Source organism: Canibacter zhoujuaniae, assembly GCF_011752005.1.
Lineage (GTDB): Bacteria > Actinomycetota > Actinomycetes > Actinomycetales > Microbacteriaceae > Canibacter > Canibacter zhoujuaniae.
Genome location: NZ_JAAIJZ010000001.1, coordinates 690,493 through 805,835 on the forward strand (window position 1 = coordinate 690,493; position 115,343 = coordinate 805,835).

Consider the following 115,343-nt stretch of genomic DNA (forward strand, 5'->3'; position numbering starts at 1 on the left):
CAAGAACCCAACGCGAAAAAGTCCACGCAAACATCGGATCTTTTCGGTTCTGAGCTGCACCGTTACAGCATCTATCACGGTTTGCGTGATGGAGCAGTGTTGCGTTTCGACTATCAGCAGGTAGATATCTACCCCTACGACGAGATGCGCAAGAAGGTGGCGCTGGCGAAAGCTGGAGCCAAGACAGTCGCAGAGGTATACCAGGATGAGAAGAAGCTCGCGATTTTTAACCACTACAGCGAGCCGGACAAAATTCCGTGGGTGAGTTACCGTGACGATAAAGGGCGCTTTATCACCGGGATTGACGATCTAGCAAAGACAGCCACCTGGGAGACCCCTGAATACCAACAGGCGGTCGTCAATGAGATCCTCAAGAACTGGCTGCGCCGCTCCCAAGGCGGACAACTCCATGCGATGTTTGCAACCAGCAGCATTGAGGACGCCATCAAATACTATCGCCTGTTCCAAGACCACAACGAACAAGTATGGAAAGCCGCAGCAGACCCTACCGCCGCACCTCCTGTACTGAACCAAGAACTCAAAGTGACCGCGGTGTTTTCTGATGCAGACGAAAACGTCGGAAACCAGCAGCTGAGAACCGAAGGTATTTTCGATATCCTCGACGATTACGAAGCAATGTTCGGTGTGAGTTTTGATCGGGCAGAAATCACTGACTTCAAGTCCGACGTTGCTGACAGGCTTGCCCACAAGGACAGCCACAAACACATCAGCCAAGATAAGATGCTTGATCTTGTCATCGTAGTAGACCAGTTGCTTACCGGATACGACTCCAAATATGTCGGCACGCTCTACATGGACAAAGTCCTCGAATACGCTGACCTCGTCCAGGCAGCTTCTCGCACCAACCGTATTTACAACAAGCTCATCAAGCCTCAAGGCACCATTGTCTACTACCGCAAGCCCAAAACGATGACCCATAATTTCGAGGTCGCCTTTGACCTCTACGCTGGTGGGAACGCCCGAGGCGTGTTCATTGACCCTCTACCGGCCAACCTGCAAGCACTCAATGGCGAATATGAAGTCATCAAAGCTATCTTCACTAAGGCTAGAATTGCTGACTATTCCCATCTGCCTGACGCCCTAGAGGATCGTAAGAAGTTCGCAGTCTCTTTCTCCTATTTGGCAAGCCTGGTCGAAACAGTCAGAATCCAAGGTTTTACGTGGGATCAGCGAGTCTATCCCGGAGTAGCTCCAGGAGATCCCGACATTGAAGTATTGCTGACAAAGGAGATCTACGAGACGTGGCTCGCCCGTTACAGCGAGCTAAGTTCAGGCGGTAACCGTGAACCCGCCGAACAGGTTCCCCTCGACTTGACCTGTCTAACCTATGCGCATGATGCACAGCGCATAGACATGGAGGCTCTTGACGCAAAGTTCGACAAGTGGCGCGCAGCCGTCGCAAGCCAACAAGCCAGCCAAGCTCAGATAGATGACCTCCTTGTCGAAGTTCAGCAATATTACGTGGCTTTGACCCAAGAAGAACAGCAAGCAGCACGACGAGTTATCGCTATGATCCAGTCCGACCGCTTAGCACCAGACGATACTAAGTCTTTTCGCGATTACATCAACGAAGAGCTTTCTGCTGTGCAAGACAGCCAAATTGCTAATCTTGTCACAGCTACCGGTGTCGATGCGTTGCTGGTGAAAAATATGCTGAAAGCCTACGGCGGGCAGGGCATCACAGATGCAGATCTGCACCGATTCGGTCACTTCGACAAAATCCGTGAAACCGTCGATAGCGAAACCTTCGCCACATGGCTGAAATCAAAGAAAAACCTTGACCTGCTACCCATCGATCGTAACTGGGCAGCACAAACGCTCCTCATGGAGTTCTTCAAACGGGGTGGCATGGATATCAGTGAATGGGACGCATCCGAGTTTGAATAACTGACCCGAGTACCACAAATTACCTACCCCAGCAGCTCCGGATACTCCGTGTTCACACCCTTCACATGTCGATCCACAAACGCGAACACAGTGGCATACCAGGTCACCGAGTTATTCGGCGTTAGGATCCAGTGATTTTCATTCGGGAAGTATAGGAACCGGTGCGGGTTCTCTTCAGGAGACTTATCCCCCGCGCTCAGCAGCTCAAACCACAGCCGCAGCCCCTCACCGATTGGCACACGGTAATCTTTGTCACCGTGGATAACCAGCATCGGCGCTACAATCTCCTGCACCGCAGCTGCCGGGTTGTATTCAGCCACGTGGGAATCATCCAGGTGGGCACCCCAGAGAGACGCTGTGTCTGTAGTGTGTCGAAACTGATCCAGATTCCACAGCGAGGCGTGCGTCACAATACAGTCGAAGAAATCCCCTGTCTGGCCGGCGATCCAGTTGGCCATATAACCGCCGTATGAGCCGCCGAGCGCCGCCTTTCGATCCGCATCAATCTCAGGGCGCGCCAGAGCATCGTGCGTGCAGCGCATAATGTCATCAAACGGGCTGCCGCCAAACTCGCTCCAGCCGCGATCGAGCATCTCCTGCCCGTACCCGGTAGAGATAGCCGGATCCGGCAGCAGCACCGCGTAGCCGCGCGCCACGGCCGTCCACGGATTCCACCGCCAGGTCCATGAATTCCAGGATCCGAACGGGCCGCCGTGAATCCACAACAGCAGCGGCACCTGGTTGTCAGCGTTTGCATCTGTGGGCAGGCAGAGCCAGGAGCGGATCATAGTGCCGTCCGCAGCCTCGGTGGTGAACTCCGTGAGGGTGCCCGGAATATCGGGGGCAGCAATACCGCCCTCTATCGCTGCGAGCTGCTTGGTCTCAGGGTCGAGTCTAACCGGCAGCGGCGGCTGATCAATCGCATCCTGCAGTGCGACAACAGAGCCGTTTTGTTCATTCAGACAAAGCGCTGCATAGTGGAACTTCCCCGCTGTTAGATTAGTGACCGTTCCCGTCGCAATATCTAGGTGGAAGATGCCGCCGCGTCCTTTATGATCCGCGGTAAAGTAGGCCTCCCTCCCATCAGGGGATATCTTAAAGTCGTTCGGCCAGTCAGTGTAGCCATTAAAGGTCTTTGTTTCCGCACCCGATGCAAGATCGAGAATGAAGTGTGAGAGCTGAATCGAGACTTTGCGCGACACCTTCGGCGCACGCGTGATAACAAGAAACTTCCCGGTGGGGCTGACACCCAACAGGCTGGTGTCGTGCTCATCGTGTGCGGCAACGGTTGTAACAGTGCCGTTTGCCACGTCGATCGCCACAACCTCACTGCGCGACACGGTGCCCCGAATGCCTCGCTGCAGTGTCGCAAACACAGTGGCACCGTCGGTGCTAATAACCGCATCCAGCAACCGCTCATACGGTTTGAAGTTAGTAATCTTGCGCAACTCTAGCTGCGCCTCACTATCTGCAGGATCAAGCGGATCTGCCACAAAAACCTGGTTTACAGTTGGGCCGAGATCATGATCCCAGGCGCGCACTGGATACCCGGTGTGGAGGATGCCGGTTACCGCCTCTTCGCCACGTCTTTTTGCGATGCTGGCGTCATCGTCATCATCCTTTGCGTTAGGGTGCACACCGCTCACAAAGGCGATGCGACCGCTCTCACGCGCAACAGTAAACCCTGTAAAACCTGCATGGCGGCGCGCCACAACGCGTGCCTCACCGCCCTGCCGGGGCAGCAGAAACAGTCTTTGCTCGGTGTCTTCCTCCCCGGCATCGCGCTTCGCCGTAAACAGCACATCGCCGCCCTGGGTGAAACCCAGCAACGACTCGCCTTCTACTCCGCGGGTGAGACGACGCGGGCTCTCGCCCTCGCCACTCGGCAGCTCCCACAGCGCCGTCACGTATCCGTTTTTCTTTTTGTTGAGCTCGGTGCGGGCCGCAATCAAACGCTCACCATCGGGCGAAAGAAAAAGCCCCGTAAAACGGGGCTCGGCAACGAAAGACTTAAGATCATGAAAAATTGATTTGTTGTCGCTCATAGTCACGATCCTATCTCTAAGTTGCCGTAGGGCTTTACAGCCGACAGGCGCTTTACGCTGCTAGCTGCGAGGCTTTTTCTTGCTTTCCTTTCTCGCAGCAGCACCGCTTATCCGCATCATCGTCTGCACCGGGCGCGGGATAGTGCGCAGATTCTCACTAAGACTCTGCACATGCTGTGAGAGATCCGCTATCTGCTGGGACAGCTCCGATATCGTGTCACGATACTCGTTAACCTTGCTGATTTCTTCAGCCAGCGACTGGGTTTGCTGCTTAAGATCGGCTATTTCTCTTTCCTGCTGATCGAGCTTAACCGAGAGGCGTTCATGTAAACCGCTCAGGTGCAGCACCAGGCCCAAACCGTGCTCGTCAATATACTCACGCAGATGCGTGTCGCGTATCTGCGCATCGAGTTCTTTATGCAGCTGCGCTAGAGAGGTGATTGAATTGCCCGTGTCGGCGCTTAAATCATTGGGGCGCTGATGCCAGAAAGCAAGCGGCTTCCCGTCGATGAAGCCAAACGGACCCTGCAGCGCAAGATTGAGGTTTAACAACCAATCTTCAACTACAGGAAACTCTCCTTCCGGCATCGCTGCACGGGCGGCAGCTGTGCGATAGAGGGTTGCAATTGGAACTGTTTTATTGGATCGCAAGAAATTGCCGAGCGACAGGGAACTGTCATGCGGCTGGTAGATCCACCGAAATAATTCGGTGAAATCGTCGCCGTGCTGCTCTTCAGCAATCACTTCAAGCCGCACAGCAACAGCATTATGGTTAGGGTGCGTGTGCAGGAATGCTACGGTTTGCTGCAGGAAGTCAGGATCCCACGTGTCATCGTCATCGTGGATAGCGCAAAAAGTGCCGGCAGCCTCGTTAACACCCTGCCGCCACGCGCCATCTCGGCCGAGGGATTCGGGGTTTGTTATGAGACGAGTTTTTTCAGCGAGGGCACTCTTTTCTGCCAAGAGTTTCGCTATCGGCTCTTCTTCGCCGCCGTCATTAATGATGAGCAATTCGTAGTCGGTGAATACTTGGGAATCGATTGATGCAAGTGCTCGCCGTAAAAATAGGTTGCGGTTTTTGGTGCGAAGAATTATTGATACTTGCGGAAAACTCATAGTTTCCTCTCGCTTGGCACGGCCTTAGTCGAGCTCTAATTGTAATGACTCAAAGACTGTTAAAGCTGTGTTGCAACCGACAATAGGTGAATTTTATCCGCGAACATAAGCATGGCAACCGTCTCAGGTGGAAGTATTTAGATAGTATAAACTCGCCACATTTTCATAGCTCGACGAATGAAATGAAGGTTGAGGATAGGCATTGAAGGAATTACAGGTTGCAGCCGTAGTAGTAACCTACAACCGCTCTGAACTCTTACAAAAAACTCTAGCGGCGCTTGAAGCGCAAACCTCTGCGCCAGCAGCAATCATTGTGGTCGATAACGCCTCAACCGATGACACCCCACAGATGCTGGCTGCCCGCGATAACTCACCAAGTCTGCAGGTGCATCGCTTACCGGAAAACACCGGTGGCGCTGGCGGCTTTAATGCCGGCATGAAAATCGCTTACGAACAGGGTTATGACGCTTTCTGGGTGATGGACGACGACACAGTGCCGCGCCCCGAAGCGCTTGAAAAACTGGTTACCACTCTGCAGGACGCCGCTGAATTTCGAGGCGGCGCGATGCCCTCATACGCGGCCTCAATGGTGCTGTGGACAGATGGCTCTGCATGTGAAATGAATATCCCAACTCCAACGTGGGATTGGGTTAGACCTGTGCCGTACCAGAAAAACTGGATTGACCTTGACTGTTCCTCGTTTGTTTCCTGCCTGGTGACCCGTGAAGCGGTTGCGCAGTGCGGTTTCCCCTACAAGGAATACTTCATCTGGTTCGACGATGCTGAATACACCTACCGCCTATCAAAGTGGCGCCCGGGCATTCTAGTTACTGACTCCTATGTCGATCACCTCACCCCAGAAAATAAAGGCGTCTTTTGGTCAGAGGTCACCGAAGCAAACTTTTGGAAGTATTCACGCGGGGCGCGCAACCAGGTCTCAGCCGGAATGTCTCTACGCAAGCCGCGGATCCTGGTCGATCTTTTTGCCGGCCTGTATCGGCAACTGCGCGGTGCACCCGTCAGCCGCAAGCTAAAACTGAAACTGACAAAAGCCGCTTTTGAGGGCTTCTTCCAACGCCCTCGCATTGAATACCCTGCTCAAAAGTAGCGGCGGCCTGCGCGCACCGCGCAAGTGCCGGGGCGTATTACTTCCTGTGCCGCAGGAAGTTGCGCACCCGGTTCTTTGCCCATGAAAAGAAGGTTTCACGGCGGTTTGCAAAGTGGTGAAACATTGCTGCCTGCCACAGCAGTGCGCCCGGGCCGTGCCTCTCCACAAACTCGCGCAGGTACTCGTCGCGGACCTTCAGATCAAAGTAGGCATGTTTGTCAGCGCCTGCGAAAATTGAGTTGCCGAGTGCGCCTTTTTGGGCGCGACGCTGATGCCAGTATGCAAGCGGCTCACCCTCAATAAATTCGACGTGATACTTTGCTGCTAGACGGATATGGAATTCCCAGTCGCCGACAACCGGCAGGTCATCGCGGAAACCACCAAGGTCGTCAATAACTGCGCGTGGATACATACAAGAAATAGGAACAGCAATATTAGATTCCATCAGTCTTGATAGAGAGAACTGGGTAATCCACGGCCACGCAATTTCTCTGCTGAGTTCAAACACGCGGTTGCCGTCGATTTTTTCATAAATGATCTGTGTGCGCACCGCAACGCCACCTGCGGTTGGATTTTCCTCTAAATAGTTCACACATGTTTCGAGGAAGGACGGATGCCACGTATCATCATCGTCGTGAATACAAATGTATTTGCCGTTAGATTGGGAAATCGCAAGGTTTGAGGCGGCTTCCATGCCTAAAGATTGCGGGTTGTGGAAGACGCGCGCACGCCCTTTAAGAGCCGCTGCGTGTTTTTCGAGCAGTGCGTCGACGGGCTCCGGTGCGCCGCCATCATTGACAATAATTAATTCAAAATTTTCGTATCGCTGTTTTGCACAGTCAGCGATTGCTCTGGTTAGCAGTACGGCACGATCCTTTGTGCGCATTACGATACTGACAAGAGGGCGGCTCATAATTATTCTCCAAATTACTGAAGTTTTACGACTAGCTAAATTAGCATCTCATGAATTTACACGGATGCTAAGCAGCAACAACGCTGCACGCTGATATCAATATATGCTGCGCTGCTCCGTTTTATGGATAGAAACGTGGAGATATAAAAAAGCTCTCACCTATAAAGATGAGAGCTTTTGTGACCCCAGCGGGATTCGAACCCGCGTTACCGCCGTGAGAGGGCGGCGTACTAGGCCGCTATACGATGGGGCCGCTGTGTTGCGAACACAACTAGATAATTATTACACGCTAAACCCGAGCGCGCAACTTCGGCGTGTTTCGCATCACCGCCGATCCGCAAGCAGTGAAGTTAAGCCCTAACACACTGGCAGCGCGCCGCATCCGGCACTCCGGCAAGCGCCTCTTCGATATGCAGGCCGCAACCCTCCCAGGTAGTTTTATGACACTGCGCACACTCAACAGCCACACACATACTTACCTCCCACAAATAAAACTATTTTCTAGGCAAGTCTATTCTGCCGCACATTAAGCTGCGCTCAGCCGCTTTTACCCGTTAAATAGCGGTAGCAGTGGCAAGAAACAAGGCAATAATTGCTTCTGGCGCGCTAGAGCGAATTAATCTGGCTGGGATACCTGGACTCGAACCAAGAACAACTGAACCAGAATCAGCCGTGTTGCCAATTACACCATATCCCAATAGTTTGCAGCTACTGCTGCGCATCACCCAAGCGGGCAACGAATAATAACCTTAGCGCAGATGTGTGAATTTTTCAAATTATCCGCTGTCTTGCGTTTCGGCTAAGACTGGTCATCAAGCGTCAGCGGGTCTGCTCCCCTGCCGTCGAGTTGATCGATATAGCGCAGCACGATCCCCTCACGCAGCGCCCACGGCGACACTGTTAGTGATTGCACACCAAAAACTTTCATCGCTGTGCGCAGCAGCACTGTGCCTGCCATTAGCTGATATCCACGCTCTGGGGTTACTCCCGGCAGATACTCGCGCACATTTGACGGCATCTCCCGCAGAAACGGCTCCCACTCTTTCAAATCTTGATAGTTAATCGGGGCTTTTTCACCGGTAATAGGGTTGTCGGTGCCACCAACAAGACGACCGAGAGAGCGAATAGTTTTCGAGGTGCCAACCACGCGCTGCGGTGTCGGCCGATCTGCGAAAAGTTCATCACGCACGCGGGTAAACTCGCTTCGCGCGTGTTTGCGCAGCGCTGATACCGCAGGGTGCCCCGGCGGATCGTCCGGAATAAACTGCACGGTCGCGCGCCCCGCCCCCAGCGGCAGCGAAACCTGCACATCAGGATACTCATCAGAGCCCTGCGCTATCTCGAACGAGCCGCCACCAATATCGAACAGCAGAATTTCACCCGCCGACCAACCAAACCAGCGGCGCACTGCAAGCATCGTGATCCGCGCCTCATCTTCGCCCGACAGCACCTGCGGGTTAACACCTGTTTGCGCATGCACCATAGCGAGCACCTCAGCGCCGTTAGTCGCTTCACGAATCGCGCTCGTGGCTGTCACAATCAGGTCATCAACGCCGATCTCATGCGCTTTTTTCACCGCGTCCCCAATAGCGGTCACAATTTTCGTCACGCCCTCAGCGGTGATTGCCCCGCTGCTGTCAATGTAGCGCATTAAGCGCAGCAGCGAACGCTCTGATTCATAGGGCACCGGGCTCGCACCCGGGTGCGCATCAACAACCAATAGGTGCACAGTGTTCGACCCGACGTCGATAACTCCTAAACGCATAACCAAAAATTTTACCGGGTGGCAAACGAAAGCACGGTGAGAGCCGGCTCTCCAATTTCGTCCGTCTGCTTTAGGTCGAGCTCTGCAGTTATCACCCAGTCGTAATTGCCTGCGGGGTCAGCGATCACCTGCTCAACACGCCAAGTCTCTTTTTGCTTCTGCACATTAAAGAAGCGACTGGCGCGAGCTGCGGCGTCGATCGGAATCTCATCATGCTCGTCAAAATAGGCGTCCAACGCAGCATCCCAGTCGTGTTTTGTCATGCCGCGACGGCAGCCTAAAGCAACACCGCTGCCGCTGCTACCCATATCTGGTGGTGTGCTGGCCGCAACCAGCGCCGCAACGTCGTCAAACTCTGCCCACATCACCAGGCGGAACATATAGTTGCGCACCATTATCGTAAGCGCTTTCTCGTTGGCGCTAAGTTTGTCGCTGCGCGGCGGCGCTTCCAACTCTCCCGCCTCTCCAGCTGCATCGCCCACCGCTGCCAGAGTTGGGTTCCAGTCGCCACTGTCAGTAGCAGCGGCAATTTCTGCAAGCTGCTGCCACTCTTCCAAAAGACTTGAATCCGTCTGCCTAACAAGCTCACCCAACCAGGTGATGATGTCATCTAGATACGGTGTGCGTTTTTCTTCCGGCACCCCAGCTCGCAGCATCCGATACGCATCACTCAAATAACGTAACAGCACGCCCTCGCTGCGTTTCAAACCGTAGTGCGCAACAAACTCCTTAAAGCCAAACGCATTCTCGACCATGTCGCGCACAATGCTTTTGGGTGTTGGCTGCTGCCCGTGGGCGCTTGGCGTTTTAGCCCGATACTCGGCAAAAGCCGCCTCGATCAACTCTCTTAACGGCTGCGGGTGAGTCACCTCTGCAAGGATCGCCATGCGCTCCTCATACTCGATCCCATCAGCCTTTAATTCTGCAACAACACGACTTTTTTCTTTTTTCTCTTGTGCGATAAGGATCTGCCGCGGTGGTTCAAGCACCGCTTCAAAGAGCGAGAGCAGGTCGAGCGTGTAGCCGGAGGATTCAGCGTCTAGGAGTTCTGTTGCAGCGATTGCAAACAGTGCCAGCGGCTGATTGAATGCGCGCGCACCCTCACCGCTCACCGTGAGGCTGAGCATCCGCTCACCAGTGTCAGATTCGGTGACCCGCACAACCCCAGCGTTTTTGAGCGCCCGATACAGTTTCAAAGCCTGCAGGGTGAGCTTACGTTTAGACTCTGCGGTTTCGTGTGAATCCTGTATCAGCTCGCGCACCACCGCAAAAAGCTCACCCTCACGCTTCTCACCACGGCTCAGGATCGCAACCAGCATCGCACCTGTGATCTGCATGCGGCTAACAAGCGGCTCTGGTTCTGCGGCGACCAGCTTCTCGAAGGTCGCTTCACTCCAGGTCACACCCGCCTTAGCAGCCACCTTTTTGCCGGGTTTCGCCTTCTTTCCAGCATTTTTAGCGGCCGCGGCTTTCGCCTCTATTGCGGCGTTGAGGATCGCGTGTTCCGGCGCAAGCACAACAACGTCGCCCGCCCGGTCAAACCCCGCACGGCCTGCACGACCGGCAATTTGATGAAACTCACGCGCGCTCAAACGGCGCTCTTTAACACCGTCAAATTTCACGAGCGAGGTGAGCAGCACCGTGCGAATAGGCACGTTAATGCCGACCCCGAGAGTGTCTGTGCCGCAGATCACCTTTAAAAGCCCTGCCTGCGCCAGCTGCTCTACCAGGCGCCGGTATTTCGGCAGCAGCCCCGCATGGTGCACAGCAATTCCGGCGCGCAACAGTTTGTTAAGCGTTTGGCCGTAGCCGGCTGAAAATCTAAAGTCTGTAAGGTGCTGTGCAATAGCCGTCTTCTCATCTTTTGTTAACAGGCTGACGCTGGTGAGTGCCTGCGCCTGCTCTGTTGCTGCAGCCTGCGAAAAATGCACCACATAAACCGGGGCAAGCCCACCCGATACTAGCTCGCTAATTTCTTCGTGCACCGGTTTGAGACTGTAGCGATAGCTCAAAGGCACAGGACGCTCAACTCCCGTAATCACCTCTGTTGTGCGGCCGGTGTTTTCGTCAAGAGTTTTTACAACCTCTGACACATCACCGAGTGTGGCGCTCATCAAAATAAACTGCACACCGTTTGCTAGCAGCAGCGGCACCTGCCAGGCCCAGCCGCGCTCACGATCTGCGTAATAGTGAAACTCATCCATGACGACCTGTGTGATGCCGCGACAGTCAGGGTCGCTCAAGGCATACTGCGCGACAATCTCGGCGGTTGCACACAAGATAGGGGCATCAGCATTGATGCTGAAGTCGCCGGTCACCAAACCCACATTCTCAGCACCGAAAACACGCACAAGCTCAAAAAATTTTTCACTCACCAAGGCTTTTATCGGGGCTGTATAGGCCGTGCGCTTCCCCTGTGTGAATGCAATGAAGTGCGCCCCGAGCGCAACGGTTGATTTGCCGGTGCCGGTGGGGGTTGCTAAAACTACGTTTGAGCCCATAGCAACCGCGGTGATCGCATCACTCTGCGCAGGGTAAAGCTCAAAACCTTTATCGTGAAACACCCAATCAACAAAGGTGTCAAACACCACGAACGGGTCTGCTGAGTGCCCCAAAGCCGCCGCATGCTCCGCAAGCGTTACGTTCATTATTAAGCCCTCCCCGTTTTGCAATACCACTGACAAGTATCGCAAGGGTCTGTGACTTTCTGCTGCGCTAAACCACCTCAGCGCCCATTGCGCGCAGTTCGTCCAAGGCTTTAGCGCTCGTTTCAGCGGCCACTCCGGCAACAAAATCTTTCAGAACACGCACCCTAAACCCCGCCCAATAGGCGTCTTCAGACGACTGTAGAACACAGTAATCGGTTGCGATCCCAACGACATCAAGGTGTTTCACACCCGCTTCTTTGAGGATCTCCTCAAGCTTCAGGCCGTCAGCAGAGCTGCCTTCAAATGCTGAATAAGCCGGCTCCCCCTGCCCTTTAAATATTTCAACATCAAACTCTGCGTCTTGCAGCGCACTGTGATATTCAGCACCAAAGCTGCCCGCAACGCAGTGCACCGGCCAGGTGTTGACAAAATCTGGCTCCGCATCAAGCGCGAAGTGCCCACCATTATCACCGCTCGCATTGTGCCAGTCACGCGAGGCGACAACCATGTCATAGCCGTGCTCGCCCTGCAGCAGCTCTGAAACCCGCGTTGCAACCGCGGTGCCGCCTGTCACACCGAGCGCGCCACCCTCAACAAAGTCATTTTGAATATCCACTACGAGCAGCGCCCGTTTAGCACTATGTCTGTCACTCATTCTGATGCTCCTTTGAATACAGCAGCCACAGGGTTTGTGTGGTGGCTAAAAACAATGCTAGTTCGTGTTGAGTCAACAGCGGAATGGGTGCTCAAGTTTTCAAGCACAAATTCACGCACATGCTCACTGTCCCGCGCGAGCATATGAATAATAAAGTCTTCTACCCCGCCGAGAAAAAACAGTTGGGTTACCTCTGGAGCAGCACGCAGCGTGTCTGCAAGCTCCGCGATCCGCTCTCTGGCCCCGGAACGAACGGTAACACTGATTAGCACCTGGAGCGTCAGGTCGAAAGCTTTTGGATCAACCTGCGTCGTAAATTCGGTAATGACACCGCGCGACACAAGCGCACGCACCCTGCTGACACAGGTTGAAGCAGCGATCCCGGCACGATCGGCAAGCTCAGCGTTCGTGATGCGGCTATTACGCTGCAGCTCTTTAATGATTTTGAGGTCTACCGCATCTAACTGCATAACCCTCGCATAATATTCGAAGCCGCCATAAAAACCTCACTGTTAGCGAATTAAACTAGCCTCAAGCCCAGTATATAGCGAATTTTCTGCGGATATTTGTCTAATTACACGAAGATAATGCAAAATTAAACTATGTTGGATTCGCTCCAACTGCTATCGGATCTCTCTCCCGGTGATCCGCAAAATTCACTGACTAAAAATTGGAGCATGAAAATGCGCGTTGGTATTCCAACCGAGATTAAGAACAACGAGAACCGCGTCGCCATCACCGAGGCTGGGGTCATGGAGCTCAAGCGTCACGGCCACGAGGTGCTGATTCAGGCTGGTGCCGGTGAGGGCTCGTTCATTAGCGACGAAGCATTCAAGGCTGCTGGCGCAACCATTATCGACACTGCCGATGAGGTCTGGGAACAGGCTGACATGGTGCTCAAGGTGAAGGAACCAATCGAGTCTGAATACAGCAAAATGCGCAAGGGTCAGGTGCTCTTCACCTACCTGCACCTCGCAGCTTCTGAGGCTTGCACCAAAGCCGTAGTTGACAGCGGCACCACCGCGATCGCATACGAGACCGTGCAGCTCGACAACCGCTCACTGCCACTGCTCGCACCAATGTCTGAAGTTGCTGGCCGTCTGTCAGCGCAGATTGGCGCTTTCTTCCTGATGAAGGCAGAGGGTGGCCGCGGCGTGCTGCTCGGTGGTGTAACCGCTACCCGTAAAGCAAAGACTGTTGTTATCGGCGGTGGCGCAGCTGGTGAGCAGGCAGCACGCGTTGCTTACGGCATGGGCTCAGACGTCACCATGATCGACATCAACATTCCACGTTTGAAGCAGCTCGAAGACATCTACAACGGTGGCATCCAGACCCGCGTATCAAACCGCTTCAACATCACCGAGGCGCTCAAGGATGCGGATCTGGTTATCGGTTCTGTGCTGATCCCGGGTGAGAAGGCTCCAAAGCTTGTCACCGACGATATGGTTGCGCAGATGAAGCCTGGTTCAGTGCTGGTTGATATCGCAATCGACCAGGGTGGCTGCTTTGAAAACTCACGCCCAACCACACACGACGACCCAACCTTCAAGGTTCACAACTCGCTCTACTACTGCGTAGCAAACATGCCGGGTGCTGTGCCAGAGACGTCAACCAACGCTCTAACCAACGCAACCCTGCCATATGTTGTTGCTCTCGCTAATAAGGGCTGGAAGCAGGCGCTGCGCGACGATGCAGCGCTCGCTAAGGGTCTGAACGCACACGAGGGTGTAATCACCAACCACGGTGTTGCAGAGGCTTTCCCAGAGCTTAAGAGCAGCACTGTAGAAGAGGTCTTGGCAGCATAAGCTTATAGTCCAAGAGTTTGAAGCGCCGTTTCCCCTTTCGGAGGCGGCGCTTCTGTTATTATGCTAGTGCTGTTATGGATTTGAAATTCACTTTCACCCAAAAACCCGGCACAGCAGATCAGGGGTTGAAAAAGACCGCGGGTCACACCGCAAACACTCGACTCGGATTACCCGGCTCTGAAAGACAGCTCCCCTTCAACGTTAACGCTGGCGGGGCGAGCAGTGAGCTTATTGTGCGCATCACTCGCAATGAGAGTGCGATGTTGGGTGTCGCAGTGTCTGGTGACGGTGTTGAATACGCGCGGCAGAGCGTCGACCTGCGTGATGCGCATTACCAGCACGGCGCTCTGGTTGATCCAAAACCAATTCGTTCTGCTCTGTCACGCGTAGTGGCAGAGTTGGGCGATAAACTGCTCACCGCCGTGCAGCTTGTTGAAGTGCCTGCGGAGGCCAGCCCCTCCCTGCTTGAAGCTGAACTAGTAACCTCAGACAGCACCATCAGCGCCACCGGCCAGCTGCGCACTGGGCTGCCCGAGGGCACACCGGTGAAGTTAATTTAATTAACCTGGCTCGAGCTCAGCTAACCCGGCTGGCGCGGCTGAGCAACCGCTGGTATGAGGCTTGCAGCATTAGCTGCTCGGCATCTGTCGGCACTGCGTATTCCAGCTGTGGGGAAGCAACTATGTGCGCAGACCACTTTGCGCGACTGATCGCCACGTTTAGGCGATTCTTTGACAGTAGGAACTCGATCCCCCGATCAACATCCTTGGGGGAAGATGCAGCCAGGCTGACAATAGCCATTAGCGCTTCCTGACCTTGAAACTTATCGACTGTGCCAACGGCCACGCCGTTAAACCCTGCACGCTGTAAAGCACCGGAGATAAGCGCCACTTGCCGATTGTAGGGGGCGACAACAATGATATCTTCCTGCGTTAGGGGCTCGGCGGTTGCAGTGTTTGCAGCAGAGGCAGCAGCACGCACCACTTTTGCCCGTAACATTTCACGCACAAGCCCCACCACCCGTTCTGCTTCATGCGGGTTGTGTGTTGTGCAAAGCTGTGACTCAACAGGATGAAAATATAGACCCTGCGCAAAGCTGCCAACAACCCCAGGGCGTTTCGCACCCGGTGCTGACTGCAGTTTGCCGCCGTAGTAAAGATCTGAGACGATACTGCACAGAGCCGGGTTCATGCGCCAGGAGTGCTCTAACAGGTATCCGCGCGACTGCGAGATCACAGGTGCGTCACCGACCAACCAGCCCAGCACGGAAGCATCGACCGGCGCTGGATGCACACCGCCACTAACCTGCGGCAGCTGTTGGGGGTCACCAACCGCAAGCAAGTTTTTGGCCGCGTACAAAGACGCTAGCGTGTCTACGATACTGAACTGCCCAGCCTCATCAACAACCAACAGGTCAAAGCTCTTCTTTTCTAAAACGCTGGAGCCCATATTCCAACTTGTGCCACCAAAAACAAACCCACCTTCTCGCGGCGCATAAAGAAGGAAATCAGCCATGCGGTTTAACCCGGTAAACAGGCGCTGCTCTTCCGACAGACTCTTTTCGCTGCTGAGAGGTTTAAGCACGCGTGCGGTCGGAACACCGGAATCGACAATTTTGTTGAGCAGTGATTCGATAACGCGGTGCGACTGTGCGGTCACAGCAATTTTGAAGCCGTGCTCATTAACCAGGCGCGCTATGACAGCCGCGGTAACGGTCGATTTTCCTGTGCCCGGCGGCCCCTGCACAGCCAAAACTGAGCTATCGAGCTGCGCCACGGATCGCACCAGCGGCTCGATGTAAGGGTTTTCTGCGCTATCCGGATTGCGCTTGATTTCAGGCAGTTGAAAGCCCGGCTCTTTAAAGCGCGGCAGTGCACGACTAACCAAAGCGTAACCCGCATCATCGGGCACAGCACCCGCCGCGATCTGCTCACCGTGCGCATTCCACCAGTCTTCTATCGCTTCACGGTGAGATTTACGCGAGAAGCTCGTAGTGGTATCAATAGCCACCGGCCAGCAGTGTGAGAGCGCAGCGAGTTGCTCTGAGTTTGCACGCTCATTCACACGCACCCAACAGCTGCCGTCTGACTCAATGGTCACAGTAGCTGCGCGCTGTTCCGCGCCAAAACTACCGAACCGTTTTCCAACGCCACTGCCCGCGGGAAAAACAGCCCTGACTCTCGCATTCAACAGCTCACCGGCTGTCCATGTTTGATCCGTCCGCATCGGATACAAAACCTGCGCCCAGCCGCTTCTCCCCGGCTCGCAAACTAAATCTGCATCCGTGCGCGATACCAGCGGAATAAACGCGCCACTCCAGTCAGCGGTGGTTGAGTTATAGAGCTGCAGGTTTTCTATAGACCTAGCTGCGTCTTCACGATCATAAAAATCGTAGCTGTTTCCGATCATCGTAAGGGTCGTGCCAATCTCGGGATCTAGCCCCTCAACTGCTGCCGCCTCTAGCAGCTGCCCACGCAGTAAATTCCGTTTTTCTCGGCGCGCGAGTTTTGCTTCATCAAGTTCAGGAACTTCGCTCTCTGTTTGCATGAAAACAGTGAGTGCTGCGGCATCAAAACCCGCGCCCGGCTGCGTTTGCGGGGTGTTTAATGTTTGATTATCGGTCGCGGCACTACCTAGAGAGTGCTGCAACCCGCCAGCAGCTGCCAAAGTATGCCGCACAAGTGTGGTCTGCAACCGCAGCCCCCGCCGCACGTGTTCGCGCACATTAGTAACCGCCAACCCGGTCTTTGCCGCCCAAGCTGCGCGCATAATAGGCAATGACTCGAGCTGCTGCACTGTGCTTGCGTTAGTCTCAGCATCAAGAGCCTCTAGAACACGGAAGGCACGCGCGTATTCCAGCAGGGTAAACTCCCTAACCGGTGCGATAACTGCGTGCTGCAACAGGGTTGTTGCAGCAATAATTTTGCCCTGCTCCAGCAGCCACAAAAGGCCCCGCTCCTGACTTGAATGGCGCGCAGCAAGCCGCACTAGCGTGTCTATTACCGCTTGCGATTCGACAAGCAAAATCTGGCGGCCTTCAGTTGCGCGCTGTATCGCTGAATAGAGTTGCGACCACAAAACTCGCTCACTTTTGCGGGTGCTTGCAAAGAACTCCTGCTCACCGGCTTCTGTTGCAAGCAGCGCCCAGCCGATAAATTCTGTTGTTGCAGTGTAGAGTTCCTTCGGATCGTCAAAATAGAAGCTATCTGCAGCAAGGGTAAGCACAGGGCTTGCAGCACCAATGCGACCAAGACGCGTCTGCAAGAGGGGATTTTGCACCTCATTCTGCCCGGTAACTGCCGCTACCGCATACCGCTGAATCACTTGCAGCTGCTTCGGCCCTTTCAAAACAAATAGCTCTTGCCAGGCTTTATCTGCTGCAGGGCGGCGAGAGCTAAAATCTGCCGCCGCGAGCTCAGCAATACTGTGAATACCGACTGCTGCCAGGCGTTCACGAAGCTTCACAGACACCGGCGCGAGCAGACCAACATCATTGCATTGCTGCAGTTCGTGCAGGCAGTATTCACAGGTCAGACAGTAGGAGATATCGGAGCTGTTGTCGGCGAACTCAAGCGGTGGCGCAGAATGTAAGTCGCTGTCTCCTCCGCCTGCAAAGTAACGCTGGGCTAACAAATCATGAAAACGTGACACTGTTGCGCCGTAGGTTAAAGCTAAATCTTCCCTAAGATAAACAGACTCGTCTCGATTGCCGTGCATGATGCGCACTGTCGGTGCCGTTGCAACACCGCTCTTTTCGAGCTGCTCAGCATATGCGAGCATCTGAAAGACAGCCGCAACCTTCGATTTTGTCGTGAGTTTGGTATCTTGCACTTCCCACCCTGCTGGGGTTTTGATCAGGAAGTCTGCAAGACCGCGAAAAACAAACTGCAGACCGTCTGCACGCGGTGGCTCTGCGGCATAAAACACAGCCTGATAAACAACTTGAGCGTCGCCCGCAAGCACCTGCCGCGTTTGTGCTACTGCGCCCTCCCAATCTGCCTCACCTGCGTTTGCGCCGTCTATGCTCGCGCGCATATCAACCACAGCGTCACCGTAGTGCGCTTGATAATTCTTTAAGACCGCCTCTTCATGCTTCTCACCCAGCTTGGCAGCAAGCTGGGCAATCGGGTTAGCGGCAGCTGCAGGCGCCGTTAGTCTGCCGAGCAGGGCGTCAAACCGTCTGAGCGTCGCAAATTCACAACTGAGAAATTGAGACAGGTCAGACGGGGTGATAACAATCTGGGTGCCGTTAATCTGCATAGCCTCAGAATAGAATACGGGTCTATCGTTTTATAACTGCGCTAACCACCTAAGCACCGGTAAACTGGACTTATTCCAGTTACCTGCTCTGATTTTTCATGGCGCTTAAAAGGAGACTCAATGTCAATTAAAACCTCTGTTAAAACCGCTGTTACCGCCATTTTCACGGCAGTTATATCGTTCTTTATCGCTGTTCCCGCACACGCGTCTGGGGGCGGCGACCTTGACACTTTGGCACCGTTTAACCGCGCAGGTGAGGGTCACAACTATGTCGCGATAATCATTGTTGCGGTTGTGCTGCTGGCAATTGTGTTGGGTCTTTCAACCGCTGTCAGCAACCTCTTTAAAAAGAGCAACTAACTGTTTCTAAGGGGCGCTGCGCATCTGCCGCGGCGCCCCTTGTCATGTCTACAGTCAGTTGCAAGGGGCGCGCAGCTACTAGGGTAGGAATAAAACATAATTTGAGCGCGAAGGAGCGGCAGTGTCGGCAGCAGATTTTTTAAAGAATGCAAAATTTGAAACCCTAAAAACGGCAGTAGATGAGTTGGGGATCGCAACCATCGAAATAAACCGCCCGCAGGCTCTCAATGCACTGTCTGCGCTGGTGGTGAGTGATCTGCATGAGTTGCTCACTGAGCTTTCATCTCGAGCGGGTCTAAACGGCGAACAAGACTGGTCGGTGCGCGGCCTGATCCTCGCGGGCGCGGGAGATAAGTCTTTTATCGCCGGCGCAGACATTGCAGAGATGCGCGATATGAACGAAATGCAGGCTCTCGCATACGCCGGCAAAGCCCAGGAAGTTACGAAACTGTTTGGTGCTTTACCGTTCCCCACGGTGGCAGCTGTTGACGGTTGGGCTCTCGGCGGTGGCTGTGAGATCGCGATGTGCTGCGATTTTATCTATGCAACCGAAAGCGCGGTATTCGGCCAGCCGGAGGTCGGGCTTGGGCTTATTCCAGGGTTTGGTGGCACTGTGCGCTTGCACCGCTTTGTTGGATCCGCAAAAGCGCGCGAGATGATCTTCACCGGAATGCGGATCACCGCCGCAGAAGCGCAAGAAGCGGGGCTTGTAACCAAGCTGTTTGCAGATCGTGACGCCCTCTTTAACGGTGTGCACGAAACTCTAAAACTCGCCACAAAGCAGTCACCTACGGCCATCGCCCGGGCAAAAGCAACTATGGCCGCAACAGAATCACAGTCGATAAGTGAGGGTCTAACGACTGAGTTGAGCAACTTTGCTGCGTGTTTTGGCACACCCGATATGGTCGAAGGCACCAGCGCGTTTGTTGCGAAGCGCAAGCCACAATACCCTGCTTAGAAAATTGCGGGCACAAGACTGCAGCAGCAGTAAAGTAACGCTGCGAACCGTCTAACACTAAACCGATTTGGAAAAACAAAGGGGGCTGCGGAATTCACACAGCCCCCTTAAATTGTCGTTGATCCTAAGCAGAAGACGCAAAGTCCCCAACAACGCCTTCACGGCTTCAACGACTCCCAGGGCGCTCCCCCAAGCAGCCCAAGGTCTTTATTCGGTTGCTTAACGTTTCACCACCCGATACTTAGAAACCACACTGTCGTGCGCGCCTCGTACGTAACCGGTTGGTGACGTTGCAACCGCTGATAGAAATTCTACTAGGTCTTTGCTAATAATTTCGCCAGGCAACACGTTAGGAATTCCTGGCGGGTATGCAGCTAGCGAGTCAGCAGAGATTCGCCCCACCGCTTCAGCGGCAGAAACAAGCTCAATTTCAGCAAAATAGGCATCGCGTGGCAGCATAACTAGCTCACTTGGCGCCGGTAGTTCAGGGAACTGTTCGCTGATGTGCGCACCGTCTCGCAAGCCGGCCGCGTGCACCACATCATCTAGCGCAGCCATAATGCGCTCCACTGACGGGCGTGCTCCCGCACCGATAACAGCGACTATCACGGTTGAGGTAGACATTTCAAAGAAAATATTGTGCTCTGTCTGCAGATAGCCGCGCACCCAGTGCCCGTCGTGTGCCAGAGCAGACACATCAATTGCGACACGCAGCGGATCGGTTGCGACAATGTCGTCAAACTCTTTGAATGTGTCATCCAAAACAGCTAGATGCGGGTGCAAGCGAATGCGGTCACGCAAATCGTTTGCAATTTCAATGCTTTTACCAATATTGGCGCGCCCATTGACCAGGGTGTGTCGTGCTATATCGAGCGACACAGAAAGAATCGCGCTCTGTGAGGTTGACGAGGTCATCGAGAAGGCGCGCTCCATGTACGGCAGTAAACGCTCTGTAAACTCGCTCTTGCCAAGGTGCAGCATCGCGCTCTGGGTGAGCGACCCGGCCAGCTTGTGGGTGCTCGAAATAACAATGTCAGCGCCCAGACGCACAGGAGACTCTGGCAGCTTCTCATGGAATCCGAAGTGCGGCCCCCAGGCCCCATCAACGATCAGCGCAGCACCGTATCGGTGTGCAACCTCAGCAATACCTGCAACATCGGCCGTTGCCCCAAAATAGCTAGGTGATACAACATAAACCGCAGCAACGGGTTCATCAGCTGCAGCGAGCTGCTCTTCAAGCGCCTGCGGGGTAACGCCGTGCGAGGCACCGTTCTTGTAGTCAACACTTGGCGAAATGAAACTCGGCTTCAATCCAGCAGCAAGCACTCCGTCAATAAAGCTAGAGTGGCTTGAACGCTGCATAATAACGTTCTTTCCAAGCCCGGCTACTGCGATAGCAGCCGTGCGGTTTGCCTGTGAAGCACCGTTGCTCAAGAACCAGGTTTTATGCGCTCCCCAAGCCGCAGCAGCAAGCCTGCGTGCCTGCATCATCGGAGATTCTGAGCCGAGATCGATGCCCTCAATCATCAACGGAATATCAAGCGCCGCAATGCGGTCGCCGAAATAGTCGGCGATAGCGTGCGCACCAGCCTCGTTGCTGCCGGAGTGCCCGGGCACCATGAGGTTGATTTTATTCTGCTCTGCGTGCTTTTTTACGGCGTCGGCATAAGGCATTTCGTCTTGCCCGGTTAGGTCAAACAACGGTGTTGGACTTGACCAGACTGCGTTCTCATTTTTAGTCATGCTCCAAGTAAAACACGCAAAAAAATCAAAACTTCACTACACTAGCTAATATTCTCTAAGATGTTCTATACACAGTATTGAACACACTATTTGAGGATCGGCGTGCAACACTCTTCTTCCTTCTCATCTCCGCCAGACCTCCGCCAGTTTGCCGCACTGGTTGCGGTCGCTGAGCAAGGCTCAATCTCTGCGGCAAGCTCCCACCTCGGCTGGAGCGACGCAACCGTCAACTACCATCTGCGCAATCTAGAATCCACCCTCGGGGCAACGCTGCTGAATCGCAGTAAGCGCGGAACCACCCCCACCCCCATCGCCAAACAGTTAATTCCGCAGGCAAAAGCGGCGCTCAACACCGCCTCTCAGGCGCTGGAAACCGTCTTAAACTCCGCAGCCGGCCGCCTACCCGAGCTGCGCTTAGGGCTGTTTCCCACCGCGGCCTCGCACCTACTGCCGCGCATTACCCGCCGCCTGCGGGGTGCCGATTTTAGCGTGCAGGCGATCCTCGCCGAAGTTTCAACCCTGGAGCACCGGTTTCGGGCCCGCGAACTGGACGCCGCGCTTATTTTTTCCACCCCCGGCAAAAATAACTGGCGCGCAGACGGTGTGACCCAAAAACTGGTTATCGCTGAGGATGTGCTGCTTGCGGTTCCCACGATCCACCGTTTTGCACGTAGATCACAAATCTCCACCGCTGAGCTGCTCGAAACAGCCGAAGACGCCTGGATTTTAGGATCCTCCGCGCCCGACCCCTTGGACGAAATGCTGCTGCAGATTTTTGCGGGCCAGCAAGCCGCGCTAAATGTGCGCATCCGCACCGACGACTACAGCGTGGCGCTCGGAATGGTGGCTGCCGGGCTCGCTGTTACAACAGTGCCCCGGCTAGCCTGCCGCAATGTGCCCAACGGCGTGCACCTTGTAGGGTTGGCAGACGCGCGCTTTAAACGCGAAATAAGCCTCCTGCTGCCGACCGAACGCACCGCGCTAAACAGTGAGCAGTTAGAGACACTGTCGCGCGCGGTATCTGCGGCCGCTAACGAACTCACAGAGCCGGTTTAGTGCGGCATCTGCGCGGTGCTGTCTCCGCTACTTTTACCGGGGATAAGGGCAACGATCGGCGCTGCCGCCGTAATCAAAATCGCTGCAACCAAATATGCCTGGTGCACACCTGCGGTATAGGCTGTGATTTCTGCGGAGCCGCTGGCAGCCAAAGCGGCTGAGGTAGCAGAAAAAATCATCACGAAAATTGCTGTGCCCGCTGCACCAGCAACCTGCTGCAGCGTTGAGACAACCGCGCTGCCGTGAGCGGTCAGGTGCGGCGGCAAAGAACCCATCAGCGTCGAGAACAGCGGCGTGAAAGTAAACGCCAAACCGAGGCTTAGAGTAACCTGCGCGAGCAAAACAAACCATGTCTGTGTCGACTCATTAAAGAGGGTGGCAAGCCACAGCGCAACAGAGTTTAAAACAACACCCGGAATCATCACCAACCGCGCCCCAAAAAGGTCTACGAGACGCCCCACCGGCTGGCCGAGCCCCGCCATTAGCAGGCTGCCCGGCAAAAGCACGAGACCAACGTGCAGGGTGTCCCAATCTAACACGTTTGCGGCATAGAGGGGCAACAGCATAAAGGTGCCAAACATAGCGGCCATCGACAGCGCCATCAGAATTGAACCAATCCAGAACGGCCGAAATTTAAACACACGCAGATCGAGCAGGGCGCGGTTGCTCTCCGCGAGTGTGCTCTGCCGCCACACAAACAGCGCAAGGCACACAAGGCCGACTGCAATAATCACAAACGCCTGGGTGTTCAGCCCACCACCGTGCGCTGCCCCCTCACCAATGGTGCTGAGCCCGTAAACCGTTAGGCCGAATCCGGGAACAGTGAGAAGCACCGACAAAAGATCTATCTTTCGATACATCTTGTATCCAACGTTGCGCAGCTTCAGATGTGCGAATATGCCCGCGCCGATCACGATCGGCAGCACCATAATAAACAGCACCCGCCAGTTAAAGAACTGGATAACCAACCCTGAAATTGTGGGGCCTAACGCTGGCGCAAGCGAAATAACCATCGAAATGCGGCCCATCACCTTGCCGCGCATATCCGTTGGCACCAGGGTCATAACTGTCGTCATCATAAGCGGCATAATGATGGCGGTGCCCACCGCCTGAATCACGCGGCCAGCAAGGAGCACTGCAAAACCCGGAGCGATCGCAGCTAACAGGGTGCCTAACGTAAAGAAACCCACCGCTGTGAAATAGAGTGTGCGGGTTTGCATGCGCTGAATTAGCGTGCCCGTGATAGGAATCACAACGCTCATCGTCAAAAGGAAACCAGCGGTCAACCACTGCCCAGTCGACGCCTCAACGTGCATCTCCGCCATCAAAACAGGCAGCGCAACATTCATCAGGGTTTCGTTGAGGATCAGCACAAAGCCGGTGACAATCAACACCCAAATAGCAAAATTGTCATCGCGCCCAAGTGTTGTTGGGCTCTGCCACTCTGCTTGCGGCTGGGCAGACTCCTGCTGCTCGTTTTCTCGACGCACTAGATCCTCCTGGTTGTAATCAACCGAACTAGTTTACGCCTAAACAGAAAACGGATCACGCAGTCGTGAGAGAAATTCCTTAGTTTCAGGCTGTTTTGGGTTGTCGAAGATTTGTTCCGGGGTGCCCGACTCGATAATGCGGCCGTCTTTCAGATAAACAACCCTATCTGCCACCTGCCGCGCAAAACTCATCTCATGTGTGGCCATCAGGATCGTTGCACCGTTCGCCTTCAGATCACGCACAAGATCAAGCACCTCACCAACAAGCTGCGGATCGAGTGCGCTGGTGATCTCGTCAAGCAGCAAAAGCTCCGGTTTGGTTGCGATTGCCCGCACAATTGCAACACGCTGCTGCTGCCCACCTGAGAGCCGATCAGGGTATGCGCTCGCCTTATCGCCAAGACCAATGCGTTCGAGCAGCTCGAGCCCACGTTTTTCAGCCTCCGCCTTCGGCACATTAAAAACATGCCGGGAGGCTAGTGTCACATTATCGAGCACGGTCATATGGGGGAAGAGGTTGTAGTGCTGAAACACCACCCCGATCCGCCCCCGGATCTCATCCTGATCAACACGCGGATCGGTAATATCTGTCTCACCCAAAAAAATCTGACCGTCATCAACCTGCTCCAACAGATTAACCGTCTTTAACAGTGTGGATTTGCCGGAGCCGGAAGCGCCGATCAGCACAACCACCTCGTGTTCATGCACACTCAGGTCGAGCCGGTCGAGCACCGTGTTCTCGCCGAAGCGTTTAGTAACCTGCTGCGCTTTGAGCACCACCGTCTGCGCGCTCATACAACACCGCCAATCTGCTCACGCTGTTGGGCTTTCTTATTTAGATGCTCAGTAATGTAAAGAAACGGGAGCGCTAGCACAACAAAACACAGCCCCGCCACAACATAAGGGGTGAAGTTGTAGACCTGCGCAACATCAATCTGCGCCATCCGCACGGCATCAACGGCGCCCAACACCGAAATTAGGCCCACGTCTTTCTGCATCGACACAAAATCGTTCATCAGCGCCGGAGTCACCTTGCGCACCGCCTGCGGCATCACAACCAGTCGCAGAGTTTTTCCGTGACTGAGGCCGAGTGATCTGGCGGCGATGCGCTGTGAGGGGTGCACGGCTTCAATGCCGGAGCGCAGCACCTCGGCAACATAAGCGGTGTAGCACACAATTATCGCGATGGTGCCCCACACCGCAGCCGGCAGGCGCGGCACAATGCCAAGCCCGGGAATACCGTAACCGATCAGATACAGCAGCACCAAGACCGGCACACCGCGGATCAGATCTACATACCCTCGCGCGAAAAGACGCAACGGGGTAAACACCGGGTTGCGAAGGGTGCGAATATAGGCCAACAGTGAGGCGAAAATTGCCACCCCGATAACCGCAAAGAAAAGCACCCGCAGGTTGAGCCACAGACCCTCTAAGACGTGCGGCAGGCTGGTGCGCGCAACCTCTAAATTCAAGAAACTCTGGCGCACAACCTCCCAACCCGGGCTGTTCAGCAACACCACCACGACCGCAGCCAGAAGCACCAGGGTGCTGGTGATCGAGATGAGCACAGATTTACGCTGCGCCCCGGCACGATAGCGACGCCGCTCTAACTCGATCTCGCTCGGTTGCATATCTCTGCCTGCGGTCGTGGTGTTTACCATCTAGGTATTGCCTCAGTTACTTCAAAATTGGTGCGTCAAGGTTTGCGAGCCACTTCGCAGCAAGCTCATCAAGTGTGCCTTCGTTGCGCAGATTTTCAAGCGCTTTATTTACGTCAGCAAGAATCTTAGAACCCTTTGGGAGCACGAACGCGAAATCGTCACCGCTCACACCCTCACCGACAAGCTGACCGACAATCACGCCCTCACCCTCGAGCTGCACATCACGCACGTAGTATGCGCTCGGCAGATCAACAACGAGTGCATCAATTTGACCAACCTGCAGCGCAGCGACAGCGTCCTCATTGCTGTTAAACACCTGCACATCAGTGTTCGGCGCAATCTGAGATTCAACCGCAGCTAGTGATGTGGTGCCAGACTGCACACCGATAACAGCGTCCTTCAAATCAGCGATGCTGCTTGCCTTGGCGGCAGAAGTGCCCGCTGCGGCAACAACCGCCTGAGTGGTTGTGTAGTAAGCGTTTGAAAAATCAACAGCCTGCTTGCGTTCTTCCGTAACAGAGAACTGCTGGAAGTTTAGATCCCAAGTCTTTGGGCCCGGCGCAATAGATGCGTCAAACTGCTCACGCACCCACACAACATCATCGCCCTCAAAACCAAGCTCTTTAGCTAGCGCAACAGCGACTGCAGCCTCAAGCCCTTCACCGCTGGCTGGATCGTCATTCAAAACCCATGGGGCGTAGGCTGGCTTGCTGGTTGCAAAGGTGATTTTACCCTCGGTCACATAGCCGCTTGCTGACGCAGCACTATCGCTGTTGCCGCCGTCTTCTGCGCTACCAGCGCAACCGCTAAGCAGCAGCACAGCAGCCGCTGCGGCCGCACCAAACTTTGCAAACTTTGAAAAGCGAGACAAGGTGTTCCTCCGTTTGTCGTTAATTACTTCACTGACTTTGCAGACAGCAACCCTTAGAAGTTTAATTATCTTTCGTTAGCTGCTCTACAGCACCGGTCACAATTTGTAACATTACAGCGGAGCGCAAAATTTTTCACGACCGTCGATAATCGTGCGGCGATTTAGTCCGGCACCGGCTTCTACCAGTTCGGCGAGCACCTCTTTAGGATCAGCGCTAGCCGTCTCAAAAAATGCAAGATCTGCGCTAGCTCCCGCAACAAGCTGGCCGATCCGCTTCTCCCCCACCTGCTGACCGAGGGCTGTTGCTCCACCCAGCGTGAGGGCGGTAAAAAGCCGCTCGTGCAGGTCAGGCGCGGCATAGCCTTGGCGGCGGGCAATGTCATAGAGCAGGGCAACGTCTGCCAGCGGGTCGAGGCTTGGTGACGAGGAGAGCGAGTCTGTGCCAACCGCTATGTGATTGCCCTCGCTGAGATAGGCCGCAACCGGCGGTTCGTCTAAGCCGATCACACTGTTTGAACGGGGGCAGAGAGCCACCGCTGTGCCGCGAGCGCGCAGCAGGGCACGATCGTCAGCGTCTACGTATACGCCGTGCGCGATGTGACAGTCTGGCCCGAGCACACCGAGTTGATCAACGAATTTAGTTGACGATACTCCGATACCGCGCTGCCGTAGGTCGGTGAAGCTGTCACTGCCGGTGCTCGCCCAATCTGAAACTCCGCCGAGCAGGCCGCCCTCGTCTGCGTCTTCAGCGAGGTGAATGTGCAGTCTGAGCCCCGCTTCACGCGCAATATCTGGCAGATCCAGCAGCGGCTCTACCCCGAGCGAGTAGGGTGCGTGCGGAGAGACGCCAGCAGCTGGCGGTGTGGGGATCGCGTGCACCTGGGCACGCACATCAGCAAGCTGTGCGGCACCCCAGTCGCTGTTGGTTTTACCGTAAATCTCCCAGAAGGTGACGCCGTGCATTCCGGCGTCGTGCAGGGCGGTTAGTGCTTCGCGGTCGGTCACAACATCCGCCGCAGCTGTGACGCCCGCCCGCAAGGAGAGCTGAGTGCCGGTCTGGGCTGCTGCCTGCCAGTCGTGTTGTTCGCGGTGATACACGAGGTCAAAGGCATCACCCCACTGTTTAAACCCGCTGTACTGCTTCTCTGCAACCTCTGCCATGCAGGTGTACTGCAGATGGGTGTGCGCGTTTACCAACCCCGGGGTGAGGGCGCCCTCCCACCGTTCTTCGGTGAAGCGGAGGCCGCGATCCTGTAACTGCTGCAGCACCCAGGCGCGATCGCCAACGTGCAGGATTCGATCTTGCAGCACTGCAACCGCTCCGTCTTTAATCGCCGGCCCCGTTATTGGGAAAACTGTTCGCGCGCTGTAGACCGTTACCTTGGACACGCACCCTCCTCTTCTCTGTAGCGGTGGTTTTGCCAGGGGGTGAGAGCTTCGCGGCTGGGCGCCGTATAACTGCCGGAATAGGTTTCAGCATCAAGATTGAGGGCGACTCGCGCAATATCGCGCACAGCCTGGGCGGATAGTTCGTAAACCGCTGGTCGGGCTTCAGCTAACTCAGTTCTAAGTTGCAGCAACGCCGCTGCCTGAGTTGCAAAACTGAGATCCATAACCTCTATTGGGTTACCCTCACCACTTGTGTAATTAACGCCGTGCCCAAAAGCCAAAATATGCACGTCTGTGTTTGTGTCTACGCGTCTGAGCGTGAGTGCGCCAGCGTAGGGTGACTCCACCTGTTGCACAGCGCCGTCTGCCAGGGCTGCAGCACTGTTAATTTCGTCTGTCACGCCCCCGGCAACCGCAAAAACAGCATCCGATTTTGCAGCTAAAATTTCTGCGACTCCGATTGTGTCGCGGTAGCCGGTGGCGCTCACTACAATGTCAGCGGTAGCAACCGCTTGAGCGGTATGGGCAGTGTGAAAACCATCTGTTTGTGCCTGCAGGGCACGCAGTGGATCCCGCTCAACCACAGTCACTTTCGCGCCCAGCGCGCGAGCAGCTCGCACCACCCCGAAGCCGACCGGGCCGAAACCAAACACCAGAATCTCACTATCGATAAGCGGCCTATCCAGATCGTATGCGATAGTCAGGATGCAGCTTTCTCCTGTGCCAACCCGATTATCAAAAAGTGTTTTAGTTGGGGCGTCGTTCACCGCTACAACCGGCACCCGCAAGGCCCCCGCAGCCGCCATCCCTCTGAGGGGTGTGACACCGCTCGTGGTTTCTTCTGCGACGCCGCGCAGCTGCTGCAAACTTTCGGGGTGCGCAAGATGTAAAAGTCGCACCAAGTGCGCCCCATCGTCAATCAACCAGTGCGGCTTCCAAGACACTGCCTTCTGGGCAGCTCGGATATCTGCGGCACGGTCTTCGATCTCAGTTTGTTGTGGCGTAAAAACGATTATTTCCCGGTCTTGAAGAGCTGCAGCAACTGCTGGGTCGCACTCATTAGCCGGGGCAAATACCGCTACATCAGCTCCGGTGCGCTCCCGCAACAACAGTGCCAGCGTGGCGGTTTTGGGCTCCAAAATCAGGCTGATAAGAATTTTTTCGCCCCGCATATCACCAAGTTTTTGCACCAACCGCGCGGTGGTCGTCATATGCGATTTCGCCCACGCTAGGCGGCCTGCGGCATCAGCCTGTCTGAAATCAAAATTGTGGCTCGTGGCGACGCCGATTTGCCTGCCGTTTCTAAGGCTGATCAGCGTTAGAGCGGCACGCGGTGCATCCGGCACAACTGTGCCGCCCGCAGCTGTGAGCTGTTTAGTTAGCGCCTCAGAAAGCGCAGTCACCTCATCTGCGCACCTAACGACCGGCACAAAAATAGGTGTTAAAGCCGCACTCAAATTGTCTTCAGCACCGTTTCGAGAGTCAGTGGCAGCAGCTGTGCGCGCAGCAGCGGGTGCTGTTAGCAATTTTGCTGCCGCGTGCGCATCTGTAAAGAATACAAACTGTGCCGCGCCCGCTCCGCTATCAGTCGCGCCTGTGTCAAGCCCGCCAAGCCCACTAGCAATCTCCCGCACCACAGTTAGCGCCGGATGGTCCTTCTCACCGACAACAGCAAAGGTGGCGCCGGCGATCATTTGATTACCAACGCGCGCGGCCGCTACTACGGCACGTTGAGCTGCTAAGAAATGTGCCCTATTGCGCAAAGCAAAACCCGCCACTTTAGCCTTCAGATTGACTCTCAGAATCTGCTGGCGTTTTATCACCATCGCCAGAGTCGGTCGTCGCCTCCTCCTGCGCTACAGCCTGACACTCCGCGAGCATTCCCTGCTCGTCCACGGCCAAACCGAGAGTTTTTCGCAAGTCAGTAATCACTGCTGCATCGGCAACCGCACCCCAGTCAAATTTGAGCAGTTCTGTTGCGCTAAGCTCCCGAGCCCCCGCGGCCGCTGCTGTGTACTGCTGCAACGCCTCGTTCACCTTCTCAAACTTAGGTGCAACTTCCAGCGAAAGCTCTGCCGCATCAGATGCAAGCTGTTGATTAGCCGTCGTATACGCGGCCGCTAGTTTATCGAGCGCTTCCTGAGCCTGGATTCGCAGTAGCTCTATCTCCGGCGCCGCAAGCCCATTCTCTGCACCCTGCCGCAACTGGGAGAGGCTGTATTGTACTGCAGCATAGGCATCATTTATTGGGCACACCGCCTGCAGATAGTGCCGCCCGACCTCATCTAGCGGCAGCACATCCTTCACCTTTTCGACCGTTTCAGTCGCATAGGCGCAGCCGCTTAAAGAGGCCACAAAACCAGCAGCCAGGATCACAGATGCAATTCGCACTCGTCTACTTTGCATCCTGTTTGCGCCCTCCAAAAAGTTTGCTGAACAGCCGCGGCTGCGCTGTAGAGGGAGGGGTTACAAGGTTTTGCAGATCGGTTGCGAAAGCCTCGATACGCTCCTTGCGGCGTTCCTGATATTCAGCGCTGTGATCGCCACTGTAGTAGGGGTGTGTCGCCATTTCAGCGAGTGAACTACCAATCTCAGCCCAAGCCTGCTCCCAGGCGCTGACAGCTGACTTATCTAGATAGTTTTTGTCGTCAGCCCAAGCCTGCAACTGTTCAGCAATGCCCAAATACACTTTTTCACGGTGTTCAAGAATGTAGTCGTCGGCTCTGCCGTACTCTGTTTCGGTAAAGGTTGCGCGACCGTAGACCTGAATATCGCGGCGCAGATCGCGGATCCGACTCGCATCATTTTCGCGCTCCAGCGCCAAATCTAGCGCGACCTTGCGCACCAGTTCGCGCACTTTTTTACCGTCATAGTCTTCTTTGCGCTTTAAAGCATCCATGATGATCGCGTTTTTAACAGTCATGCGCACAGCAACATCGGCGACCAATACGCCCTGTTCAACGATCTCTGCGACCGGGGCGAGTTCACGTTTTGGTAGGTTGCGCGCTGAGCTTTGGTTACTGCGTGAAGTCTGAACGACTAACCGCCGAACCTTCTCCCAGAAACCCACTGCTAACTCCTGCCCGCGACGCCCAAATACTCTACCTATTTAGTATTGCTTAAAACCGAGTTTTCTGCACCCCAGATTACGCAGTATTAAGCCCGCTGTAACAAAAGTTACAGCGGGCTTAAGTCGGAGTTAAATTAGACCGAAATCAAAAAGATTCGCGATCGATTTCTTCGCCGCCCTCTGGATAGTGGTCGACCTCCGGTTTGCGCAGGTAAAAAGCTACCGCTGCGCCGAGACCGCCCCACAGAAGAACCGCAGAGACAATAAACATTATGAGTGCTGAGCTGTTCATGGCTTAGCTCTCCTTTCCTGCTGAAGGATCAAAGGCAGCTGCGTTAGCGATCTCATCTGCTGGCTTTGCTCCAGGAATTGGCGGCCATGCCTTAAAGCCGCGCACAGGGGTGTTCCACGGCAGCAGCGTCAGCACGATGGAGGCGATCAGCATGAGTGCGAGTGTGCCCCAACCGAACACGCCCAAGTACCAGCCCTCATAACCCTCATAGCCGTCACTAACTGTTGAAATAATCACCTGCACGAGCATGTAACCGATAACCAGCGGGGCGAGGATCCCCACAAAGACCTGCCAGATCTTACCAACCTTGAATGTTGAGATCGCTGACAGGTGGCCCGCAAGCTCGCCACCACGACGGTTGACCCAGATGACCAGCACAACGGTGACGATTGCTGATGCCACAATGCCCATCTGGTTTGAGAAGAAGTCGAGGGTGTCGAGCGTGATGAGGCCCGTTGTGGTGCCGATCAGCAGCACCGAAATAACCGCCATCGGCAGGCCAACGCCCCAAGTTGCGGCGCCGCGTGAGAGCCCGAACTTGTCAATGAAGCCGGCCAGCACAACCTCCAAAATAGACAGCAGTGAGGTAAACCCGGCCAACAGCAGTGAGCCGAAGAACAGCGTTCCAAACAGCCACGACAGCGGCAGCGCTGACACAATCGCTGGGAAGGTTGCAAACGCAAGCATTGGCCCGGTTAGCCCCTCCAGATCACCAACGGCAACACCCTGTGTGTGAGCAAGGTAGCCAAGCGCAGCAAACACACCAACACCCGCGAGCAGCTCGAATGAGCTGTTACCGAAGGCCACAACAAGACCGGATGAGGCCATGTTTGCGCGACGCTTTTGGTATGAGCTGTAGGTGATCATAATGCCGAAAGCAACAGACAGGGAGAAGAAGATCTGACCGTATGCGGCAACCCAAATCTGTGGTTTACCCAGCTGTGAAAAGTCGGGGGTGAAGAAGGCGTTCAGACCGTCTACCGCACCAGGCTGCAAGAGCGCACCAATCACCAGCGCCAAGAAGCTCACAAACAGCAGCGGGATTGTAATGCTGTTGGCTTTCTGCACACCCTTAGCCACACCCAGCGCCAAAACAGCAAGCACAAGCACCCAGAAAACCACCATCGGGATAACAACCGCGGGCACGAGGTCAAAGGTGAGCTGATTCTCGGTATCGAGCTGCAGATAATCGAAGAGGAAGAACTCCTGTGTGCTAGCGCCACTCTCCCAGTTCTGCTTGAAGCTGAAAATGAAGAACATACTGGTCCAGGCAATCACCGCGGTGTAGTAGATCGCGATGATGACGTTAATCATCACCTGGAACCAACCGAGTGTCTCACCCGGGCGCCCCGCCGCACGCCGCAAAGCCAGCGGTGCTGAACCACGGAAGCGGTGACCGATTGCGTAATCAAGCAACAGAATTACAACGCCAGCTGTCAGCAGCGCGATGAGGTATGGCAGGAGGAAAGCGCCGCCGCCATTTTGATATGCAACGCCGGGGAAACGCCAGATGTTTCCCAGACCGACTGCAGAACCAAGCGCTGCGAGGATGAATCCTGATTGGCTCGTCCAGGCACCGCGCTGGTACTTAGATGTTTTTTGCGCCATTTCTATGACACCTTCCAATAAAACTCTGATGAGAAGCTGTCCGATGTCTTCGTTGACGTTAATCGCGGCTTGTGGCGTTGTGTCACGCTGAGAAGCGCACCGGCCTAGGGGTGTTTAGAAACCTTATTTTACAGGCTCTATAGACGATATTGTCACTTATCCTCCAACCAATTTGCAAACACGGCCTGCTCGTGTGCATTCAGGTCAGAAGTAAGAGCTGCCGCAACCTGCTGTTCCACAGTCTGCGTATCACTCAATGCGCTCCACTGCGGGCTGTTATCTTTATCAATAATGCGAGCGCGCACGCCCTCTCGAAAATCCGCTCGCGCCACCAGCCGGAAGAGCACGATCAGGTCTGAGCCGAGAGCGGTTAGCGGAGTTAGCTGCTTACTGCGGTTTTGCACGACCCGCCACAGCGCAACTGCCGCAGTGAAGGGGCAAACCTCTGCAGCCTGCACAGCAAGATTCTTACCGTACTCAGATTTTGCAGATTTGAGTAGCTCAAACAGGTGCTGTAGCGCCTCAAGCGGCCCGCCGGGCAGGTTTAACAGTGTTTCTGGCTGCAGGGCGGGTGCAAGATCCGCAGCAAGTTCTGCGAGCGGATCGCGCGTAAGCTCCTCTTTCTGCAGCGCAAACTCGCGCACAATATCCTGCGGTGTTTGATTCTCCGAAATATTAGAAAGCGCCTGCGTCAAAGCGTCATGGTCTGCTGCTGCAACAGCAAAGTCTGCAAAGTCGTTGTCGAGTGCCGCACGCGCGCCAAAGCTTGCGCTAACCGCCGCCGCAATCTCTCCAAAACCCGGCTGTGAGCTTGCGAGGATACGGTTAATCCCAACGTCGGGGATGATGCCGATGCGCGTCTCAGGCATCGCCATTGTGATATCCGGTGTCACAACCCTGACCTGTGCGTGACTGCCGAGCCCGATACCGCCGCCCATTGTGATACCGTGCATGAGCGACACAATCGGTATTTTGCTTGTCGCGATCGCATAATCGGTGTTGTATTCAGCGAATAAAAACTCTTCTGCGGCGTGCAGATTTTCACTCATCTCTCGAATATCTCCGCCGGCGCAAAAGGCGCGCTCCCCCGCCCCGCGCAACACAATTACACGATGTCTGCTGGGGTCTGCGCCGCGCACAGCAGCGGTGAGAGCTAAACACATATTTTTTGTTAGCGCGTTTAATTTTTGCGGGCGGTTGAGTGTGATGATGAGAGCGCTTCCTCGCGACTCCACCCTAAGGTTTGACTCGTCCATAAATTCATAGTTTATTCTGCACTGTATGTGGGAAGACATTTACGGCAGCGATCCGCTAGAAAATATGCGTCCCCGCCGCGGTCCGGTAGAACGCAAAACAATAGTTCTGCAAAAAGGCCTGGTGCTGGAGCACTCACAAACCGAATGGGCTGGGGCTGTTGTTGGCGCCGATAGTAAGTATGTGAAGTTGGAGGATTTTCGCGGCAGCGTTCGCACCTTCGCCATCAATGACGCATTTCTGCTGGAGGGGAAACCTGTGCGCCTCACCCTGCCCACTCGTAAACCGCAGCGGCAGCGCACCGCCTCAGGCTCCTTTGCCGGTGAGGTGAAAACCGGCAAGGCTCGCGCCCGTATCGCGCAACCAAGCCGTATTTTTGTTGAGGGGCGGCATGACGCAGAACTAATTGCGGACGTCTGGGGCGACGATCTGCGCGAGGTCGGGGTTGTTGTTGAGTATCTTGAGGGGGCGGATCACCTGCAGCGAGTGCTGCAGGAGTTTCAACCCACCGCTGCACGGCGGGCGGGTGTGCTGCTTGACCATCTGGTGCAAGGCTCTAAAGAGAGTCGGATCGCATCCACAGCTATTCCCGCAAGTCAGCGTGAATTCGTGCGGATCGTCGGGCATCCGTTCATTGATATTTGGCAGGCGGTAAAACCTGAGCGGCTCGGGATACCCGCATGGCCTGAGATCCCGCACGGCACTGACTGGAAAACAGGGGTGTGTAAAAAGCTTGGCTGGCCGGCAGCGGATCAGGCAGATATTGCTGACGCATGGCAGCGGATCCGCGCGCGGGTGCGCGACTATCGCGACCTTGAGCCGAGCCTTGTGGGGCCGGTCGAGTCGCTCATAGATTTTGTGACCGTCGGCGTTTAACCCTACGCTGCTGTATATGTCTAATCTCTCCTACAGAAGAAGTTACGTTGACAGCGTTGCTACTAAGGTGAGCACTCTAAGGTTTGGCACCGGCCCTATAGAGTATGTGTTTCTGCACGGTGCTGGGCTCTACGGCCTCGCATGGGAAGGCACGCTGAAGTCTCTGAACAAAATCACCGGAGAGCAAAGCAGTGCGCTGGTGTTGGATCTGCCCGGGCACGGCATGAGTGATTGGCGACAGGACGGCGACTACAGCCCCGCTACACTAGCCGCAGATGTCATCGCTGTGCTGCAAAACTTTCCCGGCGATATTTTTAATGGCGACACTAAACCCCTGCTTATCGGGCACTCACTCGGCGGGCTCACAGCAGCAAAAATCGCCGCGCAACAGCCGGATTGCTTTGCCGGTGTGCTGATTATAGATATCACTCCAGGCGTGTATGGCACCCCAGCAACCAGCTCTATTCTAGAGTTTATAACCGGTAAAACAGTGTTTGATTCGCGCGCAGAAATGATTGAGCGGGCAATTGCTTTCGGGCTCGGGCCAACAGCCGCAAGCCTCGAAGGCGGGGTTACGCGCAACTCTCGCAAACGCCCGGATGGAAAGTATGAGTGGCGCCACCACCTTGCACACCTACCGCCGTCAAACGAGCAGAAAAGCGAAGCAGCAATTGCCGAGCTGCGCGATGACCTCTGGCAGGCTTTAACTAAGGCCAGTGAGCAGCTACCGACCCGCATGTTACTCGCATCCAACGGCATGGTTTCAGACGCAGCGGCAAAAACAGCACGCGAGATAACACCGCGTGTCACTCTCGCAACGATTGCGGGCACCCATAATTTACACGATTCAAACCCTGAGCAGCTCGCAAACGAAATCCACCGCTTCCGGGTTGCGGTTCGGTAACGGAATAAGAAAAAGGCTTTAGTTGTTGCAGTCAGTAAACGTAAAATCGTACGCTGGCAAATTTTCTATCGCGAGTCGATGAAAGGCAAAACAGATTGAACTCTTCAGCCGCAGAAACTAATGCCCAGAACGGCTTCCAGAGGCGCGAACCCAAAAAACGGCGCACCGGTGTGATTATCGGAGCTATTGCTGCTCTCGCTGTCATAGGTGCTGTCGCTGCTGGCGCAGTCCTGCTAAATAAATCAAATAAAGATGAGAGTCTCAGCATCGGGTTGATTCTTGAACCAACCAACTTGGATGTGCGCAACACCTCCGGGGTTGCGCTCGATCAGATTTTGCTCGACAACGTGTATGAGGGGCTGATTACGCTGCGCCCCGGCACAGTAGACGAGTTTCAACCGGCGCTTGCGACCGCGCTGCCAGAGATTAGCGCAGACGGCCTCACCTACACTTTTAAACTGCGTGAGGGAGTTAGTTTCCATAACGGAGCGACGCTCGATGTAAACGATGTTGTTACTTCGCTTCAAGCTGGTTTGGAGTCTGAAGATATAACTGCAAACGTGAGCGGAGATGAGGCTGCTCGTACGGTCACGATCACCCTGACACAGCCGAACAGTGAACTTTTGTGGCACCTTGCGGGGCGAGCTGGCATTGTGCTTGATGCAGAGGCTACTAACGACCTCGCCAACACAGCAAACGGCACCGGGCCTTTCAAATTTGTAAACTGGCGTGAGGGCGACAGCCTGACCCTAGAGCGCAATGATGACTACACAGGAAACAACCCAGCGCAGATTCAGCAGGTGGTATTCCGGTTTATTCCCGATGGTCGTGCCGCAGTTAATGCTCTGAAAGACGGTTCGCTCGATGTGCAAACAGCTCTGCTGCCTAGCTTGCGGGCCGACCTCGAAAATCAGCCGGGTTTTGATCTGGTGCGCGCCGAAAGCACTGACGTCTTCACACTAGCCTTCAATAGCGCACGTGCGCCGTTTGATAACCCGCTTGTGCGACAGGCGCTCAGCCAGGCAATCAACACTGATGCAATCATCACCTCACAGCACGGTGACGGCAAAACATTAGGCTCACCGATTACAGAACTGGAGCCTGGTTTCCAGAACCTCTCAGCTGTAAACGCATACAACCCTGAAAATGCAAGGATCCTGCTTGCGCAGACCGGAAATGAAAATCTGAGCCTCACAATCACGGTGCCAAACCACTATGATTCGGCTGCATTAGATATCGTTGCTAGCCAACTCCAGCAGATTGGGGTGAGCGTAAATATAGACCGCGTAGACTTCGGAACTTGGCTAGAGCGGGTTTACATGAACAAAGACTACGATCTGTCTTATGTAGATCATGCAGAAGCGCGTGACTTCGATAACTACGCAAACCCGAACTACTATTTCGGCTATAACAGCCCCCAGGTGCAGCAGCTTGTTGCTAAAGCGCGCACGGCAACTGATCCCGCCAGCGCTGACGCCCTGTTGCAGGAGGCTGCAGCGGTGGTTGCCCAGGATGCTCCGGCAAAATGGTTGTTTAACTACACTCCAACCACTGTAATTTCTGATGGGGTTTCCGGTTTTCCAACTTCGAACACAAATTCGCGAATTAACCTGTCAACTGTCACTATTAACGAGTGATTAAAATTCTTTGGAGCAGGCTCGCCTTCCTGCTGGGAGGCTGGTTTTTGGCGAGCCTGCTCATATTTTTTACCCTGCGACTGCTCCCGGGTGATGTAGCGCAGATCATCGGCGGCACGCAGGCTTCAAGCGCAAGAATCGCTGAGATCCGCACCAATTTAGGGCTTGATCGCCCACTGTTAACCCAATATTTTGACTGGATCAGCGCTTTCATCACAGGCGATCTTGGCACCTCACTAGTCAGCCGCACACCGGTTGCAGAGCAGCTGCTTGAAAAAGCTGGGGTCACACTCCCCTTGGTGTTAATTAGCTCTATCGTCATGCTGGTGATCGCAGTTCCCCTCGGCATATTTACCGCCTACCGCGCCGGCCGCCCACTCGCGGACGCAACAGCGACAACAGCCTACGCCGCAGCTGCGCTACCGGCTGTCTGGGTTGCTCTTCTGCTAATTCTCATCTTTTCTTCCTGGTTAAACATTTTCCCCTCGCAAGGCTTCCCCGCACGCGGGTGGGCAGATCCTTTAAACGCGATATATTCCCTGCTCCTACCCGGCATCACTATTGGGCTGATAGAAGCAGCAATTCTGTTTAGATTTATCCGCAGTGCCACACTCAGTGCGCTGCACTCAGAACCGCTGCGCACGGGCATGAGTTTCGGCATGACTCGCAGCACCGCGCTGATCCGTTACGGGCTGCCGCAGGTTGGTCTGTCTCTAATCGGCACCCTCGGAGTGCAGCTGGCCGGTCTTGTGGTTGGCGCTGTGGTGATCGAGCAGATCTTCACGCTCCCCGGTGTGGGCACAATGCTGGTGAGCGATATTAACTCACGAGATCTCGCCAAAGTTGCAAGCACGCTCATGGTCATTACCGGTTTTATTCTGCTGCTGGGTACGGTTATGGACACCCTCGCACAGCTGCTTGACCCCCGTCTACGTGAGAGAAAAACCCGCTGATGCTGAGCCTTTACCGTATCAATAAGTTTGCGCCGCTGGCTCTAGCGGTTGTCGCGCTGACAGCGCTTGCCGCTTTACTGTCGTTGTTTTGGACACCGTATCCACCAAACTTCGCTAACCCTGACAACCTCTGGGCCGGCCCCTCAGCTGCGCACCCACTCGGAAATGACGGCAGCGGGCGGGATCTGCTCTCAGGCCTGCTTGCCGGTGCGCAAGTTACTGTTGTCGTTGCTCTGTGCACGGCAGCTGGATCCGCCCTCTTAAGTTTGCTACTTGCCGGGCTTACCGTGCGCGGCCCACGCATCACCAGACAGCTCTCGAGCGTCATTATTGATGTGCTGATTGCCTTTCCGACGCTGCTGTTGGCGATGATGCTCGCAGCTACTTTCAAAAACAGTGTTATTATCGTGGTCGCTGCGCTCATTTTCGGTTTTGGATTCAGTTTGAGCCGCGTTATTCGTGGTGAGCTCGCACAAGCCTATAGCAGCGACTTTGTGACCGCAGCTCGTTTTTCCGGTGTTGGTGAGTGGCGCATTTTCTGGCGCCACTGCGTGCTGCCCGCAACACCCGTGTTAATCACAAAAACAGCACTCGCAATGGGTTTGGCGGTGCTCGCCGAATCCAGTCTCAGCTATCTGGGGTTTGGCGTGCCGCAGTCGACACCATCTTGGGGGCGGATGCTCGCGCAGACGCAACAGGCTGCAAGTGTGTATCCGCTAGCTGCGGCTGTGCCGGGTGTTGCTCTGACTGCGTTTGCACTCTCCTGTTTCGTGCTCGGTGATGCGCTACGTCAGCTTGCCGACCCCCGACTGCGCCGCCGCTCACGGTCTCGAGTGACGCCGGTTTCTCTCGCGCAGCAGGCTGTTATCCACCCGCAGCAAACAGCAGCTACAAAACCTCTGTTAACTGTGCAGGATCTGACTATTACAGACAGCGATGGCGCTGAGCTCTTACACAAAATTAGTTTCACTGTGCACCAGGGTGAGCGGATCGGCATTATCGGCCGTTCTGGATCTGGCAAAACACTCACCGCCCAGGCAATCGCACAGTTGCTGCCAACAGCACTCACACCCAGCGGCAGCATCGACTATGCGGGGGAGGCCATCCTCGGGCTAACGGAAGAGGCCGCAGCAAATCTCAGAGGCGCTGAAATATCTTACGTTTTCCAAGAGCCTAAAACAGCTCTCAACCCGCTGCAACAGCTCTGGAAGCAGATGACAGCCGCTCTCAATCACCACTTTCAGCTAAGCAGAGCAGCAAGACGGGAGCAGGCGCAGATACTCGCAGAGCGGGTCGGCCTCGAGCCAGAGCTGCTAACACGGTATCCGCATCAGGTTTCGGGTGGGCAGCGACAGCGCGCAGCGATCGCCGCCGCCCTCAGCGCGAATCCGAAACTGGTTATCGCAGACGAAGTGACAAGCGCGCTCGATCATGACATGCGGCAACAGATTCTGAGGCTGCTGGGAGAACTCACCGGCACTAACGAGCGCGCGCTGATTTTCATCAGCCACGACCTAACGCAGGTGCGCGATCTCGTTGATCGTGTGCTTGTGATTGACCACGGCTATCTTGTTGAAGACGGATCGGTGGCAGAAATATTTGCTAATCCAAAACACGCCACCACTAAGGCCCTGCTTGGCGCGAGCACTCGAGAGGAGAGAGTGTGAGCGAACCACTCTTTGAGGTGAAAAATCTAACCGTTGATTACGGTAGCAAAAAGCCTGCGCTGCGAAACGTCTCGCTAACGGTTGAGCCCGGTGAGCGTCTCGCAATTGTTGGCCCTTCCGGGTCTGGTAAAACAACCCTCTTGCGCTGCCTAGTGGGGATAGAGCAGCCAACTACAGGGACGGTGCGCTACCGTGGTGAGCCTGTTGGCAGATCGCGTGCGAGCGGCCAAAGGGTGCGCCGGGAGACCGGGTTTATTGCGCAAGATCCGCAATCCAGCTTCAACCCGCTGCTCACCGTTGAATCTTCGCTCTGGGAAACCGCCACAGCGCACCTCTCGTTTCGCGCACGACACCGGGCACGTGCTGCAGTTCGGGCAAGAACGCTAGAGCTGCTGCAAGAGCTAGCGCTCTCTGAAGACAGCATCAACCGCTATCCGCACGAATTTTCTGGCGGGCAGCGACAGCGTATCGCAATCGCACGCGCTCTCATCACCGATCCAACAACTTTGGTCGCCGATGAGCCTGTCAGCGCGCTTGATGTGCTTGCACGGCAGCGGTTTGTGGCAACTCTGCTTGACGTGGTAGCTAGCCGTGAACTAACTCTGATCACGGTGACCCATGACCTAACTATCGTCCCAAACCTTGCAACCCGGTTAATCGAGTTGCGAAACGGTGCAATCACGCAGGACACAGCACTACCTGCTTAAGAGCGGTTGGGACTTACAAAACTTAGTTTGTGTGGTTGCTCCGCAGCTGCTGCATAATCACTTCCCGCAGACTTTCAGGTGCCTGTTCCTTACAGGCGCGCTGCACAGCTTTCGTCAAACGGTGCAGGGTGTCTTCAATGCTTTTACAGCCATCACAGCCGTCTATGTGCGCTCTCAGCGTTTGCTGCTCCTGAGCGTCCAGTTCGCCGTGCACAAGCTCTTCAACTTTAGCGCGCAAGGTAGCGCAATCACAGGGATCTATCTGTTCATTTACTGTGTTAGTCATGCCTGCTCCTGTGTTTGGGTAATAATGCCTTCTGCAACGGCGTAATCGTGCAGCATCTCCCGCAGCTGTCTGCGCGCACGATGCAAGCGACTCATCACCGTACCGATCGGGACGTTGAGCATCTCAGCAATTTCGCGATAGCTGAAACCCTCGACGTCTGTGAGCAAAACAACCATTCGAAAATCTGGCTTTAACTCTCCCAGCGCTTTGCTCACCACCGGCGCAGGAATCTTATCTAACGCCTCTGCCTCTGCTGAGCGCGCGTTGGATGCGGTCATTGATTCTGCGTCACCGAGCTGCCAATCCGCCATCTCATCTGTGGCACCAACTCTAGGCTCACGCTGCGCTTTACGATAGCGATTTATATAAGAATTAGTGAGGATCCGATACAGCCAGGCCTTCATGTTTGTGCCCTGCTGAAACCTCTCAAAAGCGGTAAACGCCTTCATAAAGGTTTCCTGCACGAGGTCTTCCGCATCATGTTTATTGCGCGTCATACGCATTGCTGCAGCGTATAACTGATCCAAATACGGCATCGCCTGCTCAATAAACAGTTCTTCACTAGTTGGTGCGCTCATTACCGACAATTCTAGTTGCAGATCTAGCAACGTTAGGTTGGAATCGTCAGCTGCTGTCGCAGCCTCTGACACTCGCCTCTTTTTTAACCTCACACCTAGTGCAACTGTGCGCAATAACCGCTTATTCCCACCGCCCTAGCTGCTGCTTGTTTAAAACAAGAAATAGCGGATGCCAGTAGGCTAGAAGCGATGTTTGTTGCAAGAAATAATGCGCAGTCGGTGACGGCTGAACGTGTGGTGCCCTGGGCTGCTCCCACGCCGATAGACCCGATAAACGCCTTTGTTCCCCTGCCCGGTTCAAAATCGCTTACAAACAGAGAGCTGGTGCTTGCGGCGCTCGCAAACGATACGAGCACAATAGTCGCACCGCTTAGGTCACGCGACACCAATCTCATGATTAACGGCCTTACGACCCTCGGCACTGTGTTTGAGAGCGAGACTGTCGGCGAGATTGAGCAGCTGCGCGTCACACCGGCGCAAGAGCTGACAGGATCAGGCACAATTGACTGCGGTCTGGCGGGAACTGTGATGCGTTTCCTGCCTGCAGTTGCCGCGCTCGCCCTGGGCCCGACAGGGTTTGACGGCGATCCATACGCACGCAAACGCCCAATGGGGCCGGTGCTAGACGCCCTCAGACAGGTTGGTGTTGATATTAGCGATGACGGGCGGGGCGCGCTGCCATTCACCGTGCACGGATTTGGGTCTGTGTCGGGCGGTCGGGTCAGTCTCGATGCCTCACTCTCGAGTCAGTTTGTGTCGGGTTTGCTGCTCGCGGCTGCCCGCTTTGAAAATGGTGTGCACGTTATTCACACGGGTGAGCATCTGCCGAGCATTCCGCACATTGAGATGACTCTGGAAACGCTTACAGCACGCGGGGTTAAGGCATACTCTCCAGAAGCAGGGGTGTGGGTTGCAGAGCCAGGGCCGATAGCAGCAAGAACCGTCACAATTGAGCCGGATCTATCAAACGCCGCCCCGTTTCTCGCTGCGGCACTTGTCACCGGCGGGTCTGTGACTGTGCCGCTATGGCCACACACAACAACCCAAGTGGGTGATCAGCTGCGCAGTTTACTGACACACTTCGGCGCAACCGTCACCAAGACCGAAGACAAGCTCACCGTCACCGGACAGCCGGACGGCAAGATCAACGGCGTGCAACTGCACATCCCCGAGGCGGGTGAGCTAGCGCCGGCGCTGGTTGGTCTCGCAGCCCTCGCAGACGAACCGAGTCGGATCACCGGCATCGGTCATATTCGACACCATGAGACAGATCGCATCGCAGCCTTAGTTTCTGAAATTAATAATCTCGGCGGTGACGCTCGCGAGCTACCAGATGGCATTGAGGTGCGCCCGGCGCAGTTGCACGGCGGGTTGTGGCGCGCATACGCTGATCACCGCATGGCCACAACAGGCGCACTCATCGGTTTGCGGGTGCCGGGTGTCGAAATCGACGATATCGCCTGCACCTCTAAAACTATGCCTGATTTTATTGGCATGTGGGCCAGGGCTCTGGGGTGTGAATGAACCGCCATTTAGACAGCTATGAGCGCTACGCTGACTACGGCGACCGGGTGCGAGTGCGCCCCAATCCAAAAGCAAACAGACCGCGTTCAAAGCAGCGCCCGGATCACAGCTCAGCTCCTGTGGGCATGGTTATCGGGGTGGATCGCGGGCGCTACACGGTAATAATTGACGCCGACTCCGGATCCGAACGCACAGTGCTCTGCGCACGCGCGAGCGAGCTGCGCAAAACCGCTATCGTCATCGGAGACCGGGTGCGGGTGACCGGTGATACGAGTGGCGCTGTTGGCACTCTTGGTCGTATCGTGAGTGTCACAGAGCGCACAACCCTGCTGCGCCGCAGCGCAGATGACACAGACCGTATTGAGCGCGTGATGGTTGCAAACGCCACCCAGATGTTAATCGTGGTTGCAGCGGCTAACCCTGAGCCGCGGGTTGGGCTGGTAGATCGCTCTCTAGTTGCCGCCTACGATGCCGGAATTCGCCCGCTTATCTGCGTCACCAAAACAGACATTGCAGACCCCAGCGCGTTTCTAGCACACTTCCGCGCTCTCGATGTGCCTGTTTTTCTCTCTGCCTATAACGACTGGCCAACTGCTCAATTGCAAAAGCAGCTCGCCGGTGAGACCACAGTTTTCATAGGTCATTCGGGGGTTGGAAAATCAACTCTCATTAACGCTCTGGTGCCCGACGCTAACCGCGCTACCGGGCACGTCAATGCGGTTACCGGCCGGGGCCGCCACACTTCAAGCTCCTCTGTTGCGCTCAGACTGCGGAGCGAAAAAACCAAATCAGCGTGGGTTATTGACACCCCCGGTGTGCGCTCGTTTGGGCTCGGGCACGTCAGCGCTGCTTCGGTTATTGCCGGGTTCGCAGATTTAGCCGAGATAGTCGCTGCGTGTCCACGCGGCTGCGATCACAACGCCACCACGCCAGACTGTGAGCTCAACCTGCGCGCCCAGCAGGGGGAGCTCAGTGATTCTCAGCGAAGCCGTCTAGACTCGTTGCGAAGGCTGTTAGCCACCGCAGACGCACCAGACCGGCAGTAGTTTTTCGGCTGAGGCCGGCAATAGGCGGCTGCGGCGAAGATCCGAAAGGAAAAATATGAGCACCGAACTTACCACCGGCGATGCAGCCCCAGAATTTGAGCTGCTGGATCAGCACGGTAACCTCGTTAACTCCAAAGATTTACGCGGGCAAAAAACTGTTTTGTTTGTTTACCCAGGCGCAATGACGCCCGGTTGCACAAAAGAAGCCTGCGATTTTCGCGATAATACAGCCCATTTAGAGGCTCTGGGTTACCGCGTGATTGGTCTCTCGAAAGACGCAGTTGAGAAGCAGCTGAAGTTTAGCGAGCGTGACAGTTTGAACTATCCCCTGCTCAGCGACCCGCAGCTTGAACTGCACCGCAAACTTGGCGCATACGGCCCGAAGAAACTCTACGGGAAACTTGTCGAAGGTGTTATCCGCTCAACATTTGTGATTGACGAAAACTGGGTTATTGAGCACGCTCTGCGCAATGTGAAAGCAACCGGTCATGTTGCGCGGATAGTGAAACTGCTAGAGGCTGCCTAGCGCACGAGAGGCCGGCAAAGCGTCATTCACTCCTGTGACGGCTCTGTCTCGAGGTTGGGGCGAGCCTTAAGCGCACAAATAAAACCGCCGATTGAAATTACTACAAGCGCCCAGGCGAGCACCAACTGCTGACCAAACAGGCCTTGAAAAAGACTGACCGCAACCGCAAACACACCCACCTGCAGAGTTAGGCTGAGTGCGCGAGACCAAGGCTTGGCACGCCACGCGCCGGCAAGCGCGGTGAGAGCCCAACCGAGGCAGAGAATCGCCATTATCAGTAGCAGAATTAGATCGTGATAGGGCTCGTTATGAGCTGCCAAAGCTCCACGGGCGACGCGATAGACGAGCCCGAATGCAAGGAGCACTTCGAGCAGCAGAATAGCGCGCAAACCAAGCCAGAAAATACGGGTAGCCGCCACATCATCAGATGTTGATTTGATCAACTTTGCCTAACTCTTCGGAAATAAAAAATGCTTGATAAGCCCCAATAACTATGCCACCATTTTAGTCTGTGGTGTCACAACCAGATGCCACGTATTACACACAGCGCAAAAACAGTGCGCAAGGAAGGGGCGTCAGCAATGACTTGGCGTGAGAAAGCGGCTTGCCTCACCGTAGACCCCGAGATTTTTTTCCCGGTGGGCAACACTGGCCCGGCTCTCGAGCAGATCGAGCGAGCAAAATCAGTGTGTGCGAGCTGCAAAGTAACAGACCAGTGCCTGCAATACGCAATGGATTCAAATCAGGATCACGGCGTTTGGGGCGGGCTCAGCGAAGATGAGCGTCGTGCACTGAAGCGCCGCGCGGCAAGAGCGCGACGCGCACACGCATAACCAGTCGCTAACAAAAATAGCGGGGCTCCCAGAGATGGGGCGCCCCGCTAGACTTTTCTAACCTTCTGTTTGCTCAGTCAGTGCCGGCATCAAAGGCCGCAGACAGACCGAGCTGATCACCCACTGCATCAATATCAGCATCAACATCAGCAATCTGCGCTGCAGCACCCTGCTCGAGTTCCCCAACAAGCTCTGCGGTTGGGCCGCCCACGAGACCGAGATTTGCATACTGTTCAAGGCGGGCACGGCTGTCTGCAATATCCAGGTTGCGCATAGTGAGCTGGCCGATACGATCCTCAGGGCCAAACGCCGCATCACCGACGCGCTCCATTGACAGCTTCTCAGGGTGGTAGCTGAGTGCTGGGCCGGTGGTGTTTAAAATCGTGTAGTCGTCACCGCGTCTAAGGCGTAAGGTGACCTCGCCCGTGATTGCTGAGGCAACCCACCGCTGCAGCGACTCACGCAGCATCAGCGACTGCGGGTCAAGCCAACGCCCCTCATACATTAGGCGACCAAGACGGCGACCCTGCTCGTAATATGTCTCAATGGTTGCTTCATTGTGAATTGCATTCAGCAACCGCTCGTAGCAGACGTGCAGCAGCGCCATCCCCGGAGCTTCATAAATACCACGAGATTTTGCCTCAATAATGCGGTTTTCAATCTGATCGCTGACGCCGAGCCCGTGCCGACCACCGATCTCGTTCGCAGCAAAAACCAACTCAACAGGGTTGTCATACTCCTTGCCGTTGATTGCCACAGGGCGCCCCGCCTCAAAACGCACAGAGACTTCCTCAGTAGCGACCTCAACATCTTCGCGCCATGCGGCAACACCCATAATCGGCTCAACCGCGTCAAGGCCGGTGTCGAGAAATTCGAGAGTTTTCGCCTCATGGGTTGCGCCCCAAATGTTGGCGTCGGTTGAATACGCCTTTTCAGCCGAATCGCGATACGGGTAGCCGTGCTCGACCAGCCACTCGCTCATCTCCTGCCGGCCGCCAAGCTCTGACACAAAATCAGCGTCAAGCCACGGTTTATAAATGCGCAACGCAGGGTTAGCCATCAAACCGTAACGGTAGAAGCGCTCAATGTCGTTTCCCTTGTAGGTTGAGCCATCACCCCAGATTTCTACGCCGTCCTCCTTCATTGCGCGCACGAGCATAGTGCCGGTCACAGCGCGCCCAAGCGGAGTGGTGTTGAAATATGTCTTGCCTGCGGAGCGCACGTTAAACGCACCACACTGCAGGGCAACAAAGCCCTCTTCCACCAGGGGCAGCTTCGCATCAATAAGCCGCGCTATTTCAGCGCCGTACTCTTTTGCGCGACCGGCAACACCGGCGATATCCGGCTCATCGTACTGACCGATATCAGCAGTGTAGGTGCATGGTATCGCCCCTTTATCGCGCATCCACGCAACCGCGCATGAGGTGTCAAGCCCACCCGAAAATGCGATACCGACGCGCTCACCAACTGGCAGAGAAGAAAGAACTTTAGACATACTCACTATTCTACTGCCAATACAGAGGCTGAGAATCAGAGAGCTCTGCCCTTAGCTGCCTCACATCTCTGCGTTAACCGTTCATATCAAACGGGTTTGATCCGCTGGCTTCAGCCCGCTCTAAGGCATCGAGCGCAGTCATCTCAGCGGCTGTGAGTTCAAAGTCAAAAATGGCAGCGTTCTCTTTGAGTCGCTCCACGCTGCGTGTTTTTGGAAAAACAACAAAATCATGCTGCACATGCCACCGCAACACAATTTGTGCGGGCGTTTTGCCGTGAGCGTTAGCCGCTGCGGTCACCGCGGAATCCTGCAGCAGTGTTGCCCGACCGCGCGCTAGTGGGCTCCAGGCTTCCACCACAATTCCAAGTGCGCGACAGTAATCCACCAGCTCTCGCCGTTGGTGGTGCGGATGCAGCTCGATCTGATTTACCGCGGGCACAATGCCGGTTTCTGAAATGATTTGCTCTAGATGCAAAATCTCAAAATTCGACACACCGATGTTGCGCACCAGACCCCGCTCTTGAGCCTTAATAAGCCCCTTCCAGGCTGTTGGGGCGGTGCCTCGTTTAGGTGTCGGCCAGTGAATCAAGAATAGATCTAGATAGTCAAGGCCGGCTCGTTCCAAGCTACCCTCGAGAGCTTTTTCAGCCTGCAAATGGTCGTCATGCCAGAGTTTGCTGGTTATAAACAGCTCTTCCCGCTGCACTTTTCCGGCGTCTATTGCCTGCTTTACAGCACGCCCGACACCCTCTTCATTGCGGTAGAGTTTCGCGGTGTCGATGTGACGATATCCCAGCTCGATGGCCGCAGCAACTATCCGTTCAGCCTCATCGTTTTCAAGTTTGTACGTTCCAACCCCAAAACGATCCAGCGCGTCTCCCGAACGCAGCGCAATCTGTGGAAATTCAAAACCCATAATTCCAAGCTACCTAAATCTCTCTGGCACAAGCCTGAATTGCAGCGCTCATAAAGTCATAGCTCCTCCCGGTACGCTTATTAGTGTTATGAATCGAGCACGCGCAGAGGTAATCGAGTTTCCGGAGCACCTGCCGGTCTCAGGCATGCGCGACGAAATAAGCAAAGCAATTAGCGCGCATCAGGTCGTTATTGTGGCGGGTGAAACCGGCTCAGGCAAAACAACGCAGCTGCCAAAAATTGCCCTCTCTCTCGGGCGCAAGGCTATTGCGCACACCCAACCTCGCCGCATCGCAGCTCGCGCAGTCGCTGAACGCATAGCTGAAGAGCTCGGATCAGAACTCGGCAAAACCGTCGGTTACCAAGTGCGGTTTACCGATAAGTCAAACGCTGAAACACGCATCAAACTGATGACAGACGGTATTTTGCTCAATGCAATTCATCACGATCGCCTGTTAAAACGCTACGACACAATTATCATCGACGAAGCGCATGAACGCTCCCTAAACATAGACTTCCTGCTCGGCTATTTAAAGACGCTGCTGCCCAAGCGCCCCGACCTGAAGGTCATCATAACCTCGGCAACAATCGATCCAGAATCTTTTGCTGCGCACTTTAATGACGCGCCGATTATTTCTGTTTCTGGGCGCACCTATCCCGTAGAAGTGCGCTATCGTCCGCTAATTACGGTGACACAAACCACTGAAGGCAAAACTTTACGCACCGAACGTGATCTACACGAAGGTATTTGCGATGCGGTCGCCGAGCTCCTTCCCGAAACACCCGGCGACATTCTCGTGTTTTTGGCCGGTGAGGGCGATATTCGTGATGCCGCAGATGCGCTGCAGGGTCGTTTTAAATCACTGCCGGCCGGGCGCACGCTTGAGGTGCTGCCGCTCTATGGGCGGCTGTCGGCTGCAGACCAGCATCGTGTGTTCTCTCCCACTGCTCCTGGAGTGCGGCGCGTTGTGCTCGCAACCAATGTTGCTGAAACATCGCTGACAGTGCCCGGAGTCACCGCGGTTATCGATTCAGGCACCGCTCGTATCTCGCGCTACTCGAGCAAATCTAAAGTGCAACGACTCCCAATTGAGGCTGTTGCTAAGGCGAGCGCGACGCAGCGCGCCGGGCGCGCCGGGCGCACTTCCCCCGGCATCGCGATCCGCCTCTATAGCGAAGCAGATTTTCTTAGCCGCCCGGAGTTTAGCGACCCAGAAATTCTGCGCACCGGGCTCGCCTCTGTGCTGCTGCAGATGCTGTCACTGCGTCTGGGTGAGGTGCGCAAATTCCCTTTTCTCACTCCCCCAGACCCGCGCGGTGTCCGTGATGGGCTCGCACTGCTGTCAGAGATCGGCGCGCTGCAAGGCAAAAGCATCACTCCTGTCGGACGGGTAATCGCCCGGCTGCCGCTCGAGCCACGCTATGCCCGCATGGTGATTGAGGCTAAGCGTTACGGTGTGCTCGATCGTGTTTTGCCGCTTGTTGCCGGGCTGACGATCCCTGACGTGCGCGAACGGCCGGAAGAGCAGCGCGCAAAGGCAGATAGCCTGCACGCGCGTTTTAAGGATCCGCTCGGTGATCTGCACACCCTGCTGAATTTGTATGACCATCTGCGAGAGGCGCAAGCATCCCAAGGATCGAGCGCGTTTAGACGCCAGTTGAAGAGTGAATTTTTGAATGTTGTGCGGGTGCGGGAGTGGTTTGATCTTGTGCGGCAGCTCGAGCAGGCATGCCGCGACATCGAACTTCCAAAAAACCTGCGCGAGAAGCATCCCACAGCGCCAGGCACAGCCAGCGAACTGGTGCTCTACTGTGCGCTAGCGGGACTGCTCTCACACCTCGGGGTGCGCAGTGAGCTTGACAGCGGCAAGACAGAGCGCGCAAAGCTTGCTGCACGCGGTCGCAACAACGGCCATAAGCAGGCTCGCGGCAGTGAATATCTCGGATCACGCGGCACCCGTTTCACGATCTTCCCCGGTTCCGTGCTCGCAAAAAACCCACCCGATTTTGTGATGGCGGTCGAGCTAGTAGAAACCAGCCGCTTGTTCGCACGCATGAATGCGAAAATTGATCCGGTATGGGCAGAATCACTTGCCGGCTCACTAGCCAAAAGCTCAATTAGCGAGCCCACCTGGAGTGCGAGCCGCGGTAGCGCTATCGCATATGAAAAAGTAACCCTCTTTGGGGTGCCGATTGTAGGCCGCAGACGCGTGCAGCTTTCCAAGTTTGACCGCAGGCTAGCACGGGAACTCTTTATACGTGAGGCGCTTGTTGCGGGCGATTGGCGTGAACAGCACACTTTTGACAGGCACAATCATGCGCTGCGCCGTGAGTTAGAGCAGCTTGAAGAACAAACCCGACAGCGCGGTCTGGTGGGTGATGAAACAGCCGTTTATGCTTTCTACGATGAACGCATTCCCGACTTTATAACCTCAGCAACAGACTTTAATACCTGGTGGGGTAAAACAAAAAAACGTGAGCCCAAGTTTCTGCACCTCGGCAAAGCAGATTTAATCTCTGCTGCAGCACAAACCACCGCGGCAGCAGCCAGCCTAGATTTTCCACGCGTTTGGCAGTTTGGAGACCAACAGCTGGGGTTGAAGTATCGTTTTGAGCCCGGCGCAAGCGACGATGGCGTGACCGTGACTGTCCCGCTGCCGCTGCTGCCGCGTCTAGACGAGTCAGCATTTGAAAAACTGGTGCCGGGGCTCCGTCACGAGCTTGTTGCAGCGCTTATCAAAACTCTTCCGAAACCAATCCGCAAACACGTTGTGCCCGCAAACCAGTGGGCTACTGTTTTACTCGATGCAACAAGCGGCGAGATCACCGGAGACTCACAACAGGCCTTAACCGCTGCTCTCGCAAAAGAGATTCGGCGCCGCGCTTCAGTGCCTGTGACAGCCGACGATTTTGATCTCGACCGGCTGCCTTCGCACCTCAGACCGACCTTCCGTGTAGTTGACGCACGCGGGCGCACACTCGAAACCAGTAAAAACCTCGCGGAGCTTCAAAATAAGCATCAAAGCTCTGCAACGAAAAACGTTGCTGCGGTTGCGCAGCGCGAACTACCAAAGCAGGCTTTAGAGCAGCAGCACCTCACCGCTTGGCCAACCCTTAAGCCCGACAACATCATTCCAGAATTTCTGGACGCAAAGTTTTCGCAGGCGCGTGCACGAGCGGCGGGATCGGTGCGCGCGTACCCGTGCCTGATCGATAAGGGCAAAAGTGTTGACCTGGTCTTAGCTGCCGATAAACAAACTGCCACGGCGCAGCACCGTCTAGGAGTGCGTCGCCTGATAGCGCTGTCTAGCCCGCCGCTGGGCAGTTACATTCGCGAGCACCTAACACAACAAGAAAAACTTTTGCTCGCGCAGAGCCCCTACAACTCCCTAGATGATCTGATCGCCGATATCGCCCTAGCTATTGCCGAGCAGGCAGCGATAGATGCCAGCGCGAACGGTGATGGGCTTATCTATGCGCAGGCAGATTTTGACAAAGCAACTCAAAATTTTGCAGGCAGGGTTTTAGCAGACAGTTATTCGCTAATTTCGGTTGTTGTTAAGATTGCTGACGCTGCTCGCGCAGCAAAACAGGCGATTAATAGCGCAAAGAGTCTTACCGTGCTCAGCCAAGTATCTGACGCCGCTACCCAACTGGGGCAGCTCTACTTCGCCAGCCAGCGGGGCAAAGGTTTCATCAGCAACATCGGGGTGCTGCGGTTGCCACGACTTGTCACTTATTTAAAGGCAATCGAGTTTCGCCTAGAGCAGCTCGCGGCCAACCCGGGGCGTGACCGGGCAAACCAAAACGAGATCGAGGCTGTCACAGCAGAGTTTATTAAAGCGGGCGGCACGCTCCCCCTTAAGGATGCAGCACCACACTCGCTTCGTAGCGTTCGCTGGCAGCTGGAAGAATTGCGCGTCAGTCTTTTTGCCCAGCAGCTCGGCACAGCAGAAAAAGTGTCACCACAGCGCATCCGAAAGGCGCTCACTGAGCTCTCACCCGCTAGTTGAGGGTGCCCTCAGACACTTCCAGATCCTTTTCTAACCCGACAGCCGCGCTAATCATTTCAGACAGCCCGCGCACAGTTTCTGCCAAAGGCATCGCAGGCACACCGGGACGCTTCGCAACCTGCTCAGGTAGGTATGGAATATGCACAAACCCCGCTCTTGTATCGGGGCGCTCCCGTAGTTCGTGCAGCGTGACATACATTAGGTGGTTGCAGACAAATGTGCCCGCACTGTACGAAACCTGTGCTGAAAGCCCTGCTTCTCGCGCTGCCCGCACCATTGCCTTGACCGGGAGTGTTGCAAAATAGGCGGCGGGCCCATCCGCGATGACGGGTGCATCAAGCGGGGCATATCCGGCGTTGTCAGGAATTCGCGCATCCTGAAGATTTATCGCCACCCGCTCTGCGTTAAGACCAGAGATGCCACCGGCCTGCCCGACACACAGCACAATATCCGGGCTGTGCTGCGCAATAAGCTCCCGCATCAAAATCGTTGACTGCATAAACTCTGTCGGCACCTCGGCTTTAATGATTGCTGCTCCAGCTATTTCATCAGGCAGCGCAAACACCGCCTCTCGCGCCGGGTTAATCTCTTCACCATCGAACGGATCAAAGCCTGTAACCAAAATTCTCATCTCACACCCCTTCCAATCAAGGGTACCGAAACTTAAGCGGTGCATCTCTGGCAGACTATTGCTATGTCTACGGCGATGTATCCACACCTGCTGTCACCCCTCAAAGTTGGCGCACTGCAGCTAAAAAATCGCGTCATTATGGGCTCTATGCACTTAGGCGTTGAGGAGCAGGCTGATGGGCTGCAGCGAATGGCCGCTTTCTACGCCGAACGCGCCGCTGGCGGTGCCGCTCTCATCATCACCGGCGGCATCGCACCGAATTCAGCCGGGCGCCTCACCGCTGACGGCACAGTGCTAGACACTGAGGCTGCAGCGCACCAGCATCGCACAATCACAACAGCGGTGCACAACGCGGGTGGGCTTATCGCCGCACAGCTGCTGCACGCGGGCCGCTACGGAGCGCACACAGAACTGGTTGCCCCGTCGGCGATCCAAGCACCCATTAGCCCATTAACTCCGCGGCAGCTGAGCGCAAATGAGGTTGCTGACACAATCGCAGATTTTGCGCGCGCGGCAAAACTTGCGCAGCTAGCCGGCTACGACGGGGTCGAGATTATGGGATCTGAGGGGTATCTCATCAACCAGTTCCTAGCTCCCCGCACCAATCAGCGCACCGACGAGTGGGGTGGATCCGCCGCCAAGCGACACCGCTTCGCGGTTGAGATTGTGCGGCGAGTGCGAGAGGAAGTGGGAGATAACTTCGCAATAATCTTTAGACTTTCAATGCTCGACCTGGTTGCAGACGGCTCAGAGCTTGCAGAGGTGCTGGAACTGGCACGCAAAATTGAAGCGGCCGGAGCAGATATGCTCGGCACCGGCATAGGCTGGCATGAATCTCGAGTGCCAACCATTGCGACAACTGTGCCGCGCGGCGCATTCACTTGGATAACAGACCGCGTGGCACGCGCAGTAACAATTCCGGTCTCAGCAACGAACCGGATCAACACCCCCGACTTGGCTGAAAAAATTTTGGCAGATACAGCTGCGAGCGCGGTCACCCTAGCACGCCCTTTTCTCGCCGATCCGCAGTTTGTGCAGAAAGCCAGCGCCGGCCGTGCGCAGCACATCAATACCTGCATCGCCTGCAACCAGGCCTGCCTAGATCATGTTTTCAGCGGCAAACCCGCCTCGTGTTTGGTAAATCCGCGTGCGGGGCGAGAAACAGAGCTTGTTATTGCTCCAGCAGTTAAAACGAAACAGATTGCCGTGGTGGGGGCCGGGCCCGCCGGGCTTTCATGCGCAGTCACTCTCGCCCAGCGGGGGCACAGTGTCACCCTGTTTGACAGCGACACGAAGATCGGCGGCCAACTCAACATTGCGATGCAAATTCCGGGTAAGACGGAGTTTGCCGAAACACTCAGATACTTTAAGACGCAGCTTGCAGCACACGGGGTGACCGTAAAACTTGGGCGTGAGGTCAGCGCCGCATCATTAACGCAGGGCGGTTTTGATGAGGTGGTGCTTGCGACAGGTGTTACCCCGCGCAGACCTGAGCTGCCCGGGGTTGATCTCCCGCATGTGAAGAGCTATCTCAGCGTGCTCCGCGATGGTGCGCCGGTTGGGCGTCGGGCGCTAATTCTTGGTGCCGGCGGGATCGGTTTTGATACCGCACTTTTTCTGACAGCGTCCGACGGTGATTCTGATCACGATTCAAGCAGCGAGAGCCCGGAAGCGACTGCGACGTTTCTGCGCGACTGGGGTGTTGACCCTGAGTATCGCGCACAGGGCGCACTCACCCGACCGGCGTCGCGCAGTGCCGTGCCGCGGCAGGTGACAATGCTACAGCGCAGCAGCGGAAAGCCGGGGGCGCGGCTGGGTAAAACAACCGGCTGGATTCATCGTGCCGAGCTGCAGCAGCGTGGCGTGCAGCTATTCGGCGGGGTTGAATACCTCGCGATAGAAGAGGCCGGTCTCCGGGCACGGATCGATGGTAAAGAGCGTCTGCTCGAAGCCGACACAATTGTGTTGTGCACAGGGCAGGAAACAAATCGCCTGCTGGCAGACAGTCTCGACGCAGCCGGAGTTAAGTATCACTTAATCGGTGGCGCGCACACAGCTAGCGAGCTAGACGCAAAACGCGCGATCCGCCAGGGCACTGAGTTGGGTGCCGCACTGTGATCCTGTTTGCGGTTGTGCCTCAACGAGGGTGACTGCGCACGGTGTGAGGCAGTGCGCCCGCCTACTTTTTTCCGGCGGAAACGTTGCCGTGCCGCCACTCGCACACGTCACCGTCGCGCATAATATAGTCTTTGCCCTCAAGGCGCACTTTACCCGCGGCTTTTGCCTCAGCCATTGAGCCGGCGGCAACGAGATCATCAAACGACACGATCTCGCCCTTAATAAAGCCCTTCTCAAAATCGGTGTGGATCACACCCGCTGCTTGCGGCGCGGTAGCACCCTTCTTCACTGTCCAGGCACGGGCTTCTTTCGGGCCTGCTGTGAGGTAGGTCTGCAGGCCGAGGGTTTCAAAGCCAACACGCGCGAGCTGATCCAGACCGCTCTCCTCCTGCCCAACAGATTCGAGCAGCTCTTGCACATCAGCCTCATCTAACCCGACAAGCTCGCTCTCAAGCTTGGCATCCAAGAAAATCGCTTTCGCCGGCGCCACGAGCGCTGCCAGCTCATCATGACGTGCCTTATCGGTGAGCACGGTCTCATCAACGTTAAACACGTATAAGAAAGGCTTTGCGGTTAGTAGGCCAAGTTCGCGAATTGGGTCAAGGTCAAGCTCTGATGCAGAGAGCATTTTGCCCTCGCTGAGTATCGCAACTGCCTCACGGGCTGTCTCTAACACGGTCGGGTCGAGTTTCTTTGCCTTCACCTCTTTTTCATAACGAACGATCGCTTTTTCGAGGGTCTGCAGGTCTGCCAGGGCTAACTCGGTGTTGATGGTCTCCATGTCGCTCGCCGGGTCGACCCGCCCATCAACATGCACAACGTCGTCATCTGCAAAGCCGCGCACAACCTGCGCAATCGCATCGGCTTCCCGAATGTTTGCAAGGAACTGATTTCCAAGCCCCTCACCCTCACTCGCGCCCCGCACGATACCCGCGATATCAACGAAAGACACAGGCGCTGGCAAAATACGCTCGCTGCCGAAAATCTCAGCCAGCTTATGAAGGCGCGCATCAGGCAGGTTTACCACGCCGATATTTGGCTCAATTGTTGCGAAAGGATAGTTCGCAGCGAGCACATTATTCCTGGTCAGCGCATTAAAAAGCGTTGACTTGCCGACATTTGGAAGACCTACGATACCGATTGTTAAAGCCACGCACCTATTCTAGTCTGCTGTCGCTAAAATAAACTCCGAGGAGGGATAAATGATTGATGTTCGAGTTCTGCAAGTTGCCAGCGATGACGCAGAACCAGTTGCGGCGCGGATCGCCCGTGTCACAGAGCTTATCCGTGCGCAGGCGGGCGCAAACCTGATAGTTCTGCCTGAGCTGTGGGCGACCGGGTTTTTAAATTTTGACCGCTATGCGCATGACGCTGACGAGTTTGCGGCAGAGCTTAAGGAGCTTGGGGCGAATCTTGCAACAGAGCTAAACTGCACCGTGCACCTGGGCAGCATCACAACCCGTGATGCATCAGGCGGTGTGCGCAACACATCACTTATTTATGAACCCGGAACAAAAGCGCAAGCTCCCTCCCTTTGCTACGACAAAATTCATCCGTTTGCTAACGAAAAAGACTATGTCGAGCGGGGCTCAGCAATTCCAGAAAACCTCACACTTTCGTCAGGGCTACAGCTCACCACAAATATCTGTTTTGATTTACGGTTTGCCGGCCTCTGGGACGAGCAGCGGCGCCGCGGTGCGGAACTGTTTATTAACTCTGCCGCGTGGGCTCTCTCGCGCGCACCACACCGCGCCGCTCTTTTACGAGCTCGCGCCATTGAGCAGCAGTCGTTTGTGATCGGATCAGACAGCACCGGTGTGCAAAGCGGCACCGAATTCAGCGGTCACAGTATGGTGATATCTCCCACAGGTGAAGTTATCGCTGCTGCAGAGAGCCGAGCTGAGCAGGTTGTGCGAGCGCAGCTTGATCCGCTCGCAGTTGCTGAGGCACGAGCTAATTTCCCTATCTTTGATAGGCGTCTCGATTCTTACCGCGATATATAAAAAACTGCCCCGGAGCTAACACCCCGGGGCAGACTTATATGTTCTGGTAAATTAGCGACCCTTGCGGCCTGTGATCAGACCCCAAACGAGCAGCACTACCAACGAACCGCCGATAGCGAGCGCCCAAGTCTGGAATGACCAGAAGTTCTGCAGGTCAGCATTGAACAGGAGGCTGCCAAGCCAACCGCCAACTAGCGCGCCAACAACGCCAAGCAGGAGGGTTACAAAGAACCCGCCGCCCTGCTTACCCGGCATAATCAATTTCGCAATCGCACCAGCGATAAGACCGAGCACGATCCATGCTAAAAAGCCCATTATTTTCTCCTTACTTAGCACTCAAGACTCTCAGCTTTAAGATTCTTGCGCTACCGATCCCCTATCCGGGATCACATATATCTTTTTAACTATTAGCCTTTGAAAACGTCTTTAACGTCTTCAACCTTCTGCTTTACCTTAGCGGAACCCTGATCAACCTGACCTTCAGCTTCAAGCTGCTCATTGTCAGTTACCTTGCCTACGGCTTCTTTGATCTTGCCGCCAACGTTTTCAGCAGCGTTCTTGATCTTGTCATCGAGACCCATAATTATTCCTCCTAAATTTTCAGGTTACAGCACGCGCTGTTCACCCAGGAGTGCCGAGCGCACTCCATTCTTGATTTCAAATACGATTACTGGTTCATAACCGAGCAGCTGCACAAATTCGTCCGCTGCTTGCTGACAGGCCCGAGTTACCTCACTCAGGTGTGCGCCACGACGAGTGTCAACACGCACCTTCAGAGCACGCTGTTTGCCTGTGTTTCGCGCGGTTACATGCGCTGCAGCAATAGCTTTGTGCCCCTCAAGCCTAGGCTTGAGCAGATCTTCGGCAAATGAACCCTGCAGCATAACAGCCCCGGCGGTGGTGCTGTCGTTATTTGCGCTGCGTTTGTAGAAATGCCCAACTCGCCCTGAGGACTGCGCAAATATATGCAGCAGTGCGAATAAAGCAAGCAGTGCACAGATTACTATGACCGCAATTGCGGGCCAGGCTGCAGGCAGCTGCACTCCGGCGACAGACTCTGTGCGGGTAACATCTGCGACCCCCGCTGCAACATCGTGCCAGGTATCCTGCACCTGCGGCACGAATTGAAAAGCGAGTAGCGCAGCCCCTGTCACGAGCAGTATAAGACCGAAAAGAAGCAGTGCAATACGATTGAGCCCACGTGGTGTGGTGTTCATTAGAGCTTCCCTTCCCTCGCAACGTGCACCGACACCGACAGTTCCGGTGTGAGCGCAAGACGGTCAAGTTCTTCGGCCACAGCATTTTCAGCTGCGTTCAAGTCCGGCTGCAAACCACTGATTGGCTGTAAATCAATATGCACTTTTCGCTTTGAAACGGTTGCTCGCGCCTGCTCTATTGGCACACCAGCAGCCAGTGCGGCTGTGGTTTCGAGACCGCCTGCGATCGCGCGATCGTCAATCACTACGGTGTTATTCTGGGAGGTCGCAGTGTGACGGTGCTGCCAACCGGGTTTTAACGCCGCAATTACAAGCAGCACTCCAAGCAGTGCCAGCACAATACCAGCACCGATAATCCACGGTTGAGTCACAGTCGCAGGATCGAACAGGAAGTCACGCATCTGAGGAGCGGGGACTATCAGATAGTGATCCACCAACAGATGTAACAGAATCTCAGTTATGATCCAAAAGCTGAACAGGATCACAAACACCGCGAGGATCGTTGCGAGGACGGCGCGGCTGGCGTTAGTTTCACGACGTATAATGCGCGCATACTTGTCACTCATCGCACCCTTCCTTTCTCAATCACTCGGGCACCTGAAATCTCAATCACAGATTTTCCTACTGCACGACCGGTAAGCTCGTGCACTCGTGCTGCGATCTGCTCACGAATCTGTTCCACCATTGCGGTTAGGGGGGCAACCGGGAGAGCAGCTCCCAAAGGCGGCAGTGCAATCGGTGCACGCACCTCAATTGAGAGCTTGCCCTCCTGATCCTCTACGTTTGTGCTAACACTTTTGATGTCTGAGCCCAGCAGATCTGCAGCCGTTGCAGACACCATGCGCTGCAACGCCTTTGGTGTGATGCGGGTTACACCCGCCACCTCTGCTGTTTTAATCATGAGGAACGACGACCTCTAATCACATCAGTGAGCGCACGAACATCTAGGCGACCCTCTACGATGCGCACGACGAGCGCACCGATGGCCATTGCAATAACCACAACAAAGGTCTTCCAGAATCCGAGCTCGAACAGACTGATCGCGATTATCGCAGCGATCAGCATTCCGGCAGCGGTATTTCCGATCAGTTTGTTATTCATTAGCTAACTCGTGGCTCTTCGTCTTCGTCGTCGTTCTCTTGTACGTGCACATCATTGATGGTCACGTTTACCTCAGCAACATCCATGCCAACCAGCTCGATGATTGCCTTTGCAGCTGCCTCACGGATACGGTCACTCAGCTCCTGCAGCGCAACTGGGTATTCAGCTACAACTGAGATGTCTGCCGCAACCTGCTGCTCGCCAACCTCAACTGATACACCCTGTGCGTGATCGGTGTTACCTACTACACCGCGGATTGCACCAGCCACACGAGCTGCGCCGCCGCCGAGAGCGTGCACACCCGGGATTTCGCGGATTGCGATACCGGTGAGCTTTGCAACTACTGAATCATCGATTACGGTCTTGCCGTTGATCCCGCTTGGGTTTACTACGTCTACGTTTTCCATTTCTGTTTTCCTTTCGTGCTTGGATAGGATTACTAATAAGTCGCAATCAAACTGCAATTCGTCACAAAAAAGTTCAAAATATTTTTTAGATACATTCAGGACGAGGAGATTTCGCTATTTACAGGCAACGTCTTAAACAGTTAGAAGACGACGCCCTGGTGTCTAGAGCGCAGGACGGCGATACTGTCGCGTTCACAATTCTGCTTTCCCGCTACACCGGCATGATGATTGCCTACGCCACTCGTATCACTGGCTCACGCACGAACGCAGACGACGCGGTACAGGAAGCTTTTGTCACAGCCTGGCAGAAGCTCGACACTATCCAAGATCCGCACAAAGTGAAGAGTTGGTTAATGCGCATCGTCAGCCACAAGGCTATTGACACGGTTCGCGGTTTAAAAGATCACAGCTCTGACCAGTTAGAGACGCACATTGCTGCAGAGAACACCGGGCCGGAACAGCAGATCGAGATAAACTCCCAAATTGAGACTCTCGAGCAGCTGTTAAACCGACTGCCGGATCTGCAACGACAAGCGTGGGTAATGCGAGAAATTGGTGGTTTAAGTTACCAGGAGATAGCAGATAGCCTGGAGCTGCCCCTCAGCACAGTCCGCGGTGCAATTGCAAGGGCACGACAATCATTAATCGCCGGAATGGAGGTGTGGAAGTGACCGAACAGCAGAAACAGAATTCAGAGATTAACTTTGACGAAATCAATGACTTTTTCGACAACGCAGGTGAAGCTCTGCAGGATCGTTTCGAGTCTGACCCGCACGCCTCACACGTGTTACAACAGCTAGGCCGTCTGCGTTCGTTGACAGCTGAGGTTAGTAAACGCTCAAGCGCAGCTATTGAAACCAGCGCCGACTGGTGGGAGCAGCTCACGACGTTGATTATCGCTGATTCTCGTCCGGGTCGAGTCATCCCCCTCGGTAAAGCCACAGAGTCACAGGAGTTGGGAATTACCGAAGGCGCCGTAAAAGCGCTAATCCGTGATGCTAGTGACGCTATTGAAAGCTGTTTGGTAACTAAGATCGAGCTGCCAGCTGAGATTACCGAGCCGGGTGCTCAAATCACCGTTAAGTTGCGGGCGAGTGTTGCCTCTGACGTCTCTGTGAAACCAGCGGCAGATGCGATACGCGCAGCGGTGAGTAAAAAACTCAAAACTCACACAACCCTCGATATTGCCGCTATAGATGTGCAAGTATCAGATGTGGTTGTTTTCCCGACTAACCCTGCGGGAGAAAACAATGAGTGAATCTAAAGAGTCTCTCGAATTTTTAGATTTGCAGCAGCTCTCTCGCCGGTTATCGGCTGGGCTTGAGAGCCATCCTGCAGTTCTTAGCCTAACCCGAATACCTGCTCGCACGCAGGTTAATCAGGCTGTCAGCGCACTGCGCGAGCTGGTGGTAAATCCAGCATCTAAACTGCTCCAGGTTGACGTTGAGAGCGGCCAGCTGACTATTTCAGGAGCGGTGCGGGTGCGCGGATCAGAGCCGGCTCCCCGAACCACAGAGGCTCTTGCTGATTTGTTGCGACAGGAAGCGGCAGAGCTGGTGCCTGAAATATCCAAGGTGCGCATCTGTCTCATAGTCACCAGCGTTGACTAACAGCAAAAGGTGTTTGTAAGCCCGAAGAAGTGGGCCTACAAACACCTTTTGATTGTGACTAGCGCGCCTTTTTGCGCATATGCCGCTCTTCAATAACCTGCAGCACTTGGGTCTCTGACAGCGGTCCGGGCTTAATACCACCGGGCACTCGCATTGTGAAGTAGAGCCCAAAGAGCCACCACAGACCAAAGATTACCCACGACTGCCATGACAGATCAGCCGCCCACGGAATGCCTGGGATGTAGCAGGTAATCAAGAATATGGTGATTGCGATAGCTAGGTAGCCAATCAGTTTACCGCCGAGACCGCGACCACCAATCCAGAGTGGGCGCTCCATATCTGGCTCGCGATAACGCAGCACAACAAACGAAATAGCAACCATCATGTATGCGATGACAACCATTGGTGAGCTGGCGTCAACGACCCAGACCAGGGTTGAGCGCCCAAAAAATGGCGCGACCGTAGCAAACAGGCCGAGCAGGATAACTGCGTTCATCGGAGTGCCAAATTTTGGATGCACATAGGCGAGCCATCTTGGCAGCATGCCACCGCGGGCGAGCGAGTACAGCAGCCGTGCCGCACCCATTTGCAGTGAGTTCCAAGAGGTCAAAATACCGGCGAGACCGGCGGCAACAATTAGGTTTGCAATGAACTTGCTGCCTCCAAATAGAGCTGCAAAACCGTCAGCGGCTGGCAGTTCAGAGTTTGCCAATTCGCTCGCATCAAGCGCGACAGAAACACCGAAAATAATCAGCATGTACCAGATCGCGGCGACAACAACCGAGTTGAATGACAGCATACCGATTTTCCGTGACGGCAGATTTGCTTCTTCCGCTGTCTGTGGGATCACGTCGAAACCAACGAACATGAACGGCACAACAACCAAAACAGAAACAAATCCGGCTAGGCCGCCAGTTTCCCTATCGCCAAAAAACGGCTCGAGTTTGGTCATATCGCCGCCGATAAAAACACCGCACAGCTGCAGTGCTCCAACAGCGAACAGGAACACAACAACAAAAATTTGCACGTTGGTTGCAAACTTCACGCCAAGGACGTTAATAATTGTGATCAGGATTGCTGTAACTGAGCCCGCTGCGACCCAGAGAGCGTACACCTCAAAATTATCAACGGTGTACATATATCCTTTATCGAGCGGCACGATGTATCCGAGCGCGCGCGGCAGCGCAACAGACTCGAAGGCGATAACCGCGGAGTAACCGCCCGTGATTGCCCAGGAGCCAAATAACGACCAGCGCGGGCCTAAGGCGCGCATAATGTAGTTGTGCTCACCGCCTGCGTGCGGCATAGCCGCTACCAGCTCTGCGTAAACCAGTGCGACAACGCCCATCATGAGGCCACCGATTAGGAACGCTAGGATTGCGCCGAAGGATCCCGCTTTCATGATCCAATCGCCAACCAGGATGACCCAGCCGAAGCCTACCATTGCACCAACGCCGAGCGACAGCACACCGAAACTGCCGACTTCTTTCTTCAACTCGGAAGAGTGCGGAGTAATTTGTGACATATTGCCTCCCTTGGCAAAAATTCACACCAACGTATTTTTAATAGCTATCCGGCAAAACCAGATTTACTTATCTTAATACGGTTAGTCTTAATTTTTTGACTTTCTCGCAAAATAAGATGAGGTTATATGCGTAATCGTTTTAAGGCGGTTATAAAATCATAGACCCTTGTGAAAAGGTTGTTACATGAACACAATCACCGCACTATTTGTGGTTCTCGCAGCACTGTTAGCAGGAGCCGGCTTCGCTTATTTCATAACTAAGGCCATCTGGTCTGCAAAGCTAGAAAGCGCAGCTGAGACAGCACGCCTTGCTGCTGTGCAGCAAACACAGGCTGAGCTAGCACCGCAGTTGGCTGCGGCTGACGCAGCACGCAGTGCGGCTGAACGCGAGTGCGCCGCCGCACAGGCACAGCTTGCGGCGCTGCGTGAACAAATAGCGCAGTATCAAGAACGGGAAACAGAACGCGCAAATCAGCAGGCGGAGGAGCGTGAAATTATTACCACGCTTGGGCCAATTCGAGAGACTCTCGACGCGCTGCAAAAAAGAGTCAACACGCTCGACAAAACTAACGCAGAGAAGCTGTCACAGCTTTTTACACAGTTGGGCAAATCTCAGCAGGCTGAACAACAGCTGCTCGGCACAGCGCAGCAGCTCGCAAACACGCTGAGCAACACTAATAAACGCGGCAGCTGGGGTGAGATGACGCTCAAACGCTTGCTAGAGCAGTCGCACCTGCAACCAAACATCGACTATTTCGAACAGGCGCAAACAGATTCTGCAGACGATAATGGCCGCCCAGATTTCATTGTTAAGGTGCCCGGTGGCGGCTCTATCGTCATCGATGCAAAGGTGCCGCTGCTTGACAGCACTGCAGAGGGCGTAGACGAAAATAAGCTACACATCGCACTCGCCAAAAAAATCAACGGGCACATTTCAAAGCTTTCGACGCGCAACTACGCTGATGTCGTAGACGGTTCGCCAAGCTTTGTGATTGCTTTCCTACCGTCTGAAGCAATCCTGTCTCAGGCACTCAACGGTGACAGCAATCTACTCAGTAACGCTTTTAAAAAACGTGTGGTGCTTGCAACTCCGGTTACGCTGTGGTCGGTGCTTGAGAGCGTTGCGGGTCTGTGGCGTCAGGCGAAGGTCACTGAAGAGGCGCAGGAGGTTATAAATCTCGGGCGCCGTTTTACCGCGGGGCTCGCCATCAACTCTAGACACCTGGGAAAGCTTGGTCGCACCCTCACAACCGCAGCAAAAGACTACAACCAGTTTCTTGGCTCGTTTGAACGCAGCGCTATCTCCCCCGCGCGCAAACTGGCCGAGATTAATCCCGATCTCTTCGACCTTGGGAAAGAGCTCACCGCAGTTACAGAACGCCCACGTGATGAGTCAGACTCAAAGCTGCTGCGCGAGTTTGCAGCTGGTGAGCTCACCGCAGCGCCCGAAACAGCTCCTGAGACTGAGTAGCTGTCGCGGTTTACCCGTAAAGAAAACCGGCTACACTCCCCAGCGGTCTTCGCGCATATCAGAGATAACGCGGCGAATAGTGCCTGAGTGCGAACGCATCACAATGCTCTCGGCCCGCAGGAACGGCCCCCGGCGGCGCACACCCTCAATAAAATCAGAGCTTGTAATACCGGTTGCTACAAAATAAGTGTTATCGCTGGTAACAAGTGTGTTCTGATCGAGCACAGCGTCAAGGTCGTGACCGGCGTCTAAGGCCTTCTGGCGCTCTTCGTCGTCCTTCGGAGCCAACACGCCCTGAATCTGACCACCAAGCGCCTTCACCGCACAGGCTGTGATAATTCCTTCGGGGGTGCCGCCCACCCCAACGCAGATGTCTACGCGAGAGTCAAAGCTTGCAGCGTTTACTCCGGCTGCAACATCGCCGTCTAAGAAGAGCTGCACACCCGCTCCTGCTTCACGGATATCTGTAATCAACTGGTCGTGACGCGGGCGGTCGAGCACAGCCACTCGAATATCTGAGGTTTCGACACCCTTTACTTTCGCGAGCGCGCGAATGTTTTCACCGATCGGTTTCCGAATGTCTACTACGCCAACGCCCTCTGGCCCGACCACAAGCTTATTCATATAAAAAACTGCGGAGGGATCGTACATGCTCCCCCGGTCGGCGACGGCAATCACAGAGAGCGCTCCCGGCCTGCCGTCAGCGGTTAGACGAGTGCCATCGATCGGATCAACGGCGACGTCGCACTGTGCTCCCATGCCGTTACCCACACGCTCGCCATTGTAGAGCCACGGGGCATCGTCTTTTTCACCCTCACCGATAACAACCGTGCCGTTCATAGACACAGTAGACAAAAAACGTCGCATAGCATCTACGGCTGCACCGTCAGCAGCGTTCTTATCGCCACGACCAACGAACGGTGTTGCCCTAATTGCTGCAGCTTCTGTTGCGCGCACCAGCTCCATGCCCAGGTTGCGGTCTGGCTGCCAGTCGTGCAACCGTAGCTCGTCACTCATTCTTTGTCTCCAAACTTGATCTGCGCAAATTATGCGGCGCGTATCTTTTCAGTACCTCTAGCCTAACTACGAACCGTGCCGAAGGTGCGGCAACCGCCTGTTTCTGCGGTTAAAAAATTAAATATCACTCTCTTCCTAGTTCCATCGTGATGGAACGCAACGTAGACTTAAAGAACGAGTGCAGAACGCAACAAAGGAGTCAGGTATGCCAGTAGCAACACCAGAGCAGTATCGTGAAATGCTCAACCGCGCAAAAGAAAAGGGTTTCGCATTCCCGGCAATTAACGTTTCGAGTTCACAGACTGTGCACGCAGTCTTGCAGGGGCTCACAGAGGCAGGCTCAGACGGTATTCTGCAGGTGAGCCACGGCGGCAGCTCTTACTTCTCAGGTCACACAATTGACGATAAACCAAGCGGCGCTATCGCATTCGCTAAATTTACCGAGGAAATCGCAAAGAACTACCCAATCACCGTTGCTCTGCACACCGATCACTGCCCGAAAGAGCGCCTTGACGACTGGCTGAAACCAATTATTGAGCGCAGCCGCGAGCGTGTTGCCGAGGGCGGCCGGGCTTATTTTCAGTCACACATGTGGGACGGCTCTGCTGTAACACTGCAAGAAAATTTGGCTATCGCCAAGGAGCTGCTTCCAATTTGCAAGGAGCTCGATGTCATTCTTGAGGTCGAGATCGGTGTAGTTGGCGGCGAAGAAGACGGTGTCTCACACGAAATTAACGATCAGCTTTACACAACCCTTGAGGATGTAGTAGAGACGATTGAGGCTCTCGGGCTTGGTGAACAGGGAGATTACATGGCTGCTCTCACATTCGGCAATGTGCACGGTGTTTATAAGCCAGGTAATGTGAAGCTGCGTCCAGAACTGTTAAAAGAGATCCAGCTCGGCATCGCTGAAAAGTATGGCACAGGCGAAAAACCGCTTGATCTTGTGTTCCACGGCGGTTCCGGGTCAACTCCAGAGGAGATTGCTGAGGCCGTGCGAAACGGTGTTGTAAAGATGAACATCGACACCGACACTCAATACGCTTACACACGCGGCGCTGCCGATCAAATATTCAGAAACTACGACGGCATTTTGAAGATTGACGGTGAGGTTGGAAACAAAAAAGCATACGATCCTCGCGCCTGGGGTAAGGCTGCAGAAGCTTCCATGGCGAAGCGGGTTGTTGAGGCGGCGCAGCAGCTTGGATCAGCTGGACAGTCTATTAGCGCTTAACCTTAAGGCAAAAAGAGACGGTTGTATTCCGCTACAGGAATGCAACCGTCTTCTCAGATCGCGTTAAAGCAATGCGGGTAGAGTCGTAGACAACTATGAGCGAAGATAACAAGACCAACGAGCAGCAACCAGACTCAAACGCAGCAGAACCGACCATGCGACCAAAACCGCAGTTCGGTGAGCTCGCTCCCGAAGGCTGGCAGTGGGAGCCGGCGCAAGAGACACAAGAGTCTGAAACCGCTGCCGCTGACCGGTCTACAGCTGCGCGTGTGCCGCACAATCTTGGGTTGCGCTACGATCACACAATTCCGCTAAACTCCGCCCCGGTAAGCACTGAAACAGCGGCCGCAAAGCCCGCTGCCAAAGCCACTGCCGTAAGCGAGACGCGAAACGTTTCCGCGGGCGCAAGCGGCTCACCGGTCACAAAACCACTCGCACACCCCGCAGATCGTGTTATTACCTTTATTTTGCTCGGCTTCGCTGTGTTTGGCGCGATGATATCTGCGTCTTCGCTCTACCAGCTGCCGAAGACTTTCAACCTATTTCTGCTGGCTGCAGAAAGTGAATTAGTGTCACCGCCTTGGGTGCAGACTCTCGGTTTTATTGGCGCCGCCACCATATTCGTGATTTTTGCGGCAACAGTGCTGCTAACTTTCCGGCGTCAGAGGCAGGGTAAAATTGCTTTCTGGATCCCACTGGTCGGCGGTGCTATCGCTTCGGTAGTTGCTTTTGCGATCACCGGAATCGCAATGGTAAATGTCATCCCAGCAGAACTTATCGCCGATCCGAGTGTGACGCAGCGTTTTCTAGAGCAGCTGCAGTCCCCCTAGTCTGCCAGCCTTGCAAGCAAGGCCGATATTTCTGCCACGCTCAGTGCCGCGGCTGCTGCACTATCGACACCCTGGGCAGCCAGCGCGTCGCTAATCGCAGCTAAGCGGTCAAGGTTTAACTGACCGGGAGCACTCGCCGATCCGCAAGATGCGAAAGTAGCTACACCGCCGAAAGCACCCGCCGCAATTCTACTGAGCGCGCCGAAATCACCCATCGAAATACCGATTGCCGGGCGCCCCTTAGCCGTGTACTCCCGCAGGCACTCGAGCAATACTGCTGTATCAGCGGGAGAGTGCGCCATTAACGCAAGCTTCGGGGTTCCATGGGGTGTCGTCTGCTGCCCGAGCAGGTGGAAAAACTCACGTATTTCGTCTACCGACGGAGTGCGCTGCCACTCATGGTGCGACCAGATTATTGGTATTCCGAGTTCCTCAACAAGAGATAGCAGGGAGGCTACCGCTTGTGCATCGGTGCGGCGCGCAGTTTGCACAGTCTGTAACTCAAGGTCTACTGCCGCAAATTTATGGGCTGTTAAAAATTCCCGCAGACGGGCAATATATGCTGCAGCGGTAATATCTAATTCACCGCCCTGCGCTGCAGTGCGTAGAGTGAGAATCACCGGCTGCTTAAGATCCCCCACTGCCGCAAGCGGATCGCCGTTTTTAAAAGTGTCAACTCGCAGTTCAACAATGTCAAAACGCGCATTGTGGATCGCTGCCGTACGGACAGCTTCCTGGTTAGTCTCCTGCAGCGACACGATAACCATCGCCCCGAACGGACCTTGCGGGCGCTTCTCACCTTGCAACAAACCAGACAAATTCACAATTGTAAGAGTATCTCAGTAATCTAGAGAGCGAACAAATGCCTTAGAGGAGAATCGTGCCGCAAGCTCCAAGTGAATCTAACCCGCTCAGTGTTGCCCGTGTGAGCGAGGTTTTGAAGCGGACCATTAAAGGGCTCGGCGCGGTTTGGGTCGAGGGTGAAATAACAGAGTGGAAAGAAAACCGCGGCAATGTTTACGGTCGCTTGCGCGACTTAGACGGCGGAGACGACAGTCTCTCCTTCAATATTTGGAGTTCGGTTAGAGCGCAGCTGCAGCAGGATTTTCACACGGGTGATCATGTGGTGCTGCTGGCAGAACCAGACTATTGGACAGCTCGGGGATCGCTCAGTTTTAATGTCAAACGCATTAAAACAGCAGGGCTCGGCGAGCTCATGCAGCAGCTTGAAAAATTGCGTCACAAGCTTGCCGCCGAAGGGTTGTTTGCAGAGGATCGAAAACTCCCCCTGCCGTTTCTACCGGGGTGCATTGGCCTGATTACCGGGCGCGACTCTGATGCAGAAAAAGACGTTTTAAAGAATACTCTCGAGCGCTGGCCAGGCATTCCTTTCGAGATCGTGCACACAGCTGTGCAGGGTGTAAACGCAGCTAGTCAGGTAACGCAGGCAATACAGCAGCTCGATGCCGATCCGCGTGTTGACGTCATCATTATCGCGAGAGGCGGCGGCGACTTTCTTGATCTGCTGCCGTTCAGCGACGAAACACTTGTGCGCACTGCCGCAGCAACAAAAACCCCGATCATCTCAGCTATTGGCCATGAGGCGGATCGCCCACTCCTAGACGAGGTTGCAGACTATCGCGCGAGCACACCAACCGGTGCCGCAAAGCGTGTTGTGCCCTCATACATAGAGGAACATGAGATCGTAACGGGCGCGGTGGGCAGAATTCGTGCGCGTCTCACACACACTGTGGAGCAAGAATATGCAGCCCTCAGCAATACGCGCTCTCGCCCTGTTTTGCAGCGACCTGAGTCAATGTTCGAACAGCAGGAAATTGACGTGCAGCGACTTGCGGTGCGCTCTGCTGAGCTCGTCGACCGTCAGCTTTATAACGCCGCATCTGATTTGAACAGCCAGCTCTCACAGCTGCGCGCGCTGTCACCGCTCGCAACTCTTAAACGTGGATACGCGATGGTGTTAAATAGCGAGGCGAAACCAATTTCAAAGACTTCTGAAGTGCAACCGGGCGACACCCTCAAGCTGCGGGTCAGCGACGGTGAAATTACAGCAATCGCAGAATAGGATTGAAGCTATGACTGAAGCGCAAACTGAAATCGCAGAACTTAGCTATGAACAGGCTCGTGACGAGTTAATTCAGGTTGTGCAGCGACTGGAGCTAGGGGGCATCCCGCTTGCTGAGCAGCTCACTCTGTGGGAGCGCGGTGAGGCACTGGCAAAAAGGTGCGAGCAGTGGCTCGGTGACGCTAAGGCTAGATTAGAAGCTGTTCGCGCAGAATCTGCAAAGGCCGACTCCTAGTGGCTAAACTTCAAAAACAGCCCACGGTTGTTGCCGAACTCGGGCGCCCTGAAACTGCGGCAGAGACAACAGCCCGCAAAGCCAAGCAGTCTTATCTCTATAAGAAGCGTAAAACGCTCAATAATCTTATTTACTCACTGCTGGTCACCTTAGGGTTTCTGGCGCTCATCGTGCTCATCGTGCCGCGCGGCACGGGTGATTTCACCACCCGCAATGTTGATGTGCAGCAGCTTGCAGAGGGCGCATCTGACACATTCGGGCAAACCGTAGCTAACCCGGCAGTGGGTGATAAATGGCTCGCTAAGCAGGCAAAGGTCCGCTTTGACCGAGAAGAGCTTGTTACCTATTGGTATATCGGCTATACGACGCCGAGCGGCAATTACGCAGGGGTAGCCCAGGGGCACAATAACGAAATGCTGCCGGCAGACGCACGCTGGGTTAATAAACAGTTAGAGGGGAAGAAGCAAACGGGCACAGCTTCCTTCGCAGGCTACAACTGGCAGGTTTACGATCACTCCAGTGACAGCGCCGACAGTTCTAACGTGCTGTGGGCTTATGTGACAGAGCTGCCGCAGGCTACGCTAATAGTGAGCGGCACAGGCAGCGAAGCTGAAATTCGTGACCTGGCTGAAAAAACAGCTGTCTCACTCACCGAGTAACTTAAGGTTTAAGGATGTCAATGCGGGCGCGGATCACCCCACAAGAGGCCTGGATGCAGATGGTGTCTGGTAATCAACGTTTCATTGCCGGCAGCCAGGAGCACCCGCATCAGGATGCTGCTAGACGAGATCTGATCGCCGGTGGACAGAGCCCGGACGTTGCGCTCTTTGGCTGTTCAGACTCACGTCTAGCGGCAGAGATCATTTTCGATCGCGGGCTTGGCGACCTGTTTGTAATTAGAAATATTGGGCACGTTGTAGCTGAGTCAATCGTCGCATCCTTAGAGTTTGCTGTCACAGAACTCGGTGTTGCGCTGGTTTTAGTGCTCGCGCATGACAGCTGCGGGGCGGTTAAAGCGGCGGTGAATCTCTGCACCGACAACCCAGATGAGATGCCGCGCGCTGTGGTGCGCACTCTGCAGCCGATTGTTCCAAGCGTGCAGTGGGTGTGGCATAGATACAACTCAGAAACTCCGTATGTTGCTGAAGACGAGATCGACGCCGACGAAGCCGGTAGGCACCATCTGCGCCAAACGGTGCAAGATATTCTGCGTGCGAGCGCGATCCTCAGAGACAGTGTGGCAGCAGGAAAACTGGGGATCGTTGGCTGTCAGTACAGTCTCACCGACGGCCACATTAAACCAATAATTTCTGTCGGACCGCTAGAAACCGGCGAGGCAGTATCCTAGAAGAACCGTGGCAGATAACACACGGTCGGGTTTCTAACGAAGGAAGCAAGTGAGCGAAATCGAATACCGCATCGAGCACGATACTATGGGCGAAGTTCGCGTTCCAAAAAACGCACTCTATGCAGCCCAAACTCAGCGCGCTGTAGAAAACTTCCCAATCTCAGGCAGCGGTCTTGAGCCAGCACAGATCATTGCGTTAGCGCGCATCAAACGTGCGGCAGCAATCGCTAACAAAGAATTGGGAATTCTAGACGCCGATATCTCAGACGCTATTGTTGCGGCAGCCGATGAGGTTATTGGCGGCGATCACCACGACCAGTTTCCGGTAGACACCTACCAAACAGGTTCTGGCACCTCATCGAACATGAATATGAATGAGGTGCTCGCAACTCTCGCTTCAAAGCACCTCGGCGCACAGGTGCACCCGAACGACCACGTCAACGCTTCGCAGTCATCAAACGATGTTTTCCCAACTTCGGTGCATATCGCGGTTACCGGGGCACTCATCGAGCAGCTGGTGCCGGCGCTTGAGTACCTCGCTGCGGCGCTCGAAGAAAAGGCTGAGGCGTGGAAGAGCGCAGTGAAGCCGGGCCGCACCCACCTGATGGACGCCACTCCAGTGACTCTCGGCCAGGAGTTTGGTGGCTACGCTGCGCAGATTCGCTACGGTATCGAACGCGTGCAGGCCGCTCTGCCACGTGTTGCTGAGGTGCCGCAGGGTGGCACTGCTGTGGGCACCGGCATTAATACGCCGCTTGGTTTCCCTGAGCGAGTTATCGCTGAAATCGCTTCTTCCAGTGGCTTGCCAATCACCGAAGCGCGCAACCACTTTGAAGCGCAGGCAAACCGTGACGGTTTGGTTGAAGCTTCAGGCGCTCTGCGCACAATCGCAGTGTCGCTGACCAAGATTAACAACGACCTGCGTTGGATGGGTTCCGGCCCTAACACCGGCTTGGGTGAGCTCTTCATCCCAGACCTCCAGCCAGGTTCATCGATTATGCCGGGCAAGGTGAACCCTGTTGTGCCTGAAGCTGTGCTGATGGTGGCATCACGGGTTATCGGTAACGATGCAACTATTGCTTGGGCGGGTGCATCAGGCGCGTTTGAGCTCAATGTGCAGATCCCAGTTATGGGAACCGCCCTGCTCGAGTCAGCACGACTTTTGAGCAATGCATGCCGCGTCCTGGCAGACAAGACGGTTAAGGGTCTTGAAGCAAACCTTGATCGTGCTGCAGCTCTTGCGGGCATGAGCCCGTCGACTGTCACCCCGCTGAATCGTCTAATCGGTTACGAAGCAGCTGCTAAAATAGCAAAGCACTCAGTTGCAAAGGGCATTACTGTGCGTGAGGCTGTTATCGACCTCGGCTACGTTGAGCGTGGCGAGGTCAGTGAGGCCGAGCTGGATAAGGCACTTGATCTGCTTTCTATGACCCACCCGGGAGTCGCCAAATAGATCTTGCTGTCTAACGCTCGAAATCACGCACCCGCCAAGACTTTCGGGCTGAACTGACAGGAAGATAAATATGGTTTTCAGCAAGAAAGCTAAAGAAAAACCTGCTTCTAGTTTACACTCCGCTGCCAAAAGCGACCGCTCCAAGACACCTGGACGCGGTCGCTTGGCCTTTATTCTCAACAAAGAGCGCGGGCAAAAATTTTTAGAAGAATTAAACTATCCGCACAATATTCACCCCGCTCTAGTCCCCGGTGTTTCAATCGAGGATCAAAAGGTGCGCTACGGCGTCGACCGCGTGATTGTGGCTGTTGTGGGTGTGCTGATTATCAGCTTCGTTGTGTGGGGCGCACTGCAGCCGCAGACTGTGTTTGATGTATCCAGCACGGCCTTGAACTGGATTATGGTCAACTTCGGTTGGGTTTTTACTGTCATAGCTGCCGGGCTTGTTGTTGTGCTGCTGTGGTTGGCGTTCAGCCGCTATGGCAAAATTCCACTCGGCCTAGACGGAGAGGCACCCGAGTTCTCAACCAGCTCATGGGTTGCGATGCTGTTTGCCGGCGGTATCGGCATCGGGATTATCTTCTTCGGCGCATATGAACCCCTAACCTTCTACCTCAGCCCCCGGCCGGACACAGTCGAGCCTGCGAGCGCTGAGGCAATTACCGCAGCGATGTCGCAGTCTGCAATGCACTGGGGCATTAATGCCTGGTCAATATATGCGATCGTTGGCTTAGCTGTTGCCTACACCAGCTTCCGGCGCGGGCGTGTGCCGCTTATGAGTTCTATTCTCGCGCCACTGTTTAAAACTGATGTCACCAACCCCGGTATGCGCGCTATCGACGGCATGGCAATTATCGCGACGCTCTTCGGCACTGCTGCCTCACTCGGCATCGGTGCTATGCAGATTGCACGCGGTGTCGAGATTGTGACAGGCTGGTCTACAGAGGGCAATCAGATTGCGATTGTCGTGATCATGCTGCTCACAATTGGCACAATTATTTCTGCTGTGTCTGGGGTGGCTAAAGGCATCCGTATGCTCTCAAACATAAATATGGTGCTCGCGCTGGGGCTTGCGATTTTTATCTTCTTTGTTGGCCCTTCTGCGTTTATTATGAACGCAATTCCTTCGGTCATGATTGACTATTTAGCTAATATCCCTGATGCACTATCAGCGAATATGGCCGCGAGCCCTGAGATGCAGGCATTCCTCTCAAGCTGGACCGTCTTTTACTGGGCTTGGTGGGTTTCTTGGGCCCCATTCGTGGGTGTTTTTGTGGCGAAAATTTCTCGCGGCCGCACGATCCGCCAGTTTGTTTTGGGCGTGCTCTTTATTCCTTCAACGATCGTAATTGCCGCTTTCACAGTAATCGGCGGCACCGCGATTTGGATGCAGCGTGAAACTCAGGCGCTCGCGCCGGGCAACGATCCTAACGCACTGCCTGCCCCCGCAGAGATTATGTTTGAAGTGCTCAGCAACCTGCCGGGCTATGCGATTGTTGCCCCGTTGATTATCGTTATTCTTGCGGTCTTCTTCATTACCTCGGCTGACTCAGCCTCTCTTGTAAATTCACAGCTCTCACAGCGCGGTAACCCATCACCGAAACGTCTTATCACCGCGTTCTGGGCTGTGTGCATGGCGGGCATTGCAGTCGTTATGCTGCTTGCTGGTGGTGCGGATGTGCTGCAGGGCTTGCAAAATATGATCACCATCACCGCGCTTCCTTTTGCGGTTGTGCTGATCCTGATGACTGTCGCACTTGTCAAAGAGCTGCGCAACGATCCGATGACCATCCGCAGCAACTTTGAACAGTCTGCGCTTGAAAAAGCCGTTGTGGCCGGTGTCACTGAATACGGCGATAACTTCAAGATCGCCCTCGAACCAACCGCTTCAGACGATGAATTAGCCGCCGGGGCAGATTTTGACTCAGAGGCACCAGAGGTTACTGACTGGTATGCGCGCACAGATGAAGACGGCAACCCTGTTGATTACGACTATGAGGCCGGCCAGTATCTTGATGCTGACGGCACGCCACTAGTCGATGAGACAGCGGATTCAGACACCGTAAAAACGACGGACGGTGCCGAGTAAACCGGCCGCAGAAGTTGGATGATACTGCGCCGCTGCAACGTCGCGGCGCAGTCTCGCCAACTCACTGTCAGCCTGAAATGCGCTCGTACCGCTCACCGCGCACGCCATTTCAACGGTGTTAGCGGCCGCGTCACAAATCTGATTCTTCGCCGCCGCAAGTGCTAGAAAGGCATCAGGTCGGTTAAACAGCTCACCAGAATCAAGCTGTGCGCACAGCAGCTCCAGAGAGTTTAGCGCCGCCCGCTGACCCAGCACCGCTGCCGCAAAGTCAGCACCCCGCCGTTCATTAGCGCCGGCTGTTGTTTCGGTGCCGTCCATCAGAGTTACTGCACGCTGTAAAGCTGTCGTTGCAAGCTCAATAGCGCGCTCAGCAAGCCCCTGATACACGGATGCGGTGAGCAGAGAGAAATTCGCAAAAATCGCACCAACAAGCAGATCGCTCGCCTCGTATGGCGCAATATCACGAACCACCCGGCTGTTTCGCATCTGCACGTCTTCAAGCACAGTTGTGTAGCTGTGCGTGGCTCGCATCCCCACAGGATTCCACTCTCCCGGGTTGCTTATCTTGCCTGCAGCGTCGCGTTCAACAAAACCAAAAATTAGTCGGTCACCGCAGCGCGCGTGCAGCCCCAGCCTGGTCCATGCTGGTGACAGAGTGGTAAAAACCTTGGTGCCGGAAATCAGATAGCCGTCTGCGTTTTTGTCAGCGGTTGTTTTTGCGTCAAGCAGCACAACGTCATTGCCGGGTTCAGAGATGCCAAACGCAAAAATCTCCCCCGCAGCTGCTTCTTTCAGCACCCACTCCAGTGATTTATCGCCCTGTTCGAAGAGGGATCTGGCAACGCCCACCCACACCTGGTGCATATTAACTGCGAGCGCTGTGGCCGGCGCTGCTTGCGCTAACCGCCGCTGCAGGCGACTCACCTCGGTGGCTGCAAGGCCCGCACCGCCAAGCTGCGTAGGGGTAAAGGCGCTCAGATACCCCGCTTCTTTAAGCAGCTCGATGTCGGCCGCACAGAATTGGTTGTCTGCGTCTAACTGCGGCGCACGATCCGCAATCTGTTTTAAGATGGTGTCGCTAATGATCGCTGTCATAGTGTTAACGATACACTCGCAGTTTCCGAGTCGCTTTAAGCTCCGGTATTGTGGATATGAATCTTAACGCTCCACGTTTTAGGGAGAATTTTTGCGCACTATCGATTGGCAAGACGGTGTAATTAAGCTGATTGATCAGACCCTGCTACCGCACGAGTTGGTTTTGCGCGAGGTTGCAGATATTGAAACCCTTATCGCGGATATCAAACGGCTAGCGGTGCGTGGCGCCCCGGCGCTGGGGGTTGCTGGCGCGCTCGGTGTTGCGCTGCTCGCTCAAAAACTTGCGGATCCCGCGGCGGTGCGTCGTGAGGCGCAGCGGCTGCGCGAGGCACGCCCCACTGCTGTGAATCTCTCGTGGGGTGTTGATCAAGCACTCGCAGTTATTGATGACGGCGCTGACGCTGTGCTCGCAAAAGCCCTTGAGGTGCGCGATGCAGACATCCGCGCGTGCGTTTCTATGGGGCTCTACGGTGCCGAAACTGTGCGCTCTATAACGGGCAAAGAGCAGGTGCGCATGATGACCATCTGCAACACCGGCGGTCTGGCAACTGTAGAGCGCGGCACTGCGCTCGGAGTGATCCAAACCCTCCTAGAACAGGGATCTTTGACCCAAACATTAGCTTGTGAAACTCGCCCGCTGCTGCAGGGCGCCCGGTTAACCGCATGGGAGCTAAAAAACATGGGTGCTCCCTTCAAATTAATTGTTGACTCTGCTGGCCCGTTTCTGCTCTCCCGCGGCGCTGCCGATGCAGTGGTTATCGGCGCTGACAGGATCGCAGCGAACGGTGACACCGCAAATAAAATCGGATCCTTCTCTCTAGCGCTTGCCGCTAAATATGCGGGTGTGCCCTTTTTTGTGGTTGCCCCCGAAAGCACAATTGATATGCAAACGACAACCGGCAAAGATATTGAAATTGAGGATCGCGGCGTTACTGAAATTGCCGAGCTTAACGGCGTTAGAACCGCACCAGCAGACATCGAAGGCCTAAACCCGGCCTTTGACGTTACCCCACACAGTTTGATCACCGGCATTATTACCGAACGCCGTGTGATTCATCTCGACCGGGGGCAAACCCTGGCAGAGACTCCCCTTGGCGAGCTTCGAGTCGCCGCTCAATAAATCCCGAAAGGATCAAGATATTCAATGAAGGCATTTACTAAGCGTGGCGCTACCGCAGCTGCTGCTGGCGTTGCCGCAATCGGCCTACTGCTCTCAGGTTGCGCTGGTGGAAACAGCTCATCTAACAGCAGTTCTGCATCCTCTGAAACTGGCACAGAAAGCAATCAGAGTTTCATCTACATAACCAGTGACCCAATCGGTCAAAATGAGTTTCTGAAGTCTGGCCAGATCGGCATTAACGCTGTTGCTGAGGCCAACGGCGGAAAAGCAAAAACCTTCGAGTCTAAAGACGACGAAACCCGCCGCTCAAATCTCGATCAGGCTGTCAATGAAGCACCAGCGGTTATTGTAATGCTCGGTTTCCAGTTTGCTGACCTTGCAGCCGAGTATGCAGAAGCCTACCCAGACCAGAAGTTCCTGCTGATCGACACCACTGTTGAGGGCGACTTCGACAACCTCTACACCGCCACCTTCCGCGAGCAGGAGCCTTCATACCTGCTGGGTGTTGAAGCTGCGCTGCTCTCGCAGTCAAAGAAGGTTGGCTCGGTAATGTCACTTGATATTCCGCTGCTGCACAAATACAACAACGGTTTTGCGCAGGGTGCGACCGACACCGCAAGTGATGTTGAGGCGATTGCGCCACAGTATGTTGGTGGCGAGAATCCATTTGCTGACACCGCTCGCGCGAAAGAGCAGGCACTTGCTTTTGCGGCAACCGGTGTTGACCAGGTGTTCGCTGTTGCAGCCGCCGCTAACGGTGGTATTCACGAGGCCGCTGCTGAAAAGGGCTTTTACACCTACGGTGTAGACGCAAACCAGTGCGGTATGGCACCGGGGCACGTCGTTGACGGCACCATCAAGGCTGTGAACAAGGTTGTTGAGACCGTTGTGGGCGAGATCCTTGCAGGCAAGAGCCCGAAGGACGCAACCAGCTCATTCGGCCTGGCAGAAGAGGGCATGACCGTTGTTAGCCTCACCGATGACGCTGCAGATTCTGGCTGTGTTGTTATGTCACACCCGGAGATTATCGAAAAGGTTGAGGCTGCCGCTAAGGCAATCAAGGCCGGCGATATTACTGTTGCTGAATAATTAGCTGCGGTTCTGTTTTAACAGTTGGGGCTCTGATCACTGCGGTCAGAGCCCCAACCCATATTTCAGAGACGGCAACAAACTAGGCTTTGTTAGACTTAAACGCACATCAGTTCATGGCCTTGAGGAGTCCCAGCGTGGTCGCTGAAATTGAGATGCGCGGCATCACCAAACGTTTTCCCGGAGTTATTGCCGACGATAACGTTGATTTCACGGTTGAAAAAGGTGAGATTCATGCGCTGATGGGTGAAAACGGCGCTGGCAAATCAATTCTAATGTCGCAGCTCGCCGGGGTTTATCAACCTGATGCGGGCACGATTAAAATCAGCGGTGCAGAGGTTAAATTCACCAGCCCACTCGACGCAATCGCAGCGGGTGTGGGCATGGTATTCCAATCTTTTAAGCTGTTTCCCTCTCTCACTATCGCTGAAAACGTGGTGTTCCGTGATGAGCCAACAAAAGGTGGCTTGCTGGATCGCGAAGCCGCGGTGGCAAAGGTGCAGGAGATTGCCGACCGCTACGGGCTTGCAGTAAACCCGCGCGATAAAGTCTCTGATGTGCCGGTCGGAGTGCTGCAGCGGGTTGAAATTATTAAGGCACTCTATCGGGAAGCGAAAATTTTAATTCTCGATGAGCCAACAGCTGTGCTCACCCCGCAAGAGACTGAAAAACTTTTTGAGATTTTACGTGCCCTCAAAGCTGACGGGCGCACAATCATTATCATTACGCACAAGCTCAGCGAGGTTATGAGCATTTCTGATCGCGTCACTGTGCTGCGTGACGGCAAGAATGTTGCTGAACTGATCACCGCCGATACGAACCCGACAGAGTTGACCCGTCACATGACCGGGCGTGATGTTGATCTGACACAGCCGCCACCTAAAAATCCGCTCGGCGAAGTTGTGCTCGATGTGCAGGGGCTTACCGTCACTGAAACAGGGCGCAACGCAGTTGATAGCGCAACGTTTACTGTGCGTCACGGTGAGATTGTCGGCATTGCCGGTGTCGCAGGTAACGGGCAGGTCGAGCTTGCCGAAGCGATTGTGGGAATGCGCCCGACAGTCGCGGGCACTGTCACGATTGCGGGCACGGATTGCAGCTCATTGAGCATCGCTGCAAGGCGTGATGCTGGTGTCGCATATATTCCTGAGGATCGGCACGGTGTCGGCTCAGCTGCAACCGCATCTGCCAGCGATAATCTCGCGTTAGGGCATCACCGATCCGCTCCGCTGCTAAAAAAGGGTCTGCTCGCAAGGAAGCGCATGACCGAGCACGCCCGCAATCTAATAAACCGCTTTGGCGTGAAAATAGCCAGCCACGAAACCCCCGTTGGCACCCTCTCTGGCGGCAACCTGCAGAAGGTGGTTGTCGCGCGCGAGATGGCTTACGCCTCCCCTCTTTTAATCGCAGAACAACCAACCCGCGGTGTCGATGTGGGCGCGATCGAGTCGATCCACAAAGAGCTCACTGCGTATCGCGATAGCGGCGGTGCGCTGCTGCTCATCTCCGCTGAGTTGAGCGAGATTATGTCGCTTGCAAGTCGCATCCTCGTCATGTTCGAGGGGAAGATCGTAGCTGACCTGCCGCGCGCAGAGGCTACCGAATCGCTGCTCGGTCTCTATATGGCTGGCCACACCCCGCACGAGACCGCTAGCTAACGACGCAGGTAGACTGTTTAGCATGTCAAACGACCAACTGGGAAAGCTCGGAAGCGGCGTCAAGAAAGCGCTCACCAGCTCTATCCTGCTCTCAATATTGAGTGCGTTCGCCGTGGGGGCGGTGCTGCTCTTACTGACCGGAGCCAACCCGATAGACGGGTATCGCGCGATGTTAGAGGGTGCGCTGGGCACCGGCCTGGGGCTGGCGAACACCATCGCCCGCGCCACAACAATCATCTGCTTCGCCCTCGCAATCGCTGTTGCATTTCGTGCGGGTGTGCTAAACCTCGGCACAGAAGGTCAGGCTGTGCTTGGTGCTCTGACGGGAGGTCTCGTCGCGCTCTACATGCCCGGCCCGGGTTTTCTGGTTTTGCTCGCTTCCCTTGCTACCGCAATCATCACGGGCGCTGCTTGGGGATATCTTGCAGCATTTTTACAAAATGTTCTCAACGTTCCGATTCTTATTTCAACACTGCTGTTGAACTACCCAGCCCGTTTTTATTCTTCGTGGCTGATTCGTTTCAAACTCGACGATCCCACAACCGATCTTTCTGCAAGCGCGCAAATTGCACCGGATAGGCTGCTTCAGACCTTTGTTGTGCGCGGTTCGGATCAGGCGAAGGAGCTCGCCGCCGCCTATGGTGGCCAGTCTTATCTAACCGCCTTCCTAACCAATGTGAACTGGGGCCTTGTGCTCGTCATTGCACTGTTAGCCGGCATAATCTTCTTAAACTCGCGCACCCGCTACGGCTTTGAATCCGGTTTGGCCGGCCAAAATGCTGAATTCACTCGCTACGCTGGCGTGCAACCTAGCCGCCTCACCACTAAAACAATGCTGCTCTCAGGCGGTATCGCGGGCCTTGCTGGTGTGATGCTGGTGCTCGGCGCACCAAACACGCGAATGCTCGAGGGGCACGTGGTCACCACCGGCTACGCCTGGACCGCACTGCTGGTCACACTGCTGGCCGCATATCGTCCGCTCGGCACAGCTATTTCAGGTCTGTTTTTCGCCGCAATTATCGTGGGTGCTGCCGCTATGGGCCGCGAGCTCGGCCTCTCTCCACAGATTAGCGCGATCATTCAAGCGCTGGTTATCATTCTCATCGCGTTTAAGGTCGCGATTCCAAAGCGAAAACGACGCTCTGAAAAGCGGACGGAGGTCACGGCATGAACCTACTCACACTGATTGACGCTGATCTCTTTGCGTCGGTGCTGCGCGCTCTGATTCCGGTGCTGCTCGCCGCCCTCGGCGGCATGCTCTGCGAACGCGTGGGCGTGTTTAACATCGGTTTAGAGGGCATGATTTTGATCGGCGCTTTTGGCGCTGTGGCCGGCTCCTACTTCTCAGGCAGCTGGGTTTTAGGTGTGCTCGCAGGGGCGCTGGCTGGTGCGCTGTTTTCGTTAATTCTTGGCTACGGATCGGTGTATCGCGGCGGTGACCCAATTGTGCTGGCTATTGCGATGAACATTCTGGGTGTCGGCATCACAAGCTTTCTAATTTATGCCGTGTTTGGTGTGCAGGGCGTTTTTAAAGACCCCGGAATTGCGGGAATCCCGACCTGGCGCATCCCCTTCCTTGCCGATATCCCGTACCTCGGCCTGCTGTTTAACCTGTCACCGCTCGGCTATTTGGCACTGCTGTTAGCTCCCGCTTTATGGCTGCTGCTGTTCCGCACACCGCTTGGGCTTAGGATGCGCGGTGTTGGTGAGCGGCCACTTGCTGCTGCCACGCTCGGGGTGAATCCTAAGCGCTATCAGCTGCTTACTGTGTTGGCTTCGGGTGCGCTCGCAGGGCTCGGAGGCGCGCAGCTTGCAATCGGAAACGTGCAGCAGTTTACTGAGGGCATGAGCGCCGGTCGCGGCTGGATCGCAGTAGTCGCTGTGATGCTAGCTCGCGCACACCCAATCGGGGTGCTTGGCGCTGCGCTGCTGTTCGGGTTTACCGACGCTTTCGGTTTCCGGCTGCAGAGCATCGGTTTGCCGCAGCAGCTCACGGACGCAATGCCCTATATTGTGACGCTGTTAGCGCTGCTCTTGATGACCAAACGGTTACGTCGCAAGAAGGATGTTCAGCTTGCCTAGTGAGCTCACGGCACAGCAGGTTATCGAAACGCTGAGCCTTGAGCCGCTGCCGCATGAGGGTGGTTACTTTAAACGCACCCACAGCAGCCCACACTCGAGCGCTATCTACTATCTGCTGCAGGAGGGCGACTTTTCCGCGCTGCACTCACTGACAGAGACAGAGGTGTATCACTGGTATGCCGGATCTCCCCTCGAAATACTGGTGTTGCTGCCCGACGGTGAGAGCACGGTGCACCGTCTCGGCCCGAATATTATCGGTGGTGAGCTACCGCAGGCTGTTATTCCGGCTGGTGCCACACACGGCTCCCGTCCGCTCGGCGCCTGGAGTCTTGTGGGCACAACGATGTCTCCGCCGTTTACTTGGGAGGGGTTTGCGCTCGGCGATGCCGCGATGCTAACGCTTGCCTACCCGCAGCATGCGCAGCTGATCCGCAAGCTAACGCGCTAATCCAACAGTCGGTTTAAGCTTTTTCAGCAGCAGCCGCGCGAATACGTGCGGCGCTCACTCTGGCGCGCTGTTTGATGTTCTGCGCATCTAGCGTGAGGTGCTCGCCGTCTTTGTAGAGCGCACGGCCGTTAACCCACACATCGGTGACATCATGGCCGCCTGCGGCAAACACAATATGCGACACCAGATTATCGTGCGGGATCGCGTTTACCCCCGTCACATTAAGGGCAACAATATCCGCGCACTTACCGACCGCAAGTTCACCAGAGCCTGCAAACCCGATAGCTTTAGCACCGCGCTTCGTCGCCACCTCAAACACTGATTCAGCAGTAACCGCTGCCGCATCATGCCGCACACCGCGGTGCAGCATTGCGGCCAGTTTCATTTCTTCAAACAGGTCGAGGTTGTTGTTCGATGCAACAGAATCGGTGCCTAAAGACACCTGTGCTCCGCTTGCAAGCCACTCGGGAAAATCAGCCACCCCATTTCCAAGCTTTAGGTTTGATACCGGGTTGTGCGAAAGCGCAGCACCGGCTGCCACATAGTCGCCGATCTCTCCCGCAGTCAGGTGCACACAGTGCGCAGCAAGCACTTTCGCATCCAGCAAACCCAAATCGCGCAAGTAGTCACCCGGAGTTTTGCCAACCCGATCAAGCATCTGCGCAACCTCAGCCGGAGATTCAGAAATGTGCGTGTGAATCGGCAGGCCGCTCTCTTTAGCGTGTGCGATAGTCTCAACAAAAAACTCACGCGGCACAGAGTATGGCGCATGCGGGCCAAAAGCTATTTTTATGAGCGGATCGCCGTGAAACTCCTCTGCAAGCTGGGCAGTGTGGGCAAGCTCAGCAGCGCCATCCCTAGCTGTGACACCAGGAAACATCACGACATCCGGCGCGACAGTCGCAGGAGCTGCAACAACTCGCATCCCAGCTTCACTCACCGCCTGGATGAGACGTGAATTCCAGACATACATATCCGCAAAAGCTGTTGTGCCGCTGGCAATCATCTCCAGCATCGCCAATTGCAAACCGGCGAGCACATCCTCTTCAGTGAGATGCTGTTCGAGCGCCTGCACCTCAGCAAGCCACGGCATAAAACCGTGATCATCGCTGACGCCCCGCAGCAGTGTCATAGCGGAGTGTGTGTGACCGTTCGTCAGGCCGGGTATCAATATGCGGCCCCTCAAGTCTCGCACCTTAGCGCCGGCCGGCAAAGCACCAAGGCTGCCCTTCGCGCCCACCGCAGTGATGCGGCCGTTAGCGAAGCGAAGTTCAGCATCGAGCACAGTTTTGCCAGCAGTTACCAGAGCATCAGCGTATAAAACGGTTGTCATGTCTACCATCCGGGTGTTACGGTCATACCTGCGTCAACCACTAAATTATGGCCGGTTATCGCGGCGGCAAACGGGCTTGCGAGCATGACGCAGGCTGCGGCCACCTCCTGCGGTTGCACAAGACGCTTAAGCGGCGCGTTAGCCTCCCATCTGCTCACCCCTTCCGACCATTCTGCGGCTATTCCGGGGCGCTCAATCAACCCTGGGGAGACCGCGTTCACCCGCACCCCCTGCGCGCCAAGCTCGAGCGCAAGCGCCTGCGCGTGCATCACAACAGCGGCTTTCGCGCTCGCATAGTAGCTGTGACCGATAGCTGGCCGAAGCGCTTCAACAGAGGCGATGTGGGTGATCCACGCCCCTTGCGACATCCGCTCCGCTGCACGGCGACTGAGCTCATGCACAACTGTGACATTAACGTGAAACAGCTCTTCCCAAGTTTTTACATCTAGCTCATTAAACGGCACAACAGGCTGCAGCGCCGCACAGTTGATCAAACCGGTCAACCGAACCCCGTGCGCAGAAACCGCAGCGATCAGTGCCGCGCACGCACCCTGCCCCGACAAATCGCTCCACAGCGGTGTCGCGCCGATCTCTTCAGCCACCGCACGCGCTCCAACCTCAGTGCGGGCGTGCGCAAACACACGTGCCCCACTGTCGACAAACATCTTCGCGATAGCTCGCCCAAGATTGCCGTTTGCGCCGGTCACCAAAACCGTCTGATTCGAAAGGTCTGAAATGTTCAGCATCACTTATGCTCCGTATCTTCTGGACCGTTTTGAGTAGTCGCGCAGGGCGCGCAGCAGATCAACCTCACGCAAATCCGGGTATAGCGCCTCAACAAAGTAAAACTCTGAATGGGCCGACTGCCAAATCATAAAATCGCTTAACCGCTGCTCGCCACTTGTGCGGATCACAAGGTCGGGATCTGTTTGGCCGCTGGTCCACAGATGCTCGCCGATCCGCTCCGGGGTGAGCCACTCTGAGAGGGTTTCAAGCGTGCCACCCTCGGCCTTGTGTGTTGTGATCGCAGCACGCACCGCCGCAGTTATTTCGCTGCGCCCTCCGTAACCCACCGCAAGATTAATGTGCAAGCCGTTCCGCCCTGCGGTAGTCGTTTCAGCCGCTCGCAGGCTGGCCGCAAGATCCGCAGGCAGTATCTCTGCATCTCCAACATGCTTAATGCGCCAAGCACGCTGCTTCGTAAGATCGGCGGCAAGCTTTGAAATAATGCTAAACAAGTCATTAAGCTCAGCGGTGTGCCGACTGTGCAAATTATCTGCCGAAAGCAGATACAGTGTCACCGTGCGCACCCCAGCGTCATCACACCATCTCAGAAACTCAGGAATCTTGCGCGCTCCGGCACGGTGGCCAACCGCAGCCGCCTCCGCCAACCGCAGTTTCGCCCAGCGCCGATTACCGTCAACAATCACGGCAATGTGATCTGGAATCTGCTCCTGATTTATCTGTCGCCTCAGCCGCCAGCGATAAAGACCGTATAAAACGTCAATCATGGCGGAGATTGTTCCCTTCGTGCGAATACAAAGCCGCAAGGTGCAATGAATTTAGAGCCTGTGTCCTATATTCTAGTGTGCTGCCGCGCCGCCGGCTAAGGTTAGTCTATGAATTTGAGTGGCGTAGAAACTGCCCAAAAGGCAACTCAGAAAGCAGCAAAAAAGGCAGCCAAAAATCTAAAAAAAGCTGCGGCTCTTGCTGCGCAGCCCGCAGACCCCAAACCACTGCTGCGCGGCTGGCTGCACGCCGGCACGGCACCTCTGGCGCTCGCCGCAGGAATCGTCTTAATCTGCCTGGCACACGGGCCGATTGCGAAAACTGCGAGCGCGATCTATCTGGCCAGCTCGCTGCTACTTTTTGGGCATTCCGCAATCTACCACCGTTTCAACTGGTCACCGCGTGTAAAACAGATTCTACGGCGCATAGATCACGCAAATATTTTCTTACTCATTGCCGGCACATATACCCCGGTAGCGGTGGGAACGCTTCCACTTGAGCAGGCGATGGTGCTGCTCGCATTTACCTGGGGTGGTGCGTTAGTCGGGATTTTGTTTAGAGTTTTTTGGCTGCAGGCGCCACGCGGCCTGTATGTTGCGCTCTATATTGTGCTGGGTTGGGCGGCTGTGCTCTTCTTTAAACCGATGTTTGAGGCGAATGCGCCGGCGATGATCCTGGTGGCCGTAGGTGGGTTACTTTACACCGTCGGCGCCCTGTTTTACGGTTTTAAATGGCCGCTGCGCAACAATCGCTTTTTCGGTTTTCATGAGCTGTTTCACGCTGCGACGGTCACCGCGTTCTTCTGCCACTGGACGGCAGCGCTGCTGGCGATGCTAGATCCCGCCTATCTGCGTTAGCTGGCGCTATCGGTTTTGCCGGTTTGCGCGTCGCCCTTCGCATTCTGCTCACTCAGCTCTGCGGCGATTTCTTCGCGCACCTGCTCACGATACGAGATGGCGCGCAGTTTGCCGACCACTGAAAACGACAGGCCGATCACCGCAAGCGCGAGCACCCCGATAAATAGAAAACCAAGCGGCCCTGGGGTCACCATATTCGGATCGAGTTCAGTTTCGACGGCTTCTTCAAGCACTAAGAGTGCGGTGGTTAGCATATTTTCCTCCTGGATAGGTATTGTTAAGCGTTACCTTCGATGCCCGCAAAAAGGTCGTCTTCGCTGTCGCTTGTTGGCACGCGGCTCTCTGCTAAACGGTAGTCTTCAAACGGCCAGGCTGCTCGCTGCAGCTCATTTTCGATAAAAAAGAATCGATCGTTTGGGCTCACCTGGCTGGCGTGTGCGCGTAAGGCTTCATCACGGAGGTCAAAATAGTCTGCAACTCTAATTTTTGCTGTCGCCGCAGATTTTCTCTCACGCAATATTTCGAAAATATTCGTAAGTTCCTTAACCTGTTCTGAGTCTGGGTCGTTGGCCTCAATGTGCGCCTTGATTGCGGCGATACGATCGGCGTTAAAGATCTCATCGTAGTAGAGTTTTTTCACTTCCCACGGCTTTCCAGCCTCCGGGTAGGAGTCGGCTTTGCCTGACTCTTCCCAGGCGATACGACTAATCTCGTGGCAGCGAATGTGGTCGGGATGCGGGTAGCCGCCAATTTCGTTATAGGTCAGCATGACATGCGGTTTAAACTCACGCACTATCTTGATCAGGGGTGCAGCGGCAGTTTCTTTGCGGATCGCAGCAAATGAGAGCTCTGGCAGAGCCTCCCCTGCTTCTGGGAGGCCGGAGTCTTGAAAGCCGAGCCACCTGTGCTCGAAGCCGATAATCTCTTGCGCACGCCGCATTTCCGCACGCCTAAGACCCGCTAAGTCGCGCTCTGCTTCCGGGTTTGCCCGCACTATCTCATTGAGAATATCGCCGCGCTCACCACCGGTGCAGCTGACGATCATCACCTTGCAACCAAGGTTTAAATAGTGGGCGTAGGTGGCAGCCCCCTTGCTTGACTCATCGTCTGGGTGGGCGTGCACGGCAAGCAACCGCAATGACATTGTGATTGACATCCTCAATATTCAAGAACTGTTAGTACCATTAAGTCTATGACCACTGACCTGAATGAGCGCTACGGAACCGGTCGACGCAGTCGCACAGACAGGCGGTTAGCTTGGATACTAGCAGCTGCCATTGGGGCACTAGTTTTGTTTTTCGTCTGGAACGCGCTTTTTGTTTCTAACACCAGCAGCATTAGCGTGCGTGACATTAGCCACACGATTGAGGGCTCTGACAGCGCAACCCTAACTTTCGGGGTTACCGCGCCCGTCAATTCTGAGGTGCAGTGTGCGATCGAGGCGCTCAGCAAAACTTATGCGCCCATGGGTTATGCGGTTGTTGATGTGCCCGCTACCGGATCGCCTGAGCGGGTGTTTACAAAAACTCTTTTAACTGTGAATGAGGCAACCACCATCACCGCAAGCAGCTGCTGGATCGTTGCATAGCCTGGTGCGCTCTCTGCCCCTTCCATGCTTTTTATGCGATAACCGGGTAGAATAGAAGGGCTGCTCCGCGCACCGCGCGGAGCGTTTTGTTTATGTCTTGCAGAGCACAGATGTGACAACCGGTGTCACGTCCCCCTGTGATACCCCTACGGATAAGGAATAAAACATGACTGAAAATCAGCAGACCTGGCTGACGCAGGCAGCGTTCGACCGCCTGCAAGCAGAGCTAGAAGAGCTCAGCGGCCCCGGCCGTAAAGAGATTGCCGCTCGCATCGAAGCAGCGCGTGAAGAGGGCGACCTGAAAGAAAACGGCGGCTATCACGCCGCTAAAGATGAGCAGGGCAAAATGGAGGCTCGCATCCGGGATCTGGAAGAGCTGCTCAAGCACGCAATTGTAACCGAGGCACCTAAGAGTCACGGTGTTGTTGAGGTTGGAACCGTAATCACAGCCGAAATTTTCGGCGATGAAGAAAAGTTCCTGCTCGGCAGCCGTGAAATCGGTGAGGGCACTGATCTGGATGTTTACAGCCCAGAAAGCCCGCTCGGTGCGGCAATTATTGGCTTGAAGGTTGGCCAGTCAGCCTCCTACGAGGCACCAAACGGCAAGCAGATAACGGTAAAAATCACCAGCGTCGAGACCTTTGCCGGTTAAGCAAACTCGCTAGGGGTCGTAAAACTTTACGCTTTTACGACCCCTACTTTTTTTAATAGCGTTCGCCGACACGCACCTGGTAGCCGGCTTCTTCAAGCGCACGAACCACCTGGTCACCGTGATCTTTACCGCGGGTTTCGATGTGCAACTCGAGCTCGACATCACTTATTGGCAGCTCCGTCGCGTGCCTGGTGTGCAGCACCTCAACTACATTCGCGTACTGGCCGGCAACGATTTGCGCGGTGCGCACAAGCTGGCCCGGCCGATCCGGCAGCGAAATGCGCAGTTTGAGATAGCGTGACGCAGCAGCAAGACCGTGGCCGATCACGCGCTGCAGCAGCAGCGGGTCGATATTGCCGCCGGAAAGCACAGTCGCGGTAACCCCTGTGCTCTTAATTTTTCCCGCGATAATAGCCGCAACACCGGCTGCGCCAGCCGGCTCTACAACAAGCTTTGCCCGCTCGAGCATCAGCACGATGGCCCGCGCGATGTCATCATCACTAACCGTAATAATCTCATCAACGAAGTCGCGCACACACTGAAAATTTAAATTACCCGGACGCGCCACCGCGATACCGTCAGCGATCGTTGCCGTTGTTTCGACTGTAATAGGCTCTCCGGCTTTAAGCGACGGCTGCATTGCGGCAGCGTTTTCTGCCTGCACCCCGATTATGCGCATTTGCCGCCCGTTTTCAGCCGCCCACAGCTTCGCTGCTACAGCCACACCGCTAATCAGGCCACCGCCGCCGATCGGCACAACAATAGTGTCGATCTCTGGCTCTATATCGAGCATTTCTAGCGCAACAGTGCCCTGCCCATTAATGACGTCGGGGTGATCAAAGGGCGGAACAAAATAAGCGCCGGTTTCAGCCGCAAACTGTTTCGCCGCGGTGAGAGACTCCTCGACGTTGACACCAATCAGCTGCACATCCGCGCCATAGTTTTTTGTTGCTTGCAGCTTTGGCAGTGCAACCCCCAAGGGCATAAAAATTGTTGCTTTGATTCCGAGCTCACGCGCCGCATACGCCACACCCTGTGCGTGGTTACCGGCAGATGCTGCCACCACTCCGCCGGCGCGTTCAGCGGGGTCGAGGGCAGAAATCAGGTTGTAGGCGCCGCGCAGTTTATAGGCTCCTGTGCGCTGCAGATTTTCGCACTTCAACAGCACGCGCTTGCCGCCTAATAGTTCAGTTAGGAAGGTTGATCCTTCAAGCGGGGTGTGATTTACGACGCCTTCGAGTTTGTCAGCTACAGCTCTAATATCGGCTAATTTTGGCACCACAAACTGTTCAGTCACAATTAGTTTCCTTTACCCCTAGCTGCCCGAGAGATACGCTTTAATCGTGTCTTAGCGTCTGCTCGTGCCTTATTTCTCTGATGGTAGGCCTCCACAGGGTCTGGGAGCTCTCGCCAGTTGCTGTGCACCAGAGTGTTGACGATTGAGTTTGCCGCTGCCGCAATTGGCACCGCGAACAGAGCGCCCGGAATTCCCGCAAGCAAAGCTCCGATAGACACAGCGAGCACAACACCCAGGGGGTGCACGCGCACAGCGCTACCCATAACGAGCGGCTGCAAAATGTGCCCCTCTATCTGATTCACCGCAATAGCAATCAGCACCATAATCAGTGCCTGCACAGGCCCGAGATAGATGAGCGCGATTAGGGCCGCGAAAAGGCCGGTCATAATTGCGCCCAAGAATGGAATAAAGCTGCCTAGAAATACTGTGATACCGATTGGCACAACAAACGGCACGCCAAGAATTGCAGCCCCCAGCGCAATACCAACTGCGTCTACGAAGGCGACGAAAATCTGCACACGCACATACTGCCCGACAGAGCGCCACCCGGCGTTACCTGCAGCGTCTAATGGTGCATGCGCCGACGCTGGTAAGAAACCGAGCACCCAATACCAGATGCGTTTTCCATCAATTAGTAAAAATATGAGAGAGAAGATTGCAAGCAGCATGCCCGTCACGAATGCGGCAGCGGAGCTTGCAACTCCGAGAGCACCGTTCCAGAGCGGAGCGCTGTTATCACGCACTGTTTCAAGCACGGTATCAAAAGAGAAGTTGAAGTGGCTCGTATCGAATTCAAAGCCCAAGCTATCAACCCACTCGATCAAATGCCGCCACTCAGCGTTAGCCTTTGCGACAAGGGTGTCGAAACCTCCCTGCAGGTATCGAATGCTCAGCCACACAAGCAGCGTCACAGATGCGACCAAACTCGCCAGCGCGGCAATCACACCGACCGCCTTCGGAAGTCCAATTTTTTGAGCGCCAGAAACTATCGGATGCAGCAGCGCAGCCAGCAAAATAGCTACCAGCAGCGGCACCACAATGACACGAATCTGCACGAGCAACCAGAACAGAGCAGCAACCGCAACACCGATAACTATAAGTCGCCAAGACCAGGAAGCTGCCAGGCGCACTCCGTGCGGCACTTGCGCCGGACTCTGTGTCTCGATCCCAGCCTGCTTCGTTACAGGCGTCTGGGTTTTATCCTGATTCTCACTCATCTGATCTACCTATCAAAAATCACACGGATCGTCTGGTCGGGCAGCACACGATACTTCGCAGCCACAATGATGTCGGCTGTCACCTCTTTGCGTAGACTCTGGCCGGGTACATTGTAGCTAAACGCAGAGCTACCCGCGGCACCGCCATTTTCTGGGTTGCTTGTGACAGCGCCCGTCTCTTCATTCACAACAACTGTTGGGTAACCGATGATTTGCCAAGCACCGTTTTCAAATGCTTCATAAGTCCAGGCTTGCATAGGGCACTGATTTGGGGCTGGCACCGGCTGCGTTGCACAGGCATCGATTTCGCGGTTGGTGACAGCTTGGATCTCCTGCCTGCCAGCATCTGTCAACCCAAGCTTAAACGGGCTACCGCCCTCAAGCCGTGTGCTTTCACCGGCAACACTAAGACTGTATTTTTGCTCACCGCTCACCGTGAAAAACTCGCTCTCGGCACCAAGCGTTACAGTATAAACGCCAGGAATAGCGCTGAGACTAACCGGCACTTCAGACCCGATTACAGCATCCTCAGGAATCTGCTCACTAAAGTCAATGACAGCGCCGTTTATTTTAAGCAGTGGCGTGCTGCTCGGCACCGCAATGCTCAGCTCAGGGTAGGTTATGTTAACGGCTCGCCAGTCCTCAAAAAAGAGCGCCTTAGTGCCGCCGCGTTTCAGCTCATACTCAACAGTGCCAACAGCATCACCCTGGTGAAATTCCACCGTGTAGTGAGCTGAAGTATTATCGCGACTGGCCGCAACTATTTTGAAATCCGTTGGGCGATCTTCTACATTGCGCAGAGCATCACCACGAAAAAGCTCGGCTGCACCACCGGTTGGGGCTGCGATAGCTGTCATTTTTTCAGCATCGCCGGCAATAATCGCATCGGCGTGCGCACGCACCATACTCTCCGGATTATAGACAGTCTTTGCGGCCCACAGATAGCCTACGACAAGCAACGCAACCAGTACGAAAAGACCTAAAAAACCTGCTCCGGCAGAGTTAAACTTTGCAGGCCGCTGTTGCATCGCAGCTTCGTTCACTTCTTTCCTTTCAGGCAGGCTTAAAACGCGCTTGGAATAATAAGTGTACTCGCAGTGCTTGACTATAAGACAGTCCCAAATATATGAGGTGTGAAATGGCAAAGTTTGAAGATTACCTGCCCCCTGAGGGTGAAATCACCATGTTCTCAACAGAGTGGTGCGGATACTGCAAGCGTCTTAAGATGATGCTTGCTTCAACCGATATTAAGATTAATGAAATCAATATCGAGGAAACAGCTGGCACTGAAGAGCTCGTAAAATCGGTGAACGATGGTAATGCAGTGGTTCCAACTGTGCTCTTCGCTGACGGACGCACCGCCACAAACCCCTCGCTTCCTGAAGTGCAAAAGTTTGTGGCGGCCGCGCACTAACCAAACATTCGTCGTGCTTCGTCGTATCGGTTAAGCGGCACCTGCTTGGTTTTTCCGGCAACCGCGCTAAGCGGCACAAGCGCGGTGTCGGTGCCCCTAAGCGCCACCATTGTGCCCCACTGACCGCGCGCAACAGCGTCTGCTCCGGCTGCACCCGCCCGCGTTGCTAGCACCCGATCAAATGCTGTGGGCACCCCACCGCGCTGCACATGGCCGAGAATTGTTGCACGCGTTTCGATCCCTGTGCGCTCTTCAATCTTGTCCGCCAGCACCTCACCGATGCCGCCGAGACGTGCGCGCCCGAAACCATCATCACCGCCCTTGGTGACGCCCTCGCTCATACCTTTGAATTTGAACCCCTCAGCAACAACCACCAGGCTCGCACGGCCGCGCTCATGCACATGCCGCACCCATTCTGATATTTGATCGAGAGATTCAGCAAACTCGGGCAGCAAAATCACGTGCGCGCCGGCTGCGATTCCAGCGTGTAGCGCGATCCACCCAGCATCCCGCCCCATCACTTCGAGCACCATACAGCGCTTATGTGACTGCCCTGTAGTGCGCAGTCGGTCAATCGCTTCAGTCGCAACATGCACCGCAGTGTCAAAGCCGAAACTATAGTCGGTTTCTTCAAGGTCGTTGTCAATAGTTTTTGGTAGCCCAATTGCGTTAATACCCGCTTCGTGCAGCATCTGTGCGACGGTTTGCGTGCCGTTCCCGCCGATCGTGAGAAAGCCATCGAGCTGATCCCGCTTCATAATCTCTTTTAGGCCTGCAATACCGGGCCCCTCATCACCGAATGGGCTGAAACGACTGGTGCCTAAAATGGTGCCGCCGAGAGGAGCAATACCGCGCACTCTGTTGCGGTTCAGGATGAAGCTATCATTCTTAGCCACACCACGCCAGCCGTCCCGATAGCCGAGGTAGTCGTGACCGTACACTTCCACCCCGTGCAGCACTGCGCCCCGCACCGCCGCGTTTAATCCCGGGCAGTCTCCGCCGGAGACAAGCACACCCACTCGCATTTTATTCTCCTGCCACAAGTCTTAAAATTTTGATGCTTCGCTCTTCCACCGCTTCCGGGGTAAAAGCCCACTTAAGGCTGTCGCCAGCGGCCCACAGCGGCAGCTGATCTTTAATATTTGGGGACCGCGGATGCCCCGAAGCGCCTGATGAAATCACCCAGGTTGCGCTGTTTGGATCACTCATATCCACCGCCATGCGCATCGATGGCCCGCTGGTTACCTCAAAACTAACGCTGCCGTCATTCACCGCGGGTGAAAAGTTCATCGCATTCGGAATAGTCGCCCCGCCCGGCACACCGACCGGATCGGCGTTAAAGAAACTGCGGATCACACCCGGGATACTGTCAGCACCCATCACCCTGTGCGTGGGGGATTCCACATGCACTCTGCCCCACTCCCACGCGTTAATATCTGCGCCAAGCTGTTTCACAAGATCGGCTTCAGCTGCCGCAAACGCACGCAGCACCATATCGGGCGCAGTTTCTCGCGCAGCAGTTGCTTTGTCATCCCACAGTTCAGCTTCAGGGTCTGCGAAAGCGCGCACCAACAGCTCCATATTCTGCGCACCAGAGTTTGGCTGAAAGCCTGTGAACTCGTCTGCCACAGTGTTATTTAAAAGGTGCGCATACAGCGCTGCCGCAATAGTTGCGCCAACCGAATCTACTGTTGTGTGTGATCCTTCTGCAACCCAGGCCTGCAACAGCTGTTGCATCTGCTGTTGCCGTTTGGGCGCATCACGTAAATCTGCTGCGATGAAATGCTCACTCAGTTCAGCACCGTATGGCGAACGGTCGAGCAGCATAATTTTTTCTGCATCATGAAGAGTTATATCCCCCTTCGCAATCAGCTCTTCGATCCCTTCGCGGATCTGCTGCGCACGGTATCCCTGATCTGAGTATGAGCCGAGATAGGGGCCGAGGTCGCTCGGTGTGATTTGCTGGTTTGCTGGGACGATAAACCCTTCGGCCGGGTTCAACAGCGCAGGCATGTCTGCGGCAGCATAGTATCCCTGCCAGTCATAACGCGAATCCCAGCCGGGACGTGGCCAACGGCCATCCGCACCGAGATTAGCAGCGCTTGGAATCTTCGTAAGTTGCGCGTCAGTTTCTGCAATATGCGGGCGCACGGGGAACCTTCCGGGCGCTTGATAACCAATGTCCCCACTCTTTGTGGCGAAGAGAATATTTTGCGCCGGCACAGCAAACAGTCGTGCCGCTTCTCGCACCTCAGAAACGTTAGTGGCACGATTAATCGCAAAAATCGCATCCCCGGTAATGTCCGGTTTCAAGGCAGTCCACTCGAGCGCAACAGAGAAATCTTCGGGTGTCGCATCGAGCTTTGCAACTCTTTCATTTGGAACTAACAGGTCTGACACAATTGGGCCGTGCACGCTCCGCCTAACGGTTACGTCATAGCTTTCACCGCCGGCCACATTGAAGGTTTCTGTCCAGACCTCGTAAGGCACGGCAGCCCCGTCTCGTTCATAAGTATTTTCATCGAGATTCTTTTCGACGACAAAGTCTGCAACATCACCGCCCAGGTTGGTCAACCCCCACGCCAGTTCGGCATTGCGGCCGATAATCACCCCGGGCATACCGGAGAAAGAAAAGCCGCTCACATCGATAGTGCAGTCTGCGCCAGATCCCACGCAGTGCAAGCCAATCTGATACCACACGGACGGATAGTCAATGCCAAGGTGCGGATCATTTGCGATTATCGGCGCCCCGCTCGCGGTGTGCTTACCCGAGATTGCAAAAGAGTTTGAACCTACGCCCTGGCCGCGGCCGAGAATCACCGGAATGCTACTCAGCACCGAGTGAGCGGTGTCTACAGCTGCAGCGCTGCTGCGGCCGAGTAGTTCAGCCTGTGCGGCAGCTGCACTGTCTGCGCCCTCATCGCTCACTGTCTTTGCAGCAGACGACACCACCGTGTTTTTCACAGGGGCCGGCACGGCCACCTGTAGCGGATCCGCAATCGGGTATTCTTCGCGCGGCCGTAGATTGCTGCCGTCTTGGCTTGGAATCACTGGTTTGTGGCGATCCTCAAGATAAGGGGGGAAGAGCTTCTCAACAGCCGCAACATCCTGCATGCTTTGGAAGGCTTGCAGCCGCAGCTGTTCATCTTCGATATTAGCTTTCAAATCCCAAGCCATCGCTTTTAACCAGGCTAAAGAGTCAACCCCCTGCCAGGGTTCGATATCTTGAACCGGCACGCTAAGACCTAAAACGGCATATTCATTAGCGATCTGCCACGGCTGCTTCCCCGCTATGTAGGCGTTCACCCCGGCCGCATACGCCTCATAGAAGGATCGTGACTCTGCCGAGATGAGATTCCATTCTTCTTCAGCGAGCGCGCGCCAACCCATAGTGCGGATCACAACATCCGCCTGCTTCGCGCTATCATTCCCGCCAACGAGTTCGGTTAGACGACCCCCGGTTAGATGCCGCCGATAGTCCATTTCAAAGAAACGGTCTTGCGCGTGTGTGTATCCTTGCGCGAAAAATAGGTCGGTGTCGCTGTTTGCGTAGATGTGCGGGATGCCGTTACTGTCGCGCTCTACGGAAACGTCGCCAGACAGCCCGGCAAGCTTCACAACTCCGTCGTGTTGCGGCAGCGGGGCGTGCACAACCACCGCCACACCACCAGCGACTACCGCAACAACAGCTGCTAGCAAGCTGGCTGTGATGATCGCGAAGTTTCGAAAACGTTTGCGCGCCGCCTTTGCCATACCACCCCTTAGTGATTGATCTTTGAAGTCAATTCTACGGGGCGATTGCAGCTTAGCTTTCGCGGCTCTCGATCTCCTGTCTTAAGACACTCATCAATACCCGCATCTGCACTGAATCAGCGTCGTCAGCCTGGGCTGCACCACCGTCAAGTGCGCGTGCGGCAAGGCCCGCCTTCGAGTCGATCAACTCAGCAATCCGCTGGTCGATCGTCTTTGAAGCAATAATGCGCCATGCGGTCACCGGCTCTTCCTGCCCGATGCGGTGCACGCGGTCGATAGCCTGTGTCTGTTCAGCGTCGGTCCAGCTCAATTCAGCAAGCACAACGTTTGACGATGCTTGCAGGTTAACTCCCACGCCCGCAGCTGAGAGAGAGCACACAATCACGTGCACCTCCGGGTCGGTTTGGAAGGCATCAATCGCCTTCTGCCGCTCAGTCGCACTCTGATACCCGCGAATTGAGGTGGTTTTGAGTTCGTGTTCGGCAAAGGCGGCTTCGGCGCGATCCATAACGTCGTTGTGTTTTGCAAAAAACACTACTTTACCGGCAGAACGGGCTAGCTGCGCAGCATAGTCAACCGCCAGATCGATTTTTGCGAGACCGATCTGCCGCACCATGCTAAATACGTTTACGCCATCACCCTGCTCGTCTGCTTCAAGTTCTCTAGCGCACACCATGCGAATGAGCTGTTCGTCACTGTAATCGTGTTCTTTTGCCACTTTACGCATGCGTTTGTAGCTGTCGTAAAGTTTGTTAGCAAGCTTGCGTTCGGCCTCCTGCACCCCGGGAGCCGCCGCATCATCAAGCTCAATCGGCAGGTCGATAACACGCTTGGCTGGAAGATCCTTCGCAACATCAATCTTCCGGCGGCGCACAACCCCGAGGTCGATAACCGCCTGTCGTGCCGCGCCGTAGAAAGCGCCGTCAGCCGGGGTTAAACCGGTTGCTTCCAAAGCTGAAAGCAGCTCTGGGCCGGGTTTTTCGCCGGCGGTCCAGCCGAGCATCTGCCAGATAGCGCGGAAGTCATCGATTGAATTTATCAGCGGTGTGCCGGTCAACGCGACGAGCAGTGGATCACCGCTGGGGGCTGCGTTCCGCACCCGATCGGCAAGCGCAAGCACGCTTCTCGACCGCTGTGAGGTGACGTTTTTAATCATATGCGCTTCATCAACAACCAGACCGTTAAAGCCGAAATCACCGAGCCACGACAGGTGGCGGCCCACTATGTCGTAGTTAATGACAAAGATATCTGCAAAGACATCAACGTCTTCACCATCGCCTGTGATAACACTGACGCGACGTTTCGGGGTCCACTTCTCAGCTTCGCGCGCCCAGTTCATTTTGACCACGTTCGGCGCAACAACAAGCAGCGGATACGAGTTAGCGACCGACGCCGCCAGCAGCGACTGCGCAGTTTTACCCAAACCCGGCTCATCGGCGAGCAGGAACCGTCGATGCCCGTCGCGGACGGCGGCAAGCAGTTTTGCCTGGTGCGGCATGAGCTCAGTATCTGCGGGGGCTATGCGATCGCGAACGGGAGCTTCTGGCAGCTCCATACTCGCCATACCGTGACCACCCTGCTCAAAAGCTTTCAACAGCGGTGAAATCAGCTCCCAGTTGGCAAGACGCACAACCGGCACCTCTTGGCTCTTCCGGTTTAACTGCGGCGCCAAAAACGGGTTTGCCAGTTTGCGCGCAGAAACACGTGCGGGCACAACCTGTCTGTCAACCAGCTCAGGCGCAACAATTTTTGTAATCGACTCTTGCGCTGGCGTTGTTGGCTCCTCTTCCGGAGCTTCAAGCCCGGCCTGGGTCAGCATCTTCCGCTTCAGGGCAATAGTTGCTTCAGTGATCGGAGCTTCCGGCTCTAGCAAAGGCAGCAGGCTCGGATCTTGCGCAACGGTCTTGGCGAGGATCCCCGCGATGCCGTCAAGGCGCTTCAAGGTTTCGGCGCGGTCTGCTGCAGAGATTTCTTGGTCGTCACGGACGCGGGCGCGCTCATCACGCATGATCAACGCCACGACGTGAAAGCGGGTGCGATTGGCGGGGCTGGCCTTACCGCGTTGCGCAGACGCTTCAACCTCGCGCACCGCTAACGCTAACTGGGGAATAATGCCCTCATTGTGGGCGTGTTTGCGCTTCATGCTGTGCCCAGACTTCGAGGTGCGCACAGAGCGGCTTTTTACTGTAGATGCCAAAACATCTCCTGTTTCGTAAACAAGCACCCGCGCAGTTTTAGCGCAAGTGTTCTGATATATCTGCGGGCCGTGAACGGCAGAGAAAGCCGTTGAAAATCACACGCCAGAAACGCAGGTTTATACTATATTAGCAGGTCGCGAGTCTGCTGGATGTCTGCTTCCATCTGCTTTACCAGGTCGTCAATGCCTGTGAATTTTGTCATCCCACGCAGTCGATGTTTGAATTCAACGGTCATCAGCTCGCCGTAAATGCTTCCTCTAAAATCGAGCAGGTGCACCTCAACCTGACTTGGCGCATCTGGGGTGAAAGTAGGGTTACCGCCGATAGATATTGCTGCCATATGGGTCTTGCCAGCCACATGCGCAAGACCAGCGTAGACACCATCAGCGGGGGCGAGCCCCTCATACTTCGGCTGCAAATTGGCAGTTGGAAAGCCCAGCAAGCGGCCGCGCTCGGCACCGTGCACAACCAGGCCGCGAATCCGCACGGGCCGTTCCAGTAGTTGTGCGGCAGCTGCAATATCCCCAGCGGCTAACAGCGCACGGATCCTGGAGCTTGAGACCCGCTTACCATCAAACACAACGTCTTCTGTTATATGCACTGCAAAGCCAAGCTCTCGGCCGAGCTGTGTTAATAACTCGACGTCACCGGATCCTCCCCGTCCGAAACGGAAATCTGCTCCCATCAGCACCTGCCGCGCATTCATCCCTTCGCGCAGCACCTTTTGAGCAAACTCCTCTGGCGAAAACTCTGACAGTTCACGTGTGAAGTCAACCATCAGTGCCGCGCTGATGCCGAGCCCTGCAAGCAGTTCGAAACGCTGCTCAGGGCTGTTCAGCGCCGGCGGGCAGGCTGCAGGATTCAACACCTTAAGAGGGTTCTCTGTGAAGGTGAAAACAGCAGGTTCTAGGCTGTGTTCTTTAGAGACGGCGAGCAGTCGCTCAATAATTGCTCTGTGTCCTTTGTGAATACCGTCAAACTTTCCGATCGTGACCGCTGTCGGATGCGTAAAAGCGTCTGCCGGCAGAGCTTCAAAACTGCGAAAACTACGCATCGGCGCGCTCCAGCCGGTCGAGTTTGGCAAGATAGTTAAGCCCTAAAATCGGCATTATCACTGGGAGGAACAGATACCCGCTGCCGAAGTGCGACCACACTGCGGGGTGGGCGAAAAATTCCGGCATCAAAAGACTTAGTGTGCCCACCGTAACGACCCCAATAATTTCAAAGATCGCTCCCGCTCGGGCAATATTGCGCCACACACGCCCACGCTGAAAGAGAGCAACCGTGATTAGCACATACACAACCGCCGCCACAGCCGAGAGGCTGTATGCCAGCGGCGCCTCCTCAAATTTTGAAATGATCTGGTAGACAGAACGCCCGGTTGCCGCAAGCGCGAGAATCACATAAATAATCTTTATAAGTTTGCCCAAGCCCCCGATTTTAGCCGCGTCTAAGCTCGCTTCGTGAGATGCCATAAGTTCTATCTTAGCCTTGAATTTAGTGCTGGATCACGCCCAGATGCCCCAAATAACGGCCATTCTGTAAACCATTACCGCAAGAGAGACACCGACAATTGCAAGCACCCCGTTCGCCCACCGGGTGCGATCAACAAGCGCCCAAACACCAGCGCCGATCGGCAGCGCAAACGCCACAATTAGGTAAAGCCAAAACTCCAGCAGGTCTCCCGCAGGAGGGTTACCCACAGCAGGAGCCACCAGCGCTATCACCACCTGGCAAAGCAAACCTACTGCGCTTAAAAGCGTGAGCCCCATAGTCAGATCGTTGGGAGCTTTCTTTAACACGCAGGCAGCGACGCACACAAGCGCAGCCAGCAGCGCAACGACTATCTGAGCTACTGCAAACCACTCAATCACCGCACAACCTCCTGCTGCAAAAACCCGGTAAGCACCCGCATTTTTCCCTTGCGGATCGCGACCAGCGCCACCAGTCTACCGGTCAGCGCTACTGCTGCTGCGAGCTCAGCGTCAGGCGCTGTCGTCTCTAATTGTTTGCCGTGCCCAAGCGCTATCGCTTCGTCCTGCTGCACCTTAACAACCGGAAATAGCTGTGCAGCAGTTTCCGCCGGTGAGAAACAGGGCAGATTTGCTGGGTCTGCTGCTTTACCGGCAGCCACTTTTTGCGCTTCAGCATCGAGAGTGTCTAAGCACACTGCGCTGTTTACACTAAACGGGCCAACGCTTTCGCGACGCAGCGCAACAAGGTGACCGTAAACACCGAGCGCAGCTCCCAGATCGCGTGCTAGTGCACGAATGTAGGTCCCGCTTGAAACCTCAGCTGTCACATCAATGTCGAGCACAGCGTCGCCGTTCTCTGTCTGCGCTTCTCGCACACCACCGAGTTCAAAACGGTGCACAGTAACCCGCCTAGCCTTAAGGTTAACTTCTTTCCCCTGACGCACCAGATCGTATGCTCGTTTTCCCTGCACCTTAATAGCGCTAACAGCTGTCGGCACCTGCATAATTTCACCGGTAAAATCAGCCATCGCGCGCTTCAGCAGCTCACGCAAGCGACTTTCGTCGGTTTTCACGAGAGCAGTCAACGCTGCGATATCTTTCGGCGCTGCGCTTCCTGTAACAGCGCCAAGACTGTCATCAGTAACGGTGGCCTGCCCCAAGCGAATTGTTGCGGTGTAAACCTTGTCTAACCCGACGAGATGAGTGAGCAGCCTCGTTGCCGAGCCAATACCGATTGTGAGCAGGCCCGTAGCTAGCGGGTCGAGCGTTCCGGCATGACCCACCTTGCGGGTCGAAAAAGCTCTGCGGGTGCGGGCAACAACATCGTGGCTTGTCCAGCCGCTTCGTTTATCAACGAGTAGGATCGCACCGGAGCCCACTGCCTCCGAAAGTGAATTAACGGGCATCGTCGGCGTCGATTACTGCGGTTTCACCATCCACAGACGCTGTTTGTTCTGCCTCACCTGCAGGTTTCTTATATGGATCGGCGTCACCAGCGTATTCAGCGTTGGCCGCTAATTCAGCCACCTCAGCATCACGCTGCTTAGCAGTGTTGAGCAAATCAGTCAGGTGCGCAGCGGTTTCTGGCAGCTGATCCGGAATAAACTCCAGCGTTGGGGTTAAGCGAGTGCCCAAGTTTTTTGCAACCTCGCTGCGCAGCATACCGGTTGCTGCTCGCAGAGCCTTCGCGCTATCTTCACGCTCAGCATCTGTGCCGTAAACGGTGTAAAAAACTGATGCCTGCTGCAGGTCACCTGTGACACGCACCTCAGTGATCGTCACAAAGCCCAGCCGTGGGTCGCGCAGGCCTTTTTCGAGGCGACGCGCAAGAATCTGGTGAATGCGATCTGCAACTTTTCCAATACGCGGGTTAGTCATAAATTTAAGCCTATCAATCTGCCAGTTTTTCGTATCTGATGATTTGGTGACATAAAGAGCTAGAGAGGGCTCACGGATTGTTTAGATCCGCGGAGCCCTCTCTGCGCTTAGCGCTCGGAGTCGCTAGCTGCGTGGTTTCTCAACCATCTCGATGGTCTCGATTTCATCGCCCACCTGAATATCGTTGTACTTGCCCAAACCGATACCTGCTTCAAAGTCGGTGCGCACCTCGGTGACATCGTCTTTAAAGCGGCGCAGTGACTCAATCGCTAGACCGTCGGCGATCACAACACCCTCACGAATAACGCGAGCCTTCGCGTTTCTGGTGATGGTGCCCGAACGCACGATAACACCTGCGATATTGCCGAACTTGCTTGAGCGGAAGATCTCGCGGATCTCGGCAACACCCGACTGCACCTCTTCGAACTCTGGTTTCAAGAGGCCCTTCAGAGAGTTCTCGATATCGTCTATCGCGTTGTAAATAACGTTGTAGAACCGAATATCGACGCCCTCACGCTGAGCGAGCTCGCGAGCTTTCACATCTGGGCGCACATTGAATCCGACGATAATAGCGTTATCGATTGTCGCCAAGTCAACGTCAGAAGCGGTAATCGCACCAACGCCACGGTGCAGAATACGCAGCTGCACCGTATCGTCGATTTCAATCTTCATCAGTGACTCTTCAAGAGCTTCAACCGCACCAGAAACATCACCCTTGATGATGAGATTGAGTGACTCAACCTTGCCATCTTCAAGTGCCTTGGTGAAGTCTTCAAGGCTCATACGCTTACGTGCCTTCGCAAGCTGTGCATTACGCTCAGCAGCCTCACGCTTTTCAGCGATCTGGCGTGCTGTGCGATCTTCATCGGTCACGATGAAGGTGTCACCAGCACGCGGCACCGAGCTCAAACCCTGCACAGCAACGGGGCGTGACGGGCCAGCCTCAGCAACCCGATTACCGTTCTCGTCGAGCATCGCACGTACGCGACCGTAGGCGGTGCCGGTCACGATAGCGTCACCTACGCGCAGGGTGCCTGATTGGATAAGCACGGTGGCAACCGAGCCTCGACCCTTATCTAGGTGCGCTTCAATCGCGATACCGCGTGCATCTTTATCAGGGTTTGCACGCAGGTCAAGACCGGCGTCGGCGGTGAGCAGAACAGCATCCAGCAGCTCAGTGATACCGACATTGTTCTTTGCAGAAACGTCAACGAACATAACATCGCCGCCGTATTCTTCTGCAACAAGACCAAACTCGGTTAACTGTGAGCGCACCTTCTGTGGGTTTGCTTCAGGTTTATCAACCTTGTTTACCGCAACCACAATTGGCACATTGGCCGCCTTCGCGTGGTTCAACGCTTCAATTGTCTGCGGCATGATGCCGTCGTCAGCTGCAACCACAAGGATTGCGATATCGGTGACCTTTGCACCACGGGCACGCATAGCGGTGAACGCCTCGTGACCTGGGGTGTCGATGAAGGTAATCTTGCGTTCAACACCGTCATGCTCGGTCGCAACCTGGTAAGCGCCGATGTGCTGCGTAATGCCACCCGCTTCTCCCGAAACAACGTTCGCGTTTCGGATGGCGTCGAGCAGGCGGGTCTTACCGTGATCAACGTGACCCATAACGGTTACTACCGGCGGGCGTGGTGCCAGATTTTCGTCATCCTCGAGCGCCTCTGCCTCAAGGTCTATGTCAAAGCCCTCAAGCAGTTCGCGATCCTCTTCCTCTGGGGAAACAACCTGCACCTTATAGCCGAGCTCTTCACCGAGAATCTCGATGGTTGCCTCGTCAAGTGACTCTGTTGCGGTTGCCATTTCACCGAGGTGGAAGAGCACAGTTACCAGGTTTGATGCGCTGGTTTCGATCTTCTCTGCGAAGTCTGCGAGAGAAGCACCACGGCGCAGACGGATCGGAGTATTGCCGTCACCGCGCGGTACCTTAACGCCGCCAATTACCGGCGCCTCCCGCATCTCAAACTCTTGCCGCTTTGCCCGCTTTGACTTACGCGCTTTGCTCTTTGAGCCGCCTCGACCAAACGCGCCTGCGGTGCCGGCACCACGGCCGGCACGCCCGCGACCACCGAAACCACCAGCTGGCCGGGGAGCTCCTGCGCCGCCCGGACCACCTGCGCCCGGCCGGCCAGCCCCACCTGGGCGACCTGCGCCACCCGGACGACCAGCGCCTGGACGGCCAACACCGCCCGGGCGACCTGCACCTGGGCGACCAACACCGGAGCTGCCGGGACGTGGCGCCGCTGGCTTCGGAATGCTACCCGGGTTGGGGCGCTGCCCCATGCCCTGGCTGGACGCAAACGGATTGTTGCCCGGACGCGGCGGGCGCGGAATGCCCATACCCTGGCTGGATGCAAACGGGTTATTGCCCGGACGCGGTGCACCAGGCTTTGCAGCACCTGCTTGGCTCGCCTTTGGGTGCGCCGGAGCAGGCTTTTTAGCTCCCGGCTTAGCAGCTGGCGCAGGCTTTGCTGTGGCCGTGTCTGCTGCCTTCGCGGGGGCCGGTTTCTCAGGCTTTGGTTTTGCAGGGCCCGGCTTAATAGCGCCCGGCTTTGGCGCGGGCTTCTTTGCTGCCGGTTTTGCCGCGGTTTTTGCCTCGGGCTTCTGCGCCGCAGGCTTGTCACCGCTGTCTCCGCTGTCGGTTGCAGCTTTAGCCGCGGCCGATTCGGTAGCGAGAGCCTTTTTAACTTCCGCTGCCACCGGAGGTAACACTGTTGACGATGGTGATTTTACATACTCGCCAAGCTCTTTCAGCTTCGCAATCACCACTTTGCTTTCGAGACCCAGCTCGGAAGCAATTTCGTGAATTCGTGGGTTTGCCACTTTTCTCCTGTCTGGGTTCGCGCCCAGACAGGGCGAGAACCTTTATTTCTTATTGACGGAACTCATCGTGAACCGTTCATGAGTGATCCATGATCAATTTCAACCTGTTCTCTAATTGGGTAGTGTCGTCTATCTGCGGCACTCGCAAAGCCCGCTGGAAAACCTGGCGAGACAGTGCTCGATTCACACACTGTGCACTACGGTGCAGCCAGCAACCGCGCCCCGCAGCATCGCCACGTTCATCGATTACCAGCGCTCCATTGCGCGCAACAACGCGTAACAGCCGGGAACGGTCATCCCGTTTTCGGCACCCCACGCACGTGCGAACTGCTTCCATCTTACCAGTCCCCGCAAACCTTTAGCTGGACGGCCCAGCAGTCTCTGCCTTTATGACTCCATCACAGAGTCGGCTTGAATATCAATCTTGGCGCCTGTGAGTTTCGCTGCAAGACGCGCATTCTGCCCTTCTTTACCGATAGCGAGCGACAGCTGGAAGTCTGGCACCAGCACGCGCACCTTTTTTTCCTCAGCGTTAAGCATGAAGACATCAGAGACCTTTGCGGGCGACAGAGCGTTTGCGACGAACTCAGTAAGGTCGCTCGAATAGTCAATCAGATCGATCTTCTCTTCACCCAACTGGCTCATCACGGCGCGCACACGACGCCCCATTTCACCGATAAAGCATCCCTTGGCGTTCACCTCAGGTCGGTTCGAGCGCACCGCAACCTTTGACCGATAGCCAGCTTCACGGGCAACCGAAACAATCTCTACGATTTCCTCTGCCAGCTCTGGCACTTCAAGCTCAAACAAACGCTTCACCAGCCCCGGGTGGGTGCGTGAAACAGTTACCTGTGTGCCGCGCAGACCCTTTGAAACTCCGGTAATGTACACGCGGATCCGACGCCCGTGCGGATACTCTTCACCCGGCACCTGCTCCTCTGGTGGCAGAATCGCCTCAACATCTCCCAGATCGACATGTACCATGCGCGGATTTGGCCCCTGCTTTACAACGCCAGAGATCTGCTGACCTTCACGATCCTTATAGTGTCGCAACACGGCGTCATCTGACAGTTCACGCAGGCGCGATGCGATTACCTGCTTGGCTGCGTTAGCCGCGATCCGACCAAAGCCTTCCACATCTGCAACAACCTCACCGGTGTACTCACCATCTTCGTTGTATTCTTTCCGGAAAACACCAAGATCGCCGGTTTTCTGGTCTAGCTGCGCACGCACATCAGAGTCTTTTGGTGCGTCGAGTTTGTTGTTAACCAGGTGCTTAATGTAAGCGGAGGCCACTGCTTGCTCAATAATTTCTGCCAGTTCTGCGATTGGAATCTCTGTCTCAGTAGCCACTGCTCGTAGTTCTGTAACTTCAATGCGCATAACGCCTCCCTTATTCAGCTGTAAACCTCGGCTCGCGAGACTAATTGAAAGATTTAGTCTAGCAAAATAGTTTTAATGCCGTGCTGTCAGACTCGCCTGCGGGCTCTCAGTCTCGCGGCCGGATGAGTCTGAAGTCTGCGTGTTTGCCGGCGCTGCTCCCTTAGAGTTTCGATGCACTTCCGCGATGATCGCCGACACCGCGGGGCTACCACGATCTAGATACCCGCCACCGACCTCACCAACATACAGTGAGTGTGATCGCACCGAATTACTGTCGCCCCAGGCGTTCACATTAATCTCTGGCGCATCAGCCAAATTTCGCGGATCGGTTGGATGGCTTCCGAAAGTTCTGCCTATTGGAGCGATGACATCTGCGGGCGGAGCTTGGCGGCGCCTCCAATATTGCGGGTCACTTGCGCTTTCTGCAGTCTGCTCTCGTGTAGCGTTCTTCGCATTCCAGTTTTTTGGATTGGGTTCGGCTGTGGCTGACAGCAGCCTCTCGGTGCGCAACTGTTCTCGTTTCACTCCCCTAGCTAGACCCGCTGAACCGATGGTAAAAACTGCGGCGATTTGCTTCCCCTCATGCTGTAACGCCTCCGCGGTGACAGTAGTGCCGTATGAATGGGGCACGATCGTCAGCTGCGCTTGCGGGTTTTTAGAGGCGAGATCGCTCAAAAACCTGCTGAGCCCAACCCCACCAACCTGCGCCCGCGTCATGCCCGGTTCTTCAAAAAGATCCGGTGAGTCATACCCCAGCCATGCAACATAGCTTGTGCACCCACTTGCTTCTGCGACGCTGAGCCGCTCCTCCGCTTGCAGTGAACGCACTGCGTCTCCCAGATTGTCTATGCCCGCCAGGTTACTGCCCATACCTGGCACAATAAGCACAATCCGTTCCGCTGTTTCCAAGTTCCCATAGGCTACCGCGCCAACAAGTTGCCGATTCTGCCGCCCAAGAGACAGCAGATTTGCATCGGGATTGTTTCGCAAGTGCTGCGCAAGTGCCCTTAACTCAGTTTTAAACTTTATTTCGCTCAGCCCTGTGCCGCTGAATCCCATCTCTCGGTGCGCACGCCCTGGATCACTCAATGCCCGCAGTAGCAAAGTTAAAGGAGTTTCAGTGCTGGTGCTGAGATTTTCGCTGCGAGCCAGTGCGGTTGCTGTTCGGGTGCCGGTATTAGTCTGAACGGGGAAGATCTGTGCGGGGATCCGACCAAAATCCTGGGCGTTCACAGCAGCCAACAGCTGCGCAACCGCGCCACGATACTCGGCACTAATTTGCATCGCCTCGACAATTTCCAGCTCGACCGCAGCCCCTGATTCAGCAGCTAGCCGCCTAGCCACTAAGTTTTCAACAGAGTCGATAAAGACCTCAAGTGCGCTCGCAAGCTGCTCAATCGAGTGCATGAATAACTCAATTTTTGATGTGATCTCACGCTCATGCACTTCCAGCAGCTCTCCAATAGCTACGGATCGCTGTCCGGTGAGAAGATCAACCGCCCAGCGCTGTTGCAGTTCCGCCTCATAAAGTCGGTCAGTCAAGCGGCAAAGTTCTTCTCGATTTGTAACGGCATAACCAATAACAGCAGAGTTTGGAAGCGCGCCCACGACTGCGCAGTCTTGACCGATCATTTACGCGTCTCCAACCTAGCTGTGACACTGTCGCCAGCCGCCACGTCAACTGTATGGAACTCTGCAAGCACAGTTTCCACGACCTGCGCGCACCCCTGCATAGCTTCGGTCAAGGCTTGTATCCAGCTCTGCAACGACTGATCTAACTGCGACACCAAACTAGCATCCAGCACCTCTGACAGCAGAGAGCCCAGCCCTTCAAAGGAAAACTGAGTGCAGCCAAGCGATGCCTCCCCATCACGCATACGGTGCACATAACCCGATAACATCTCTGGGTCTAAAAAGATGCCATTCATACGCGCTCCCCTACGACGGCCGCCGTTAAGACGACAGCTTTTACGAGATCGTCAGCCCCCGCAGCGCCACTGTTGCGCCCCGCCTGCACCACTGCCCCTCCGGGGATTAAAGCAATCTGTTTTGCAATTCTGGCGCTCACCCACTCCGGCGGTGCGCTAGTCTCGCTTTGCGGAATCCACACCCGAAAATCGGGCTCTTCTCCGGCTGGCAGCAAGCCGTACGGTAGTCGCCCTGCGGTTGTGCAAATGAGCATAATTGTGCGTTCTAAACGCCGCGCCTCTCGCAGCTGACGCACCCAGTCGCTTGTAAGAATTCCTGCGCTCAAGAGGTTTTCTTTTACTATCACCAGTCGCGCAGACTCTGGTGGCATCTCCACGCTAGACACTTCAAAAACGTGTTCTGGTTTCAAGCAGTGGTGTGCAATTAACGCTGTCACGAAGTTTTCTTGTAGCTTGGGCGCACCCCCAAAATGCACTAATCCGTGACGCGGAAAACCGGTTACCGCATGGGCCACAAGCGCAGCTCCCAGAGCTTCAAACTGCAGCGCATCACCAAGTTTTGTCGTAGCTTTAAGAAGCGGCCAGAGTGGTGTGGGGGTGGATCGCCAACTGCCGCATCCTTCTGGCTCCCTGAGCTGTATCTGTTTTACATCCGGCAGGTAAATTGCCCGCTGCGCTGGCAGATTTGCCACACTGCCACGCAATTTAGGTGGCAGCAGGTGCGCGAGCGCAACGTCTACCGTGCTCGATTGCAGCAAAAATATGTGTCTTAGTTTGTCTCGTAATCTTACGGGGATACTGTGCGTGCTGCGCATCCCAACAAGCACTAGATTAGTCGGATCAGAAAGCAGACTCTGCAGTGCTTCGATAATAAGCTCAAAGGCAGCACCTGCGTTTTCAAGCACTCGATTGAGATCCTCAATTACAACCACACAAAGCTGATTCTGTTGTTTGATCCAATCTAAAAGTCGCAGAATTTGGTGTGCATCATCAGCTTCAGCAAAAGCGATGCGCGAGTTAGACGCCGGAACTTTCATGGCACTACTCTGGCCACGAATGATGGCACCACGAAGTTCATCGCGTCTTTCTAATTGCGATGCTGCAAGGAGCGCCTGCAGCGCAGTCGCTCGCGCGGCAGCACATTCTGCTACGACAGCGCAGTTGCCGCTTAAGCCTTCCCAAAATGTCATGATCTTACGTTGCCGCTCTTCCGGCAGTTCGATGATGCCGATAGCGTCTTCGGGGATTCCTGATGCAGCACCAGCAATCTCCTGAAGTTTTGCTCGTGTGAGACACAGCGGCATCTCCTGCACCCAGGTCAATTTTTCCGGTCGCTGAAATTCTGTGTCAGACAGTCTGCTCATCACTCGCACTAGGGCCGCAGCCAGCGATACTCCATTTAAGACGAGGTGATTCACCGATAAATTAATGAACCCGGCCATACTGCCTCCGGCAGCGCGCACAAAGCCCACACCTTTGTCTTCCTCTGTGAGCCGCGCAGCCTCTGCTCCGCCGAGCAACTCTCTGCTATCACCCTCAGAGGCGACACGCATAGCAAACAAAAGTTGGATGTTAGCTCTTGTTCGGTCGTTGATAACACCTCCCGGTTTTTGTGTCGCTAACACTAGGTGAATACCGAGTGAGCGTCCACGCTGTGCGAGATCTTGTAGTGAAACCTGCAGTTCGGGGTGCTGCTGCAAGAGGGCAGCGCACTCATCAATTGCTACCACCCAGATCGGCAGTGTTTCAGCAGATCTGCTATTAAAAACTTCTATATCACTTGCCCGCACGCGCTGCAGCAGAGTTTCTCTGCGCACTATTTCACGTTTTAACCCGCCAAGCAGTCGCTCTCCACCATCGTTAGCGAGATCCGTCACCAGCGCTATAGTGTGCGGCAGATCCTGTAACTCACCAAAGGTCGCACCACCTTTAAAATCTGCAAGTAAAAACTGTACGATCTCTGGCGAATTTCTGACCGCCATGCCGAGCAGCAGAGACTGCAGCAACTCTGACTTACCGGATCCGGTTGTTCCCGCGATCAGCGCATGGGGGCCCACTTTTGCAAGATCAAAGCCGCTTACTCCTCTCTCGGCGCACAACACAGATAGACGTAAATCAGGTTTTTTGTTTTTCCATCGGGCGCTCACTGCACTAACAACGCCTGCTGTACTAAAATCAGTCAGTTCCAACAGTTCTAATGCAGAGTTCGCTTTCTGCTGCCCCGGGTTAGTCTCCGTATCCGCATTTTCCGACCAAGCTAACCTGCTCAGACTGCGCACGACCTGTTTTACGGTGTTATCGGTGATGCTACGACTTAAAAACTGGCGGGTTTGGTAGTCCTCTTCCTCTAATACCAAGGTATTGATGGTCTCTCCCAGCCAAACACTGTTACCGAACGCTGAGCTAGCTTTCTCAGCGCAGCACACAATCACTAGGCTCTGCCCTGATAGAGCAGCAAGCTCCTCACACTTTGGCACAAACGCCGCATCCCCTATAAAACAAATCAGTAGCTGCGCTTCACGCCACTTAGCAGTGTGCGGCAGAGCTGAAAACCAATATTTTTCTAGCAGAGACTCGCAGCCGATGAATTGAAACCCAACTCTGCTCGGCGCATACGCGACTGCGAGTTGCAACACAAGCTCTGCAATGTAACTTGCACGCGCGCATTCTGCGCCTCGAACAGCTAACTTCGTCTCATTTTTAAGTTTCAAAGTTTGTTGTCGGCATACGGTTTTTCTGCCCACCAAAGTCTCATCTATTAGACTCTGCAGCTCAGGCTCAATTCCCGACTGTTTAAGCAGTTTAGGCAGTTGCGGGTGTTTCTTCTCTACAAGGCCGAGCGAGCAGGCAACCGGGCCACACTCAGTGGTTTTACGCCACAGCTTAACCGGTTCTGCCTCTAAAAATTTGCTGAGAGCAGGGAGATCAAGCTCATCTCTCCTGACGAGGGTTTCGACACCGCGGTCTAGTGTCGACAAAAACAATTGCCAATCAGCAGCAAATTTTTCTCGCACCGCCCTGTGCTGCCGTTTAAACCGTCTACGGCTCTCTAGCAGCGACCCAACCAGCATAATTGGTGAGAGAGCTGTGAATATCAGCACCGTCGGGGTTTGCAAGACCAACCACAATAAACCCGCAAGAACCAGTGGTGCCACCCACGCGTATACGGGCATACCTTTCGGTTTTGCCACCTCCGCTATGCGCGGGAGTTCCAAGACTGGTAGCGACGCAGCAGCTGCTGTGGGTGGCAGATCACTGCTATCTTGAAACTCTGTCGAGACTAGCTGTTGCGTGTCGAAATCCGCTAGCGGCTCAACCGCCACCCTAACACCGGCAACCTCGAACAGAGATAGCTTGGCGCTGTCAGCTTCGTCTAAATCTGCGCGTAAGTCGCTCACAGGTATTGAGTTAGACAGTCGTATCTTAACTGCAGTGCCGACTTTAATCTCAGCGACAATAGCTGGCACCGCATCACAGTCAGCCGCTGCTGTTACTGCAGCTGGCATCAGGGTGCGGGCAACATCAATATCTCCTCTGCCAAAACCGACGGTAAAGCTTCCTTTTGGCAGCAGGTACGATTCAGTTTCAGAAACCGTCAGGAGCGCACCGCCAATCAACCGCACACCGGGCGGGACCTTATTAGAATCGGGCAGACTAATCTCAAAACCACTAAGCCAAGGATGATCAGCTACGAGGCTCGCGCCGCTCACACAATAGCTATTGCCAGAGCCCGGATCTTTCACCACAAGCCCGTGCCCCAAAAGAGCGGCAGGGAATTCTTCCGAGCAGTTTTGCCCTGCCGGTACTGCCAGTTTTAAGCCGGATCCTGATTCGGAACCTAAACTCTGCTGCACAAGAGCCTGATTAACGTCTGCAACAGTAGTGTTGGCTGCAAACTCAAGCAGCACAGGCTCTAGATTACCGGATGCTTTTCGCAAAAACACCGTGCATCGCATAAGCGCCTCCTTAAGCTATGCGCGCTGCAATGTTTTGATCTGTCTCCTGCATAATCATCGCGGTCTCGCGCAAAAACGACTGAATTTCTGTCAGCTGTTCGATTACTGTGCGGGCACCGTCGCTATATGATTCATACGCTGCAGCAAATCTTCCCGACGCCACATCCGTGACAAAACCTGATGTGATCAAGTTCTGCACCTGAGATCGCAGTGCGGTTAACCTGTCGGTTATTTCGGCGCGCCCCGCTTCCAAGTGTGCGGCAGCCGCTTCAAGCTCTTCATAGCTCACACTAATATTCATTAGTTTCCCTTACGGTCGAGGGCACGGCCGTTTGGTTAAACATCAATCTAACAGCGCCAAAAATTGTGCAGCAGACAAAATAAAATCTGTGGATAACCGCAGCCTAAAGCGATTATCCACAGATTAAAGCTAGCGGTCTACTTTTGTAGAGATTACGCAGTTGCAAGCCGCTGCTGCACCACCGCGGCCACCTCAGTCAGCGCCACTTTTTCGCGCTCACCCGTGCGACGGTTACGGATTTCAGCAAAGCCCTCTGCTGCGTCGCGGCCAACAACTACGATAAACGGCATGCCGAGGAGTTCTGCATCGCCAAATTTGACACCCGGCGACACTTTCGGACGATCATCGAAAAGCACTTCAACTCCGGCTGCGTCAAGTTCCGCAGCAATTTCTTCAGCCTTCTCAAACGGCAGAGACTCTTTACCGGTCGCAACTAAATGCACCTGATACGGTGCAATAGCAGCTGGCCAGATTAGACCGTGCTCATCATTATTCAACTCTGCGAGCGCCGCAAGAATTCGAGTCACACCGATACCGTATGAGCCCATAGTCACAGTCTGCAGCTTGCCATTCTCGTCAAGCACCTTTAGCCCAAGCGCTTCCGCATACTTCCGTCCAAGCTGGAAGACGTGACCAATTTCCATACCCCGCGCTGTTGTAATCGGGCCGGAGCCGTCCGGCGCGGGATCCCCGTCAACAACGTTTGCAACATCTATCACACCGTGCGGCTCAAAATCACGGCCGCACACGAGAGAGTGCACGTGTTTATCAGCGGCGTTCGCGCCGGTGATCCAGCTTGTGCCGGTAACAACACGCGGATCCACAAGATATTTGAGTGAGCTTTGACCGCCCACCCCAAGCAGACGCGTCGCGCCATCAGCAGGGCCTATAAAGCCTGCAATCAGTTCTGGGTGCCCCTTTAAATCAGCCTCGGTCGCCTGCTCAATTTCATAGCCCGCAAAAGCCACTTCGAGACGTTTCTCATCAATCTGCCGGTCACCCGGAATACCGATAACCACAAGCTCTCGCGCACCGTGCGCATCGGTCAGCGCTAAAACAATGTTCTTTAGTGTGTCGCCAGCTTCCCACGCACGCCCGAGCAGCTGTGGCACAACCTCATTAGTGTGCGCAACAAGCGTTTCAATCGTGTTAGTTCCCGGGGTGTCAAAAACCTCTGCCGCAGCCAACTCAGCGATTGGGCGCTCCTTACCCGCAGGCGCACGATATGCTTCGACGTTTGCGGCATAGCCACCGGCTGAGCGCACGAAGGTGTCTTCACCGATCGCAATCGGCAGCAGAAACTCTTCGCTCTTTGAGCCGCCCATCGCGCCCGCGTCAGCAGCCACTATGACATATTCCACGCCGAGGCGGTTAAAAATACGCTCATACGCGTCACGCTGCCGCTGGTAGGAGTCTGCAAGCTGCTCATCAGAGATACCGAATGAGTAAGCATCCTTCATTGAGAACTCGCGCCCGCGCAACAGCCCAGCTCGTGGACGCGCTTCATCTCGGTACTTATCCTGGATTTGATAAATTTCGAGCGGTAAATCTTTGTAAGAATTCACAATGTCTTTTACAAGCAGCGTAAAGACTTCTTCGTGGGTTGGGGCGAGCAGGTAGTCTGCCGCGTGGCGATCCTGCAAGCGGAAAATCCCATCGCCGTACTCTTCCCAGCGCCCGGTTGCTTCGTAAGGATCGCGCGGTAACAGTGCCGGAAAGTGCACCTGCTGCGCGCCCGCAGCACGCATTTCCTCATGAATGATGTTCTCGAGCTTTGCTCGCACACGCAAACCCAGAGGCAGCCAGGCGAATATACCCGGAGCTTGGCGGCGAATATACCCCGCACGCACCAGCAGTTTGTGACTCACAACCTCAGCGTCAGCTGGATCCTCACGCAGGGTTTTCAGAAAATAGTTTGAAAGGCGATCTAGCACCCTTCTATGTTAGCTACTCAGAGACCTTAGTATCGGTCAACCACCGCAGCGGGATTTCGATGAGCACCTCTGCCCCGCTGTTTTCCTGGTTGCGCCACAGGATACTTCCGGCGAGCTCACCCTCAATCAGGGTGCGCACAATTGAAGTGCCGAGCCCGTTACCGACACCGTTATCCGGAAGTCCAATCCCGTCATCACTCACTCGCACACGCATATTATTCTCATAGCGGCTGGTTTCGATGCGCACTGTGCCCGGGCGGTCGGCAAGTCCGTGCTCAACAGCGTTGGTCACCACCTCGGTGAGCGCGAGCGCGAGTGGCGTCGCATACTCAGACGGGATCTCACCAAATTTGCCCTCTGTCTCTAAAGCAACCTTGGTGTTGTGCATGCTCGCAACTTCCACCGCAAGGCCGAGCACCCTCTCAAAAACCTGGTCAAAGTTAACGATCTGCGCAACTCCGGATGCAAGAGTGTCGTGCACTACCGCAATTGCCGCAACCCGGCGCATAGCCTGACCGAGCACCTGCTTCGCTTCGTCGCTTTCAGCCCGTCTAGACTGCACTCGCAGCAGGGACGCCACGGTCTGCAGATTGTTTTTTACGCGGTGATGAATTTCGCGAATGGTCGCATCTTTCGTAATCAGTTCCTGCGCCTGCTGTTTAATATCCGTAATGTCACGGGTGAGGATAATTGCACCACAGCGTTCCCCACGCACAACAACCGGGATAGAGCGCATAGTAATCGTGCTGTTGCGCGCTTCCAGATCAACACGACTTGCAATTTTTCCGCCGGCGACCAGCGGAATTGATTCGTTTGTATCCATCGTGCCCGCCACTATATCGGCGACAACATCGGTCAGCACTTCGTCTTCAAGTTCGGTGCGAAAACCGAGGCGAGAAAAACTGGTTAGGGTGTTTGGGCTGGCAAACTCCACCACGCCGTTGGGGTCGATCCGCATAATTCCGTCGCCGACTCGCGGAGCACCCCGCAAACGTCCTTTCTGGCTGCCCTGATGCGGGAATAGGCCTTCGCCGATCATCGCCAATAGGTCTGCTGCGCTCTCACGATATGCCTGGCCGGCACGCGATGCAGCCAGCGTATCACCCGGCGCTGCATGCAGAGTTACCACCGCAAAAGGCCCTATGCGTTTGCCAGTTTGCGGATCCCGCCGACTAACCGGATACGCTCTTAACTGCATCGGCGCTTCTTCATACCAGGTCAGTTCTTTAGCCACTACAACGGTGTTGTCACCGATAACCGCGTCAGCAATCTCAGCCCAGTCACGACGCATAAAATCACCAACGACATCACGATAGAACATTGTGAAAAGGCCGGTTGGGCGACTGTGCCGGACAGCGAGATACTCACCCTCCCCTGTGGGCACCCACAGCACCGCATCGGCAAGCGCAAGGTCAGCAAGCAGCGACCAGTCTATGACTAGGAGCTCAAGCCAATCAATCTCTGGCTTAGTGAGCTGGGTGTATTTCTCAGAGAGTCCTCGCAGTGATAGCACACTCTCATTAAACCATCGTGAACTGTGTGTTTCTGTCGGCACACGAGGTTAATAAATTTGGGTATTTAGACCTGCGCTTAATTACCTGTTGGACTAGCCCTCTGCAGGTCTTATCATGAAATTCCCTAACACTCCCCTTCCCCCTCGTGAAAGCAGAGAACAGTGAATGCTACAGCGTTGTTGCAATCAACTTTTCCCGAAGATCTCTTCGTCTTGCGGCTGGCACGGTTCGCAATAGAAATCGTGCACATTGGGCGCCCTGTGCAACACATCGCACGATGGGCGACACCTGCTGTGCTAGCTCGGCTGCAAGCCCAACAGTGCATCCAAGAATCCCAAAATTATGACTACCTGCCGCGCAAGAAACCACACCCCGTTAAACCGCATCTATGCGCCCCAAACGAATTTGGGAGGTTGCGGCGTTTTCAGCACACCCCAGAGATTGAAGACTGTGTCGCTTTAATTCCAACCCGTAACCGCGTTATCGCGGTTTCAGTCAGGCTGCGCCGACGTGAAAATC

At 55.1% G+C, this 115,343-nt stretch carries 106 protein-coding genes and 2 tRNA genes (2 of these 108 only partly in view); 43 read left to right on the forward strand and 65 right to left on the reverse strand.

Annotated elements, in window-relative coordinates; translation table 11 throughout:
• Positions 1 to 1,908, forward strand: the 3' portion of a protein-coding gene (locus HCR00_RS03200) for a type I restriction endonuclease subunit R, EcoR124 family (protein WP_167142687.1). The gene continues 1,341 nt to the left of window position 1, outside the view; 1,908 of the gene's 3,249 nt are visible here — the last part of the coding sequence; its start codon lies beyond the left edge, outside the window; it ends in the stop codon at positions 1,906 to 1,908.
• 23 nt (positions 1,909 to 1,931) lie between these two features.
• On the opposite strand, the gene HCR00_RS03205 is transcribed toward HCR00_RS03200, so the two are convergent.
• Both HCR00_RS03205 and HCR00_RS03210 read right to left on the reverse strand, forming a co-directional pair.
• On the reverse strand, positions 1,932 to 3,953 hold the full coding sequence (locus HCR00_RS03205; protein ID WP_167142690.1) for a S9 family peptidase: 2,022 nt from the start codon (positions 3,951 to 3,953) through the stop codon (positions 1,932 to 1,934).
• A 60-nt stretch (positions 3,954 to 4,013) separates the two neighbouring features.
• Positions 4,014 to 5,069 (reverse strand): glycosyltransferase family 2 protein, encoded by a 1,056-nt coding sequence (locus HCR00_RS03210; protein WP_167142693.1) that lies wholly within the window; start codon positions 5,067 to 5,069, stop codon positions 4,014 to 4,016.
• Between the two features lie 202 nt (positions 5,070 to 5,271).
• On the opposite strand from HCR00_RS03210, the gene HCR00_RS03215 reads away from it, so the two are divergent.
• Positions 5,272 to 6,177: a glycosyltransferase family 2 protein gene (locus tag HCR00_RS03215; RefSeq protein ID WP_167142696.1), complete on the forward strand. Its 906-nt coding sequence runs from the start codon at positions 5,272 to 5,274 to the stop codon at positions 6,175 to 6,177.
• Between the two features lie 37 nt (positions 6,178 to 6,214).
• Here the strand turns inward: HCR00_RS03215 and HCR00_RS03220 are convergent, their stop codons facing one another.
• The 7 genes from HCR00_RS03220 to HCR00_RS03250 form a co-directional block, all read right to left on the reverse strand.
• Entirely contained in the window at positions 6,215 to 7,090 is an 876-nt protein-coding gene (locus HCR00_RS03220; RefSeq protein ID WP_167142699.1) for a glycosyltransferase family 2 protein, read from the reverse strand.
• Between the two features lie 180 nt (positions 7,091 to 7,270).
• Positions 7,271 to 7,343, reverse strand: a tRNA-Glu gene (locus HCR00_RS03225).
• A gap of 369 nt (positions 7,344 to 7,712) precedes the next feature.
• Positions 7,713 to 7,787, reverse strand: a tRNA-Gln gene (locus HCR00_RS03230).
• Positions 7,788 to 7,889: 102 nt separating this feature from the next.
• Positions 7,890 to 8,855, reverse strand: coding sequence for a Ppx/GppA family phosphatase (locus tag HCR00_RS03235; RefSeq protein ID WP_167142702.1), 966 nt, complete (start codon positions 8,853 to 8,855; stop codon positions 7,890 to 7,892).
• Positions 8,856 to 8,866: 11 nt separating this feature from the next.
• Positions 8,867 to 11,503 (reverse strand): DEAD/DEAH box helicase, encoded by a 2,637-nt coding sequence (locus HCR00_RS03240; RefSeq protein ID WP_167142705.1) that lies wholly within the window; start codon positions 11,501 to 11,503, stop codon positions 8,867 to 8,869.
• Between the two features lie 67 nt (positions 11,504 to 11,570).
• The gene (locus tag HCR00_RS03245; RefSeq protein ID WP_167142707.1) at positions 11,571 to 12,158 is read right to left on the reverse strand and encodes an isochorismatase family protein; all 588 of its coding nucleotides are present in this window, start codon (positions 12,156 to 12,158) and stop codon (positions 11,571 to 11,573) included.
• Positions 12,155 to 12,628, reverse strand: a complete 474-nt coding sequence (locus tag HCR00_RS03250) for an Lrp/AsnC family transcriptional regulator (RefSeq protein ID WP_167142710.1) — start codon at positions 12,626 to 12,628, stop codon at positions 12,155 to 12,157. Before HCR00_RS03250 ends, HCR00_RS03245 begins: the two co-directional genes overlap by 4 nt.
• A gap of 213 nt (positions 12,629 to 12,841) precedes the next feature.
• Between HCR00_RS03250 and ald the strand changes: the two genes are divergently transcribed.
• Together ald and HCR00_RS03260 are read left to right on the forward strand one after the other, a co-directional pair.
• Positions 12,842 to 13,963, forward strand: coding sequence for an alanine dehydrogenase (gene ald, locus HCR00_RS03255; protein WP_167142983.1), 1,122 nt, complete (start codon positions 12,842 to 12,844; stop codon positions 13,961 to 13,963).
• 74 nt (positions 13,964 to 14,037) lie between these two features.
• Positions 14,038 to 14,523, forward strand: coding sequence for a hypothetical protein (locus tag HCR00_RS03260; RefSeq protein ID WP_167142713.1), 486 nt, complete (start codon positions 14,038 to 14,040; stop codon positions 14,521 to 14,523).
• A 16-nt stretch (positions 14,524 to 14,539) separates the two neighbouring features.
• Here the strand turns inward: HCR00_RS03260 and HCR00_RS03265 are convergent, their stop codons facing one another.
• Entirely contained in the window at positions 14,540 to 18,223 is a 3,684-nt protein-coding gene (locus tag HCR00_RS03265; protein WP_167142716.1) for a bifunctional RecB family nuclease/DEAD/DEAH box helicase, read from the reverse strand.
• Between the two features lie 120 nt (positions 18,224 to 18,343).
• Here HCR00_RS03265 and HCR00_RS03270 point away from each other — a divergent pair, with 120 nt between their 5' ends.
• Entirely contained in the window at positions 18,344 to 18,583 is a 240-nt protein-coding gene (locus tag HCR00_RS03270; protein WP_166987405.1) for a hypothetical protein, read from the forward strand.
• A 121-nt stretch (positions 18,584 to 18,704) separates the two neighbouring features.
• Positions 18,705 to 19,541, forward strand: a complete 837-nt coding sequence (locus HCR00_RS03275) for an enoyl-CoA hydratase/isomerase family protein (RefSeq protein WP_167142719.1) — start codon at positions 18,705 to 18,707, stop codon at positions 19,539 to 19,541.
• Between the two features lie 219 nt (positions 19,542 to 19,760).
• On the opposite strand, the gene HCR00_RS03280 is transcribed toward HCR00_RS03275, so the two are convergent.
• Positions 19,761 to 21,284 carry an aminotransferase class I/II-fold pyridoxal phosphate-dependent enzyme gene (locus HCR00_RS03280; RefSeq protein WP_243854519.1) on the reverse strand — a complete coding sequence of 508 codons (1,524 nt, stop codon included), beginning with the start codon at positions 21,282 to 21,284 and terminating at the stop codon, positions 19,761 to 19,763.
• Positions 21,285 to 21,386: 102 nt separating this feature from the next.
• On the opposite strand from HCR00_RS03280, the gene HCR00_RS03285 reads away from it, so the two are divergent.
• Positions 21,387 to 22,340 carry a LysR family transcriptional regulator gene (locus tag HCR00_RS03285; RefSeq protein WP_167142722.1) on the forward strand — a complete coding sequence of 318 codons (954 nt, stop codon included), beginning with the start codon at positions 21,387 to 21,389 and terminating at the stop codon, positions 22,338 to 22,340.
• Here the strand turns inward: HCR00_RS03285 and HCR00_RS03290 are convergent.
• The 11 genes from HCR00_RS03290 to HCR00_RS03340 form a co-directional block, all read right to left on the reverse strand.
• The gene (locus HCR00_RS03290; RefSeq protein WP_167142725.1) at positions 22,337 to 23,830 is read right to left on the reverse strand and encodes an MDR family MFS transporter; all 1,494 of its coding nucleotides are present in this window, start codon (positions 23,828 to 23,830) and stop codon (positions 22,337 to 22,339) included. The two genes, HCR00_RS03285 and HCR00_RS03290, sit on opposite strands and share 4 nt — an antisense overlap.
• 39 nt (positions 23,831 to 23,869) lie before the next feature.
• Positions 23,870 to 24,625 carry an amino acid ABC transporter ATP-binding protein gene (locus HCR00_RS03295; protein WP_166987393.1) on the reverse strand — a complete coding sequence of 252 codons (756 nt, stop codon included), beginning with the start codon at positions 24,623 to 24,625 and terminating at the stop codon, positions 23,870 to 23,872.
• Complete coding sequence (locus HCR00_RS03300; protein WP_166987390.1) at positions 24,622 to 25,491, reverse strand: amino acid ABC transporter permease; 870 nt, start codon at positions 25,489 to 25,491, stop codon at positions 24,622 to 24,624. Before HCR00_RS03300 ends, HCR00_RS03295 begins: the two co-directional genes overlap by 4 nt.
• A 16-nt stretch (positions 25,492 to 25,507) precedes the next feature.
• Positions 25,508 to 26,362 carry an ABC transporter substrate-binding protein gene (locus HCR00_RS03305; protein WP_167142727.1) on the reverse strand — a complete coding sequence of 285 codons (855 nt, stop codon included), beginning with the start codon at positions 26,360 to 26,362 and terminating at the stop codon, positions 25,508 to 25,510.
• A 111-nt stretch (positions 26,363 to 26,473) separates the two neighbouring features.
• Positions 26,474 to 27,751 (reverse strand): amidohydrolase family protein, encoded by a 1,278-nt coding sequence (locus HCR00_RS03310; RefSeq protein WP_166987384.1) that lies wholly within the window; start codon positions 27,749 to 27,751, stop codon positions 26,474 to 26,476.
• Positions 27,739 to 29,529, reverse strand: a complete 1,791-nt coding sequence (locus HCR00_RS03315) for an adenosylhomocysteinase (RefSeq protein ID WP_167142730.1) — start codon at positions 29,527 to 29,529, stop codon at positions 27,739 to 27,741. Before HCR00_RS03315 ends, HCR00_RS03310 begins: the two co-directional genes overlap by 13 nt.
• A 1-nt stretch (position 29,530) precedes the next feature.
• The gene (locus HCR00_RS03320; RefSeq protein ID WP_167142733.1) at positions 29,531 to 30,142 is read right to left on the reverse strand and encodes a hypothetical protein; all 612 of its coding nucleotides are present in this window, start codon (positions 30,140 to 30,142) and stop codon (positions 29,531 to 29,533) included.
• 4 nt (positions 30,143 to 30,146) lie between these two features.
• Positions 30,147 to 30,821, reverse strand: coding sequence for an asparagine synthase (locus HCR00_RS03325; protein WP_167142736.1), 675 nt, complete (start codon positions 30,819 to 30,821; stop codon positions 30,147 to 30,149).
• Between the two features lie 145 nt (positions 30,822 to 30,966).
• The gene (locus HCR00_RS03330) at positions 30,967 to 31,113 is read right to left on the reverse strand and encodes a MetS family NSS transporter small subunit (RefSeq protein WP_166987373.1); all 147 of its coding nucleotides are present in this window, start codon (positions 31,111 to 31,113) and stop codon (positions 30,967 to 30,969) included.
• Between the two features lie 3 nt (positions 31,114 to 31,116).
• The gene (locus tag HCR00_RS03335) at positions 31,117 to 32,721 is read right to left on the reverse strand and encodes a sodium-dependent transporter (protein ID WP_167142739.1); all 1,605 of its coding nucleotides are present in this window, start codon (positions 32,719 to 32,721) and stop codon (positions 31,117 to 31,119) included.
• 152 nt (positions 32,722 to 32,873) lie between these two features.
• Positions 32,874 to 33,977, reverse strand: a complete 1,104-nt coding sequence (locus HCR00_RS03340) for an enoyl-CoA hydratase/isomerase family protein (RefSeq protein ID WP_167142742.1) — start codon at positions 33,975 to 33,977, stop codon at positions 32,874 to 32,876.
• Between the two features lie 25 nt (positions 33,978 to 34,002).
• Between HCR00_RS03340 and HCR00_RS03345 the strand changes: the two genes are divergently transcribed.
• The 6 genes from HCR00_RS03345 to HCR00_RS03370 all read left to right on the forward strand — a co-directional run bounded on the left by HCR00_RS03345 (position 34,003) and on the right by HCR00_RS03370 (position 40,719).
• Entirely contained in the window at positions 34,003 to 34,851 is an 849-nt protein-coding gene (locus HCR00_RS03345; RefSeq protein WP_167142745.1) for a DUF3097 family protein, read from the forward strand.
• Between the two features lie 16 nt (positions 34,852 to 34,867).
• Positions 34,868 to 35,755, forward strand: coding sequence for an alpha/beta fold hydrolase (locus tag HCR00_RS03350; RefSeq protein WP_167142748.1), 888 nt, complete (start codon positions 34,868 to 34,870; stop codon positions 35,753 to 35,755).
• Between the two features lie 95 nt (positions 35,756 to 35,850).
• Entirely contained in the window at positions 35,851 to 37,392 is a 1,542-nt protein-coding gene (locus HCR00_RS03355; RefSeq protein WP_167142750.1) for an ABC transporter substrate-binding protein, read from the forward strand.
• Entirely contained in the window at positions 37,389 to 38,345 is a 957-nt protein-coding gene (locus HCR00_RS03360; RefSeq protein ID WP_167142753.1) for an ABC transporter permease, read from the forward strand. The genes HCR00_RS03355 and HCR00_RS03360 overlap by 4 nt, the downstream gene beginning before the upstream one ends.
• On the forward strand, positions 38,345 to 40,012 hold the full coding sequence (locus HCR00_RS03365; RefSeq protein ID WP_167142756.1) for a dipeptide/oligopeptide/nickel ABC transporter permease/ATP-binding protein: 1,668 nt from the start codon (positions 38,345 to 38,347) through the stop codon (positions 40,010 to 40,012). The genes HCR00_RS03360 and HCR00_RS03365 overlap by 1 nt, the downstream gene beginning before the upstream one ends.
• A complete protein-coding gene (locus tag HCR00_RS03370; RefSeq protein ID WP_167142759.1) occupies positions 40,009 to 40,719 on the forward strand; it encodes an ABC transporter ATP-binding protein in 711 nt (236 codons plus the stop codon). The genes HCR00_RS03365 and HCR00_RS03370 overlap by 4 nt, the downstream gene beginning before the upstream one ends.
• Before the next feature lie 22 nt (positions 40,720 to 40,741).
• Here HCR00_RS03370 and HCR00_RS03375 read toward each other — a convergent pair whose 3' ends face one another.
• Positions 40,742 to 41,005: a zf-HC2 domain-containing protein gene (locus HCR00_RS03375; protein WP_167142763.1), complete on the reverse strand. Its 264-nt coding sequence runs from the start codon at positions 41,003 to 41,005 to the stop codon at positions 40,742 to 40,744.
• Entirely contained in the window at positions 41,002 to 41,583 is a 582-nt protein-coding gene (locus HCR00_RS03380; RefSeq protein ID WP_167142766.1) for a sigma-70 family RNA polymerase sigma factor, read from the reverse strand. Before HCR00_RS03380 ends, HCR00_RS03375 begins: the two co-directional genes overlap by 4 nt.
• Before the next feature lie 189 nt (positions 41,584 to 41,772).
• Between HCR00_RS03380 and aroA the strand changes: the two genes are divergently transcribed.
• From aroA to bcp, 3 genes are read left to right on the forward strand one after another with little or no spacing between them, the layout of a single operon-like run.
• Positions 41,773 to 43,107 carry a 3-phosphoshikimate 1-carboxyvinyltransferase gene (aroA, locus tag HCR00_RS03385; protein WP_167142769.1) on the forward strand — a complete coding sequence of 445 codons (1,335 nt, stop codon included), beginning with the start codon at positions 41,773 to 41,775 and terminating at the stop codon, positions 43,105 to 43,107.
• Entirely contained in the window at positions 43,104 to 44,153 is a 1,050-nt protein-coding gene (rsgA, locus tag HCR00_RS03390; RefSeq protein ID WP_167142772.1) for a ribosome small subunit-dependent GTPase A, read from the forward strand. Before aroA ends, rsgA begins: the two co-directional genes overlap by 4 nt.
• Positions 44,154 to 44,208: 55 nt before the next feature.
• The gene (gene bcp, locus HCR00_RS03395; protein ID WP_167142775.1) at positions 44,209 to 44,679 is read left to right on the forward strand and encodes a thioredoxin-dependent thiol peroxidase; all 471 of its coding nucleotides are present in this window, start codon (positions 44,209 to 44,211) and stop codon (positions 44,677 to 44,679) included.
• A 26-nt stretch (positions 44,680 to 44,705) separates the two neighbouring features.
• On the opposite strand, the gene HCR00_RS03400 is transcribed toward bcp, so the two are convergent.
• Entirely contained in the window at positions 44,706 to 45,122 is a 417-nt protein-coding gene (locus HCR00_RS03400) for a hypothetical protein (RefSeq protein ID WP_167142778.1), read from the reverse strand.
• Positions 45,123 to 45,260: 138 nt separating this feature from the next.
• Here HCR00_RS03400 and HCR00_RS03405 point away from each other — a divergent pair, with 138 nt between their 5' ends.
• Positions 45,261 to 45,512 carry a WhiB family transcriptional regulator gene (locus tag HCR00_RS03405; RefSeq protein WP_166987327.1) on the forward strand — a complete coding sequence of 84 codons (252 nt, stop codon included), beginning with the start codon at positions 45,261 to 45,263 and terminating at the stop codon, positions 45,510 to 45,512.
• Between the two features lie 73 nt (positions 45,513 to 45,585).
• Here the strand turns inward: HCR00_RS03405 and argG are convergent, their stop codons facing one another.
• Both argG and HCR00_RS03415 read right to left on the reverse strand, forming a co-directional pair.
• Positions 45,586 to 47,007 carry an argininosuccinate synthase gene (gene argG, locus HCR00_RS03410; protein WP_167142780.1) on the reverse strand — a complete coding sequence of 474 codons (1,422 nt, stop codon included), beginning with the start codon at positions 47,005 to 47,007 and terminating at the stop codon, positions 45,586 to 45,588.
• Between the two features lie 73 nt (positions 47,008 to 47,080).
• Positions 47,081 to 47,923: an aldo/keto reductase gene (locus HCR00_RS03415; RefSeq protein ID WP_167142783.1), complete on the reverse strand. Its 843-nt coding sequence runs from the start codon at positions 47,921 to 47,923 to the stop codon at positions 47,081 to 47,083.
• Between the two features lie 88 nt (positions 47,924 to 48,011).
• Here HCR00_RS03415 and hrpA point away from each other — a divergent pair, with 88 nt between their 5' ends.
• Positions 48,012 to 51,935, forward strand: coding sequence for an ATP-dependent RNA helicase HrpA (hrpA, locus tag HCR00_RS03420; protein WP_167142787.1), 3,924 nt, complete (start codon positions 48,012 to 48,014; stop codon positions 51,933 to 51,935).
• Here the strand turns inward: hrpA and pcp are convergent.
• Positions 51,928 to 52,566 carry a pyroglutamyl-peptidase I gene (gene pcp, locus HCR00_RS03425; protein ID WP_167142789.1) on the reverse strand — a complete coding sequence of 213 codons (639 nt, stop codon included), beginning with the start codon at positions 52,564 to 52,566 and terminating at the stop codon, positions 51,928 to 51,930. The two genes, hrpA and pcp, sit on opposite strands and share 8 nt — an antisense overlap.
• Before the next feature lie 63 nt (positions 52,567 to 52,629).
• On the opposite strand from pcp, the gene HCR00_RS03430 reads away from it, so the two are divergent.
• Positions 52,630 to 54,684 carry an NADPH-dependent 2,4-dienoyl-CoA reductase gene (locus HCR00_RS03430; protein WP_167142792.1) on the forward strand — a complete coding sequence of 685 codons (2,055 nt, stop codon included), beginning with the start codon at positions 52,630 to 52,632 and terminating at the stop codon, positions 54,682 to 54,684.
• Positions 54,685 to 54,745: 61 nt separating this feature from the next.
• On the opposite strand, the gene ychF is transcribed toward HCR00_RS03430, so the two are convergent.
• Positions 54,746 to 55,837, reverse strand: coding sequence for a redox-regulated ATPase YchF (ychF, locus tag HCR00_RS03435; protein WP_167142795.1), 1,092 nt, complete (start codon positions 55,835 to 55,837; stop codon positions 54,746 to 54,748).
• Between the two features lie 49 nt (positions 55,838 to 55,886).
• On the opposite strand from ychF, the gene HCR00_RS03440 reads away from it, so the two are divergent.
• Positions 55,887 to 56,687, forward strand: a complete 801-nt coding sequence (locus tag HCR00_RS03440; protein WP_167142798.1) for a nitrilase-related carbon-nitrogen hydrolase — start codon at positions 55,887 to 55,889, stop codon at positions 56,685 to 56,687.
• Between the two features lie 51 nt (positions 56,688 to 56,738).
• On the opposite strand, the gene HCR00_RS03445 is transcribed toward HCR00_RS03440, so the two are convergent.
• The 7 genes from HCR00_RS03445 to HCR00_RS03475 all read right to left on the reverse strand — a co-directional run bounded on the left by HCR00_RS03445 (position 56,739) and on the right by HCR00_RS03475 (position 59,412).
• The gene (locus HCR00_RS03445; RefSeq protein WP_166987303.1) at positions 56,739 to 57,002 is read right to left on the reverse strand and encodes a GlsB/YeaQ/YmgE family stress response membrane protein; all 264 of its coding nucleotides are present in this window, start codon (positions 57,000 to 57,002) and stop codon (positions 56,739 to 56,741) included.
• Between the two features lie 92 nt (positions 57,003 to 57,094).
• Entirely contained in the window at positions 57,095 to 57,268 is a 174-nt protein-coding gene (locus HCR00_RS03450) for a CsbD family protein (protein ID WP_166987300.1), read from the reverse strand.
• Positions 57,269 to 57,292: 24 nt separating this feature from the next.
• The gene (locus tag HCR00_RS03455; protein WP_167142801.1) at positions 57,293 to 57,904 is read right to left on the reverse strand and encodes a hypothetical protein; all 612 of its coding nucleotides are present in this window, start codon (positions 57,902 to 57,904) and stop codon (positions 57,293 to 57,295) included.
• Entirely contained in the window at positions 57,904 to 58,470 is a 567-nt protein-coding gene (locus HCR00_RS03460) for a DUF6286 domain-containing protein (RefSeq protein WP_167142804.1), read from the reverse strand. The genes HCR00_RS03455 and HCR00_RS03460 overlap by 1 nt, the downstream gene beginning before the upstream one ends.
• Positions 58,467 to 58,805 carry a hypothetical protein gene (locus HCR00_RS03465; protein WP_166987291.1) on the reverse strand — a complete coding sequence of 113 codons (339 nt, stop codon included), beginning with the start codon at positions 58,803 to 58,805 and terminating at the stop codon, positions 58,467 to 58,469. The genes HCR00_RS03460 and HCR00_RS03465 overlap by 4 nt, the downstream gene beginning before the upstream one ends.
• Entirely contained in the window at positions 58,802 to 59,005 is a 204-nt protein-coding gene (locus HCR00_RS03470) for a DUF2273 domain-containing protein (protein ID WP_166987288.1), read from the reverse strand. The genes HCR00_RS03465 and HCR00_RS03470 overlap by 4 nt, the downstream gene beginning before the upstream one ends.
• Positions 59,005 to 59,412 (reverse strand): Asp23/Gls24 family envelope stress response protein, encoded by a 408-nt coding sequence (locus tag HCR00_RS03475; RefSeq protein ID WP_166987285.1) that lies wholly within the window; start codon positions 59,410 to 59,412, stop codon positions 59,005 to 59,007. Before HCR00_RS03475 ends, HCR00_RS03470 begins: the two co-directional genes overlap by 1 nt.
• A 158-nt stretch (positions 59,413 to 59,570) precedes the next feature.
• Between HCR00_RS03475 and HCR00_RS03480 the strand changes: the two genes are divergently transcribed.
• Genes HCR00_RS03480 through HCR00_RS03490 form a run of 3 tightly spaced genes read left to right on the forward strand, consistent with a single transcriptional unit; the run spans position 59,571 to position 61,022 of the window.
• Positions 59,571 to 60,083, forward strand: coding sequence for an RNA polymerase sigma factor (locus tag HCR00_RS03480; RefSeq protein WP_243854520.1), 513 nt, complete (start codon positions 59,571 to 59,573; stop codon positions 60,081 to 60,083).
• Positions 60,080 to 60,670, forward strand: a complete 591-nt coding sequence (locus HCR00_RS03485) for a hypothetical protein (RefSeq protein ID WP_166987282.1) — start codon at positions 60,080 to 60,082, stop codon at positions 60,668 to 60,670. Before HCR00_RS03480 ends, HCR00_RS03485 begins: the two co-directional genes overlap by 4 nt.
• On the forward strand, positions 60,663 to 61,022 hold the full coding sequence (locus HCR00_RS03490) for a hypothetical protein (RefSeq protein ID WP_167142807.1): 360 nt from the start codon (positions 60,663 to 60,665) through the stop codon (positions 61,020 to 61,022). The genes HCR00_RS03485 and HCR00_RS03490 overlap by 8 nt, the downstream gene beginning before the upstream one ends.
• A gap of 58 nt (positions 61,023 to 61,080) precedes the next feature.
• Here HCR00_RS03490 and HCR00_RS03495 read toward each other — a convergent pair whose 3' ends face one another.
• Positions 61,081 to 62,547, reverse strand: a complete 1,467-nt coding sequence (locus HCR00_RS03495; protein ID WP_166987276.1) for an APC family permease — start codon at positions 62,545 to 62,547, stop codon at positions 61,081 to 61,083.
• A gap of 184 nt (positions 62,548 to 62,731) precedes the next feature.
• Here HCR00_RS03495 and HCR00_RS03500 point away from each other — a divergent pair, with 184 nt between their 5' ends.
• A complete protein-coding gene (locus HCR00_RS03500; protein WP_167142809.1) occupies positions 62,732 to 64,018 on the forward strand; it encodes a DNA recombination protein RmuC in 1,287 nt (428 codons plus the stop codon).
• Positions 64,019 to 64,048: 30 nt separating this feature from the next.
• Here HCR00_RS03500 and glpX read toward each other — a convergent pair whose 3' ends face one another.
• Positions 64,049 to 65,035, reverse strand: a complete 987-nt coding sequence (gene glpX, locus HCR00_RS03505; protein ID WP_166987270.1) for a class II fructose-bisphosphatase — start codon at positions 65,033 to 65,035, stop codon at positions 64,049 to 64,051.
• Between the two features lie 205 nt (positions 65,036 to 65,240).
• Here glpX and fbaA point away from each other — a divergent pair, with 205 nt between their 5' ends.
• Positions 65,241 to 66,269, forward strand: a complete 1,029-nt coding sequence (gene fbaA / locus HCR00_RS03510; protein WP_167142812.1) for a class II fructose-bisphosphate aldolase — start codon at positions 65,241 to 65,243, stop codon at positions 66,267 to 66,269.
• Positions 66,270 to 66,364: 95 nt separating this feature from the next.
• Entirely contained in the window at positions 66,365 to 67,099 is a 735-nt protein-coding gene (locus tag HCR00_RS03515; protein WP_167142815.1) for a DUF6264 family protein, read from the forward strand.
• On the opposite strand, the gene aroD is transcribed toward HCR00_RS03515, so the two are convergent.
• A complete protein-coding gene (aroD, locus tag HCR00_RS03520; RefSeq protein ID WP_167142818.1) occupies positions 67,096 to 67,917 on the reverse strand; it encodes a type I 3-dehydroquinate dehydratase in 822 nt (273 codons plus the stop codon). The genes HCR00_RS03515 and aroD overlap by 4 nt on opposite strands.
• A gap of 62 nt (positions 67,918 to 67,979) precedes the next feature.
• Between aroD and xseA the strand changes: the two genes are divergently transcribed.
• The 6 genes from xseA (at position 67,980) to HCR00_RS03550 (ending at position 74,307) form a co-directional block, all read left to right on the forward strand.
• A complete protein-coding gene (xseA, locus tag HCR00_RS03525; RefSeq protein WP_243854521.1) occupies positions 67,980 to 69,182 on the forward strand; it encodes an exodeoxyribonuclease VII large subunit in 1,203 nt (400 codons plus the stop codon).
• Between the two features lie 10 nt (positions 69,183 to 69,192).
• A complete protein-coding gene (locus HCR00_RS03530) occupies positions 69,193 to 69,417 on the forward strand; it encodes an exodeoxyribonuclease VII small subunit (protein WP_167142821.1) in 225 nt (74 codons plus the stop codon).
• Entirely contained in the window at positions 69,417 to 70,076 is a 660-nt protein-coding gene (locus tag HCR00_RS03535; protein ID WP_167142824.1) for a DUF4245 domain-containing protein, read from the forward strand. Before HCR00_RS03530 ends, HCR00_RS03535 begins: the two co-directional genes overlap by 1 nt.
• A gap of 14 nt (positions 70,077 to 70,090) precedes the next feature.
• On the forward strand, positions 70,091 to 70,765 hold the full coding sequence (locus HCR00_RS03540; protein ID WP_341747202.1) for a carbonic anhydrase: 675 nt from the start codon (positions 70,091 to 70,093) through the stop codon (positions 70,763 to 70,765).
• A 49-nt stretch (positions 70,766 to 70,814) separates the two neighbouring features.
• Complete coding sequence (locus HCR00_RS03545) at positions 70,815 to 72,218, forward strand: class II fumarate hydratase (RefSeq protein ID WP_167142826.1); 1,404 nt, start codon at positions 70,815 to 70,817, stop codon at positions 72,216 to 72,218.
• A gap of 70 nt (positions 72,219 to 72,288) precedes the next feature.
• Positions 72,289 to 74,307 carry a BCCT family transporter gene (locus HCR00_RS03550; RefSeq protein ID WP_167142829.1) on the forward strand — a complete coding sequence of 673 codons (2,019 nt, stop codon included), beginning with the start codon at positions 72,289 to 72,291 and terminating at the stop codon, positions 74,305 to 74,307.
• Here HCR00_RS03550 and HCR00_RS03555 read toward each other — a convergent pair.
• Complete coding sequence (locus HCR00_RS03555; protein ID WP_167142832.1) at positions 74,272 to 75,402, reverse strand: acyl-CoA dehydrogenase family protein; 1,131 nt, start codon at positions 75,400 to 75,402, stop codon at positions 74,272 to 74,274. The two genes, HCR00_RS03550 and HCR00_RS03555, sit on opposite strands and share 36 nt — an antisense overlap.
• 91 nt (positions 75,403 to 75,493) lie before the next feature.
• Here HCR00_RS03555 and mtnA point away from each other — a divergent pair, with 91 nt between their 5' ends.
• From mtnA to HCR00_RS03585, 6 genes are all read left to right on the forward strand, one after another.
• Positions 75,494 to 76,522: an S-methyl-5-thioribose-1-phosphate isomerase gene (gene mtnA / locus HCR00_RS03560; RefSeq protein WP_166987241.1), complete on the forward strand. Its 1,029-nt coding sequence runs from the start codon at positions 75,494 to 75,496 to the stop codon at positions 76,520 to 76,522.
• Positions 76,523 to 76,546: 24 nt separating this feature from the next.
• On the forward strand, positions 76,547 to 77,611 hold the full coding sequence (locus tag HCR00_RS03565) for a BMP family ABC transporter substrate-binding protein (RefSeq protein WP_166987237.1): 1,065 nt from the start codon (positions 76,547 to 76,549) through the stop codon (positions 77,609 to 77,611).
• Positions 77,612 to 77,748: 137 nt separating this feature from the next.
• The gene (locus HCR00_RS03570) at positions 77,749 to 79,269 is read left to right on the forward strand and encodes an ABC transporter ATP-binding protein (protein WP_208317180.1); all 1,521 of its coding nucleotides are present in this window, start codon (positions 77,749 to 77,751) and stop codon (positions 79,267 to 79,269) included.
• A 22-nt stretch (positions 79,270 to 79,291) separates the two neighbouring features.
• Positions 79,292 to 80,440 (forward strand): ABC transporter permease, encoded by a 1,149-nt coding sequence (locus HCR00_RS03575; protein WP_167142836.1) that lies wholly within the window; start codon positions 79,292 to 79,294, stop codon positions 80,438 to 80,440.
• Entirely contained in the window at positions 80,437 to 81,351 is a 915-nt protein-coding gene (locus HCR00_RS03580) for an ABC transporter permease (protein ID WP_166987228.1), read from the forward strand. The genes HCR00_RS03575 and HCR00_RS03580 overlap by 4 nt, the downstream gene beginning before the upstream one ends.
• Positions 81,335 to 81,799 (forward strand): cupin domain-containing protein, encoded by a 465-nt coding sequence (locus HCR00_RS03585; protein ID WP_167142839.1) that lies wholly within the window; start codon positions 81,335 to 81,337, stop codon positions 81,797 to 81,799. The genes HCR00_RS03580 and HCR00_RS03585 overlap by 17 nt, the downstream gene beginning before the upstream one ends.
• A 13-nt stretch (positions 81,800 to 81,812) precedes the next feature.
• Here HCR00_RS03585 and HCR00_RS03590 read toward each other — a convergent pair whose 3' ends face one another.
• Genes HCR00_RS03590 through HCR00_RS03600 form a run of 3 tightly spaced genes read right to left on the reverse strand, consistent with a single transcriptional unit; the run spans position 81,813 to position 84,643 of the window.
• A complete protein-coding gene (locus tag HCR00_RS03590) occupies positions 81,813 to 83,132 on the reverse strand; it encodes an amidohydrolase (RefSeq protein WP_243854522.1) in 1,320 nt (439 codons plus the stop codon).
• Positions 83,133 to 83,134: 2 nt separating this feature from the next.
• Positions 83,135 to 83,878 carry an SDR family NAD(P)-dependent oxidoreductase gene (locus HCR00_RS03595; protein ID WP_166987219.1) on the reverse strand — a complete coding sequence of 248 codons (744 nt, stop codon included), beginning with the start codon at positions 83,876 to 83,878 and terminating at the stop codon, positions 83,135 to 83,137.
• A gap of 3 nt (positions 83,879 to 83,881) precedes the next feature.
• Positions 83,882 to 84,643: an isoprenyl transferase gene (locus HCR00_RS03600; protein WP_166987216.1), complete on the reverse strand. Its 762-nt coding sequence runs from the start codon at positions 84,641 to 84,643 to the stop codon at positions 83,882 to 83,884.
• Positions 84,644 to 84,757: 114 nt separating this feature from the next.
• Between HCR00_RS03600 and trhA the strand changes: the two genes are divergently transcribed.
• Positions 84,758 to 85,498 (forward strand): PAQR family membrane homeostasis protein TrhA, encoded by a 741-nt coding sequence (gene trhA, locus HCR00_RS03605; RefSeq protein WP_424945191.1) that lies wholly within the window; start codon positions 84,758 to 84,760, stop codon positions 85,496 to 85,498.
• Here trhA and HCR00_RS03610 read toward each other — a convergent pair.
• Together HCR00_RS03610 and mca are read right to left on the reverse strand one after the other, a co-directional pair.
• Positions 85,495 to 85,752, reverse strand: a complete 258-nt coding sequence (locus HCR00_RS03610) for a hypothetical protein (protein WP_166987210.1) — start codon at positions 85,750 to 85,752, stop codon at positions 85,495 to 85,497. The genes trhA and HCR00_RS03610 overlap by 4 nt on opposite strands.
• 23 nt (positions 85,753 to 85,775) lie before the next feature.
• A complete protein-coding gene (gene mca, locus HCR00_RS03615; protein WP_243854523.1) occupies positions 85,776 to 86,654 on the reverse strand; it encodes a mycothiol conjugate amidase Mca in 879 nt (292 codons plus the stop codon).
• 36 nt (positions 86,655 to 86,690) lie between these two features.
• Here mca and HCR00_RS03620 point away from each other — a divergent pair, with 36 nt between their 5' ends.
• Positions 86,691 to 87,086 carry a DUF4307 domain-containing protein gene (locus tag HCR00_RS03620; protein WP_166987207.1) on the forward strand — a complete coding sequence of 132 codons (396 nt, stop codon included), beginning with the start codon at positions 86,691 to 86,693 and terminating at the stop codon, positions 87,084 to 87,086.
• A 166-nt stretch (positions 87,087 to 87,252) separates the two neighbouring features.
• Entirely contained in the window at positions 87,253 to 87,738 is a 486-nt protein-coding gene (gene greA / locus HCR00_RS03625) for a transcription elongation factor GreA (RefSeq protein WP_166987204.1), read from the forward strand.
• A 52-nt stretch (positions 87,739 to 87,790) separates the two neighbouring features.
• On the opposite strand, the gene ilvA is transcribed toward greA, so the two are convergent.
• The 3 genes from ilvA to HCR00_RS03640 are packed head-to-tail and all read right to left on the reverse strand — an operon-like array spanning position 87,791 to position 91,295.
• The gene (gene ilvA, locus HCR00_RS03630; protein WP_166987661.1) at positions 87,791 to 89,038 is read right to left on the reverse strand and encodes a threonine ammonia-lyase; all 1,248 of its coding nucleotides are present in this window, start codon (positions 89,036 to 89,038) and stop codon (positions 87,791 to 87,793) included.
• Positions 89,038 to 90,252, reverse strand: coding sequence for an AI-2E family transporter (locus HCR00_RS03635; RefSeq protein WP_166987201.1), 1,215 nt, complete (start codon positions 90,250 to 90,252; stop codon positions 89,038 to 89,040). The genes ilvA and HCR00_RS03635 overlap by 1 nt, the downstream gene beginning before the upstream one ends.
• Before the next feature lie 5 nt (positions 90,253 to 90,257).
• Positions 90,258 to 91,295, reverse strand: coding sequence for a zinc ribbon domain-containing protein (locus tag HCR00_RS03640; protein ID WP_166987199.1), 1,038 nt, complete (start codon positions 91,293 to 91,295; stop codon positions 90,258 to 90,260).
• A gap of 95 nt (positions 91,296 to 91,390) precedes the next feature.
• On the opposite strand from HCR00_RS03640, the gene HCR00_RS03645 reads away from it, so the two are divergent.
• The gene (locus HCR00_RS03645; RefSeq protein WP_166987197.1) at positions 91,391 to 91,666 is read left to right on the forward strand and encodes a glutaredoxin domain-containing protein; all 276 of its coding nucleotides are present in this window, start codon (positions 91,391 to 91,393) and stop codon (positions 91,664 to 91,666) included.
• On the opposite strand, the gene HCR00_RS03650 is transcribed toward HCR00_RS03645, so the two are convergent.
• The 17 genes from HCR00_RS03650 to HCR00_RS03730 all read right to left on the reverse strand — a co-directional run bounded on the left by HCR00_RS03650 (position 91,663) and on the right by HCR00_RS03730 (position 114,823).
• Complete coding sequence (locus HCR00_RS03650) at positions 91,663 to 92,691, reverse strand: 6-phosphofructokinase (protein WP_166987194.1); 1,029 nt, start codon at positions 92,689 to 92,691, stop codon at positions 91,663 to 91,665. The two genes, HCR00_RS03645 and HCR00_RS03650, sit on opposite strands and share 4 nt — an antisense overlap.
• Position 92,692: 1 nt before the next feature.
• The gene (locus tag HCR00_RS03655) at positions 92,693 to 95,419 is read right to left on the reverse strand and encodes a penicillin acylase family protein (protein ID WP_167142845.1); all 2,727 of its coding nucleotides are present in this window, start codon (positions 95,417 to 95,419) and stop codon (positions 92,693 to 92,695) included.
• Between the two features lie 52 nt (positions 95,420 to 95,471).
• The gene (locus HCR00_RS03660) at positions 95,472 to 97,562 is read right to left on the reverse strand and encodes a DEAD/DEAH box helicase (protein WP_166987626.1); all 2,091 of its coding nucleotides are present in this window, start codon (positions 97,560 to 97,562) and stop codon (positions 95,472 to 95,474) included.
• Between the two features lie 176 nt (positions 97,563 to 97,738).
• A complete protein-coding gene (locus HCR00_RS03665) occupies positions 97,739 to 98,671 on the reverse strand; it encodes a bifunctional riboflavin kinase/FAD synthetase (protein ID WP_166987188.1) in 933 nt (310 codons plus the stop codon).
• Positions 98,664 to 99,092, reverse strand: a complete 429-nt coding sequence (locus tag HCR00_RS03670; protein WP_166987185.1) for a hypothetical protein — start codon at positions 99,090 to 99,092, stop codon at positions 98,664 to 98,666. The genes HCR00_RS03665 and HCR00_RS03670 overlap by 8 nt, the downstream gene beginning before the upstream one ends.
• A 33-nt stretch (positions 99,093 to 99,125) precedes the next feature.
• Positions 99,126 to 99,491, reverse strand: a complete 366-nt coding sequence (locus HCR00_RS03675) for a hypothetical protein (protein ID WP_166987182.1) — start codon at positions 99,489 to 99,491, stop codon at positions 99,126 to 99,128.
• On the reverse strand, positions 99,488 to 100,498 hold the full coding sequence (gene truB, locus HCR00_RS03680; protein ID WP_166987179.1) for a tRNA pseudouridine(55) synthase TruB: 1,011 nt from the start codon (positions 100,496 to 100,498) through the stop codon (positions 99,488 to 99,490). Before truB ends, HCR00_RS03675 begins: the two co-directional genes overlap by 4 nt.
• Complete coding sequence (rbfA, locus tag HCR00_RS03685) at positions 100,488 to 100,970, reverse strand: 30S ribosome-binding factor RbfA (RefSeq protein ID WP_166987176.1); 483 nt, start codon at positions 100,968 to 100,970, stop codon at positions 100,488 to 100,490. Before rbfA ends, truB begins: the two co-directional genes overlap by 11 nt.
• Before the next feature lie 123 nt (positions 100,971 to 101,093).
• A complete protein-coding gene (infB, locus tag HCR00_RS03690) occupies positions 101,094 to 103,808 on the reverse strand; it encodes a translation initiation factor IF-2 (RefSeq protein ID WP_243854524.1) in 2,715 nt (904 codons plus the stop codon).
• Positions 103,809 to 103,884: 76 nt separating this feature from the next.
• On the reverse strand, positions 103,885 to 104,145 hold the full coding sequence (locus HCR00_RS07045) for a YlxR family protein (RefSeq protein WP_166987173.1): 261 nt from the start codon (positions 104,143 to 104,145) through the stop codon (positions 103,885 to 103,887).
• A gap of 50 nt (positions 104,146 to 104,195) precedes the next feature.
• Positions 104,196 to 105,191, reverse strand: a complete 996-nt coding sequence (gene nusA, locus HCR00_RS03700; RefSeq protein ID WP_166987170.1) for a transcription termination factor NusA — start codon at positions 105,189 to 105,191, stop codon at positions 104,196 to 104,198.
• A gap of 72 nt (positions 105,192 to 105,263) precedes the next feature.
• Positions 105,264 to 106,823: an alpha/beta hydrolase gene (locus tag HCR00_RS03705; protein WP_166987167.1), complete on the reverse strand. Its 1,560-nt coding sequence runs from the start codon at positions 106,821 to 106,823 to the stop codon at positions 105,264 to 105,266.
• Positions 106,820 to 107,119, reverse strand: a complete 300-nt coding sequence (locus HCR00_RS03710) for a hypothetical protein (RefSeq protein WP_166987164.1) — start codon at positions 107,117 to 107,119, stop codon at positions 106,820 to 106,822. The genes HCR00_RS03705 and HCR00_RS03710 overlap by 4 nt, the downstream gene beginning before the upstream one ends.
• Entirely contained in the window at positions 107,116 to 111,075 is a 3,960-nt protein-coding gene (locus HCR00_RS03715; RefSeq protein WP_167142848.1) for an FtsK/SpoIIIE domain-containing protein, read from the reverse strand. Before HCR00_RS03715 ends, HCR00_RS03710 begins: the two co-directional genes overlap by 4 nt.
• A gap of 10 nt (positions 111,076 to 111,085) precedes the next feature.
• The gene (locus tag HCR00_RS03720; protein WP_166987158.1) at positions 111,086 to 111,376 is read right to left on the reverse strand and encodes a WXG100 family type VII secretion target; all 291 of its coding nucleotides are present in this window, start codon (positions 111,374 to 111,376) and stop codon (positions 111,086 to 111,088) included.
• A 152-nt stretch (positions 111,377 to 111,528) separates the two neighbouring features.
• Positions 111,529 to 113,310, reverse strand: a complete 1,782-nt coding sequence (locus tag HCR00_RS03725; RefSeq protein WP_166987155.1) for a proline--tRNA ligase — start codon at positions 113,308 to 113,310, stop codon at positions 111,529 to 111,531.
• Between the two features lie 13 nt (positions 113,311 to 113,323).
• Positions 113,324 to 114,823 (reverse strand): sensor histidine kinase, encoded by a 1,500-nt coding sequence (locus HCR00_RS03730; RefSeq protein ID WP_167142851.1) that lies wholly within the window; start codon positions 114,821 to 114,823, stop codon positions 113,324 to 113,326.
• A gap of 162 nt (positions 114,824 to 114,985) precedes the next feature.
• Here HCR00_RS03730 and HCR00_RS07005 point away from each other — a divergent pair, with 162 nt between their 5' ends.
• Positions 114,986 to 115,343 carry the 5' portion of an Rv3235 family protein gene (locus HCR00_RS07005; RefSeq protein ID WP_166987149.1) on the forward strand. Its footprint extends 32 nt past the window's final position, so the window shows 358 of its 390 coding nt (coding positions 1–358); the start codon lies at positions 114,986 to 114,988; the stop codon falls past the right edge of the window.

Excerpts from the sequence above, each read along its gene's own strand:
- HCR00_RS03205 (WP_167142690.1), bottom strand. The coding sequence starts at position 3,953 with ATGAGCGACAACAAATCAATTTTTCATGATCTTAAGTCTTTCGTTGCC.
- HCR00_RS03210 (WP_167142693.1), bottom strand. The coding sequence starts at position 5,069 with ATGAGTTTTCCGCAAGTATCAATAATTCTTCGCACCAAAAACCGCAAC.
- HCR00_RS03220 (WP_167142699.1), bottom strand. The coding sequence starts at position 7,090 with ATGAGCCGCCCTCTTGTCAGTATCGTAATGCGCACAAAGGATCGTGCC.
- HCR00_RS03235 (WP_167142702.1), bottom strand. The coding sequence starts at position 8,855 with ATGCGTTTAGGAGTTATCGACGTCGGGTCGAACACTGTGCACCTATTG.
- HCR00_RS03240 (WP_167142705.1), bottom strand. The coding sequence starts at position 11,503 with ATGAACGTAACGCTTGCGGAGCATGCGGCGGCTTTGGGGCACTCAGCA.
- HCR00_RS03245 (WP_167142707.1), bottom strand. The coding sequence starts at position 12,158 with ATGAGTGACAGACATAGTGCTAAACGGGCGCTGCTCGTAGTGGATATT.
- HCR00_RS03250 (WP_167142710.1), bottom strand. The coding sequence starts at position 12,628 with ATGCAGTTAGATGCGGTAGACCTCAAAATCATTAAAGAGCTGCAGCGT.
- ald (WP_167142983.1), top strand. The coding sequence starts at position 12,842 with ATGCGCGTTGGTATTCCAACCGAGATTAAGAACAACGAGAACCGCGTC.
- HCR00_RS03260 (WP_167142713.1), top strand. The coding sequence starts at position 14,038 with ATGGATTTGAAATTCACTTTCACCCAAAAACCCGGCACAGCAGATCAG.
- HCR00_RS03265 (WP_167142716.1), bottom strand. The coding sequence starts at position 18,223 with ATGCAGATTAACGGCACCCAGATTGTTATCACCCCGTCTGACCTGTCT.
- HCR00_RS03270 (WP_166987405.1), top strand. The coding sequence starts at position 18,344 with ATGTCAATTAAAACCTCTGTTAAAACCGCTGTTACCGCCATTTTCACG.
- HCR00_RS03280 (WP_243854519.1), bottom strand. The coding sequence starts at position 21,284 with ATGACTAAAAATGAGAACGCAGTCTGGTCAAGTCCAACACCGTTGTTT.
- HCR00_RS03295 (WP_166987393.1), bottom strand. The coding sequence starts at position 24,625 with ATGAGCGCGCAGACGGTGGTGCTCAAAGCGCAGCAGGTTACTAAACGC.
- HCR00_RS03300 (WP_166987390.1), bottom strand. The coding sequence starts at position 25,491 with ATGGTAAACACCACGACCGCAGGCAGAGATATGCAACCGAGCGAGATC.
- HCR00_RS03330 (WP_166987373.1), bottom strand. The coding sequence starts at position 31,113 with ATGAACAGCTCAGCACTCATAATGTTTATTGTCTCTGCGGTTCTTCTG.
- HCR00_RS03335 (WP_167142739.1), bottom strand. The coding sequence starts at position 32,721 with ATGGCGCAAAAAACATCTAAGTACCAGCGCGGTGCCTGGACGAGCCAA.
- HCR00_RS03340 (WP_167142742.1), bottom strand. The coding sequence starts at position 33,977 with ATGGACGAGTCAAACCTTAGGGTGGAGTCGCGAGGAAGCGCTCTCATC.
- HCR00_RS03345 (WP_167142745.1), top strand. The coding sequence starts at position 34,003 with ATGTGGGAAGACATTTACGGCAGCGATCCGCTAGAAAATATGCGTCCC.
- HCR00_RS03350 (WP_167142748.1), top strand. The coding sequence starts at position 34,868 with ATGTCTAATCTCTCCTACAGAAGAAGTTACGTTGACAGCGTTGCTACT.
- HCR00_RS03365 (WP_167142756.1), top strand. The coding sequence starts at position 38,345 with ATGCTGAGCCTTTACCGTATCAATAAGTTTGCGCCGCTGGCTCTAGCG.
- HCR00_RS03375 (WP_167142763.1), bottom strand. The coding sequence starts at position 41,005 with ATGACTAACACAGTAAATGAACAGATAGATCCCTGTGATTGCGCTACC.
- HCR00_RS03380 (WP_167142766.1), bottom strand. The coding sequence starts at position 41,583 with ATGAGCGCACCAACTAGTGAAGAACTGTTTATTGAGCAGGCGATGCCG.
- aroA (WP_167142769.1), top strand. The coding sequence starts at position 41,773 with ATGTTTGTTGCAAGAAATAATGCGCAGTCGGTGACGGCTGAACGTGTG.
- rsgA (WP_167142772.1), top strand. The coding sequence starts at position 43,104 with ATGAACCGCCATTTAGACAGCTATGAGCGCTACGCTGACTACGGCGAC.
- bcp (WP_167142775.1), top strand. The coding sequence starts at position 44,209 with ATGAGCACCGAACTTACCACCGGCGATGCAGCCCCAGAATTTGAGCTG.
- HCR00_RS03405 (WP_166987327.1), top strand. The coding sequence starts at position 45,261 with ATGACTTGGCGTGAGAAAGCGGCTTGCCTCACCGTAGACCCCGAGATT.
- argG (WP_167142780.1), bottom strand. The coding sequence starts at position 47,007 with ATGTCTAAAGTTCTTTCTTCTCTGCCAGTTGGTGAGCGCGTCGGTATC.
- HCR00_RS03415 (WP_167142783.1), bottom strand. The coding sequence starts at position 47,923 with ATGGGTTTTGAATTTCCACAGATTGCGCTGCGTTCGGGAGACGCGCTG.
- hrpA (WP_167142787.1), top strand. The coding sequence starts at position 48,012 with ATGAATCGAGCACGCGCAGAGGTAATCGAGTTTCCGGAGCACCTGCCG.
- pcp (WP_167142789.1), bottom strand. The coding sequence starts at position 52,566 with ATGAGAATTTTGGTTACAGGCTTTGATCCGTTCGATGGTGAAGAGATT.
- HCR00_RS03430 (WP_167142792.1), top strand. The coding sequence starts at position 52,630 with ATGTCTACGGCGATGTATCCACACCTGCTGTCACCCCTCAAAGTTGGC.
- HCR00_RS03440 (WP_167142798.1), top strand. The coding sequence starts at position 55,887 with ATGATTGATGTTCGAGTTCTGCAAGTTGCCAGCGATGACGCAGAACCA.
- HCR00_RS03445 (WP_166987303.1), bottom strand. The coding sequence starts at position 57,002 with ATGGGCTTTTTAGCATGGATCGTGCTCGGTCTTATCGCTGGTGCGATT.
- HCR00_RS03450 (WP_166987300.1), bottom strand. The coding sequence starts at position 57,268 with ATGGGTCTCGATGACAAGATCAAGAACGCTGCTGAAAACGTTGGCGGC.
- HCR00_RS03455 (WP_167142801.1), bottom strand. The coding sequence starts at position 57,904 with ATGAACACCACACCACGTGGGCTCAATCGTATTGCACTGCTTCTTTTC.
- HCR00_RS03460 (WP_167142804.1), bottom strand. The coding sequence starts at position 58,470 with ATGAGTGACAAGTATGCGCGCATTATACGTCGTGAAACTAACGCCAGC.
- HCR00_RS03465 (WP_166987291.1), bottom strand. The coding sequence starts at position 58,805 with ATGATTAAAACAGCAGAGGTGGCGGGTGTAACCCGCATCACACCAAAG.
- HCR00_RS03470 (WP_166987288.1), bottom strand. The coding sequence starts at position 59,005 with ATGAATAACAAACTGATCGGAAATACCGCTGCCGGAATGCTGATCGCT.
- HCR00_RS03475 (WP_166987285.1), bottom strand. The coding sequence starts at position 59,412 with ATGGAAAACGTAGACGTAGTAAACCCAAGCGGGATCAACGGCAAGACC.
- HCR00_RS03490 (WP_167142807.1), top strand. The coding sequence starts at position 60,663 with ATGAGTGAATCTAAAGAGTCTCTCGAATTTTTAGATTTGCAGCAGCTC.
- HCR00_RS03495 (WP_166987276.1), bottom strand. The coding sequence starts at position 62,547 with ATGTCACAAATTACTCCGCACTCTTCCGAGTTGAAGAAAGAAGTCGGC.
- HCR00_RS03500 (WP_167142809.1), top strand. The coding sequence starts at position 62,732 with ATGAACACAATCACCGCACTATTTGTGGTTCTCGCAGCACTGTTAGCA.
- glpX (WP_166987270.1), bottom strand. The coding sequence starts at position 65,035 with ATGAGTGACGAGCTACGGTTGCACGACTGGCAGCCAGACCGCAACCTG.
- fbaA (WP_167142812.1), top strand. The coding sequence starts at position 65,241 with ATGCCAGTAGCAACACCAGAGCAGTATCGTGAAATGCTCAACCGCGCA.
- HCR00_RS03515 (WP_167142815.1), top strand. The coding sequence starts at position 66,365 with ATGAGCGAAGATAACAAGACCAACGAGCAGCAACCAGACTCAAACGCA.
- HCR00_RS03530 (WP_167142821.1), top strand. The coding sequence starts at position 69,193 with ATGACTGAAGCGCAAACTGAAATCGCAGAACTTAGCTATGAACAGGCT.
- HCR00_RS03540 (WP_341747202.1), top strand. The coding sequence starts at position 70,091 with ATGTCAATGCGGGCGCGGATCACCCCACAAGAGGCCTGGATGCAGATG.
- HCR00_RS03550 (WP_167142829.1), top strand. The coding sequence starts at position 72,289 with ATGGTTTTCAGCAAGAAAGCTAAAGAAAAACCTGCTTCTAGTTTACAC.
- HCR00_RS03555 (WP_167142832.1), bottom strand. The coding sequence starts at position 75,402 with ATGACAGCGATCATTAGCGACACCATCTTAAAACAGATTGCGGATCGT.
- HCR00_RS03565 (WP_166987237.1), top strand. The coding sequence starts at position 76,547 with ATGAAGGCATTTACTAAGCGTGGCGCTACCGCAGCTGCTGCTGGCGTT.
- HCR00_RS03575 (WP_167142836.1), top strand. The coding sequence starts at position 79,292 with ATGTCAAACGACCAACTGGGAAAGCTCGGAAGCGGCGTCAAGAAAGCG.
- HCR00_RS03580 (WP_166987228.1), top strand. The coding sequence starts at position 80,437 with ATGAACCTACTCACACTGATTGACGCTGATCTCTTTGCGTCGGTGCTG.
- HCR00_RS03585 (WP_167142839.1), top strand. The coding sequence starts at position 81,335 with ATGTTCAGCTTGCCTAGTGAGCTCACGGCACAGCAGGTTATCGAAACG.
- HCR00_RS03590 (WP_243854522.1), bottom strand. The coding sequence starts at position 83,132 with ATGACAACCGTTTTATACGCTGATGCTCTGGTAACTGCTGGCAAAACT.
- HCR00_RS03595 (WP_166987219.1), bottom strand. The coding sequence starts at position 83,878 with ATGCTGAACATTTCAGACCTTTCGAATCAGACGGTTTTGGTGACCGGC.
- HCR00_RS03600 (WP_166987216.1), bottom strand. The coding sequence starts at position 84,643 with ATGATTGACGTTTTATACGGTCTTTATCGCTGGCGGCTGAGGCGACAG.
- HCR00_RS03610 (WP_166987210.1), bottom strand. The coding sequence starts at position 85,752 with ATGCTAACCACCGCACTCTTAGTGCTTGAAGAAGCCGTCGAAACTGAA.
- mca (WP_243854523.1), bottom strand. The coding sequence starts at position 86,654 with ATGTCAATCACAATGTCATTGCGGTTGCTTGCCGTGCACGCCCACCCA.
- HCR00_RS03620 (WP_166987207.1), top strand. The coding sequence starts at position 86,691 with ATGACCACTGACCTGAATGAGCGCTACGGAACCGGTCGACGCAGTCGC.
- greA (WP_166987204.1), top strand. The coding sequence starts at position 87,253 with ATGACTGAAAATCAGCAGACCTGGCTGACGCAGGCAGCGTTCGACCGC.
- HCR00_RS03635 (WP_166987201.1), bottom strand. The coding sequence starts at position 90,252 with ATGAGTGAGAATCAGGATAAAACCCAGACGCCTGTAACGAAGCAGGCT.
- HCR00_RS03645 (WP_166987197.1), top strand. The coding sequence starts at position 91,391 with ATGGCAAAGTTTGAAGATTACCTGCCCCCTGAGGGTGAAATCACCATG.
- HCR00_RS03650 (WP_166987194.1), bottom strand. The coding sequence starts at position 92,691 with ATGCGAGTGGGTGTGCTTGTCTCCGGCGGAGACTGCCCGGGATTAAAC.
- HCR00_RS03655 (WP_167142845.1), bottom strand. The coding sequence starts at position 95,419 with ATGGCAAAGGCGGCGCGCAAACGTTTTCGAAACTTCGCGATCATCACA.
- HCR00_RS03660 (WP_166987626.1), bottom strand. The coding sequence starts at position 97,562 with ATGAAGCGCAAACACGCCCACAATGAGGGCATTATTCCCCAGTTAGCG.
- HCR00_RS03665 (WP_166987188.1), bottom strand. The coding sequence starts at position 98,671 with ATGCGTAGTTTTCGCAGTTTTGAAGCTCTGCCGGCAGACGCTTTTACG.
- HCR00_RS03670 (WP_166987185.1), bottom strand. The coding sequence starts at position 99,092 with ATGGCATCTCACGAAGCGAGCTTAGACGCGGCTAAAATCGGGGGCTTG.
- truB (WP_166987179.1), bottom strand. The coding sequence starts at position 100,498 with ATGCCCGTTAATTCACTTTCGGAGGCAGTGGGCTCCGGTGCGATCCTA.
- rbfA (WP_166987176.1), bottom strand. The coding sequence starts at position 100,970 with ATGACTAACCCGCGTATTGGAAAAGTTGCAGATCGCATTCACCAGATT.
- HCR00_RS07045 (WP_166987173.1), bottom strand. The coding sequence starts at position 104,145 with ATGGAAGCAGTTCGCACGTGCGTGGGGTGCCGAAAACGGGATGACCGT.
- nusA (WP_166987170.1), bottom strand. The coding sequence starts at position 105,191 with ATGCGCATTGAAGTTACAGAACTACGAGCAGTGGCTACTGAGACAGAG.
- HCR00_RS03705 (WP_166987167.1), bottom strand. The coding sequence starts at position 106,823 with ATGATCGGTCAAGACTGCGCAGTCGTGGGCGCGCTTCCAAACTCTGCT.
- HCR00_RS03710 (WP_166987164.1), bottom strand. The coding sequence starts at position 107,119 with ATGAATGGCATCTTTTTAGACCCAGAGATGTTATCGGGTTATGTGCAC.
- HCR00_RS03715 (WP_167142848.1), bottom strand. The coding sequence starts at position 111,075 with ATGCGATGCACGGTGTTTTTGCGAAAAGCATCCGGTAATCTAGAGCCT.
- HCR00_RS03720 (WP_166987158.1), bottom strand. The coding sequence starts at position 111,376 with ATGAATATTAGTGTGAGCTATGAAGAGCTTGAAGCGGCTGCCGCACAC.